This is a genomic window from Isoptericola maris (assembly GCF_048065335.1).
Lineage (GTDB): Bacteria > Actinomycetota > Actinomycetes > Actinomycetales > Cellulomonadaceae > Isoptericola > Isoptericola rhizosphaerae.
Map to the genome: position 1 here is coordinate 113,007 of NZ_JBLUNY010000003.1, position 112,163 is coordinate 225,169.

General features: G+C 73.1%; 105 protein-coding genes and 3 pseudogenes (2 of these 108 cut by a window edge). 72 read left to right on the forward strand and 36 right to left on the reverse strand.

Going from position 1 to position 112,163, the window contains the following annotated elements; genetic code table 11:
• From ACH5HR_RS07160 to ACH5HR_RS07180, 5 genes and pseudogenes are all read right to left on the reverse strand, one after another.
• Nucleotides 1-736, reverse strand: partial view of a DUF3352 domain-containing protein gene (locus ACH5HR_RS07160; RefSeq protein ID WP_416477067.1) — the 5' end (the start) only. The gene continues 1,160 nt to the left of window position 1, outside the view; only the first 736 of its 1,896 coding nucleotides appear in the window; its start codon is at nt 734-736; the stop codon falls past the left edge of the window.
• Nucleotides 737-841: 105 nt separating this feature from the next.
• A complete protein-coding gene (locus ACH5HR_RS07165) occupies nt 842-1,255 on the reverse strand; it encodes a YchJ family protein (protein WP_416477069.1) in 414 nt (137 codons plus the stop codon).
• 25 nt (nt 1,256-1,280) lie between these two features.
• Entirely contained in the window at nt 1,281-2,726 is a 1,446-nt protein-coding gene (locus ACH5HR_RS07170; protein ID WP_416477071.1) for an ATP-binding protein, read from the reverse strand.
• Nucleotides 2,727-2,758: 32 nt separating this feature from the next.
• A complete protein-coding gene (locus tag ACH5HR_RS07175) occupies nt 2,759-2,911 on the reverse strand; it encodes a hypothetical protein (protein WP_402376775.1) in 153 nt (50 codons plus the stop codon).
• A 16-nt stretch (nt 2,912-2,927) separates the two neighbouring features.
• Nucleotides 2,928-2,990, reverse strand: a pseudogene (locus ACH5HR_RS07180) (SEC-C metal-binding domain-containing protein); the annotation flags it as partial.
• Nucleotides 2,991-3,038: 48 nt separating this feature from the next.
• Between ACH5HR_RS07180 and ACH5HR_RS07185 the strand changes: the two are divergent.
• Complete coding sequence (locus ACH5HR_RS07185) at nt 3,039-3,698, forward strand: hypothetical protein (RefSeq protein ID WP_402376721.1); 660 nt, start codon at nt 3,039-3,041, stop codon at nt 3,696-3,698.
• Between the two features lie 3 nt (nt 3,699-3,701).
• On the opposite strand, the gene ACH5HR_RS07190 is transcribed toward ACH5HR_RS07185, so the two are convergent.
• Nucleotides 3,702-4,931 carry an MFS transporter gene (locus ACH5HR_RS07190; protein WP_416477074.1) on the reverse strand — a complete coding sequence of 410 codons (1,230 nt, stop codon included), beginning with the start codon at nt 4,929-4,931 and terminating at the stop codon, nt 3,702-3,704.
• 97 nt (nt 4,932-5,028) lie between these two features.
• Between ACH5HR_RS07190 and ACH5HR_RS07195 the strand changes: the two genes are divergently transcribed.
• Nucleotides 5,029-6,111: a LacI family DNA-binding transcriptional regulator gene (locus ACH5HR_RS07195; protein WP_416477076.1), complete on the forward strand. Its 1,083-nt coding sequence runs from the start codon at nt 5,029-5,031 to the stop codon at nt 6,109-6,111.
• A 12-nt stretch (nt 6,112-6,123) separates the two neighbouring features.
• Here the strand turns inward: ACH5HR_RS07195 and ACH5HR_RS07200 are convergent, their stop codons facing one another.
• Nucleotides 6,124-6,693 (reverse strand): GNAT family N-acetyltransferase, encoded by a 570-nt coding sequence (locus tag ACH5HR_RS07200; protein WP_402376713.1) that lies wholly within the window; start codon nt 6,691-6,693, stop codon nt 6,124-6,126.
• 257 nt (nt 6,694-6,950) lie between these two features.
• On the opposite strand from ACH5HR_RS07200, the gene ACH5HR_RS07205 reads away from it, so the two are divergent.
• From ACH5HR_RS07205 to ACH5HR_RS07340, 28 genes are all read left to right on the forward strand, one after another.
• On the forward strand, nt 6,951-7,835 hold the full coding sequence (locus tag ACH5HR_RS07205) for a methyltransferase (RefSeq protein ID WP_416477079.1): 885 nt from the start codon (nt 6,951-6,953) through the stop codon (nt 7,833-7,835).
• Nucleotides 7,832-8,929 carry a prenyltransferase gene (locus tag ACH5HR_RS07210; protein ID WP_416477081.1) on the forward strand — a complete coding sequence of 366 codons (1,098 nt, stop codon included), beginning with the start codon at nt 7,832-7,834 and terminating at the stop codon, nt 8,927-8,929. Before ACH5HR_RS07205 ends, ACH5HR_RS07210 begins: the two co-directional genes overlap by 4 nt.
• A complete protein-coding gene (gene ubiE, locus ACH5HR_RS07215; protein ID WP_402376705.1) occupies nt 8,926-9,690 on the forward strand; it encodes a bifunctional demethylmenaquinone methyltransferase/2-methoxy-6-polyprenyl-1,4-benzoquinol methylase UbiE in 765 nt (254 codons plus the stop codon). Before ACH5HR_RS07210 ends, ubiE begins: the two co-directional genes overlap by 4 nt.
• Nucleotides 9,687-11,081 (forward strand): cytochrome P450, encoded by a 1,395-nt coding sequence (locus ACH5HR_RS07220; RefSeq protein ID WP_416477083.1) that lies wholly within the window; start codon nt 9,687-9,689, stop codon nt 11,079-11,081. Before ubiE ends, ACH5HR_RS07220 begins: the two co-directional genes overlap by 4 nt.
• Nucleotides 11,078-12,133: a polyprenyl synthetase family protein gene (locus ACH5HR_RS07225; RefSeq protein ID WP_416477085.1), complete on the forward strand. Its 1,056-nt coding sequence runs from the start codon at nt 11,078-11,080 to the stop codon at nt 12,131-12,133. Before ACH5HR_RS07220 ends, ACH5HR_RS07225 begins: the two co-directional genes overlap by 4 nt.
• Complete coding sequence (locus tag ACH5HR_RS07230) at nt 12,130-12,804, forward strand: transmembrane-type terpene cyclase (protein ID WP_402376698.1); 675 nt, start codon at nt 12,130-12,132, stop codon at nt 12,802-12,804. The genes ACH5HR_RS07225 and ACH5HR_RS07230 overlap by 4 nt, the downstream gene beginning before the upstream one ends.
• A gap of 195 nt (nt 12,805-12,999) precedes the next feature.
• Nucleotides 13,000-13,254, forward strand: a complete 255-nt coding sequence (locus ACH5HR_RS07235) for an acyl carrier protein (RefSeq protein WP_402376697.1) — start codon at nt 13,000-13,002, stop codon at nt 13,252-13,254.
• A 2-nt stretch (nt 13,255-13,256) separates the two neighbouring features.
• Nucleotides 13,257-14,522, forward strand: coding sequence for a beta-ketoacyl-[acyl-carrier-protein] synthase family protein (locus tag ACH5HR_RS07240; protein ID WP_402376694.1), 1,266 nt, complete (start codon nt 13,257-13,259; stop codon nt 14,520-14,522).
• Nucleotides 14,512-16,557: a beta-ketoacyl synthase N-terminal-like domain-containing protein gene (locus tag ACH5HR_RS07245; protein ID WP_416477088.1), complete on the forward strand. Its 2,046-nt coding sequence runs from the start codon at nt 14,512-14,514 to the stop codon at nt 16,555-16,557. Before ACH5HR_RS07240 ends, ACH5HR_RS07245 begins: the two co-directional genes overlap by 11 nt.
• Entirely contained in the window at nt 16,554-17,369 is an 816-nt protein-coding gene (locus tag ACH5HR_RS07250) for an alpha/beta fold hydrolase (protein WP_402376689.1), read from the forward strand. Before ACH5HR_RS07245 ends, ACH5HR_RS07250 begins: the two co-directional genes overlap by 4 nt.
• Nucleotides 17,366-18,358, forward strand: coding sequence for an acyl-CoA thioesterase family protein (locus tag ACH5HR_RS07255; protein WP_416477090.1), 993 nt, complete (start codon nt 17,366-17,368; stop codon nt 18,356-18,358). Before ACH5HR_RS07250 ends, ACH5HR_RS07255 begins: the two co-directional genes overlap by 4 nt.
• Nucleotides 18,359-18,363: 5 nt before the next feature.
• Nucleotides 18,364-19,521 carry a beta-ketoacyl synthase N-terminal-like domain-containing protein gene (locus tag ACH5HR_RS07260; RefSeq protein WP_402376685.1) on the forward strand — a complete coding sequence of 386 codons (1,158 nt, stop codon included), beginning with the start codon at nt 18,364-18,366 and terminating at the stop codon, nt 19,519-19,521.
• Nucleotides 19,518-20,390, forward strand: a complete 873-nt coding sequence (locus ACH5HR_RS07265; protein ID WP_416477092.1) for a beta-ketoacyl synthase N-terminal-like domain-containing protein — start codon at nt 19,518-19,520, stop codon at nt 20,388-20,390. Before ACH5HR_RS07260 ends, ACH5HR_RS07265 begins: the two co-directional genes overlap by 4 nt.
• Nucleotides 20,387-21,235 (forward strand): SDR family oxidoreductase, encoded by an 849-nt coding sequence (locus ACH5HR_RS07270; protein ID WP_416477094.1) that lies wholly within the window; start codon nt 20,387-20,389, stop codon nt 21,233-21,235. Before ACH5HR_RS07265 ends, ACH5HR_RS07270 begins: the two co-directional genes overlap by 4 nt.
• Nucleotides 21,232-22,185, forward strand: coding sequence for an alpha/beta hydrolase family protein (locus tag ACH5HR_RS07275; protein WP_402376680.1), 954 nt, complete (start codon nt 21,232-21,234; stop codon nt 22,183-22,185). The genes ACH5HR_RS07270 and ACH5HR_RS07275 overlap by 4 nt, the downstream gene beginning before the upstream one ends.
• Nucleotides 22,182-22,478: a hypothetical protein gene (locus ACH5HR_RS07280; protein WP_416477097.1), complete on the forward strand. Its 297-nt coding sequence runs from the start codon at nt 22,182-22,184 to the stop codon at nt 22,476-22,478. The genes ACH5HR_RS07275 and ACH5HR_RS07280 overlap by 4 nt, the downstream gene beginning before the upstream one ends.
• On the forward strand, nt 22,475-22,870 hold the full coding sequence (locus ACH5HR_RS07285; protein WP_402376676.1) for a hypothetical protein: 396 nt from the start codon (nt 22,475-22,477) through the stop codon (nt 22,868-22,870). The genes ACH5HR_RS07280 and ACH5HR_RS07285 overlap by 4 nt, the downstream gene beginning before the upstream one ends.
• Entirely contained in the window at nt 22,870-23,241 is a 372-nt protein-coding gene (locus ACH5HR_RS07290; protein WP_402376674.1) for a hypothetical protein, read from the forward strand. The genes ACH5HR_RS07285 and ACH5HR_RS07290 overlap by 1 nt, the downstream gene beginning before the upstream one ends.
• Nucleotides 23,242-23,251: 10 nt before the next feature.
• Nucleotides 23,252-24,301, forward strand: a complete 1,050-nt coding sequence (locus tag ACH5HR_RS07295) for a beta-ketoacyl synthase N-terminal-like domain-containing protein (protein ID WP_402376672.1) — start codon at nt 23,252-23,254, stop codon at nt 24,299-24,301.
• Entirely contained in the window at nt 24,298-25,194 is an 897-nt protein-coding gene (locus tag ACH5HR_RS07300; protein ID WP_402376671.1) for a phosphopantetheine-binding protein, read from the forward strand. Before ACH5HR_RS07295 ends, ACH5HR_RS07300 begins: the two co-directional genes overlap by 4 nt.
• Nucleotides 25,191-26,150: an ApeP family dehydratase gene (locus ACH5HR_RS07305; RefSeq protein WP_416477100.1), complete on the forward strand. Its 960-nt coding sequence runs from the start codon at nt 25,191-25,193 to the stop codon at nt 26,148-26,150. Before ACH5HR_RS07300 ends, ACH5HR_RS07305 begins: the two co-directional genes overlap by 4 nt.
• Nucleotides 26,147-26,884: a 3-oxoacyl-[acyl-carrier-protein] reductase gene (fabG, locus tag ACH5HR_RS07310; protein WP_402376665.1), complete on the forward strand. Its 738-nt coding sequence runs from the start codon at nt 26,147-26,149 to the stop codon at nt 26,882-26,884. The genes ACH5HR_RS07305 and fabG overlap by 4 nt, the downstream gene beginning before the upstream one ends.
• On the forward strand, nt 26,881-27,576 hold the full coding sequence (locus ACH5HR_RS07315) for a DsbA family protein (protein WP_402376662.1): 696 nt from the start codon (nt 26,881-26,883) through the stop codon (nt 27,574-27,576). The genes fabG and ACH5HR_RS07315 overlap by 4 nt, the downstream gene beginning before the upstream one ends.
• Nucleotides 27,576-28,451 (forward strand): alpha/beta hydrolase, encoded by an 876-nt coding sequence (locus ACH5HR_RS07320; protein ID WP_402376660.1) that lies wholly within the window; start codon nt 27,576-27,578, stop codon nt 28,449-28,451. The genes ACH5HR_RS07315 and ACH5HR_RS07320 overlap by 1 nt, the downstream gene beginning before the upstream one ends.
• Nucleotides 28,433-30,241 carry a cytochrome P450 gene (locus ACH5HR_RS07325; RefSeq protein WP_416477103.1) on the forward strand — a complete coding sequence of 603 codons (1,809 nt, stop codon included), beginning with the start codon at nt 28,433-28,435 and terminating at the stop codon, nt 30,239-30,241. Before ACH5HR_RS07320 ends, ACH5HR_RS07325 begins: the two co-directional genes overlap by 19 nt.
• A complete protein-coding gene (locus ACH5HR_RS07330; protein ID WP_402376654.1) occupies nt 30,228-30,428 on the forward strand; it encodes a hypothetical protein in 201 nt (66 codons plus the stop codon). The genes ACH5HR_RS07325 and ACH5HR_RS07330 overlap by 14 nt, the downstream gene beginning before the upstream one ends.
• 86 nt (nt 30,429-30,514) lie before the next feature.
• Nucleotides 30,515-31,129 (forward strand): SRPBCC family protein, encoded by a 615-nt coding sequence (locus ACH5HR_RS07335; protein WP_402376651.1) that lies wholly within the window; start codon nt 30,515-30,517, stop codon nt 31,127-31,129.
• Between the two features lie 274 nt (nt 31,130-31,403).
• Nucleotides 31,404-33,401 carry a thioredoxin domain-containing protein gene (locus ACH5HR_RS07340; protein WP_416477105.1) on the forward strand — a complete coding sequence of 666 codons (1,998 nt, stop codon included), beginning with the start codon at nt 31,404-31,406 and terminating at the stop codon, nt 33,399-33,401.
• A 53-nt stretch (nt 33,402-33,454) separates the two neighbouring features.
• On the opposite strand, the gene ACH5HR_RS07345 is transcribed toward ACH5HR_RS07340, so the two are convergent.
• Both ACH5HR_RS07345 and ACH5HR_RS07350 read right to left on the reverse strand, forming a co-directional pair.
• Nucleotides 33,455-34,222: a GH25 family lysozyme gene (locus ACH5HR_RS07345; protein WP_416477107.1), complete on the reverse strand. Its 768-nt coding sequence runs from the start codon at nt 34,220-34,222 to the stop codon at nt 33,455-33,457.
• Between the two features lie 7 nt (nt 34,223-34,229).
• Nucleotides 34,230-35,099: a helix-turn-helix transcriptional regulator gene (locus tag ACH5HR_RS07350; RefSeq protein ID WP_416477108.1), complete on the reverse strand. Its 870-nt coding sequence runs from the start codon at nt 35,097-35,099 to the stop codon at nt 34,230-34,232.
• A 103-nt stretch (nt 35,100-35,202) separates the two neighbouring features.
• Between ACH5HR_RS07350 and ACH5HR_RS07355 the strand changes: the two genes are divergently transcribed.
• The 3 genes from ACH5HR_RS07355 to ACH5HR_RS07365 all read left to right on the forward strand — a co-directional run bounded on the left by ACH5HR_RS07355 (nt 35,203) and on the right by ACH5HR_RS07365 (nt 38,826).
• Complete coding sequence (locus ACH5HR_RS07355; protein ID WP_402376640.1) at nt 35,203-35,940, forward strand: SDR family oxidoreductase; 738 nt, start codon at nt 35,203-35,205, stop codon at nt 35,938-35,940.
• Nucleotides 35,941-36,030: 90 nt separating this feature from the next.
• Complete coding sequence (locus ACH5HR_RS07360; protein WP_402376637.1) at nt 36,031-36,435, forward strand: DUF3817 domain-containing protein; 405 nt, start codon at nt 36,031-36,033, stop codon at nt 36,433-36,435.
• A gap of 90 nt (nt 36,436-36,525) precedes the next feature.
• Entirely contained in the window at nt 36,526-38,826 is a 2,301-nt protein-coding gene (locus ACH5HR_RS07365) for a 5'-nucleotidase C-terminal domain-containing protein (RefSeq protein WP_416477110.1), read from the forward strand.
• Nucleotides 38,827-38,891: 65 nt separating this feature from the next.
• Here ACH5HR_RS07365 and ACH5HR_RS07370 read toward each other — a convergent pair whose 3' ends face one another.
• Together ACH5HR_RS07370 and ACH5HR_RS07375 are read right to left on the reverse strand one after the other, a co-directional pair.
• Nucleotides 38,892-39,170 carry a hypothetical protein gene (locus tag ACH5HR_RS07370; RefSeq protein ID WP_416477111.1) on the reverse strand — a complete coding sequence of 93 codons (279 nt, stop codon included), beginning with the start codon at nt 39,168-39,170 and terminating at the stop codon, nt 38,892-38,894.
• A 687-nt stretch (nt 39,171-39,857) separates the two neighbouring features.
• Complete coding sequence (locus ACH5HR_RS07375; protein WP_402376631.1) at nt 39,858-40,313, reverse strand: Lrp/AsnC family transcriptional regulator; 456 nt, start codon at nt 40,311-40,313, stop codon at nt 39,858-39,860.
• Nucleotides 40,314-40,436: 123 nt separating this feature from the next.
• Here ACH5HR_RS07375 and ddaH point away from each other — a divergent pair, with 123 nt between their 5' ends.
• From ddaH to ACH5HR_RS07390, 3 genes are all read left to right on the forward strand, one after another.
• A complete protein-coding gene (ddaH, locus tag ACH5HR_RS07380; RefSeq protein WP_416477113.1) occupies nt 40,437-41,396 on the forward strand; it encodes a dimethylargininase in 960 nt (319 codons plus the stop codon).
• Nucleotides 41,393-42,469, forward strand: coding sequence for an ornithine cyclodeaminase (gene ocd / locus ACH5HR_RS07385; protein ID WP_416477115.1), 1,077 nt, complete (start codon nt 41,393-41,395; stop codon nt 42,467-42,469). Before ddaH ends, ocd begins: the two co-directional genes overlap by 4 nt.
• 140 nt (nt 42,470-42,609) lie before the next feature.
• Entirely contained in the window at nt 42,610-43,992 is a 1,383-nt protein-coding gene (locus tag ACH5HR_RS07390; RefSeq protein WP_416477117.1) for a zf-HC2 domain-containing protein, read from the forward strand.
• Between the two features lie 4 nt (nt 43,993-43,996).
• Here the strand turns inward: ACH5HR_RS07390 and rlmC are convergent, their stop codons facing one another.
• The 6 genes from rlmC to ACH5HR_RS07420 all read right to left on the reverse strand — a co-directional run bounded on the left by rlmC (nt 43,997) and on the right by ACH5HR_RS07420 (nt 53,303).
• Nucleotides 43,997-45,286 (reverse strand): 23S rRNA (uracil(747)-C(5))-methyltransferase RlmC, encoded by a 1,290-nt coding sequence (gene rlmC, locus ACH5HR_RS07395; RefSeq protein WP_416477119.1) that lies wholly within the window; start codon nt 45,284-45,286, stop codon nt 43,997-43,999.
• Between the two features lie 19 nt (nt 45,287-45,305).
• Nucleotides 45,306-45,893, reverse strand: a complete 588-nt coding sequence (locus tag ACH5HR_RS07400) for a DinB family protein (RefSeq protein ID WP_402376618.1) — start codon at nt 45,891-45,893, stop codon at nt 45,306-45,308.
• Nucleotides 45,894-45,937: 44 nt separating this feature from the next.
• Nucleotides 45,938-48,892 (reverse strand): ATP-binding protein, encoded by a 2,955-nt coding sequence (locus ACH5HR_RS07405; protein WP_416477121.1) that lies wholly within the window; start codon nt 48,890-48,892, stop codon nt 45,938-45,940.
• A gap of 89 nt (nt 48,893-48,981) precedes the next feature.
• Nucleotides 48,982-49,293, reverse strand: a complete 312-nt coding sequence (locus ACH5HR_RS07410) for a hypothetical protein (RefSeq protein WP_416477123.1) — start codon at nt 49,291-49,293, stop codon at nt 48,982-48,984.
• 166 nt (nt 49,294-49,459) lie between these two features.
• On the reverse strand, nt 49,460-49,867 hold the full coding sequence (locus ACH5HR_RS07415) for a RidA family protein (protein WP_402376611.1): 408 nt from the start codon (nt 49,865-49,867) through the stop codon (nt 49,460-49,462).
• Nucleotides 49,868-50,003: 136 nt separating this feature from the next.
• Nucleotides 50,004-53,303: a S8 family serine peptidase gene (locus ACH5HR_RS07420; protein WP_416477124.1), complete on the reverse strand. Its 3,300-nt coding sequence runs from the start codon at nt 53,301-53,303 to the stop codon at nt 50,004-50,006.
• A gap of 220 nt (nt 53,304-53,523) precedes the next feature.
• Between ACH5HR_RS07420 and ACH5HR_RS07425 the strand changes: the two genes are divergently transcribed.
• From ACH5HR_RS07425 to ACH5HR_RS07435, 3 genes are all read left to right on the forward strand, one after another.
• On the forward strand, nt 53,524-53,694 hold the full coding sequence (locus ACH5HR_RS07425; RefSeq protein WP_416477125.1) for a hypothetical protein: 171 nt from the start codon (nt 53,524-53,526) through the stop codon (nt 53,692-53,694).
• 104 nt (nt 53,695-53,798) lie between these two features.
• A complete protein-coding gene (locus ACH5HR_RS07430) occupies nt 53,799-54,455 on the forward strand; it encodes a biliverdin-producing heme oxygenase (protein WP_402376603.1) in 657 nt (218 codons plus the stop codon).
• A gap of 26 nt (nt 54,456-54,481) precedes the next feature.
• Nucleotides 54,482-55,288, forward strand: coding sequence for a CPBP family glutamic-type intramembrane protease (locus tag ACH5HR_RS07435; protein WP_402376600.1), 807 nt, complete (start codon nt 54,482-54,484; stop codon nt 55,286-55,288).
• Nucleotides 55,289-55,397: 109 nt separating this feature from the next.
• On the opposite strand, the gene ACH5HR_RS07440 is transcribed toward ACH5HR_RS07435, so the two are convergent.
• Nucleotides 55,398-56,480, reverse strand: a complete 1,083-nt coding sequence (locus ACH5HR_RS07440) for a DMT family transporter (protein WP_416477127.1) — start codon at nt 56,478-56,480, stop codon at nt 55,398-55,400.
• Between the two features lie 64 nt (nt 56,481-56,544).
• Here ACH5HR_RS07440 and ACH5HR_RS07445 point away from each other — a divergent pair, with 64 nt between their 5' ends.
• The 3 genes from ACH5HR_RS07445 to aztD all read left to right on the forward strand — a co-directional run bounded on the left by ACH5HR_RS07445 (nt 56,545) and on the right by aztD (nt 60,044).
• Nucleotides 56,545-57,873: a YibE/F family protein gene (locus ACH5HR_RS07445; protein WP_416477129.1), complete on the forward strand. Its 1,329-nt coding sequence runs from the start codon at nt 56,545-56,547 to the stop codon at nt 57,871-57,873.
• Complete coding sequence (locus tag ACH5HR_RS07450) at nt 57,870-58,643, forward strand: potassium channel family protein (protein WP_416477131.1); 774 nt, start codon at nt 57,870-57,872, stop codon at nt 58,641-58,643. The genes ACH5HR_RS07445 and ACH5HR_RS07450 overlap by 4 nt, the downstream gene beginning before the upstream one ends.
• 111 nt (nt 58,644-58,754) lie before the next feature.
• Entirely contained in the window at nt 58,755-60,044 is a 1,290-nt protein-coding gene (gene aztD / locus ACH5HR_RS07455) for a zinc metallochaperone AztD (RefSeq protein ID WP_416477133.1), read from the forward strand.
• 24 nt (nt 60,045-60,068) lie between these two features.
• On the opposite strand, the gene ACH5HR_RS07460 is transcribed toward aztD, so the two are convergent.
• Nucleotides 60,069-60,908 (reverse strand): MBL fold metallo-hydrolase, encoded by an 840-nt coding sequence (locus ACH5HR_RS07460; protein ID WP_416477135.1) that lies wholly within the window; start codon nt 60,906-60,908, stop codon nt 60,069-60,071.
• 99 nt (nt 60,909-61,007) lie between these two features.
• Here ACH5HR_RS07460 and ACH5HR_RS07465 point away from each other — a divergent pair, with 99 nt between their 5' ends.
• The 7 genes from ACH5HR_RS07465 (at nt 61,008) to ACH5HR_RS07495 (ending at nt 69,684) form a co-directional block, all read left to right on the forward strand.
• The gene (locus tag ACH5HR_RS07465) at nt 61,008-62,393 is read left to right on the forward strand and encodes a sensor histidine kinase (RefSeq protein WP_416477137.1); all 1,386 of its coding nucleotides are present in this window, start codon (nt 61,008-61,010) and stop codon (nt 62,391-62,393) included.
• Nucleotides 62,390-63,082: a response regulator gene (locus ACH5HR_RS07470; protein ID WP_416477138.1), complete on the forward strand. Its 693-nt coding sequence runs from the start codon at nt 62,390-62,392 to the stop codon at nt 63,080-63,082. The genes ACH5HR_RS07465 and ACH5HR_RS07470 overlap by 4 nt, the downstream gene beginning before the upstream one ends.
• 140 nt (nt 63,083-63,222) lie before the next feature.
• Nucleotides 63,223-64,104, forward strand: a complete 882-nt coding sequence (locus tag ACH5HR_RS07475; RefSeq protein ID WP_416477233.1) for an ABC transporter ATP-binding protein — start codon at nt 63,223-63,225, stop codon at nt 64,102-64,104.
• Entirely contained in the window at nt 64,101-65,333 is a 1,233-nt protein-coding gene (locus tag ACH5HR_RS07480) for an ABC transporter permease (protein ID WP_416477140.1), read from the forward strand. The genes ACH5HR_RS07475 and ACH5HR_RS07480 overlap by 4 nt, the downstream gene beginning before the upstream one ends.
• Nucleotides 65,334-65,376: 43 nt before the next feature.
• Nucleotides 65,377-67,041, forward strand: coding sequence for an outer membrane protein assembly factor BamB family protein (locus ACH5HR_RS07485; RefSeq protein WP_416477142.1), 1,665 nt, complete (start codon nt 65,377-65,379; stop codon nt 67,039-67,041).
• A gap of 57 nt (nt 67,042-67,098) precedes the next feature.
• Nucleotides 67,099-68,742, forward strand: coding sequence for an outer membrane protein assembly factor BamB family protein (locus ACH5HR_RS07490; protein WP_416477144.1), 1,644 nt, complete (start codon nt 67,099-67,101; stop codon nt 68,740-68,742).
• A gap of 45 nt (nt 68,743-68,787) precedes the next feature.
• Nucleotides 68,788-69,684 carry a DNA/RNA non-specific endonuclease gene (locus ACH5HR_RS07495; protein ID WP_416477146.1) on the forward strand — a complete coding sequence of 299 codons (897 nt, stop codon included), beginning with the start codon at nt 68,788-68,790 and terminating at the stop codon, nt 69,682-69,684.
• A gap of 66 nt (nt 69,685-69,750) precedes the next feature.
• Here ACH5HR_RS07495 and ACH5HR_RS07500 read toward each other — a convergent pair whose 3' ends face one another.
• Both ACH5HR_RS07500 and ACH5HR_RS07505 read right to left on the reverse strand, forming a co-directional pair.
• Nucleotides 69,751-70,545 carry an ABC transporter permease gene (locus tag ACH5HR_RS07500; protein ID WP_416477148.1) on the reverse strand — a complete coding sequence of 265 codons (795 nt, stop codon included), beginning with the start codon at nt 70,543-70,545 and terminating at the stop codon, nt 69,751-69,753.
• Nucleotides 70,542-71,441, reverse strand: a complete 900-nt coding sequence (locus ACH5HR_RS07505; protein WP_416477150.1) for an ABC transporter ATP-binding protein — start codon at nt 71,439-71,441, stop codon at nt 70,542-70,544. The genes ACH5HR_RS07500 and ACH5HR_RS07505 overlap by 4 nt, the downstream gene beginning before the upstream one ends.
• Nucleotides 71,442-71,603: 162 nt before the next feature.
• On the opposite strand from ACH5HR_RS07505, the gene ACH5HR_RS07510 reads away from it, so the two are divergent.
• Both ACH5HR_RS07510 and ACH5HR_RS07515 read left to right on the forward strand, forming a co-directional pair.
• Entirely contained in the window at nt 71,604-72,920 is a 1,317-nt protein-coding gene (locus tag ACH5HR_RS07510) for a sensor histidine kinase (protein WP_416477152.1), read from the forward strand.
• Nucleotides 72,917-73,594, forward strand: a complete 678-nt coding sequence (locus ACH5HR_RS07515) for a response regulator (RefSeq protein WP_416477154.1) — start codon at nt 72,917-72,919, stop codon at nt 73,592-73,594. Before ACH5HR_RS07510 ends, ACH5HR_RS07515 begins: the two co-directional genes overlap by 4 nt.
• A gap of 42 nt (nt 73,595-73,636) precedes the next feature.
• Here the strand turns inward: ACH5HR_RS07515 and ACH5HR_RS07520 are convergent.
• Nucleotides 73,637-73,975 (reverse strand): annotated as a pseudogene (locus ACH5HR_RS07520) (transposase); the annotation flags it as partial.
• Between ACH5HR_RS07520 and ACH5HR_RS07525 the strand changes: the two are divergent.
• Together ACH5HR_RS07525 and ACH5HR_RS07530 are read left to right on the forward strand one after the other, a co-directional pair.
• Nucleotides 73,944-74,252 carry a hypothetical protein gene (locus ACH5HR_RS07525; protein WP_402376553.1) on the forward strand — a complete coding sequence of 103 codons (309 nt, stop codon included), beginning with the start codon at nt 73,944-73,946 and terminating at the stop codon, nt 74,250-74,252. The pseudogene ACH5HR_RS07520 and the gene ACH5HR_RS07525 sit on opposite strands and share 32 nt — an antisense overlap.
• Nucleotides 74,253-74,483: 231 nt before the next feature.
• Nucleotides 74,484-74,858, forward strand: a complete 375-nt coding sequence (locus ACH5HR_RS07530; RefSeq protein WP_416477156.1) for an NUDIX hydrolase — start codon at nt 74,484-74,486, stop codon at nt 74,856-74,858.
• Nucleotides 74,859-74,873: 15 nt separating this feature from the next.
• Here the strand turns inward: ACH5HR_RS07530 and ACH5HR_RS07535 are convergent.
• Nucleotides 74,874-75,341 (reverse strand): annotated as a pseudogene (locus tag ACH5HR_RS07535) (TIM barrel protein); the annotation flags it as partial.
• 19 nt (nt 75,342-75,360) lie between these two features.
• On the opposite strand from ACH5HR_RS07535, the gene ACH5HR_RS07540 reads away from it, so the two are divergent.
• The 4 genes from ACH5HR_RS07540 (at nt 75,361) to ACH5HR_RS07555 (ending at nt 77,918) form a co-directional block, all read left to right on the forward strand.
• Entirely contained in the window at nt 75,361-75,606 is a 246-nt protein-coding gene (locus tag ACH5HR_RS07540; RefSeq protein ID WP_416477158.1) for an aureocin A53 family class IId bacteriocin, read from the forward strand.
• 109 nt (nt 75,607-75,715) lie between these two features.
• The gene (locus ACH5HR_RS07545) at nt 75,716-76,222 is read left to right on the forward strand and encodes a PH domain-containing protein (protein WP_416477160.1); all 507 of its coding nucleotides are present in this window, start codon (nt 75,716-75,718) and stop codon (nt 76,220-76,222) included.
• Nucleotides 76,219-77,736: a PH domain-containing protein gene (locus ACH5HR_RS07550; protein ID WP_518486614.1), complete on the forward strand. Its 1,518-nt coding sequence runs from the start codon at nt 76,219-76,221 to the stop codon at nt 77,734-77,736. Before ACH5HR_RS07545 ends, ACH5HR_RS07550 begins: the two co-directional genes overlap by 4 nt.
• Nucleotides 77,733-77,918, forward strand: a complete 186-nt coding sequence (locus tag ACH5HR_RS07555; RefSeq protein ID WP_402376541.1) for a hypothetical protein — start codon at nt 77,733-77,735, stop codon at nt 77,916-77,918. The genes ACH5HR_RS07550 and ACH5HR_RS07555 overlap by 4 nt, the downstream gene beginning before the upstream one ends.
• A 12-nt stretch (nt 77,919-77,930) precedes the next feature.
• On the opposite strand, the gene ACH5HR_RS07560 is transcribed toward ACH5HR_RS07555, so the two are convergent.
• Nucleotides 77,931-78,716, reverse strand: a complete 786-nt coding sequence (locus tag ACH5HR_RS07560) for a deoxyribonuclease IV (RefSeq protein ID WP_402376539.1) — start codon at nt 78,714-78,716, stop codon at nt 77,931-77,933.
• A 116-nt stretch (nt 78,717-78,832) separates the two neighbouring features.
• Between ACH5HR_RS07560 and ACH5HR_RS07565 the strand changes: the two genes are divergently transcribed.
• From ACH5HR_RS07565 to ACH5HR_RS07580, 4 genes are all read left to right on the forward strand, one after another.
• On the forward strand, nt 78,833-79,144 hold the full coding sequence (locus ACH5HR_RS07565) for a hypothetical protein (RefSeq protein WP_402376536.1): 312 nt from the start codon (nt 78,833-78,835) through the stop codon (nt 79,142-79,144).
• A 24-nt stretch (nt 79,145-79,168) separates the two neighbouring features.
• Nucleotides 79,169-80,002 carry a hydroxymethylpyrimidine/phosphomethylpyrimidine kinase gene (locus ACH5HR_RS07570; RefSeq protein WP_416477163.1) on the forward strand — a complete coding sequence of 278 codons (834 nt, stop codon included), beginning with the start codon at nt 79,169-79,171 and terminating at the stop codon, nt 80,000-80,002.
• Nucleotides 80,003-80,148: 146 nt separating this feature from the next.
• Nucleotides 80,149-82,803, forward strand: coding sequence for a phosphoenolpyruvate carboxylase (locus ACH5HR_RS07575; protein WP_402376765.1), 2,655 nt, complete (start codon nt 80,149-80,151; stop codon nt 82,801-82,803).
• Nucleotides 82,803-83,561, forward strand: coding sequence for a copper homeostasis protein CutC (locus ACH5HR_RS07580; protein ID WP_416477165.1), 759 nt, complete (start codon nt 82,803-82,805; stop codon nt 83,559-83,561). Before ACH5HR_RS07575 ends, ACH5HR_RS07580 begins: the two co-directional genes overlap by 1 nt.
• Before the next feature lie 149 nt (nt 83,562-83,710).
• Here ACH5HR_RS07580 and ACH5HR_RS07585 read toward each other — a convergent pair whose 3' ends face one another.
• Genes ACH5HR_RS07585 through ACH5HR_RS07595 form a run of 3 tightly spaced genes read right to left on the reverse strand, consistent with a single transcriptional unit; the run spans nt 83,711 to nt 88,133 of the window.
• A complete protein-coding gene (locus ACH5HR_RS07585; protein ID WP_416477167.1) occupies nt 83,711-84,694 on the reverse strand; it encodes a 5'-3' exonuclease in 984 nt (327 codons plus the stop codon).
• Nucleotides 84,695-84,737: 43 nt separating this feature from the next.
• Complete coding sequence (locus tag ACH5HR_RS07590) at nt 84,738-85,739, reverse strand: sigma-70 family RNA polymerase sigma factor (RefSeq protein WP_416477169.1); 1,002 nt, start codon at nt 85,737-85,739, stop codon at nt 84,738-84,740.
• Between the two features lie 54 nt (nt 85,740-85,793).
• On the reverse strand, nt 85,794-88,133 hold the full coding sequence (locus ACH5HR_RS07595; protein WP_416477170.1) for a SpoIIE family protein phosphatase: 2,340 nt from the start codon (nt 88,131-88,133) through the stop codon (nt 85,794-85,796).
• A 150-nt stretch (nt 88,134-88,283) separates the two neighbouring features.
• Here ACH5HR_RS07595 and ACH5HR_RS07600 point away from each other — a divergent pair, with 150 nt between their 5' ends.
• Nucleotides 88,284-88,976 (forward strand): hypothetical protein, encoded by a 693-nt coding sequence (locus tag ACH5HR_RS07600; protein WP_416477172.1) that lies wholly within the window; start codon nt 88,284-88,286, stop codon nt 88,974-88,976.
• A 38-nt stretch (nt 88,977-89,014) separates the two neighbouring features.
• Nucleotides 89,015-90,223, forward strand: a complete 1,209-nt coding sequence (locus ACH5HR_RS07605; RefSeq protein ID WP_416477173.1) for a MalY/PatB family protein — start codon at nt 89,015-89,017, stop codon at nt 90,221-90,223.
• Between the two features lie 30 nt (nt 90,224-90,253).
• Here the strand turns inward: ACH5HR_RS07605 and ACH5HR_RS07610 are convergent, their stop codons facing one another.
• Genes ACH5HR_RS07610 through ACH5HR_RS07620 form a run of 3 tightly spaced genes read right to left on the reverse strand, consistent with a single transcriptional unit; the run spans nt 90,254 to nt 93,033 of the window.
• A complete protein-coding gene (locus tag ACH5HR_RS07610) occupies nt 90,254-90,586 on the reverse strand; it encodes a hypothetical protein (RefSeq protein ID WP_402376517.1) in 333 nt (110 codons plus the stop codon).
• Nucleotides 90,583-91,815, reverse strand: coding sequence for a TFIIB-type zinc ribbon-containing protein (locus ACH5HR_RS07615; protein ID WP_416477175.1), 1,233 nt, complete (start codon nt 91,813-91,815; stop codon nt 90,583-90,585). Before ACH5HR_RS07615 ends, ACH5HR_RS07610 begins: the two co-directional genes overlap by 4 nt.
• 12 nt (nt 91,816-91,827) lie before the next feature.
• Nucleotides 91,828-93,033, reverse strand: a complete 1,206-nt coding sequence (locus ACH5HR_RS07620; RefSeq protein WP_402376513.1) for an SPFH domain-containing protein — start codon at nt 93,031-93,033, stop codon at nt 91,828-91,830.
• Nucleotides 93,034-93,210: 177 nt separating this feature from the next.
• On the opposite strand from ACH5HR_RS07620, the gene ACH5HR_RS07625 reads away from it, so the two are divergent.
• The gene (locus ACH5HR_RS07625; RefSeq protein ID WP_416477177.1) at nt 93,211-95,244 is read left to right on the forward strand and encodes a penicillin-binding transpeptidase domain-containing protein; all 2,034 of its coding nucleotides are present in this window, start codon (nt 93,211-93,213) and stop codon (nt 95,242-95,244) included.
• Between the two features lie 47 nt (nt 95,245-95,291).
• Here ACH5HR_RS07625 and ACH5HR_RS07630 read toward each other — a convergent pair whose 3' ends face one another.
• The 3 genes from ACH5HR_RS07630 to ACH5HR_RS07640 form a co-directional block, all read right to left on the reverse strand.
• A complete protein-coding gene (locus ACH5HR_RS07630) occupies nt 95,292-95,744 on the reverse strand; it encodes a hypothetical protein (RefSeq protein WP_416477178.1) in 453 nt (150 codons plus the stop codon).
• 62 nt (nt 95,745-95,806) lie between these two features.
• Nucleotides 95,807-97,078, reverse strand: a complete 1,272-nt coding sequence (locus ACH5HR_RS07635) for an amidohydrolase (protein ID WP_416477179.1) — start codon at nt 97,076-97,078, stop codon at nt 95,807-95,809.
• 24 nt (nt 97,079-97,102) lie between these two features.
• A complete protein-coding gene (locus ACH5HR_RS07640) occupies nt 97,103-99,151 on the reverse strand; it encodes an NAD(+) synthase (protein WP_416477180.1) in 2,049 nt (682 codons plus the stop codon).
• A 69-nt stretch (nt 99,152-99,220) separates the two neighbouring features.
• Here ACH5HR_RS07640 and ACH5HR_RS07645 point away from each other — a divergent pair, with 69 nt between their 5' ends.
• The gene (locus ACH5HR_RS07645) at nt 99,221-99,982 is read left to right on the forward strand and encodes a copper resistance protein CopC (protein ID WP_416477181.1); all 762 of its coding nucleotides are present in this window, start codon (nt 99,221-99,223) and stop codon (nt 99,980-99,982) included.
• A 164-nt stretch (nt 99,983-100,146) separates the two neighbouring features.
• Nucleotides 100,147-100,428, forward strand: coding sequence for an HU family DNA-binding protein (locus ACH5HR_RS07650; protein WP_106265333.1), 282 nt, complete (start codon nt 100,147-100,149; stop codon nt 100,426-100,428).
• A gap of 72 nt (nt 100,429-100,500) precedes the next feature.
• Here the strand turns inward: ACH5HR_RS07650 and ACH5HR_RS07655 are convergent, their stop codons facing one another.
• Nucleotides 100,501-103,281 carry a flippase-like domain-containing protein gene (locus ACH5HR_RS07655; RefSeq protein WP_416477182.1) on the reverse strand — a complete coding sequence of 927 codons (2,781 nt, stop codon included), beginning with the start codon at nt 103,279-103,281 and terminating at the stop codon, nt 100,501-100,503.
• Nucleotides 103,282-103,481: 200 nt separating this feature from the next.
• Between ACH5HR_RS07655 and ACH5HR_RS07660 the strand changes: the two genes are divergently transcribed.
• From ACH5HR_RS07660 to ACH5HR_RS07675, 4 genes are all read left to right on the forward strand, one after another.
• Entirely contained in the window at nt 103,482-105,125 is a 1,644-nt protein-coding gene (locus tag ACH5HR_RS07660) for an ABC transporter substrate-binding protein (RefSeq protein WP_416477183.1), read from the forward strand.
• 66 nt (nt 105,126-105,191) lie between these two features.
• Nucleotides 105,192-106,187 (forward strand): ABC transporter permease, encoded by a 996-nt coding sequence (locus ACH5HR_RS07665; protein ID WP_402376494.1) that lies wholly within the window; start codon nt 105,192-105,194, stop codon nt 106,185-106,187.
• Nucleotides 106,187-107,233 (forward strand): ABC transporter permease, encoded by a 1,047-nt coding sequence (locus ACH5HR_RS07670; RefSeq protein WP_402376491.1) that lies wholly within the window; start codon nt 106,187-106,189, stop codon nt 107,231-107,233. Before ACH5HR_RS07665 ends, ACH5HR_RS07670 begins: the two co-directional genes overlap by 1 nt.
• Nucleotides 107,230-108,921, forward strand: coding sequence for a dipeptide ABC transporter ATP-binding protein (locus ACH5HR_RS07675; protein ID WP_402376489.1), 1,692 nt, complete (start codon nt 107,230-107,232; stop codon nt 108,919-108,921). Before ACH5HR_RS07670 ends, ACH5HR_RS07675 begins: the two co-directional genes overlap by 4 nt.
• Here ACH5HR_RS07675 and ACH5HR_RS07680 read toward each other — a convergent pair.
• The gene (locus ACH5HR_RS07680) at nt 108,914-109,714 is read right to left on the reverse strand and encodes a CPBP family intramembrane glutamic endopeptidase (protein ID WP_402376762.1); all 801 of its coding nucleotides are present in this window, start codon (nt 109,712-109,714) and stop codon (nt 108,914-108,916) included. The genes ACH5HR_RS07675 and ACH5HR_RS07680 overlap by 8 nt on opposite strands.
• An 87-nt stretch (nt 109,715-109,801) precedes the next feature.
• Nucleotides 109,802-111,037 carry a cation:proton antiporter domain-containing protein gene (locus ACH5HR_RS07685; protein WP_416477184.1) on the reverse strand — a complete coding sequence of 412 codons (1,236 nt, stop codon included), beginning with the start codon at nt 111,035-111,037 and terminating at the stop codon, nt 109,802-109,804.
• Nucleotides 111,038-111,188: 151 nt separating this feature from the next.
• Between ACH5HR_RS07685 and ACH5HR_RS07690 the strand changes: the two genes are divergently transcribed.
• The gene (locus tag ACH5HR_RS07690; protein ID WP_416477186.1) at nt 111,189-111,893 is read left to right on the forward strand and encodes a hypothetical protein; all 705 of its coding nucleotides are present in this window, start codon (nt 111,189-111,191) and stop codon (nt 111,891-111,893) included.
• Nucleotides 111,886-112,163: the 5' portion of a transcriptional regulator gene (locus ACH5HR_RS07695; protein WP_416477188.1), read on the forward strand. The gene runs 22 nt beyond the window's last position; the window shows 278 of its 300 coding nt (coding positions 1-278); it begins with the start codon at nt 111,886-111,888; its stop codon lies beyond the right edge, outside the window. The genes ACH5HR_RS07690 and ACH5HR_RS07695 overlap by 8 nt, the downstream gene beginning before the upstream one ends.

Consider the following 112,163-nt stretch of genomic DNA (forward strand, 5'->3'; position numbering starts at 1 on the left):
CGAGCCCCGCGTCGCCGAGCGCTTCCATGTCCGCGCCGAAGGCCTCGTCGTCCGCGAGCGAGCTTTCCTCGGCGTCGGCCACGACGTCGGCTGCGGCCGTCGCCGTGCCGTCGGTGATGATCGCGTACCCCGAGGTGAAGGCGACCTGCGCCGCGTCGACCGTCTCGCCGCAGCCCAGGCCGGACTCGATCGCGGTGCGGGCGGCGTCCTCGTCCGTGACGGCCAGCACCCCGACCGGGTGCGGCTCGCCGTCGTCGCCCGGGACGGCGGCGAGCGCCGCGCGCTCACCGATCCAGGGCGCGACGTCGGCCTCGTAGTCGATCTCGCACTCGCCGCTGGTCGTGATCGCCTCGGCGAGGACCTGCTTGAGGTCCGAGTCCTCGGTGATCTCGATGCCGAGGTCCTCGCTGAGGTCCGGCAGCCGGTCGGCCAGGCGCAGCAGGTTGATCTTCTGCTCCGCGGAGGGGTCGAGGTCGATGCGCACGTAGCCGATCGTGGACGCGGGCAGCGCTTCCTCCGGCTGTTCACCGCCGCCGCCGAGCATCGCGTAGGCGGCAGCGCCGGCGCCGCCGAGGACGAGCAACCCGGCGGCGATCGAGCCGCCGATCACGAGGCCCTTGCGGGACCGGCGTGCGGGCTCGGCGGGCGTGGTGCTCACTGCGGTCGCGGTGTCGTCAGCGGGCAGCGCCGAGGGCGGGTCGGCAGGCGATCCGGGCTGCGGCGGGTGGTCGGTCACAGAGATGTCCCCTTTGAAGTTGATGGTGGCGGGATGCTGACGGTACCGAGCCTGGGCCTGCGGTGGGGCGCTGTCCATGGACAGAACTACCCGCAGTGGGATATTTCACCCGGCGATGTCCCCGTCGACGTAGAACCAGCGGCCGCCCTCGCGGACGAACCGGCTCACCTCGTGCAGCTGCCCACGCTCGTGCAGCCGCCCGGGCCCGCCGGGCCCCGCCCCCGACCGGAACGTCGCGACGAACTCCACCTCGCCGTCGTCGTCGAACGGGCCGCCGCGCGTGGCCAGGACGTCGAGCCGGCGCCACTGCTGGTCGTGGTCCAGCTCCAGGGAGGCCGGCCGCGTCGTCGGGTGCCACGTCTGCAGGAGGTACGGAGCGTCGCCGACGGCGAAGGCCGAGTACCGCGACCGCATGAGCGCCTCGGCGGTGGCCGCGGGCCGCGCACCGGCGTGCAGCGGCCCGCAGCACTCGCCGTAGGGCAGACCGCTCAGGCAGGGGCAGCGTGCGGCGTCGTCCATGAGGACATGCTCCACCACGCCGAGGTCAGGGCGCGAGGATGTCCTTTGCCCGGACCAACCTCACGGCAGGGTCGCTGCCGGCCGCATCGACGAGCCGTCGGCTGAAGCCTGACCGTGCCGTCAGGACGATCGACGTCCCTTCCGTGGACAGCCCGGACTGGGCCAGCGCAGGAATCTTGTACTCGCGCAGGTCTCTCAGGACATCGGTGTCCATGGGGGAGCTCGTCCACTTCGCCTCCGCGACGACGCGCACGGCCCGGCCGTCGAGTCCGACGGCATCGATCTCCTCGGTGAACCTCCTCTTCGCGCGGCGCAGCGGGTGCAGAGCAGGGCCCCACCATCCGCCGACGGCGGGTGCTTCGGCGCCGTACCGGGCGCGGACCCAGTCCCGCAGTACCTCTTCGAAGGTCTGTGCCGCATGGTCGGCCAGGGCTGGGGCGACGCGGGACTCGACGTACTCGCGTGCGTCGAGCCCGGCCTCCAGGTCTCCGCGCCGCGGGTGCACGAACCGGAACCAGAACCGGAGGAAGTCGTCGTCGCAGCGCCACTGGCTGCTCCTGCTCTGCGGGCTGGCGCCGACGGGGCGATGCCGGGAGACGAGATGCAGCTCCTCGAGGGTTGCGAGGTACTCCGGGAGGCGCTGTGCCGGCGTGTGCAGCATGCCCGCGATGTCCGCGATCTGTTGAGGGCGCGCGGCCAAGGCGGCGAGTATCGATAGATAGGTGGTGGGTTCTCGTAGCTCGGCGGACAGCAGCGCGAAGGGTTCGTTGAAGAGCGGGCCGTAGGGATCGACGACCTGCTCGGTGATCGACTCGAGGAGCGGGCGCCCCGCGAGCGCCGTGAGGTAGCGGGGCATGCCGCCCGCGACGGCGAAGCGCTGCAGCTGGGTGACGGGGTCGTCGCCCGCCATGAACTCTGTGGCGCCCACGAAGCGCAACGGCCGCAGGCACAGCGGTGTGGTGCGCCCGTGGAGGGGGTTCTTCTCCGCCTGCAGCGACTCCATCACCGAGAGGGTCGAGCCGGCGAGAACCAGTTTCAGGTGCGAGTGGTCACGTTCCTCCTCCATGACGGCCTGGATCGACGTCAGGTGGGCCCGCTGTTCCGCTGCGGTGGTCCCGAGCAGGTAGGGGAACTCATCGACCACGGCGAGGACCTGTTTGTCGCGGGCCAGTCGATAGAGAGCGCGGACCAGGTCGGCTGCGCTCTCGAGGTGGGGCGTCACACCGAGGTGCGGTGCGAGCTGAGCAGCGAGGCGGTCGAGCTGCATGCCCGGAGACAGTCGGTCGGCCACCAGGACGACGGCGGGCTTGCCGTGGGCGAACCGGTGCAGGAGCCAGGACTTCCCGACGCGCCGGCGGCCGGAGAGAGCGACGGGGTCCGCCTCCGGGGAGGCCCACCACGCTGCGAGGCGTTGCAGCTCCGCGGTGCGGTTGTGGAACTGCGTGACACGAGGCCAGGAGTAGGCTTCCATGCGATTAGTGTAATCGTGGCGATACTAATCGTCTACCGGTTGCCTGGGAGCTCTTCGAGCAGCACGCGGTGGGACAGCACGGGCGGCACGGTGGAGAACGCGAACCCGAAGAGGGCCAGGCATGCCACGGCACCCGCCGGAGACGTCCCGGCGGCCCACAGCCCGACCAGAGCGACGACCAGCACGCCCGCCCGAGTGCAGCGGCCCGCAGCACTCGCCGTAGGGCAGACCGCTCAGGCAGGGGCAGCGTGCGGCGTCGTCCATGAGGACATCCTGACGTACCCCCTCCGGGACCCGGATAGAGTGATCGGGGTGTACGAGGACTGGAAGCGTCGCCGAGCCGCTCGGCAGGTCGAGCCCGGGGACGGGCGGCCGTTGCAGCCCTACCGGTGGTGGCAACTGTTCTCGCGGGCTCTGTTCCACCTGCACCTCGATGGAGTGGCCGGCCGGCAGACCTGGACCGTGGACGTCAAGCTGGGGGGCGACTCGGACGGCGAGGTCCGGGCGCACCTCTATCGCGACGGTGTTCACCACGCCCGGTCGAAGCTCCCGGCCACCTTCCCGGTTCCGGGTGGCGCCGTGGAGGTGGCGGCCAGCAACTACGGGCTCAAGCGCTGCCATTTCGTGGCCGAGGACGGCAGCGAGCGGCAGCTCGTCCCGGACCGCTCGTCGGCCGAGGGGCGTCGCGCGCGGCTGGATCGTGAACACCCGGCCGCGAGCCGGACCGTCAGCCTGGTGTCCGTCGTCGTCCTGCTCGTCTCGCTCGTGCTGGGTGTGCCGCAGCTCGTGCAGGAGGTCTCGCAGATCCCGTTCGTCGCCGAGAGTGTCGGCTCCTTCACGTCGCCGATCGTGCTCCCCGCCTGGAGCAACGTCACGATTCTGGTGCTCGCCCTCATGGCCAGCACCGAACGCGCCCTCCGCCTGCGCTACAACTGGCTGCTCGACGGCGGGGTGTTCGACGGCGAGACGTGACGGTCAGGCCGGCTGCGCGCCGTCCTCCAGGACCTCGTCCACCGATGCTGCGGCCACGGACCCCAGCGGCGGGTTCCGACGTTCCTCGACGAGCGCCGTCACCAGCGCCAGCAGCACCATCGCGGCGCTGAGCAGGGGCACGGACCGCACGCCCACCACGGTCACCAGCGCGGCTCCCAGACCGGACCCCGCGGCGATCCCCAGGTTGAACAGGGACGACGAGATGGCCTGACCCATGTTGGTCCCGCGCGGGGAGACGAGCAGCACGCGGTGGGACATCACGGGCGGCACGGTGGAGAACGCGAAGCCGAACAGCGCGAGGGAGACGACGGCGCCGGCCTTCGAGTCGCCGAACGCCCACAACGAGAGCAGCGCCACGACCAGCAGCGCACACCCGACCAGGAGGGAGCCGGCAGGCCGTCGGTCGAGGAACCGGCCGACGACGACGGCGCCCGCCACGCCCGCGCCGCCTTGCAGCAGGAGCAGCAGCGGGATGTCGGACTGGCTGAACCCTGCGACGTCCTGCAGGTACTGCGTGACGAACGTGATGATCCCGAACGCACCGGTGACCACCAGCACGGTGGTGACCATGAGGAACCCGAACCGCCGCCCCGACGGGAAGGGTGCCTCGCTCGCGCCACCGGCCGACGGTGCGACCGACGGGAACATGACGATGACGATGACGGTGATGATCGTGGACAGCACCGCGACGGCGACGAACGTGGTCCGCCACGACGTGATCTCTCCGAGCCAGGTCCCGGCCGGCACGCCCAGCACGGGGGCGAGCGAGTTGCCGATCGCGAGGCGGGCCATGGCCTTGCCGCGCGCGCCGGCCGGGAACAGGCCGGCGGTGGCCGGCACCACGGCCACCCAGAACAGCGCCTGGGCGAGCGCGGTGACCACGCGGGCGATGACGAGCTGCTCGTACGACGGCGTCAGCGCGGCCCAGAGGGTGGCCACGGCGGCGACGCCCGCGCAGGCCGCCAGGACCCACCGGCGGGGCACGGCGCGGGTGAGGTGCGCGAGCGGTACCGAGCTGACGAGCACCACGAGCGCGTAGGCGGTGACCAGGAGGCCGATCTGGGAGGTCGGCCGGTCGAGGTCGGGTGCCATGAGGGTCAGCAGCCCGGAGGGCAGCGACTCCACGGTCACGAAGAGGAACGTCGAGGAGGCCAGCGCGACCAGGATGATGGTGGCGCGGCGGGGGTCGACGGCGGGGCCGGCGGTGGTCATCGAAACGATTCTATGCACGCTGGGCGCCAAACGGTCGCGCCACCGCCCGTACCTGCACTGTGATCGTTCACAGCCCTCCGGGCTAGACTCGTCGACCATGGAAGGCCCGACCACCGGCGACGCCGAGGCCCCCGCTCCCGCGCAGGCTCCGCCGTCGTCCACCGCACGCCGAGCCCGTAAGACCCCGAAGCGGCCGACGATCCGTGACGTCGCCGCCGTCGCCGGTGTGTCGCGCGGGACCGTCTCGCGCGTGATCAACGGCGGCCACTGGGTCTCGCCCGAGGCACGCACCGCCGTCGACGCCGCCATCAAGCGCACCGGCTACCGCGCCAACGAGCACGCCCGGTCGCTGGTCACAGGCCGTTCCAACTCGATCGCGTTCCTCCTGACGGAGCCGCAGCACCTGCTCTTCGAGGACCCCAACTTCTCCCTGCTGCTGCGCGGCGCCACCCAGGCGGCCGCCGCGCGCGAGATGCCCATGGTCCTGCTCGTCGCCGGCACCGCCGAGGAGCGCCGCCGGGTGGCGCACTACGTCGAGGCGGGGCACGTGGACGGCGTCCTGCTCATCAGCTCCCACGCGGGCAACCCGATGCTGGCCGAGCTCCTGGACCTCGGCATCCCGACGGTGGCGTGCGGTGTCCCCCTCGGCTACGAGGACAAGGTGGCGTACGTCGCGGCCGACGACCTCTCCGGCGGTCGCGCGATGACCAAGCACCTCATGGCCTCAGGGCGCCGCCGCATCGCCACCATCACCGGCCCCCTGGACACGCCCGGCGGTGTCCTGCGCCTGCAGGGCTACCGCGAGGCGCTGGGGGAGCGGTTCGACGAGGGGCTCGTGGTCCACGGCGACTACTCGCGCGAGAGCGGTCGGCTCGGCATGGCGCGGCTCCTGGCCGAGCACCCGGACGTCGACGCCGTGTTCGTCCACAGCGACCTCATGGCCGCGGGCGCGCTGACCGCCGCGCAGACGGCGGGGCGCACGGTGCCCGACGACGTCGCGGTGGCCGGGTTCGACGACAACGGGGTGGCCGCCCAGCTTCACCCGGCGCTGACGACCATGCGCCAGCCCTACGAGCGGATCAGTGCCGAGATGGTGCGGCTCCTGCTGCGCGTCGTCGAGGGCGAGGAGCCGTCCGCCGTCACCCTGCCGACCTCGCTCGTGGTGCGCGACTCCGCCTGAGTCACGCGACCCTCAGGGTCGCTGCCACTCCTGCTGGAGGAGCCCGTAGACCAGGGTGTCGGTCCACTCACCCTTGGACCACCAGTCCGCCCGCAGGTGACCCTCGCGCTGCATCCCCACCCGGGCGCAGAGCCGGGCCGACGGCTCGTTGCGCGCGTCGAGCTGGGCCACCACGCGGTGCATCCGGTACCGGTCGAACGCCACGCCGAGCAGGGAGCGCAGCGCCTCCGTCGCGAAGCCTCGGCCGCCGAACGCCGGGTTGAAGGCCCAGCCGACCTCCCCGCGCGACATGGTGTCTCCCGTCGTCCACAGGGCGACGTCGCCGATCACCGTTCCCTCGTGCTCGACGACCAGGGCCAGCGCCGACGAGGGACCGTCGACGCCGGTGCGCTGCTGACGCAGGGCGAGCTGGGTCTCGGCATGCTCGCGGGTCCACGGCTCCTCGAGGAGGAACCGCGCGACCTCCGGGTCGGCGTAGTAGTCCAGCAGCGGCCCGAGGTCGTCGTCGCGGTACGCGCGCAGCGTGAGCCGGCTCGTCCTGATGGGCAGGGGAGCAGGGAGCGGGGCGGTCACCTTAGTCACGGTGAGGCACTTTAACCCGGGGCGGGCGCGCCGACCCGGTGGGCGCGGCCCGCACGGAGCACCAGCGGCGCGTGGGTGCCCGGGCCGGGCCGGGCACCGTGTCTGGTTGCTGCCACCCGGGAAGGTGTCGACGCCGGCCCTTGCATGTTCATGCCGAAAGCCTTTGGCCGCCGACTCCGCTGCTGAAGACTCCCGCCAGGACTCGATCGGAGACAAGGACGGTGCGCCATGATCGCCACGTGTTGCGCGGGTCGACGATGACCGCGGCAGGGCAGCCGACGGCGGTGGCCGCGGCGGCGGGTCCAGCGCCCGCACGACCGCACCGCGAGCTGAGCATCGTCGAGGCCTTCCGGAGCAGGCTGAGCGGGTCGGTCGGGCCGATCGACCCCGCCGACCTCCACCCGCGAGACGCCCGCTCGGACGCCGCGCTGGAGGCGGCCTGGCGCCGGACCGGTCGGCGTGCAGGGCTGGAGACGTTCGCCGCGACGGTTTTCTCGGCACTCCGGGGCGCCTACGACGACAAGTACGGACGCTGGGACGAGGTCAACGACCTGCGCGACCTCTATCCGACGACGTGGTCCGCACCGATCCGGGACCGGCTGCCGCGCGTCGGCGTGCGCTCGGCGCTGGGAGTCGGCGTGAACGACGCCCGCGAGGTGCGGATGCTGGTCCCCGACCCCCGCGTCGAGCTCCACCTGGTCGACGTGAGCACGCGCGCGCTGTCGGCGGCCGGGACCCATCTGCACGACTACGACGCCGTCCGCTGCACGAACAGCACGTTCGAGGGCTGGGACGGCCCGGCCGGCGAGTTCGACCTGTTCTTCGCCCTGCGGACGGTCAACAGCACCTCCGTGGACGTCGGCGAGTTCGTCCGGAAGTCCCGTCGCATGGTGCGTCCAGGCGGCACGCTCGTCTACTCCGTGCCGAACGGGTACGTGTGCGACGAGGCGCCGGGCGGTGAGGTCCACGGGATGTACGACCCGGACTCGGGGCGGTTCGACGAGCAGCGTCCGACGGCGCTCGCCGACCAGGTGCGCCGCATCCTGGAGGCCGCCGGCTGCGAGCGCCCGGAGGTCGTGGCCGGGCCCGCGGAGATCTTCGTGCTGGCACAAGCATCCTCTCGGGAGGGGACGGCACCATGAGCTCGGCATACTTCCGGTTGATCCGGCCGCACTGGACGATCGCGAGCACCCTGGCCGCGACGGCCGGCATCTTCCAGGCGTGGTCGGAGGGCTACAGCAGGCCGTGGCTCGCCGCGGTGGTCATCGCGGCCGCCTTCACCTCGCACGCCTTCATGGAGGTCTGGGACGAGATCAAGGACTTCCAGCACTACCGCAACGAGTTCCCGGCGGAGTCGTCCGACCCTCTGACGCTCTTCTCGGGTGGCAGCGGCGTCCTCACGGGCCGGCGGCTGCGGATGGAGTCGGTGCGCCGGTTCTTCTGGACGTTGCTGGTCGTCTACGCGGTCCTGCTGGGAGTCATCATCAGCCAGGTCGGCTGGCGGTTCCTGCTCTGCGTCGCGGTGGGGTTCTTCTTCCTCTTCGGGTACAACGCCGTCGTCAAGCTGTCGTACAACGGCTTGGGCGAGCTGGCGAACTTCGTCGCGTTCGGCCCCGTCCTCGTGTGCTCGGCCTACCTCGCGCTGCGGCTGGGCTCCGGCGCCGACGTCACGGACACGGGCAGCTGGAACCTGGTCGCCTCCCTCGACCTCCAGGTGGTCGCTGTCTCCGTCGTCCTGGGGGTCATCTGGTTCGGCAGCCTCCACGTGCAGGAGATGCTGGACCTGGAGGAGGACGCGGCCGGCGGCAAGCGGACTCTCGTCGTCCGGTACGGCAGGGAGTACGCCGCGCGCGTCCCGTGGGTGACGGCGATCGTCGTCGTCGGGCTCCTGTGCGGGCTGGCCGTGGACCGGCCGCTCTACCTGGTGGCGCTCCCCGCCGCGATCCTCCACGCCGTCGAGACGTTCCGGTTCATGCGGCGGTGGCGTGACCACACGTACTTCATGAGGAAGATGAGCGACTTCTTCGTCTACCGGAACTTCGTGCTCATCGGGTCGAGCATGCTGCTCGCCACGGCGCTGCTGCCGACCCCGCCCGGCGTCGACCCCGTGGACCGGTGGCTGCTCGTGGCCTGTGCGGTCGTGAGCTTCCTGCCGGCGGCGTTCTGGCTGTCCGGCAACGGCGTGTTCCGGTGGCGCCGACACCCCCAGGAACCCGAGAGGATCGACGCGCCATGACACGCAAGGAGACGAAGAACGAGGCGGCACGGGTGACGCCGTACGCGGACGACCGCGCGAAGACGGCGCAGATCGGGTCGATGTTCGACTCGATCGCCGAGCGGTACGACGCCCTCAACCGGGTGATCAGTCTCGGGCTCGACCGCCGTTGGCGGCGTCGAGCGATACAGATGCTGAGCCGTCGGCGCCCCGGCCGTGCCCTGGACGTCGCGACCGGGACGGGGGACATGATCGTCGACCTGCACCGGATGCTGGACGTCGACGAGGTGACGGGTCTCGACCTGTCGGCCGGCATGCTGAGCCTCGCACGGGGCCGGGTCACCAAGGAGGCGCCCGACGCGCAGGTGACTCTCGTCCAGGGCGACTGCGCGTCCATGCCGTTCGACGACGACCGGTTCGACCTCGTCACCGCCGTGTTCGGGGTGCGCAACTTCGAGGCTCTCGAGGAGAGCCTGGCCGAGATGCGCCGGGTCCTCGCTCCGGGCGGCGAGTGCCTGGTGCTGGAGTTCTCCCGGCCACGAGGAGCGCTCTTCCGGCTGGGCTTCTGGACGTACTTCCGCACGTTCGTCCCGCTGGTGGGCCGGGTGCTGTCGGCGGACCCCGCGGCCTACCGGTACCTGCCACGGTCGGTCGCCACGTTCCCGTCGCCCGGCGCGTTCCGGACGATGCTCGAGGACGCCGGGTTCGGGGACGTCACGGTGCGCCCGATGAGCAACGGCATCTGCACCGTGTACCTGGCGAGCCCGACCACCTCGTCATGACACGGGTGAGCACGCCCGTCGCCGTCCCGCCCGGCGGTGATCGACGGGTGCCCCGGACCAGGCCCGCGCGCGACCTGTCGGAGCTCCCCGGACGGTCCGGCATCCCGGCCGGCCTGACCAACCTCGTGGGATGGGCGACGCGGGGCGAGGACCATCTGCGGCGGCAGCGGGAACGCCACGGACCCGTCTACCGGCACATGTTCGGTGTCGACCCGATCGTGTGCGTGGCGGACCCGGTCGCCGTCGCCCGCATGGCGCGCAACCGTGACGGGATCTGGTCGGCCGCCTCGGCCTGGGGCTTCTACCTGTCCGGGATGGACCCCCGCATCCAGGGGTGGGACGGCATCCTGACGCTCGACGGGCCGCCGCATCGCGACGTACGGCGTCTGCTGTCCCCGGAGCTCGTCGGTCACGGCACGGCGGCGGGCTGTCGCGAGTTCGTGCGCCGGGCGGTGGCAGGCTGGGTCGCGTCGGGACGGACCTCCTTCGCGGCGGACGTCCGGCGTCTCCTCGCGGACATGACGGCGCTGACGTTCCTCGGGATACGCGATCCTCGGCGCGCGCGTGAGCTCGACCGTGCGATCGCGAACCTGTGGCGTGCCAGCTTCACCCCTGCGCTCGGCCCGGCCGGCGTCCTGGTCCGCCGGCCCCTGCTCGGCGCGTACCGCACGCTCCACGACGCCCTGATGGCCCGGCTGCGCGACGGCGTCGACGGCCCCGACCTCTTCAGCCGGTTCCGGGCCGCTCGGGGCACGTTCGACTGGGCGGACGACGACACGCTGGTCCGCACCTTCGTCTCGACGATGCTCGCGGCCTTCGACACGACGGCGAACTCGGCGGCCAGCATGGCCCATCTCCTCGCCTCCGCGCCGGACTGGCAGGCGCGGATCCGTGCCGAGGTCTGCGACGACGCCGCTCCGGGCGAGGACGCCCTGCAGACCGTCGGGATGGTCTGGCGGGAGTCGATGCGGCTCTACCCGGTCGCCTCGCACGTCATGCGGCGCAACGTCGTGGAGTGCGAGGTCGCCGGGAGGTCCATCCCGCGCGACAGTCTCGTCTTCGGGCTGCTCGGCTCGGGGTTGCGCGACCCGTCGTCGTGGCCGGAGCCCGACCGGTTCGACCCGGAGCGCTTCGCGCCCGACCGGAGGCAGCAGGGTGCGCGCGTGCGCGGGGGTGCGATGCCGGGTTTCATGCCGTTCGGTGTCGGTCCGCACGCCTGCGTCGGCGGACAGCTCGCCGAGCGGCAGGTGCGGACCGTCTTCGCGACGTTGCTCCGGAGCGCCGAGATCGCCCACCCGTCGAGACCCGCGGCTGTCCGTGCCCCGCGGCACGTCTACGCCCCGCTGGGACGCGTCGCGGGGCCGGTCCGGCTGGCGGTGAGCCCAGCATGACCACCGCCCCGTCGACGTCGGCCCGCCCGGTCCGGCCGCTGGGCGTGCCCGGTCCGGGCGTCCGGACCGCCACGGACCTCTCCCGTGACGACCTGCTGCGGGTGGCGCGCGGCGGGCTCGAGGACTTCCTGCGCACCCTGCCGTTCGAGGACGGCGCGGGCCTGCGGGTGACGATGGAGCACGCCTGCCTGCCCGCGGGCAAGATGGTCCGTCCGTTGATCATGCTGGCCGCCGCCGCCGGGTGCGGGGCCGACCTCTCGGCCGTCGCGAAGGTGGCGGTCGCCATGGAGGTGGGGCACTCCGCGAGCCTCGTGCACGACGACATCATCGACGGCGACCGGACGCGGCGGGGGAGGCCGTCCGTGTGGTCGGCGTACGGCACGGAGAGTGCGCTCCTGACGGGCGACGCCCTGATCTTCGCCATGTTCCGGGCGATCGCCGAGAGCGGCCTCCCGGCAGCGACCGTCGCGGAGGCCGTGCGGCTGGTGGCGGCGATGGGGCACGAGCTCTGCTCGGGAGAGGTGCTGCAGGAGCAGGCGACCGTCCGTGCCGACCTGACCTTCGACACCTACCGCCGCGTCGTCATGCTCAAGACCGCCTCCATCCTGCGGGTGTGCGCCGAGCTCGGGGCGGTGGTCGCCGGGGCGGACGACGCCCGCGGGTTCCTGCGGCAGTACGGGAACCAGCTCGGCCTGGCGTTCCAGGTGCAGGACGATCTGCTCCCGTACCTGAGCACGCACGAGGAGTCGGGGAAGTCACCGGAGAGCGACCTGCGGTGCCGGCGCGCGAGCCTGCCCGTGGTGACGGCGTACGAGCACGGCACCACGTCCGAGCGGCGGGTGCTCGAGGCCTTCTTCGCGGCGCCGGACGTCGACCAGGACCACCGGGCGGTCGTCGAGATCGTCGCCGGGACAGGCAACCTGCGACGAGGGACGGAGCTCGCCGGGCAGTCTCTCGCCGCTGCCGGCGACGCGCTGACGGCGCTCGGGGACGCCCCGGGTGTGTCCGTGCTCCGGGAGGTGCTCACCGCACTGCGTGGCCGGACGCGATGATCCCGGCGAGCGCCGACCTGCCGCTGGCGCTGGGCTCGGTGCCGGCGGCCACCGTCTTCACGGTGATCAGCGGTCTGGGGACCCTCGCGTGGCTCCTCGCGTACGTCCTGGTGGTCCGTCGGGGGTTCCTGGACCGCACCTACGGCATGCCGCTGGCGGCGCTGGCGGCGAACATCGGCAACGAGCTCATCTTCGCGGTCGTCCACCCGGCCGAGGGTCTGCTGCGCTGGTCGAACTTCCTGTGGGCGGCGGTCGACGTCGTGATCGTCTGCCAGGTGATCCGCTACGTCCCCCGGGAGCTGCCGTCGCTCGGCGCCCGGTGGAGCCGCCTGACGGTTCCCCTGGCGATCGCCGTCGCGACCGTGCTGCAGCTGTCGTTCATCGCCGAGTTCGACGACTACGGCGGTGCCTACTGCATCTTCGGGATCAACGTCATGATGTCTCTCTGCTTCGTGCAGATGGCGTTGGCGCGCGGTGACCGGCGCGGGCAGTCGATCCCGATCGCGGTCGCGAAGCTCGTCGGGACCGCTCTCTTCTCGCTGGCCATGTTCTTCTTCAGCCGCGACGACTTCGCACGGGGACCGCTCCTGACCGTGCTGTACGTCGTCTGCTTGGTCGCCGACGTCGCCTACGTGGCCCTCCTGCGCCGCCTGCCCGCGGTCCGGGCCTGAGGCGCCCGCTGAGGGACCGGCCCCCCGTCCGCGTACAGGACTGACCGGTTGCTGCCACGCCCCTCGCCGGAGAGACGGCCGCCTTGCACCTTCATGCCGGAACCCTTGGTCCGCCCCGGCGTCCGGCCAAGACTCGTCCTGGCCGTTCAGCCGCACGGCACACCAGGACCCAACTCACGACAAGGGCGGAGCGCCATGACTGTCACCATCGACGAGATCCAGGACGAGATCAAGAACATCGTCTGCGACATCCTCGAGGTCGAACCCGACGAGGTCACCCGGACCAGCATGTTCAAGGAGGACCACGACGCCGACTCGCTGCGGGCGATCGAGATCGTCTCCTCGCTGGAGCGTGGATTCGGGATCGACATCGCGCAGGCCGACATGGCGCGCATGGTCAACATGGACGGGGTCCTGTCCGTCGTCGACGAGGCGCTGGCGAGGAAGTAGGGATGCCCGCCACCGTCCTGGACGAGCCCGCCGTCGGCGTCACGCCGGCGCCGGTCGAACGCATCGTCATCACCGGCATCGGGGTCATCAGCTCCGTCGGTGAGGGCGTCGACGAGTTCCGCGAGGCGCTGCGCGACGGCGTGTCCGGCGCCGCTCCGATCACGGCGTTCGACACCACGGGCTACGACCGCGAGCTCGCGTGCGAGGTCCCCCGGGCCTCGGACGCGACGTCCCCCGACGGGCGCGCAGCCCAGTTCGCCGTCGGGGCGGCGACGCAGGCGATCGCCGACGCGGGGCTGACGGCGGAGCAGCTGCGGCCGCTGCGCGGAGCGGTCGCCGTCGGGACGACCGACGGCGAGTCGCAGGACATCGACGAGCTCGTCCGGCTCGAGGTGCTGCACGGCGTCGGGGACGACGGCGCCGACCGGCTGCGCAGCAGGGTCCAGCCGTTCCGCCTGTCGACCGCGGTCGCGCGGTCGTTGGGTCTCTCCGACGTCGACGTGGCGACGATCGCCACGGCGTGCGCGGCCGGCAACTACGCCATCGGCTACGGCTTCGAGGCCCTCCGCTCCGGCGAGGCGCAGTACGCCCTGGTCGGGGGTGCGGACGCCCTGTGCCGCAAGACGTTCACCGGCTTCTACCGGCTGGGGACGATCACCCCGGACGTCTGCCGGCCGTTCGACGCCGACCGGCAGGGGATCCTGACAGGTGAGGGCAGCTGCGTCCTGCACCTGGAGACGGAGTCGGCGGCACGTGCCCGCGGCGCCCGCATCTATGCCGAGGTCCTGGGCTACGGGCTGTCCTGCGACGCGTCCCACCCTGTGGCGCCCGACGTGACGGGCATCGCCCGGTGCATCGAGTCGGCGCTCGACGGGTCCGGCGTCACCCCGGCCGACGTGGACCTCGTGTCCGCGCACGGGACGGGGACCCGCGCCAACGACGTCACCGAGTGCGCCGCTCTCGGCAGGGTCTTCGGCGAGAAGGTCCCCACGACGGTGTCGATCAAGTCGATGCTCGGCCATGCCATGGGCGCGGCCAGCGCGCTCGGTGCGGCCGCCTGTGCCATCGCGATCGAGTCGGGGTTCGCCCCGCCGACCATCAACCACCGGCAGACCGACGAGGACTGCCCGGTCGACTGCGTGCCCAACGAGAGCCGGGCGGCCGACCTGCAGGTCGTGGTCAACGACGGGCTCGCCTTCGGTGGGAACAACGCGGTCGTCGTCCTGGGCCGGCCCCGCGTCGAGGAGGAGCAGACCGATGCGACGTGACACGTACCCGGTGATCGCCGGGACGGCCGCGCTGTGCGCCGTCGGCGCGGGGGTGGACGAGTGCTTCGAACGGCTGGTGGCCGGGGACAGCGGCGTCGGGCCGCTGGTCGCGTTCCCGGCCGCGCGGTTCGGCGTCCGGAACGCCTACCAGGTGAGCGAGCCCCCGAGGGCGGAACGTGAGCACCTGCTCGCGTCCCGGCTGCTGGTCGAGGCGGTCAAGGACGCGGCCGCCGACGCCGGTCTGGCGTCGCTGCGGGGCGTCCCCGTCGTCGTCGGTACCGGCCTGGGCGAGACCCGGACCGTGGAGTCTGCGTGGCTGGACGGCAAGCCTCTCGACGACGCCGAGAGCTCGTTGGTCGAGGGCGTACGCCTGGCGACCGACGCGGAGGACGTCCAGGTCTTCTCCAACGCCTGCTCGGCATCGCTCTACGCCCTGGCCGTGGGATGCGACCTGATCGTCGAGGGGACGGCGGACGCCGTCGTGGTGGCCGGGGTGGACGTGCTCTCGCAGAGCATGTTCGGGCTCCTGGACCGCGTGCATCTCGACCCGCCGACGAGCGTGCGGCCGTTCGACGCCGATCGCCTGGGCGTGATCATGGGTGACGGAGCGGCCGCGGTGGTCCTGCGGCGGGGTGACGCCCGGGCGAGCTCCCCGGACCTCGTCGCGGTGCGGGCCGTGGCGCTCGGCTGCGACGCCTTCCACTCCACCGCGCCGGACGACGCCGGCATCGAGCACACGATCCGGGCCGCCCACGCCGCCGCCGGGATCGACGCGCACGACCTGGACGCCGTCTACGCGCACGGCACCGGGACGGTCCTCAACGACCGGGCGGAGGCGGCCGCCCTGTCGCGCGTCGTGCCCGGCAGCGTCCCGGTGACGAGCGTCAAGGGCGCCACCGGGCACACGTCGGGAGGGTCCGGTCTGTTCAGCCTGTGCATGGCCGTCGAGACGCTGCGGCGGCGCACGCTCCCCGGCACGGTCGGACTCGACCACGTCGACCCGGCCGCAGCGGGCCTCTCGCTCAGCGGCCGGACCCGAGACCTCGACGACCCGCGCCTGGCACAGGTCGACGCGTTCGGCTTCGGCGGCCTCAACGCCGTCGCGATCCTCGAACGCGACCCGCGCCCCCGAGCGGTGGCGGACGCCTGGGCCGGGACGGTCCGGGCCCAGCGCGCCGGCACCACCACGGAGCCACGCGACGGGGCGTCGGCCCGCCTGCTGGCCGGGCCCTACGGCACCGTCGAGGTGCTGGCGGCGGGAGCGTGCTTCCCCGACGACGGCGTCCACGGCGTCGCCGGGTCGTCCGCACCCGTGGCGTCCGGCGGCGAACCGTTCGACCTGCGTGCCGCCGTCGGGCGCAAGGGCTTCCGCACCATGACGCCGGCGACGCGTGTCGCGATGGTCGCCGCGGCAGAGGCCACGGCCGGCAGATGGACCCTGGGCAGCCGGGACGACGGGAGCACCTTCTTCGAGGACGGTCTGCGCCGCGGGATCGTGGCGGCCTCCGCCTACGGCAACACCGCCACCGTGTGCGAGGTCGCCGGTCAGATCGAGACCGAGGGCGTGCAGTCGACCAGCGCGCTGGAGCTGCCGAACGCCAGCCGCAACGTCCTCGCGGCGACCGCCGCGATCCGGCTGGGCGTGACCGGCCCCTGCCTGACCATGGACACCGGCGCCGCAGGCGGCTGGGACGCGCTGCGGTGGGCGGTCCACCTCATCCGGTCCGGACGCTGCGACGAGGTGCTCTACCTGGTCGCGGAGGCGCCGTCCGACCAGGTGGCCGCGCTGACCGGTGACGAGCTCGCGCACGGGTCCGTCGCGCTGCTGCTCGGACGTCCCGGGACGACGAGGCCGGCCCGGACGGTGGACCACGGCCGGGCCGCACCGGCGCAGGGAGCGGAGGTCCGCGGGACCACGGCCACGCTGGGTGCGGCGCTCGCCGTCGTCTCGGCGCTCGCGGCGGTCCCCGCGGCGCACGACGGCGTCAGCGCGGTCGAGGGCCCGACCGGAACGTGGTGGGTGAGCGCCTCGTGAGCACCCGTGTCCGCATCCTGTCGGGCCTGGCCGGCGCGCCCGGCCTCTGGGACGAGACTGTCGCGGAGCTGACCCGGCTGCGCCCCGACGTGTCGGCCGACGTCGCGGACGTGCCGTGGCACGCACAGGCGGGAGGCGGCTGGGCCGAGCCCGGGTGGGACCCGCAGCAGGCCACGTCGCGGCTCGTGCGGTCCGGCGACGTCCTGGTGGCGCACTCCTTCGCGGCCTCGCTCGTGCTGGCGCACCTGTGCGGCCGCGACCGAGTGCAGCCCCGGGCGGCCGTGATCGTCTCCCCGTTCTACCGGTCCTCCGCCCGGGACTTCCGCTGGTCGACCCTGGAGCACTTCTTGACCCGGTTCGACGAGTTCCTCGAGACGGGGCTGGTCTCCCGGACCGGGCACCGGATCGACCCGGAGATCCGCCGGGCGATGGCGCGGTCCGTCCGCGACCGGATGGGGGCGTACGGCTGGATGGCCTTCATGTCCGCCTACCTGGCCACGCCGGCCGCCGAGACGGCGGCCGCCACCGTCCCCGTGCACGTGGTGTACGGGACCGCGGACGGCGTCGCGCCCCCGGCCGACGCGGTGGAGCTGGCGCGGGTGCTGCCGTGGGCACGGCTGCACCCCGTCGAGGCGGGCGACCACTTCCCGATGACGACCGACCCGGCGCTGGTGGCCGGGGTCGTCCGGGACGCGATCGACCGGTCGGCGCACCGGACGGTGCACCCCCGGTCCGCACGAGCCGCGACGGCGCGGTCGAGCCACCAGCCTGTCCCGCGGGGACGGCGTCAACCACGCAAGGAGCTGACATGACATCCGCTGTGATCGAGACCGTCGCCGCACCCGACCGGGCGACGACCGAGACGACCCTCCGCCCTCGGTTCGAGGGCACCAACATCTGCACCTGGATCGGGTTCAAGCACGTGAACTACCTCGTCGAGGAAGCCGTCCTCGACTGGCTGCGGCAGAACGGATGGCCCAGCCGCAGACTGTTCGAGGAGGCAGGCGTCGGGGTCGACCTCGTGGGCATCACGACGCGGATCCTGCACGCCCTGCACATCGACGACGAGGTGAGGTTCGCCGTGACGGTCGCCGTCGGGGACTCCGGCCTGACGGCGAAGGTGGCGGGGAAGGTCGACCGTGACGGGCACGAGGTGAAGGCCGTCACCTCGACCGTCACCGTCCAGCTGCGTGCCGAGGACCGCCACGGTGACGGTGTCGACGACGTCCCCGCGTTCCTCCGGCCCGCCGTCGTCGCGCGCCTCGAGCCGACCGTGCCGGTCCCGCCGAACGTGCCGGCCGACGCGCTCGGCGACACGCTCGTGACCGGTCGCGGCGGCGTGAGCACCGCCGTCGACCCCCGGCTGCGCAGCGGGGACCGCCCCGCGGTCGTCTGGTCGTGGCGCATCCCGTACTTCTACTGCCACCACACGGTGCGCATGCAGATGTCGGGCTTCCTGCGCCAGATGGAGGAGGTCGTCGACCTCTTCCTCGAGGAGCGCGGCGCCAGCATCCGCACCCTCCTGGACGAGCAGAACTGGATCCCCGTCGTCCCCAGCTCCACGATCGAGCTGACCGGCGAGGCGCTCATGGAGGAGGAGCTCGTCACCGTCTTCGAGGTCGTCCACGACTTCAAGGGCGTCACCTACACGTCGAGCATGACCTGCTACGTGGAGCGGGACGGCGAGCTCGTCCCGGTGGCCGTCGGTGAGATCACCCACGGCTACGCCGTCATCGACGACCGGCGCGACTGGAGCCTCGTGGACTTCGACGAGCGTCTCCTGACCGCCGTGCGGGGCTGAGCACGATGCCCCTCGCCAAGGTCAGCGGGATCGGCGCCGTGTGCCATGCCGGCAGCACGGTCGCCGAGGTGTGGGACGGGATGACCGATGCCGTGGTGGCACCGGTGGAGATCGGTGACGCGCACATGGACGGACCGGTGCGGCTGATCCACCTCGTCGCGGGCAGCACGTCCGAGCGTGACCGGTCGTTCGACGGTCCGGGTCGCTCGCGCGCGGGGCGGCTGGCCGTCCGGGCGGCAGCCGAGGCGGTGCGCGACGCCGGCCCTGGACCGCGACCGGGACGCACCGGGCTGGTCGTCGGGTCGTGCATGGGCAACAGCGGCGAGTCGGAGCGCGTCCGGGAGGGCGCGGCCGAGGAGGCGCCGGAGCTGTACGGCATCGCCGCCGACGTGGCGACCGAGCTGGGGCTCCAGGGGCCCGTCCTCAACGTCGCCAACGCGTGCGCCGCGGGTGCCTACGCCGTCGGCCACGCCGCCGACCTGATCGCGACGGGCGAGTGCGACCGGGTCGTCGTCGTCGGGGTCGAGGCCTACTCGAGGGTGGCTCTCGGGTGCTTCAACCAGATGGCGGCGCTGGACCCCGAGCGCTGCCGCCCCTTCGCCGTGGACCGGGCGGGGACGGCCTTCGGGGAGGGTGCGGGCGCCCTCGTCCTCGACCGGACGGACGGTGCGGCCGCCGGAGCGGCCGGTGACGTGCTGCTCGGCGGCGCAGGATTCAGCTGCGACGCCGGGCACGCGACCGCACCGGCGGCGGACGGCGTGCAGGCGCGGCGCGCGTTCAGCGTCGCGCTCGAGGAGGCGGGCCTCGCCCCGGAGGGAATCGGGCTGGTCGTCCCGCACGGCACGGGGACCACGTTGAACGACCAGGTCGAGGCCGAGCTGCTGCGCGACCTCTGGCCGGAGCCGGCGGACGCGCCACCCGTCTACAGCGCGAAGGCACTCATCGGGCACACGGGCGGTGGCGCCGGTGCGCTCGCCGCCGTGATGGCCGTGCTGTGCCTGCGTGAGGGCAAGGTCCCGGCGAACTGCGACGTCGGGGAGCTCATGCCGCAGATGACGGGATACCTGCACGACGTCCCGTCTCCGGTCGCCGGGGCGGCCGTGGTCAACGCGTACGCCTTCGGTGGCAACAACGCCACCCTCGTCTTCCAGGGGGTCCCATGAGCGTCACAGTGGTCGCACACTCCGTCTGCCTGCCCGAGGACGCTCCGGAGGCACCCCGGATACCGTCCGACGGCGCGTGGTTCGACGTCCGGGAGCACCTCGGCCGCCGCGGGTATCGGCAGCTTCCCCTGCCCGCGCAGCTCGCCCTCGCGGCGGTGCGCCGGCTGAGTCCTCCGGACGGGTCGACGGCGGAGTCCACCGCCGGGGACCGGCTCGGGCTGTGGCTCGGCTCCAGCACGGCCGCCTCGCACTGCCTGGCGGACCTGGACGGCCGGATCCTCTCCGAGGGGACCGAGTCGCTCCCGCCGACCGGGGCGCCGTACTTCTCGGTGAACCTGGTGCCCTCCCGCGCGGCGAACGACCTGGGCGCCACCGGCCCGTCCGTCACCGTGACCAGCACGGGCACCGCGGTGCTGGACGCGATCGCCTGTGCGCGGCGGGCGCTGGCGTTGGGCCGTGTCGACGAGGCGACCGTGGTGGCCGTCGAGGTGCCCGACGGCGGGCAGAGCCGTGGCAGGCCGACGGAGTGCGGCGCGATCGCGCTGCAGCTGCGCACCGGCGGGGCCGGCGGGCACGTGCGCACCGCCTCGGCGTTCGTGGCCGGAGACCCGGCGAGCGCCGCACGCCTGGTGCGGGCGAACCTCGAGCCGACCGCATCCGTCCCGGTGCTGGTCGTCGAGCCGGGCGGATCGTCGTCCGACGGCCCGGGCCCGTTGGCAGGTGCTCTGCGGCTGGTCGAGGCCGTCCGGGACGGCGACGACCTCGCCGTCGTCGTCGCCGACCCGTCGGGGGCCGCCACCGGCGTCGTCGTCGAGCACTCACCGGTCAGTACCCACGAATCCGATCCCGTCAGGAGCATGACCCCATGAGCACAGCAGACGTGGAGACCCGGCCGCGGTCCCGCCCGGCGCAGGGCACCCGGACGGGCGAGTGGGCCGTCGTCCTCGGAGCGTCCAGCGGCATGGGTGCGGCCGTGGCTCGTCGGCTCGCAGCCGACGGCATGTCGATCCTGGGCGTCCACCTGGACACCGCCGTGCGCGCCGAGGAGGCGGCCGGCGTCGTCCGGGACCTGGAGGCGACCGGGGTCGAGGTCCGGTTCGTCAACGCCAACGCGGCGTCGCACACGACGTGCGCGGAGATCGTGAGCGACCTCGCGTCCGCAGGCCCGGTGCGGGTCGGGCTGCTGTTCCACTCGCTGGCCTTCGGCACGCTGCTGCCCTACCTGTCCCGGCCCGGTGAGAGCCGGGAGGACGCCACCCTCCTCACGCCCCGCCAGATGACCATGACGCTGGAGGTGATGGCGCACTCGCTCGTCTGGTGGACCCGTGAGCTGCTCGACGCGGGTCTGCTCGGCCGTGGCAGCCACGTCCTCGCCATGACCAGCGCCGGTGACTCGCGCGTCAGCGCGTCCTACGGTGCTGTCTCCGCGGCCAAGGCGGCGCTGCTCGCGCACGTCCGCCAGCTCGCGGTCGAGGCGGCGCCCTGCGGGGTGGCCGTGAACGCGGTCCGCGCCGGGGTGACCATCACGCCGTCGTTCGACCGCATCCCCGGCAGCGACCGGCTGGCCGCCGTCGCCCGGGCGGCGAACCCGCACGAGCGGCTCACGACGCCCGACGACGTCGCCGAGGTCGTGTCGGCCCTGGTGGCGACCCGCAGCAGCTGGATGACGGGCAACGTCATCGCGGCCGACGGTGGCGAAGGTCTGACGACGTGAGCCGGCCGACCGGCGCGACGGGGCGAACGACAGGCCTGTGGCGCGAAGCGGCAGCGGCCGTGCGGGCCGTCTGGTTCGGCGTCGGCGTCGCCTGGCAGGTGTACCACCCGGCGCCGCGTCCGCTGCAGGAGACCCCCGACGCGCGTGGCCTCGAGTTCGAGAGCTGGAGCTGGCGCACGCATCGCGACCGCCTGGACATCCAGGGCTGGTTCGTCGAGGGGACCGGTCCGGACGCGGTGCTGGTCCAGCACGGCGTGGGACGGTCGCGCTCGGAGACCCTCGCGCACGTCGAGCTCCTGCACCGTGCGGGGTTCCACGTGCTGACCGTCGACATGCGCAACCACGGCGAGAGCGGACGCTGCCGCAGCGTGACCGGGATGTCCTCGCGCTACACCTCGGACCTGCTCGACGCCCTGGGCCAGCTGCGCAGCGACCCGCGCGTGAGCGGGACGCTCGGATGCCTCTCGATGTCGTTCTCCACCTGGCCCGCGGTGTGCGCTGCCGCCACGACGAGCGCCGAGCACCTCGGGCTCCGCGCGGTGGTCTGCGACAGCGGGCCGGTCGTCGACATCCGGCGTGCCATCGCCCGGTTCGCGGCGGCCCTCGCCTGGCGCGACGAGCGGATCTCGACACCGGCGGCCCGTCGCATCGTCGGCAGGGTCGCGCCGGCAGTCGCCGCGGGCATCCTGGCGGTGCGGCGGTGGCCGCGGTCCGGCTGCCGCCTGCCGGTGCTCCTCGTCGCGGGCGGGCGCGACCGGCTCCTGCCCGCCGACGAGGTGACGGCGATGACCCCCCACCTGGAGGACGTCCGCACCTGGGTGCTGCCCCGGGCCGCGCACCTCGGTGCGCTGTCGGCGGACCCGTCCGGCTACGTCGAGCACGTCGTGGGCTTCCTCGACGAGCACCTGCGTGACGGCGTCGACCACGAGGCGAGGGCGGTCACGACATGACGCCGTGGTTGTTCCTCCTCAGCAGTCCCGAGCAGGCCGGCGCCGAGCCGCTGCCCGAGCTCCTGGCGCGGTCCGGGCACCCGGTGGTGGCGGTGGCCACCGACGACTTCGTCGTCGACGCGGTGCACGGACGCGCGGACGCTCTGCGCGAGTGCGGGGTCGAGGTGCTCTTCGACGACGCCGCGCTCGTGCGGCGCGGCCTGCGCGACCGGGTCGCCCCCGCGGCGCGGCTCACCCACCACGACATCGCCGCACGTGCTCTCGACGGACGGACGCGGGTGGTGTGGCGATGAGGTCTCGCGACATCCTGGTCACCCTGCTGGGCTCTCCGCACGAGTCCGACGCCCTCGGTACGGCCCTCTCGCTCGCCTCGGCGATGCTCGACCAGGGCGCTGCCGTGGGCGTGTGGGCGTGCGGCAACGCGACCCTGATCAGCCAGTCGGGCCTCGAACGTGACAAGCCCCGGAACGTCTTCGCCCGTGACGTCGACTACCCGACGAGCGCCCTGTTCGTCGAGGAGCTGCTCGCGCGGCACCCGGGACGGCTGGACTGGGCGGTGTGCCACTTCTGCAGCCACGAGCGGGGCGCGACGGAGCACATCGACGGGGTCCGGACCCGGCCCGCGATGTTCTACCCCCGGTTCGTCGGCGCAGCTGGCCGGACGATCACGGTCGGGAGGCTGTGATGCCGTCCGTCCTCGTCATCGTCGACCGACCGTTCCGTGGTGCGCTGGAACGGCAGTTCGCCGACTCCGTGCACCTCGCACGGGTCGCAGCGCTCCAGTTCGGCAGGGCGTCGATCCTGCTGACCGGTCAGGGCGTCCTGCTCGGCGCCGCGGCGGTGGCTGCCCCGGCCGCCCCTGACGAGCACGTGCCGGGAGCCCTTGCGGGTGCGCAGAGCCTCCTCGCCGCGGCGCGCGACCTGACGGTCCTCGCGGACGCGCGAGCGACAGAGCAGCACGGCGTCACCGAGGCCGTCGCCGAGCTTTTCGAGGTCGCGTCGCCCCAGCGGGTGCTCGAGGCGCTCACCACCCACGACCACGTCTGGTACGCCTAGGAGGCACGGCATGCACACACCACTGGCCGAGATCACGGCTGCGAGCCTCGTGCTCAACCAGCAAGAACCTGCCGACCTGCTCGCGCCCGGCGGGCACGGGACGGCCCGGGGGAGCGGCGTCGACTTCGACATCAGGCGTGACCTCGGGCGCAAGGGCACCCGCACCCTGGACCGGGCAGCCGGGCTCGCGATGCACGCGGTGGGGCGCCTGCCCGGGATGGACGCCGGACCGGGGGACGAGACGCCGGACCTGCCCGACGTCGGCATCGTCCTCGCGACCACCATGGGCAGCATCCAGTCGACGATGGACTTCACGAGGGACTCGTTCACCGGCGTCCGCCCGTTCCACGTCGACCCGGCACGATTCCCCAACACGGTGATGAACTTCGCCGCCGGCCAGTGCGCCATCCGCTACCGGATCCAGGGCCCCAACGCGACGGTCACGACGGGGCACGTCGGCTCGTTCACCGCTCTCGCCTACGCCGTGCGGCTGCTGCACAGCGGCCATGCGCGGCGGATGATCGTCGGGGCGAGCGAGGAGCTGTCGACCGCCCGCGCCCGGCTCGAGCAGGTGTGGGGAGGGAGCACGACGCTCGGGGAGGGGGCCGCGGCCGTGCTCGTCGAGCCGCGAGGTGCCGGCGAGGAGCCGGTCGGCGAGATCCTCGGCCTGGACTCGGCACTGGCGATCGACCCGGAGTCGACCGAGTCCGTGCTGCACCAGCTCTTCGAGCGTGTCCTGGGCGGGTCGGAGCCGACCGCCGCGAACCGTCCCCACGTCCGCGTCGTCGCACCCGGCGATGCCGGCCCCGACTCCGCCGAGACGCGCGCCGCGGCACGCCTCCTCGGCGCGGAAGAGTTCCGGACGGTCTCCGTGGTCGACGCCGCCGCGCACACCGGTGACGTCGGCTCCGCGTCCGGGCTCGTGCAGCTCCAGGCGGCGCTCGCCGCCCTCCGGGCCGCCGGCGCGGACGCGCCGCAGGACTGTGCCCTGATCTCCGGCACCGACCGGGAGGGCGCCGTCCACGTCGCGCTCGTGCGCCTTCCGCAGGACGCACCGTGAGGGACCGGACCGTCGTGCTGACGTGCGGGACGGACGTCGAGCCCGGCACCGAGGCCGCGGCGGCTCGGGCGATGGCCGTGCGGGCCGTCCGCACCCTGACCGGCAGCCTGGCCCCGGTGCAGCTGCGCTCGCGGACGGGCCGTCGCCCGCTGGGCAGCCAGGCCGGCGAGCGCGTGTGGGTCTCGTGGGCGCACTCGCGGGCGGTCGTCGCGGCGGCGGCGTCGACCCGGCCCGTGGGGGTCGACGTCGAGACGTGCCGTCCGCTGCGGGAGCGCGAGGCCCTTGCCGAACGTCTGCGCATGGTCGGCCTCGGTGGCCCGGACGACGAGTCCTGCGCCGTCATCGAACGCTGGTGCGCCCTGGAGTCGGCGCTCAAGGCGCTCGGCGTGGGGTTCGCCCTGCCGTTGCGCCGGATCGCGTTCCGCGACGAGGTCCTGGAGCTCGACGGGCGGCCGACGGCGCTGCGGCGCACCGGGATCACCGCCGGTCTCGGGCCGGTCCACCACGCGTCGGTCGTGCACCAGCGCGCGCCCGCTGATCTTGTCCACGTCGTGGCGCGGTCCGCCGGACCGCTGCCCTTTCACCAGCTCGACGGCGCCCGCCCGGGCGTCTTCTCACCACCACCCCACCAGGAGGAAGTCATGGCGGCTGTGCTCGACAAGGAAGAGCTCCGGAATCTCGTCGCGGACACGATCGATCAGGACGTGGAGGACGTGACGGACGACGCGAGCTTCGTGGACGACCTCGACGTGGACTCGCTGATGGCGCTCGAGGTGACGATGGTGCTGGAGCGTCGGTACAAGGTGAAGCTCAAGGAGGAGAGGCTGCCCGAGGTCACCTCCCTGCAGGCCGCCTACGACCTGCTGAGCGACGAGCTGAAGACGGCCTCGTGACGGCCGGAGCTGCTCGGACCGCCGAGCTGACGGCCGACGTCCGGCCCGCGGCCACCCGCCTCGCGGGCGCGCACCTGTCCTGCGAGGCGGCGGCGGGTCCCGGCACGGTCCGGTTCTCGGCCGTGCTGCCCGTGGGCACCCCGGCCCTGAGCGGCCACTACCCCGGCTATCCCATCGTCCCGGGGGTGTTCCTCGTGGAGATCGCGGCGGCGGCGGAGGCGCGCCACCGGGAGGTGCTCGAGCTGGGGGACCGGTGGGCCGGCGTGCGTTCGGTCCGGTTCCGAGAGCCCGTGTTCCCCGGCCAGCGGATCCTCCTCGAGCGCACCGAGCGGCGCGGCCTCCCGCGCTACACGCTGTCCCACGAGGACGGCGCCGTCATCGTCGTCGTCGACCTCGAGGTCAGGGGGCAGGGCCGGGAGCCGGAGCCGCTGGGCGCGGCGGTACCCGCCGCCGTGCCCTCTGCGGGCGCCGGTGAGCACCCGCGGCCGGAGCAGGTGCTGCCGCACCGCCCGCCCATGCTGCTGCTGGACCGCGTCGAGTCGGTCGAACCGACGGTCTCCCTCACGGCGACCTACACCGTGACGGCCGGGGCGGGCGGAGTGGTCGACGCGGGCGGTGCGGAGCAGCTCCCGTGGCCGCTCGTGCTCGAGTCGTGGGCGCAGGCGGCCGCCATGCTCACGACGTGGGACGACCCGACGCCGGACGTCCGGACCGGCTCCGTGCTGCTGTTCGGCGGAGCGCGCGACGTCCGGTTCGGCGCCGCTCCTCGACCGTCCGCGACGCTCGTGCACGAGGTGCGCCTGGTGGCCGACGCGGGCGGAGCGGCCGTGCTCGCCGGGAGCAGCCGGTGCGACGACCAGCACGTGCTCGAGGTCGGCCAGCTGACCATCGGACGCCGGCCGGCGTCCTCCTTGCCGGACCCTGACCAGACCCGACACCAGGAGGTGGATCGATGACCGACCCCGTTGCTCTCGTCACCGGAGGATCGCGCGGTATCGGCGCAGCCGTCGCCCTGCGGCTCGCTGCCGACGGCCACGACGTGGCGTTCACCTACGCCAGCCGGCACGAGGAGGCCGAGAAGATCGCCGCCGGTGTGGAGGCCGCCGGGCAGAGATGTCTCGCAGCGGCCGTGGACGCCACGTCCCTCGACCAGACCCAGGGCTTCGTCGATCGGGTCGAGACCGAGCTCGGCCCGATCGAGGCGCTCGTCTGCTCGGCCGGCATCACGCGGGACCGGCCGTTGGCGCTCATGTCGGAGGACGAGTGGGGGCAGGTGGTCGACATCAACCTCAACGGCACGTTCACGGCGTGCCGTTCCGTCGCGTACTCCTTCATGAAGCGCCGGCAGGGCGCGATCGTCCTGCTCAGCTCGGTGGCCGGCGTGTACGGCAACGCCGGCCAGACCAACTACTCGGCCAGCAAGGCGGGGATCATCGGCCTCGGCCGCTCGCTCTCCAAGGAGCTCGCACCCCGGGGGGTGCGGGTGAACGTCGTCGCACCGGGCTTCATCGAGACGGACATGACGGCGGTCCTGACCGAGAAGATGCGCGACCAGGTGCGCAAGAACATCCCCTCCGGGCGGTTCGGGACCGCGGACGAGGTGGCGGACACGACCGCCTTCCTGCTGTCCGACCGTGCGGCGTACATCACGGGACAGGTCCTCGGCGTCGACGGCGGGCTCTCGCTGTGAGCGCGGCCCCGAGCTGGTACCTGTCGCTGCGCAGCCCGTACAGCTGGCTCGCCGTGCGCCTCGCCGAACGGCACTGGCCGCGACTGTGGCAGGACGCCGAGCTGCGAGTCTTCTTCGAGCCGGGTGAGGCCATGGCCGACCAGGTGCGGGACCGCCGCCTGGAGTTCCCGTACGTCGCCATGTCGCGGGCCAAGCACCTCTACATCCTGCGGGACGTCCGGCGGTGCGCGGCCGGGCTGGGCCTCGCACCGACCTGGCCGGTGGACCGGGACCCCCGGTGGGAGGTCCCGAGCCTGCCGGTGGTCGCAGCCCTGCGGCAAGACCCAGCCCTGGGCCGAGCGTTCGCCGTCGACCTCACCGCCGCGCGCTGGGAACGGGCCGAGGACATCCTGGACCGGTCGGTCGTGGCAGGGTGCGCCCGGCGGGTGGGTCTGGACCCGGCCATCGCCGACGCCGCCGACGACCCGCAGGTGCGGTCGTGGGCGGGTGAGGAGCTGGAGCAGGTCCAACGGCACGGAGTCTTCGGCGTCCCGATGGTCGTCGTCGGGCGGGAGCCCTACTGGGGGATCGACCGGCTCGGTCTCGCCGCTGCCGCGCACGACGGCGTCGCCCCGCCCTCGGGTGCGGAGGCCTTCGCTGCCGGCGTCCGCGTGCCGGACCTCGGCGGCGACCACGCCGGGGGGTGCGGCTGATGGCATGGCCCCTGGCACGTCGTGTCGGCCGGACGATCGCGACGCGGCTCTACTCACCCCCGCGCCGGGGGCACCACCGCCGGCCGACGGACCTCGGGCTGGAGTTCTCGGAGTCGGTCCGGCGGACGGCCGACGGCGTCGACCTGCACCTGTGGGTGCTCGAACCGCCGACGCGGGCGAGCTCCGGGACTGCGATCGTCGGGCACGGGATCGGGCTGACGAAGTCCGCCAGCCTGCGCCAGGCGGCGCTGCTGCACGAGGCCGGCTACGGCGTCGTCATGTACGACCACCGCAACCACGGCCGGTCCGGCCGGGACGCCGTCCGACCGGGGATGGCCGACCGTTTCACCCTGGACATCCAGGCCGCGGCGACGTTCGCGAGCGAACGCTTCCAGGACGACGGGCCGGTGCTGGCGTACGGGTTCTCCTTCAGCTCGTTCCCGAGCGTCTACGCGTTGCGGGACACCGCGGGGATCGGCGCGGTGGTGTGCGACAGTGGCCCGGTCGCCGACATCGCGCACCTGCTCGGCGGGTTCGCCGAGGCCGGGGCGCTGCCTCTGCCACCGTGGTTGCTGGGCACGCCCTGGGGTCGTGAGGTCGTGGCGGCGTGCGCTGCTCGGGCGGTCGAGCTGCTCGACGCCGAGTGGCCGCCCCCCGCGTCCCAGGGCTCGCTCGACCGCACCCCGATGCTGTTCATCGTCGGGGCCGACGACGCGATGGTGTCGGCGGACCAGGTTCAGGCCGTGGCCGCCCTCTACGACCAGGCGCGCTGCGTGGTGCTCGACGGCGCCCACCTGGACTGCGTCAAACGGGACCCGGAGGCGTACCGCGCCACCTTGGAGGGGTTCCTCGAGTCGTGGGAACCGGCGAGATGACCGTCCTGGCGCCGTCCGACGTCGACCTCTTCAGCGACGCGGTCCTCCAGGACCCCTACCCGGTGCTGCGCGAGCTGCGCGGACTCGGCCCGGCGGTGCACCTGCCCCGGCACGACGTGTGGTTCGTCGGGCGGTACGTGGACGTGAAGGCGTGCCTGGCGGACCCGGGGACCTTCTCGGCACATCTCGGTGTCGGGGTCTCGACAGAGTTCAACCGGCTGTCGCAAGGCACCGCGATCCTCACCTCGGAGGGTGAGCGGCACAGGCTGCTGCGCGAGATCCTCATGCGCGACCTGAACACGCCGCGCCTGCGTGCCGTGCAGGGTCAGGTCGACGACGAGGCCGCACGACTGGTGGCCGGCCTCGTGGCGCGAGGCCGGTTCGACGCGGTGACCGACCTCGCGCGGGTGTTCCCGCTCAGCGTCGTGTGCGCGTTCCTGGGTCTCCCGCTCCAGGACCGGGGAGAGGTCCTGCGGCTGGCCGACGCGGGGATCAACAGCTTCGGCCCGATCAACGAGCGCACCCTGCGAGCGTTCCCGCAGTATCACGAGCTCCTGCGCTACCTGTCGACCGTCGCCGTGCCCCCGTTCCTGCTGCCCGGCGGGGCCGGCGAGACGTTCTACGCCGCCGTCGACGCGGGCGAGATCGACCGGGCGACCGCAGCCGGTCTCGTCTCGACCTATCTGGTGGCAGGCATCGACACGACGATCAACTCGGTGAGCAACGCCCTCCACCGGCTCGGTGCACACCCGGAGCAGTGGCAGCTTCTGCGTGCGGACCCGGACCGGTGGGTCCCGAGGGCGGTGCGTGAGGTCCTTCGCCACGACCCGCCGGTGCAGATGATGACCAGGACGGTGGTGCGGGACGTGAAGATCGGTGCGGTGCACGTGCCTGCCGGCGACCGCGTCCTGCTCTCCTACGCGTCCGCCTGCCGTGACGAGAGGAAGTACGAGGACCCGGACCGGTTCGACATCGAACGGGACCCCCGGGACCACCTGGCGCTCGGGCACGGTGTGCACAACTGCGTGGGCAGCGGGCTGGCGCGCCTGGAGGCGCACGCGGTCCTGCGCGCGTTCGCCCGTCAGGTCGACACCTTCACCTGCGGCGCGCCGCGGCGTCACCTCAACAACGTGGTGCGCGGCCTCGACTCCCTCCCCGTGGAGATCACCGCCGTCGGACGCTCCGCCGCCTCACCGCCGGGAGACCGCGAGGGGGGTGTGCCATCCACGTTCGGCGGCCAGGAACCCGGCCTCGAAGCGGGAGCTTGCCCCGAGCTCGTCCATGAGCTGGCGGACGTAGCGGCGGAACGTCCGCAGGGACACGCCGAGCGTGCGTGCCGCGACGGCGTCGGTGTCCCCGGAGACGAGGAGCGCCAGCACCTGCCGGCGCTGATGCGCGGTGAGCCAGGCGGGCGGGGTGTCGGACGCGGCGCCCTTGGGGGCGTAGCTCCGGCTCCAGTAGGCGAGGGCGAGCTGGGCGAAGGCGGAGCAGACGTGTGCCCCTTTCAGGACGACGCCGAGCTCGTCGGTGTCGACGGGACGCACGAGCGCGACCCGGCGGTCCACGACGAGCAGGGTGATCGACGGCGCGTGCATCGCGATCCGTACGTGGATGCCGCAGCGCCGCATGGTGTCCAGGGTCGCCACGGTGCTGGGGCGCTTGAGGTCGTGCGGGCTCAGCAGGAGCGTCACGTGGACGCCGCGGGCGGCGGCCGACAGGAGCTCGCGGGCGATCGCGACACGCGACTCGGTGGCGGCCAGCGAGACGGTGGCCACCATGACGATCGATGACGTCGCGCCGGCGATCTCCTCGATCGCCAGCGCGTCCAGCTCCCGGACGCAGGTCGTCCGCAGCGGCGAGTCGTCGACGCGTGCGCAGGCGCGGTCGATCTCCTGCGACAGCTCGATCGTCTTCTGCCGCAGACGCCGGAGATCGTCGTCGTCCGAGATCACCGGAGGGGGCGCTGCGAGCGATTGATCCGTATTCATTATTCTCCCCGCGAGTGACTACATAACCCCAGATTCGCGCCTATCCGATTGGCATGAAGATTGTATCCTGCGATCGTGCGAACCATCCGAGGACGCTCCAACGATCCTGCGGCCAAACTTTCCCGCACCCCGTGGAGCTGGGGCGCCTCGGCAGCCGAGAGGGCGGACCGATATGCGTGCGACGGCCTGTCCGCCCCGCAGGACGTCCGGCTGCTCCGGGCCGTCTCGGTCGACGCGGCCCCGGAGGCGGTGTGGTCCTGGCTGGGCAACCTGCGGGTCGCTCCCTACAGCTATGACTGGGCGGACAACCTCGGACGCCGCAGCCCACGCCGGCTGCGGTCCGACCTGCCGCCGCTGGCGGTCGGTCAGCGGGTGATGACGATCTTCACCGCCGAGCACGTCGAACCCGGGTCGGATCTGTCGCTCCGCCTGCACCAGGGGCCCGGGCTGGCGCTGTTCGGCCAGGTCAGGGTCACGTACGCCGTCCGCCCGGACGGGGACGGCAGCCGGCTCGTCGCCGTGCTCCGGCTCGCCGGAGGCGGCGGCCCGCTGGGTTCGCTCCGCCGGACGCTGCTCGCGTGGGGAGATCTGCTGATGATGCGCAAGCAGCTGCTCACGCTGCGGGACCTGGCCGAGGGCCGGTGGGACCCGCACCGGCCCTCCCGTCGACGCTCGCGTCGTCGTCGCTGACCCGTCAGCGTGCCCGGCTCGGCGCCGGACACCGCGCGGACGCTCTGTGCCCGGTACGGGAAGTTCGCGCGGAAGAGCCATTTCCGGGAGCGCTCCCGCCCTTTTGCGAAGTGGCAGCGGCCAGGGGGTCCGGAGGGTCGCCACAAATGTCGCACGGTACGGCGGACATCCTCTCCCGTCGCGCGGCGATCCGCACGCGGAAGCCGGGCCGTCTCATGCGATCCGCGACCGATCGTCGAAGTAGCCGTGCCAGGGCTGTGCCAGGCTGGTGGGCATGGCCGACCGCTTGCGCACCGCCACCTCCCCGTACCTGCGCCAGCACGCGGACAACCCCGTCGACTGGTGGCAGTGGGGCGAGGACGCCTTCGCCGAGGCCCGCCGACGCGGCGTGCCGGTGCTGCTCTCCGTCGGGTACGCCGCGTGCCACTGGTGCCACGTCATGGCGCACGAGTCCTTCGAGGACGACGGCGTCGCGCAGGTGATCAACGACGCGTTCGTACCGATCAAGGTGGACCGGGAGGAGCGCCCCGACGTCGACGCGGTCTACATGACCGCCACGCAGGCCCTGACCGGCCAGGGCGGCTGGCCCATGACGGCGTTCCTCACCCCGGACGGCGAGGCGTTCCACTGCGGCACCTACTTCCCTCGCGAGCACTTCCTCGGGGTGCTCGGCGCGGTCCGCGACGCCTGGACCGACCGGCGTGACGCCGTCGTGCAGCACGGTTCCGCCGTGACGGAGGCGATCGCCCGGACGACCGGGCCGCTGCCGGGGGCGCCGCTGGACGACGAGGCGCTCGCCGGAGCGGTGTCCGCCGTCGCGCGCGACGCGGACCGGGTGCACGGCGGGTTCGGCGGGGCGCCGAAGTTCCCGCCCTCGATGACGCTCGAGCACCTGCTGCGCCACCACGCCCGCACCGGCGACGCCGCGGCGTCGGCCCTGGTCGAGCGCACGTGCGAGGCGATGGCGCGCGGCGGGATCTACGACCAGCTCGGCGGCGGGTTCGCGCGCTACTCCGTGGACGCGCGCTGGGTGGTGCCGCACTTCGAGAAGATGCTCTACGACAACGCCCAGCTGCTGCGCGTGTACGCGCACCTGTGTCGGGCGACCGGCGCGCCGCTCGCCGAGCGGGTGGTGCGCGAGACCGCGGAGTTCCTCCTGCGCGACCTGCGCACGCCCGAGGGCGGGTTCGCCTCCGCGCTCGACGCCGACACCGACGGGACCGAGGGCCTGACCTACGCCTGGACGCCCGCACAGCTCCGTGACGTGCTCGGGGACGACGACGGCACGCGGGCCGCCGAGGTCCTCGCGGTCACCGAGGCGGGGACCTTCGAGCACGGGTCCTCGACGTTGCAGCTGCCCGAGGATCCGGAGCCCGCGTGGTGGGGTCCGGTGCGTGCCCGGCTGCTGGCCGCCCGGGACGCGCGCCCTCAGCCCGCCCGCGACGACAAGGTCGTCACCGCGTGGAACGGCCTGGCGGTCGCGGCGCTGGCCGACGCGGGAGCACTGTTCGAGCGGGACGACTGGGTGGCCGCCGCACGCCGGTGCGCGGAGCTGCTGCTCGACCGGCACGTCGTCGACGGGCGGCTGCGGCGTGCCTCGCGGGACGGCGTCGTCGGCACGCCGGCCGGGGTGGCGGCCGACCACGGTGACCTCGCCGAGGGTCTGCTCGCGCTGCACCAGGCCACCGGCGAGGCCCGCTGGCTCACCGCCGCCGGTGACGTGCTCGACGTCGCGCTGGAGCACTTCGCCGACGCCTCCGGGCAGGGCGGCTTCTACGACGTGGCCGACGACGCGGAGCGGCTCGTGGTGCGCCCGCGCGATCCCAGCGACGGGCCCGAGCCGTCCGGGCAGTCGGCCCTCGCCGCGGCGCTCGTGACGTACGCGGCACTGACCGGTTCGGCGCGGCACCGCGGGGCTGCGGAGTCCGCCGTGGCTGCGTCCGGGGCGCTCGCCCGCCAGGCTCCGCGGTTCGCCGGCTGGGCGCTCGCCGCGGCCGAGGCCCTGGCCGCCGGGCCTCTGCAGGTCGCGGTGGTGGGCAGCGGCCCCGGTGCGGCCGACCTCGCGCGCACCGCACGTCGCACGCCCGCCGCGGGCGCCGTCGTCGTGCACGGACCGCCGGACGCCGACGGCGTGCCGCTGCTCGCGGACCGACCCCTCGTGGCCGGCGGGCCGGCCGCCTACGTGTGCCGCGGGTTCGTCTGCGACCGCCCCGTGACGACGACGGCGGAGCTGGCGGCCGCGCTCGGCACACCGACCGGCACCGCGAGGTAGAGCCTCCGGTACTCCGGAAGAGCACCCCGCGCACTTCTCGACGACACGAGGCTCTACTTCGCGGAACCGTTGCCGGGGAGGGTCATGGCGCGCAGGTCCTCGAGAGTGCCGTCGAACACGTTCATGTCGATGTGCTCCTCCTCGCCCGCGTAGCCGTGCAGGGTGTCGCGGTCGGAGTACTGCCAGAACTCCCACTCCTGCCGGGGCACCTCCGGGGAGAGCACGACCGACCGGATCCACAAGGGGTAACGGTCGTACTCCGCGCCCAGGTAGACCTCTCGCATCTCCTGGGTCGTGTAGATGGTCGGCGGGGCGCCGTAGTGCGCCTCGAGCGCCTCGAGCATCGGGTCGAGGATGCCGCGCAGCTCGGTCACCGACGGGGGGTCCGCTGCGAAGTCGCCGTAGTACTCGACGTCCACGACCGGCGCCAGGGCACCCGTGGTCGCCGGCACCTGCCCGATCAGGTGCGCCGCCTGGTCCTCGCCCGGGCTCTCGAAGCTGAGGAAGTGGTAGGCGCCCACCAGGAGGTCCGTCTCCCGCGCGCCGGCCCAGTTCGCGGCGAACCGCTCGTCCACGTGGCTCGACCCCTCGGTCGCCTTGATGAACGCGAAGTCGAGGTCCTGACCGGCCAGCACCGGCCAGTCGATCTCACCCTGGTAGGCGGACACGTCCACCCCGCGGACGTCGTAGTCGTCCGTGGCGAGCCGGTTCGGCCACAGGACGCCCTCCCAGACCAGGGCGGCCACGACGGCGACCGCCAGTACGCCCGCGCCCAGGGCACCCAGGGCCCACCACCGGCGTCGTCCCCTGCGCTCGCTCACCGGTCGATCATGGCAGACGGTCCGACGGCGGCCGGCCCGGCAGGGCCGAGACCTCCGAGGCGCCGCGGGTGGCGGCGAGCGACCCCAGCAACCGCAGGGCCGCCGAGCTCGACCCGTCGTGGGCGTGGTAGACCACGAGCTGCTGACCGGGGCTCGAAGGGACGTCGAAGGTCTGCATCCGCAGCGTGAGCCCGCCGACGTCCGGGTGGTGGAACCGCTTGCTGCCGTGCCCCTTGCCGCGCGCGTCGTGGCGTGCCCACCGGTCGGCGAACTCGGTGCTCTGCGCGGTCACGGTGCGCAGCACCTCGCGGATCCGGGGGTCGTGGGGGAAGGCTCCGTGCAGGAGCCGGAAGCCCGCGACCGTCGAGCTCGCCACCTCGTCCCAGTCCGGGTAGAACGTGCGTGCCGCGGGATCGAGGAACACCGTGAGGACCAGGTTCACGCCGTCGTCGAAGCCGTCGAACAGCGCGCCGGCCAGGGCGTTGGTGGCCAGCACGTCGTAGGCGCGGCCGACGACGAGCGCGGGAGTGTCCGGCCACCGGTCCAGCAGGTCGGCCAGCCCGGCGTCGATCTGCTCGGGCAGCGTCACCCGCCCCGGTGCGGGGGCAAGACCGGCGATCCGGTACAGGTGCAGGCGGGCGTCGTCGTCGAGCTGCAGCACCTGGCTCAGCGCGTCCAGCACCTGCGCCGACGGATGGCGTTCCCGGCCCTGCTCGAGCCGGACGTAGTAGTCGACGCTCATCCCGGCCAGCATCGCGACCTCCTCGCGCCGCAGACCTGGCACGCGGCGCACCCCCACGACCGGCACCCCGGCCTCGCGGGGGGTCACGCGGGCGCGCCGGCCGCGGAGGAAGTCGCCGAGCGGTGTCGAGGCCATGGTCCCGATGCTAGGTCGCGGCGGACTCGCGAGGGAGGGTGCGCCGCTCCCAGGCGCGGGGCGGCCTTCCTCGGACCGCGACCCGGCGCGCAGGGTCGATGTCATGACACACAGCACTACACCCCGCACAGTCCTGGTCACCGGCGCGAGCAGCGGGATCGGCGAGGCGACCGCCCGCCGGCTCGCCGCCGAGGGCCATCACGTGATCCTGACCGCTCGCCGGGTCGACCGCCTCCGGGCCGCCGTCGGCGAGCTCCGCGACGCCGGACACAGTGCCGAGGCCCGCGAGCTCGACGTGAGCGACCGCGACGCGGTCACCGCCGTGGTGGACGCCGTCGTGGCGGAGCACGGGCGCCTCGACGTGCTCGTCGGCAACGCCGGCGTCATGCTGCTCTCCCGGCTCGACGCCCTGCTGGTCGACGAGTGGGACCGCATGCTCGACGTCAACCTCCGCGGCCTGCTCCACGGCATCGCGGCCGTCCTGCCGCACTTCCGCGCGCAGGGCGGCGGCCACGTCGTGACCGTGGCGTCGATCGGCGCCCACGAGGTCGTCCCGACGTCGGCCGTCTACTCCGCCACCAAGTACGCCGCCTGGGCGCTCACCGAGGGCCTGCGCCAGGAGTCCGACCCGAGCATCCGGGTGACGACGATCTCGCCCGGCGTCGTGGAGAGCGAGCTGGCGGGCCACATCACCGACCCGACCGCGTCGGCCGCCATGGAGGCCTACCGCGCGGCCAGCATCCCGCCGGACGCCGTGGCCCGCGCCGTCGGCTTCGCGATCGAGCAACCGGCCGACGTGGACGTCAACGAGATCGTCGTGCGGCCCGCGGCGCAGCGCTGAGCAGCACCGAGCAGCACCGATCCGCGGGAACCCGGACGGCGGGCGAGGCGTTGGACCGGACGACCCCGCCCGTCCCGGAAGGACCCCCGCATGCCCGCGCCCGACACCCTCACCCCCGCGGACCGCACCGCCACGGCACGACCCGGCGCCAAGCCGCAGCTCTCCGGGCTCGGCCGGCTCTACGCCGTCGTCGCCTGGATCGAGGCCTTCACCTGGGCCGGCCTGATCGTCGGGATGGTCCTCAAGTACGTCACGGAGACCACCGAGGCGGGGGTGTGGCTGTTCGGGCGGCTGCACGGCGGGGCGTTCGTGGCCTACGTCGTCGTCGCGCTGATCGTCGCCCTCAAGCACCGCTGGGGGCTGTGGCGCACGTTCGTGGCGCTCGCGGCCGCCGTCCCGCCGCTCACCACGGTGGTCGTCGAGTGGTGGCTGCGGCGCACCGGGCACCTCTCGGAGCCGGCGCAGATCCCCGGGTCCCCGGAGCGTCGCCCGTAGTTTCCCCGATCGTTACCCGCCCGGTGCCCGCGCGGGGGCGGCGCTGGCTAGTGTGATTTCATCCATCTCGATCAGTGGGAGAAATCACACATGCACACCATGCGCAAGCAGGTGGCCGGAGCCACGACGCTCGGCCTCGCGCTCGCGGGTGTCGCCACCGTCGGCGCGCTGCCAGCCCAGGCCGCCGACCCTGTCGACATCCAGATCCTTGCCACGAACGACTTCCACGGCCGCATCCTCGAGGACACGTTCGGCGGCTCCGCCGGTGCGGCGGTGCTCGCCGGCGCGGTGCAGGAGCTGCGCGGGGAGAACCCGAACACGGTCTTCGCGGCGGCGGGCGACCTCATCGGCGCCTCGACGTTCGAGTCGTTCATCCAGCAGGACAAGCCGACCATCGACGCCCTCAACGCCGCGGGCCTCGACGTCTCGGCGGTCGGCAACCACGAGCTCGACGGCGGGTACCACGACCTGGTCGACCGCGTCCTCGGCGACTTCGACCCCGAGACCAACCCGTTCGGCGGTGCCGAGTGGGAGTACGTCGCCGCGAACCTCAAGATGCGGGCCACCGGCGACGACGCCGTCCCCGCCTCGTACATCTCGACCCAGGACGGCGTCGAGATCGGCTTCGTCGGCGCCGTGACCGAGGACCTGCCGTTCCTCGTCAGCCCCGCCGGCATCGAGGACATCGAGGTCACCGACATCGTCGAGGCGGCGAACGCCGAGGCGGACGCCCTGCGCGCGGAGGGTGTCGACGTCGTCGTCGTGCTCGTCCACGAGGGCGCCACGTCGAACGACTGCGCGAGCGTGACCGACGGCGCGTTCGGCGACGTCGTCACCGGGCTCGACGGCGACGTCGATGCGATCGTCTCGGGCCACACCCACCTCGAGTACGACTGCCGGGTCCCCGTCGCCGACTGGGCCGGGCGGGCCGTGACGGAGCGGCCCGTCGTCTCCGCCGGGCAGTACGGCGTGAACCTCAACCAGCTCGTCTACACCGTCGACCCGGGCACGGGCGAGATCCTCGGCCTGGAGACCGACGTGCTGCCGCTGCTCGGCAACTACCCGGCCGACCCCGAGGTGCAGCAGATCGTCGACGAGGCCGAGGACGTCGCCGCCGAGCTCGGTGCCGAGCCGCTCGGCGAGGTCTCCGGCGTCCACCACCGCGCGCAGCGCTGGGGCGTCGACGCCGAGACCGGCGAGGACGTCCTCGTCGAGAACCGTGGCGGCGAGTCCACCCTGGGCAACCTCGTCGCCGAGGTGCAGCGCTGGGCCACCGCGACCGAGGAGGCCGGTTCCGCGGAGATCGCGTTCATGAACCCGGGCGGCCTGCGGGCCGACCTGACCGGTGACCCGGAGGCGGAGCTGCCGCGCACCCTGACCTACCAGCAGGCCGCCGTGGTGCAGCCGTTCGCCAACACGCTGGTCAACATGCGGCTCACGGGCGAGCAGGTCAAGACGGCGCTCGAGCAGCAGTGGCAGCGCGACGCCTCCGGCGACGTCCCGTCGCGGCCGTTCCTGCGGCTCGGGGCCTCCGAGGGCTTCACCTACACCTATGACCCGGCGCTCGCGGAGGGCGACCGGATCACGGGGATGTGGCTCGACGGCGAGGCGATCGACCTCGATGCCTCCTACTCGGTGACGGTGAACTCGTTCCTGGCCACCGGCGGGGACAACTTCCACGTCTTCGCCGACGGCGCCGACGCGCGGGACACCGGCAAGGTCGACCTGACGGCGTTCGTCGACTACATGGCGGAGCACGCCGTGGACGAGCCGCTCGGGGTCGACCCGAGCCAGCGCGCCGTCGGGGTGTCGTTCAGCGTGAACGAGGCGCTCGAGGCCGGTGCGCCGACGGCGTTCGAGGTGTCGTCCTGGTCCATGTCCGCCCCGGCCGACGTCACGGACGACGAGCTGGTCGTCGAGCTCGACGGGCAGGAGCTCGGCCGGTTCGCCGTCGACAGCACCGTGGGCACCGAGCCGTTCGACGAGGTCGGGACCGCGTCGGTCGAGCTCACCCTGCCCGACGGGCAGGCCGGCACGCTGACGCTGGTCGGTGCGGCCACGGGCACCGAGGTCGTCGTCGGGGAGGTGGAGGCCTCGGGCCCGCCGGAGTGGGTGCGCGGCGAGGTCTACACCGCGGGCGACCAGGTCACCTACGACGGTGCGGTCCACGAGGCCATGTGGTGGACCACGGAGACCCCGGGGGCCTCGCCGTGGGGCTCGTGGCAGGAGATCGCGACGATGGCGGACGGCACGGCGGTGTGGACGCCCTCGCGGGTCTTCACCGCCGGTGACGTCGTCGAGCACGACGGCGCCACCTTCGAGGCGCAGTGGTGGACGCGGAACCAGGAGCCCGGCGACTCGCCGTGGGGCCCCTGGCGCCTCACCGACTGATTCCGGACCGGGCGCCCGGCAGCCTTCCTCGACCGGCCAGGTGGGGGGAGGGGCCGGGCGCCCGTTCAGTCCCAGTCGCAGGCGGCGCTGACGTAGTCGAAGAACGCTGCCCGAGCCTCCTCGGGCAGCGGGAGGTAGACCGGCGGCTGCGCGACGCCGTCCACGGTGGTCAGGACCGGTGTGAACGTGCCGCGCTTGTCCTCGGCCACGGCGTGCGGGTCGCACCGCTGCGGGACGACGTCGAGGACCACGTCGCCGGCGCCGTCCGGCTCCACGGCGTCGCCCGTCCACGCCTCCGAACCGTCGGCCGGGGCCATGAGCGTGGTGCCCGTGATCCGCTCCACCGCGACCCGCGACCCGCGGGCCGCCGGGTACCGGCTCGACCCGGACGCGCAGCAGGAGCACCAGCTCGCCGCCGCGCCGCTCGGTCGCCAGGTCCGGCAGCACGTTCAGCGACGCCCCGGACGCCACGAGCCGCCGGGCGCACTCCTGGGTGTGGACGGCGGCGAGGCGCCCGTGCGGGTCCGTCGCGGTCAGCGCCACCTCCCTCGGCGGTCCCGACGCAGCGGCCTCACCGAGCGCGACCGTCACGCGCACCGGCACGGTGCCCTCGCCGTCGTCCCCGGGGGTGCCCGACGCCGGTGGTGCGGACGCGCAGTCCACGTCGCCGAGGGTGATCCGGACGTCCCGCGCCGCCCCCGGCCGCAGCGTCGCGGGCTGCTGGGCGCCGTCCGGGCCGCTCGGCCCGAACCCGTCGGCCCCCATGCTCCCGGACAGGAGCGTCAGCGTCGCGGCCGAGCCGTTGGTCACGTGCAGCTTGGCGGTGCCCTCGGCGTACTGGGTGCGATCCTGGCGGACCTCGACCCGCAGGCTCGAGGTGACGTCGTCGGGCACGGTCGCGGTGGTCGCCGGGGCCGACGGCGTCCTCGACGGAGCGTCCGGCGGCTCGCCCGCCGAGCCGCATGCCGAGACCGCCACGACCACGACGGACGTGGCCAGCACCCTGGCGGCGCGGCCGCGACGACCGACCGTCACACCGACCCCGCGTCGGCACGGGCCGGGCGGTCGATCACCCGGGACATGACGATCGCCGTGCGGGTCTTGTCGACGCGCGCGCCGACCCGGAACGACTCGACGATGCGTTCCACGTCCGCCATGGAGTCCGCCATGATCTGCACCAGCGCGTCGGCCTCGCCGGTGACGGTGTCCACGCGGACCACCTCGGGGATCGGGCCGAAGTCGCGCTCCAGGGCGGCTGGGGAGATGTTGCCGCGGCAGAAGATCTCGACGTACGCCTCGATGCGCCAGCCGAGCTGCTCCGGCGAGACGCGGACGGTGAACCCGGAGATCTCCCCGCGCGCCTGCATGCGGTCGACGCGCCGCTTCACGGCGGGCGCGGAGAGCCCCACGGTCTCGCCGATCTCCGCGTAGGACGCCCGCCCGTCGCGCAGCAGGTGTCCCACGATCCGGCGGTTGGTCTCGTCCACGGTGCATTCTCCACTCGTCGGCGGCGATTCGTTGCGTCAAGGGTAGCGAATCATGCAGAAAGGGCATCCCAGGCGCATGATTCAGTACGTCGGGGGCAACGCCGCACCCCCTACGGTCACCGCATGACGTTGATCACACCGCCCGTCGCGCCTCCCGAGCCCGGCACGGCGACGCACACCGCCCGAGACCGCACCGCGACCCCGCGCCACTTCCTCATGTGCCCCCCCGTGCACTTCGACGTCGTCTACGCGATCAACCCGTGGATGGACGTCACCGTGCCCGTCGACGCCGGCCACGCCGTCGTCCAGTGGCAGGCGCTCAAAGCGGCGTACGAGTCGCGCGGGCACACGGTCGACGTCATCTCGCCCGAGCCAGGCCTGCCCGACATGGTCTACGCGGCCAACGGCGGCGTCGTCGTCGGCGGCAAGGCGCTCGCGGCACGCTTCACGTTCCCCGAGCGCCGGCCCGAGGGCGTCGCGTACGAGGCATGGCTGCGCGAGTCCGGCCCGGTCCGCGGCCTCGTCAGCCTCGGCCAGGCCGCCGAGCGCAACGAGGGCGAGGGCGACCTGCTGTGGGACGGCCAGGTCATGCTCGCCGGCACCGGCTTCCGCACCACCCGCGCCGCGCACGCCGAGGTCGCCGAGCGGCTCGGCGTCGACGTCCTCACGCTCGAGCTCGTCGACCCGCGCTTCTACCACCTCGACACGGCCCTCGCCGTGCTCAGCACCGGCGGGCCCGACGGCGGCACGCGCGCCGAGATCGCCTACTTCCCCGAGGCCTTCACCCCGGAGTCCCGGGCGACGCTGCGCGAGCGGTACCCGGACGCCGTCGAGGCCACCGAGGCCGACGCCGCCGTGCTCGGCCTCAACGCGGTGAGCGACGGCCGCCACGTCTTCCTCACCGACCGCGCCACCGGGATGCACGCCGCCCTGCGCGACCGTGGCTTCGAGCCCGTCGGCATCGACCTGTCCGAGCTGCTCAAGGGTGGCGGCTCGGTCAAGTGCTGCACCCTCGAGCTGCGGCCCGACCCGGCCCGCGCCACCGCGCCCGCCGCACCCGTCGTGAAGGAGGCCCGAGCATGACCACCGTCGACCTGCTGGACGTCCCCGCCGCCGCCCGCTGGATCGCCGCCCGCGGCCCCGAACGGATCATCGCCGAGCTGACCGACGCCCTCGCGGCCGACTTCCGCCGCTGGCCCGAGCTCGACAAGCGCCCCCGCGTCGCCTCGCACTCCGACGAGGGCGTCATCGAGCTCATGCCCACCTCCGACGGCGTCACCTACGGCTTCAAGTACGTCAACGGCCACCCGGTGAACCCGCTGCGAGGCTTCCAGACCGTCACCGCGTTCGGTGTGCTCGCCGACGTGCACAACGGGTACCCGACGTTCCTCGCGGAGATGACGCTGCTCACCGCGCTGCGGACCGCCGCCACCTCCGCGCTCGCGGCGCGCGCCCTCGCGCGGCCCGACTCGCGCACGCTCGCCCTGATCGGCACCGGCACGCAGGCGGAGTTCCAGGCGCTCGGCATGCGAGCCGCCCTGGGGATCACCCACGTACGCGCGTGGGACGTCGACCCCGCGGCGCGCGAGAAGCTGGTCCGCAACGCCCGCAGCCTCGGCTTCGAGGTGCACGAGGCCACCAGCGCCGCCGACGCCGTCCGGGGCGCCGACGTCGTCACCACCTGCACCGCCGACAAGCGCAACGCCACCGTGCTGACCCTCGACATGCTCGCGGACGCCGCCCCCGGCGTGCACGTCAACGCCATCGGCGGCGACTGCCCCGGCAAGACCGAGCTCGAGGCCGGCATCCTCACCGCGCCGGGCACCGCCGTCGTCGTCGAGTACGAGCCGCAGACGCGGATCGAGGGCGAGATCCAGCAGCTCCCGGCCACGTCCGAGGTGACCGAGCTGTGGCAGATCCTCACCGGCGACGCCCCCGGGCGCACCAGCCCCGACCAGGTGACCGTGTTCGACTCCGTCGGGTTCGCCGTCGAGGACTGGACCGCCCTGCGCTACGTGCACGCGGCCGTGCTCGCCGACCCCGACGCGCGCCGGCTCCTGCGGCAGGTCGACCTCATCGCCGAGCCGACCGACCCCAAGGACCTGTGGTCGCTGATCTCCGCGGAGGTGCTGCAGCCTCTGGTGCGACGGCTCTGACGGCTGTGACGTCGTCCACGACCGGGCGCCTGCACCGCGGGACCGACTTGCCCTACCCCTGCCGCGCACTGCGATCATGGGCCGGCGCGGGGTAGTGACCGCACGGAACACGCCGGGCGGCCGGCAGAGAGCGAGGTCGCGTGAGCGCGTCAGGCAGGGGCCGGGAGCGGGCTCTCGACGACGGTTCGGCCCCGCAGAGCGACCCTGCCGTCGACGACGCCGTCCAGCGCCTGCGCGCCGTGGCCCGGGCCGCCGGGCACCCCGACGGCCCCGGCGCCGCCGGCTCGGCCGACCCGGACGTCGTCCGCACGGCGCTGGCGACCCTGCCGCACGACGACCAGCAGCTCCTGTGGTCCCAGCACGTGCTGGGTCGGGGCATCGAGGTGGTCGCCCGCGAGCTGGGCCTCCATGCGCGGGCGGCGGCACGGCGCCTGCGGTCCGCGGAGGACCGCCTCGGCCGCGCGCTCTCCGCCGCACACGCGCGCACGCCGGGCCGCGAGAGGTGCATGGAGACGCGGGGCGCGCTCCACGACTACGTCACCCACCGGCTCGGCGCCGGGCGTCGGCAGACTCTCGAGGACCACCTGTTCGGCTGTGCCGGATGCATGCGCTCGTTCATCGACGTGCGCCACGCCGCGTGGGCCCTGCGGGACACCGCACCCCTGCTCCTGGGTGGGCTCGCCGCCACGGGCGCCGCCGCGCCGGTCGTGGTCGGCGCGGCCGGAGCCGCCACCACGCACACCGGCTTGCTCGCCGCGCTGGGGCCCGTCGGGACAGCGCTCGCGGCCGGCTGGGAGTGGGTCGACCGAGGGCTGCGTCAGGTGTTCGGACGCCCCGTCGCGGTGGCCGCCGGTGTCGGGCTGGCCGCGGTCGCCGTCGCCGCGGTGGCGATGGTGAGCGGACTCCCCGGCGGGAGCTCCGAGGCCCCGGCTCCGCCCCCGGTCGCGCAGGCACCCGCCGCGCCGGACGAGCCGGCCGTGGACGAGACACCCGAGCCGTCCGCGACGCCGAGCGAGCCGGACCCCTCGCCGTCGGGCACGCCGGAGCCGACGCCGAGCGAGCCCGGACCGACGCCGTCGGGCACGGTCGAGCCGCAGCCGCAGACCGTCAGGGAACCGGAGCCCACGCTGAGCGCGGAACCCGAGCCGACGCCGTCGGACACCGCACCTCCGCGCGACCCGGAGCCGACGACCAAGCCGCCCGCCACGGAGCCGACGAGCCCGCCGACGACGGCGCCGCCCGAGGACCCGCCCCCGACGTCACCCGAGCCCGAGCCGGTGCCGGAGGAGCGCACCGTCGCGCTGACCGTCGGCGGGATCGGCTGGTTCCGGGTGGTCCCGAGCGATGGTGCGGAGATCGTCGCGGTGGAGACGGCCGAGGGCTACACCAAGGCGGAGTTCGGGTGGGACGACTCCTGGCGCGTGTGGACGGCGAACGCCAGGCGCGGCACCGTCCAGGTGACCGTTCGGGGCGACCCGGGCTCGGCGCCCGGCGCGTCGCTGGCGCTCTGGCAGCGCGGCTGACGGCCTACCTCGGCCGGAGCGCTGCGACCTCGCGTTCGAGGAGGACGAGCACCTCGTAGTGGTCCGTCTGCGGGAACATGTCGAGCAGCACCGCCCGCCGAGGCCGCAGCGACGGCATCTCGGCCAGGTCCCGGGCGAGCGTCGAGGCCCGGCAGCTCGAGTAGAGCACGCGGCCCACGCCCGACGTCTCCAGACGCCGCGCCAGGTCCGCCCCGATCCCGCGCCGCGGCGGGTTGACGACCACCAGCTCCGGGTCCGTGTCGGTGCCGAGCGCGAACCCGGTCGCGTCGCCCGCGGAGAACCGGACCTCGCGCATCGCGTCGCGCCACCACGAGGCGTCCCGACCGCCGACGACGGCGTCCGGCGGCAGCGCGGCCAGCTCGCCCGCCGTCGTGGTCGCCGATGCCACGGCCTCCGCCGAGAGCTCGATGCCGCTCACCGACCGGCCCGGCGCCGCGCAGTGCAGCGCGAAGCCGCCGACCCCGCAGTACAGGTCCCACAGCGACGCCGGGTCCACCTCGTCGACCCACTGCCTGGCCTGCCGGTACAGCGTCGCGGCGACCTCGGTGTTGGTCTGGAAGAAGCTCTGCGGGCGCAGGTGCAGCGTGATGCCGTCGACGCGCATCGGCAGCGTCTCGCGCTCGGTGAGCACGATCTCCTGCTCACCCTCCAGCACCGCGGCGTGCGCCGGCTGGACGTTGACGCTGAGCACGGCCAGCCCTGGCAGCGCGGAGTGCAACCAGGGCAGGTGCTTGCGGATCCGGGCCACCGCCTCGGTGGACCGCAGCACCAGGCGGACCATCAGCTCGCCGTCGGGGGAGAGGGTGACCAGCACGTGCTTGAGCTCGCCGCGGCGGGCGGCGTCGCGCGGGGTGACCTTGCGGCGGCGGGAGGTGCCGCCGTCGGGCGCAGCGCCGTCCGGGCCGGTGGCGGGCGAGAGGTCGTAGGGCTGGAGCCGGGCGCGCGTGACCAGCTCGGCCAGCGGGCCGAACGCCGCCTGCAGCGGCGCCGGGTAGAGGCCGCAGTCCGTGAGGTCGACGCTCCGCCCGGCGTACGGGCCGGGCGGGCCGACGATCCCGAGCACCGGCGCGTCCACCGTGCCCGTGACCACCATCTTGGCCTTGTTCCGGAAGCCGCTCTCGGCGCCGGTGACCGCGGGCAACCAGGTGACGCCGTCGTACGCCGCGAGCAGCTCGCGGACGTGCGCCTCCTTGCCGGCCACCTGCGCCGGGCGGTCGAGCTGGATCAGGGTGCACGAACGGCACCGGCCGGCGTCGTAGTGAGGGCACTGCACCCGTCCATTGTCCCGCCCGTCAGGCGGGGAGCCGTTCGGCGATGGCCCGGACCTTCGTCACGTACGCCTCCTGGTCGATGTCCGGGATGTTCGTCGCGCGCGGCACGAGCCCGACGGCGCCGTCGATCTCCTCGCGCACGATGTCGGCGTGCCCGGCGTGCCGGCTCAGGTCGTAGATCACGTGCACGATGATCCGCTCCAGCGTGACGTCCCCGCGCTCGCCCCACCACGGCACGCGTCCCGGTGCATCCAGCGGCAGCTCGGTGATGGTGGCGTCGGCGAACTCGGCGGCGCGGCGGTAGAGGTCGATGATCTGCTCCGCGGACTCGTCGGCCGTCGCGTAGAAGTCCGCGTTGGGGTCCTCCTCGAGCTGGGCGTCCGACGGCACCTCGTGCGGCGTCGGCCAGGGCCGCCCGAAGACCTCGCCGAAGTAGCCGGACTCGATGCTGGCGGCATGCTTGATCAGTCCCAGCAGGTTGGTCCCGGTGGGCGTGCGCGGCATCCGCAGCTCCCGTTCCGAGAGTCCTTCCAGCTTCCACAGGAGCGACTCGCGGACCTCGTGCAGGTAGTGCAGCAACATCTGCCGGGTGTCGGGGTAGACGTTCATGGACGAGGCTCCTTCGCCAGGTACGGATCGGGATGGTCGGTGCGTCAGACGGTGAGCAGCCCACGGCGGGTGGCCACGGCGACCGCCTCGGCGCGTCCCGAGACCCCGAGCTTGGCCAGGACGTTCGACACGTGGACGCTGACCGTCTTGGTGGAGATGTAGAGCCGCTCGCCGATCTGCCGGTTCGACAGGCCCTGGGCGACGAGGCCGAGCACCTGCTCCTCGCGCTCGGTGAGGGTGGAGGTCTCCCGGCGTGCCCCGGGGACGGCGAGGCGGGCACGCTTCGTCCAGGCGAGCACGGCGTCGGCCAGCGGGCGGGCGCCCATCTCCTGGGCCTCGTGCAGGGCCTCGACGGCTTCGAGCTCGGCGGCGGCGCGGTCCCCGGCGGCCCGCAGCGCCTGCGCCCAGCGGAACCGTGACCGTGCGGTCTCGTACCGGTAGCCGTAGGAGAACTCGCGCACGGTGGCCTCCCAGACGGCCGGGTCCGCGGGCGTCTGGTCGGTGGCGGCGGCGAGCCGGGCGTGCTCAGCCGCGGCGCGGCGCAACCAGGCGCGACCCTCCGGGCCGAGGACGCCGCCGCGCGGGCGGCCTCGCTCGGCCGTCTCGCGGGCGACCGCGAGCAGCTCGTCGCCCTGTGCGCGCAGGGTCGTCATCGGCTCCGTGCCACCACCGGGCCCGCCGGAGCCCTCAGCGGCCTCGGCCAACGCCGCCAGGGCGAGCGCCGAGATCCAGATGCGGCCCAGGAAGTAGGTGCTCCACACGGCGCCGAGGTGCGCGACGACGGTGCCGGCCAGGTCGAGCGCCTCGTCGTACCGGCCCGCGAAGGTGAGGGCGTCGATGCGGCAGCCGCCGGAGATGAGCGCGATGAACCCGTCAGTGTCCCACTCCTTCTGCAGCGCCTGCGTGGTGTCCAGGACACGGTCGTCACCGCGCGCGACCGCGGCGTACAGGCCGGCGCTCTCCAGCACCATCGCCTCCAGCGCCGGGACTCCGTCCCGCGGGGCCGCCTCCGTCAGGTCGCCGCGCACGTAGCGCAACAGCTCGGCGATCATCCGCATCGAGATGCCGGTGGAGCTGCGCGTCGTGGCGGTCTCCTTGGCGCGCGCCAGTCCCTCGCGCAGCAGCTGCTCCGCGACGTCCAGCCGACCCGCGTAGTACCAGGTCGTGGCGAGGTTGTACCGGCAGCGCAGCTCGGCACCGAGGCTGCCCGCCTCGATCGCGCGGTGCATCGCGGACTCGATGAGGCGGGCCGCCGTCTCCGGGTCGCCCACCTCGATCACGGCCAGGGAGGCGAGCGCGTCGGCCTCCGCCTGCGGCGCCGCGGCCCGGTGTGCCACGTCGATCGCCCGTTCCAGGAAGTCGCGCGCCGCGTCGTCGTCGTCGCGGTTCATCTCGATCCGCCCGCGGACGGCGAGGGTCGAGGCGAGCTCCTCCGTCGGGTCGGTCGCCAGCACCTCGAGCGCGAGGTCGGTCTGGCGGGTCGCCTCGCTCATGTCCTCCTCCACGTCGAGGAGGTTGCGGGCCAGGACGTGCCGCAGGCTCGCCTGGCGTGCCGGGTCGCCGTCGAGCGACTCGATCGCGCGGCGGGTGAGCTGGACGGCGCGGGTGGGCTGACCGTTGCGAGCCGCCGCGGCCGCCGCGTCGAGCGCGACGGCGACCCGGTCGACGCCGACGCGGGCGGCGGCGTCGGGCACCGAGTCCCACAGCGAGAGCACCTGCTCGAGGTGCCGGAGCTCCTCGGTCGGAGCGAGCAGGTCCCGCGCCCGGCCGGCCGCGTCGAAGGACGCCGTGAGCGCCGTCGGCAGGTCGTGGCCCTGCTGCGCGTGGTGCGCACGCTCGGCCGCCGACCCCAGCTCGGGCGAGGCCACGAGCGCCGAGAGGTACGCCAGGTGCATGGCGCCGCGCTCGCCGGGCAGCAGGTCGAGGTAGAGCGCCTCCGCGAGCAGGGCGTGGCGGAACGCCAGGTGCGCACCCTCGACGGCGAGCACCTGGTGGGTGACGGCGTCGCGCAGCGCGGCGGCGGCCACGGCAGGGTCCTCCAGCCCGGGTGTCCCGGCGGCCGCGGAACGCAGCAGGTCCTCGCGGACCTGGCGCCCCGCGACCGAGGCGAGGCGGACGAGCTGCTGCACCTCCGGCGCGAAGCTCTGCATCCGGGCGTGCAGCACGTCGGCGAGCGACCAGGGCAGCGTCCCGGTCGCCATGCCCGCGGCGACCAGCTCCTCGGCGAAGAACGCGTTGCCCTCGGACCGGCGCAGCACGTCGGCGAAGTCGCGTTCCGGCAGCGGGCCGTCGTTGAGCGCGGTGGTGAAGTCGCGCAGCTCGCTGGCGGTGAACGGGTTCAGCTCGACGTGGTCCACCCGCTCCGAGCGGTGCAGCTCGGCCAGCAGGGGCCGCAGCGGGTGCCGGCGGTCGACGTCGTCGCTGCGGTAGGTGAGCACGAGCAGCAGGTGCTCGGTGCGCAGGCGTGTGATGAGGAAGCGCAGCACGTCACGCGTCGAGGGGTCGGCCCAGTGCAGGTCCTCGATCACCAGCACGAGCGGTGCGCCGGCCCGGCCGACCGCCGCGAACGCGCTCGCGAGCCCGTCGAGCAGCGGCAGGCGTTCCGCGTGCTGGTCGTCCTGGGCGGCATGAGAGCCGGCGGGGTCGAGGAGCCGCGCGAGCGCCGGACGCTCCGCGACCAGCTCGGTGACGCAGGCCGCGACGTCGTCGTCCGTGCTGCCCGTCCCGGCCGGCCGGCGCAGCTGTCCCAGCGCCTCGGTGAACGGCAGGTACGGGATGCCGATCTCGCCGAGGTCGACGCAGTGGGCGACGACGACGCGCCCGCCGGCCTCCTCGGCAGCGCCCGCGAGGTGGGTGACGAGCCGTGTCTTGCCCACGCCCGCGTCGCCGCCCACGACGAGCACGCCCGGTTCGCCGGCGGCCGCGCGGTCGAAGGACCTGCGGAACCCGGCGACCTGGTGCTCGCGAGCGACGAGCGGGATCTGTGACGAGCGGCGCACCTTCGCATCGTCCCACCCGGTACCGACAACGGCCGAGGGAATTCCGGCCGCCGTCGTGCCCGGGGGGTGCCGCGTCGTCGTGCGCGGGATCACGCCGCGCGGCGGGCGTGGTCGGCCGCAGGGTGGAGCGCGGCGAGGCCCGACTCGATCTCGGCGGACCGGCGAGCCATCCGTGCGTCCCAGGCGACCGGGTCGGTGCGGTCCGCCACGGTGTCGATCGTGTCGGCCAGGCGGTCGACGGCGTCACGCGCCCGGACGGCCAGACCGCGTTCGCGAGCCTGGCGCCGTGCGGCGCGCCGTGCCCGCCAACGGCTCCAGAAGGACGGCGCACCGTAGGACCGGGCGGCGCGCTCGCGTCGGTAGGCCAGCTCCGCCTCGAAGGCGGGTCCCTGCATGCTCATGATGTGTCCCCTCGCCGTGCCACCGGTCGTTCCGGCATGACTCCACCCTCGTGCTGAGGTGGGGGTCTGCGGATCGTCCGGTCACCCAGTTCTTCGGGGCCGGGGGTACCTCAGACGAGGGCCTCATGGCGGCTCACGGGGTCTGAGGTGCCTCAGCGGAGCGAGCTCAGCGGGGTGCGACGACGGCCCAGGCCTCGATCTCGACGAGCTGGTCCGGGTAGCCGAGCACGGTGACGCCGGCGAGCGTGCTCGGCACGGGATGGTCGGCGAACCGCGCGTGCACCACGTCCCAGGCGGTGTGCAGGTCGCCGGGGTCGGTCGTGGCGACGAGCACGCGGCTCCCGAGCACGTCGGTGAGGGTCGCCCCGGCGGCGTCCAGCGCGGTGACGAGGTTGTCGAGGCACTGCGCCGTCTGGGCGGCGATGTCGCCGGGTGCGACGGTGCGGCCGTCGAGGTCGAGAGGGCAGGAACCGGCGAGCTGCACATGCCGGTGGTCGCCGGTGGTCGTGGCCGCGTAGGCGTAGGGGGCGGTCGGCGCGAGGCCGGGGACGTCGAGGAGGCGCACGGAGGGCATGTCGCGAGGCTAGGGCGGCCGGCGCCCCGTGTCATGAGGATTCGTCGCCCGGTCGGATCGGCAGTTCGTGACCTGATCGGCAGCTTGAACTGCCGATCAGGTCACGGACTGCCGACCAGACGGTGGGGGCAGGCGGTCAGCGCCGGTGCTTGAACACCGTCACCTTCACCGGGGTCTCGACGATCGTGGTGCCGGGCACCTCGTCCGCCACGAGCTCGGTGTGCACCACACCCTTGCCGGGCCGCTTGGCCTTCAGCGTCACGTCGTACGTGAGGCTGCCGCCCGGGGTCGGTTCGGTCGAGGTGACCACCTGGGTGCTGCCGTCCGGCAGCTCCGCGACCATGTCGCCCTCGCCGGCGGCGTTCTCCGCCCCGACCAGGAACGGCATCCCGGGATCGGTGATCGCGTCCGCGTAGTCGAACGTGACGTCCTGCTCACCGTTGGTGCCGATCCACACCTGGAACGACCGGGCGTCCTGGGTGCCCCAGACGTACATGTCCCACTGGACCACCAGCCAGCTGTCGACCCCGTCGGTGAGGCTGCCGATGCGCACACCCTCGGCCGCGGTGCCGTCGCCGGCCTCGCTGTTCAGGTCGGTCCAGAACGGTGCGAGCACCGAGTTGGGACGGGCCGACGACGCGCCGTCCGGCAGGTCGCAGCAGTTGTTGTCCTCGGACGTCCCGCCGCCGGCCACGAGGTAGCCGTTGGAGTCGACGCCGAGCGACGTGTACGTCCGGCCGTTGAACGAGTAGGCCGGCACGTCGTAGTTCGTCAACGTCTCGTCGCCGAAGGACTCCGGCGAGATGCCGAAGTCTTCGAGGTCGAGGAACCCGGAGCCGTCGAGGGCGTCGACGCTCGGCACGCCGAGCTCCGCGGCCGCGAGGTCCCCCGACTCCGAGTGCTTGCCCTTCAGCGCCCGCTCGCCCGTGGTGGTGAGCGACACCGACTGCTCGTTGAACGACTCGTTGGTCGCCGTCACGGTGCAGTCCACCCGGTCCTTGAAGTGGATCGACTCCTCCTCGCAGGACTGGGTCAGCGCCACGTTGCCCTGGGTGGGCACGAAGGCGACCGGCAGGTGGCCGTTACCGCGCTGGGTGCGGAACGTGATCTCGGCGAACTTCTGCTCGCCGCTGGCCGAGGTGTCGGTGATCGTGATGTCGAACGACACGCTCTTGCCGGGACGGACCGTCGCGATCCGAGGGCTGAACGAGATCTTCGTGCCCCGGGGCGCGTCGGCCTTCGGGCGCACGACCAGGTGGCGGCCCGACGTGTTCTCGAGCGTGCGCGTGGTGGTCAGCCTGCCGGGCAGGGTCGGTGCGTTGATCGACGGGATGTTGAGGTCGACCGCGTGCACCGGGTCCGTGGTCAGCGTGGCGAAGCTCGCCGTGGTGTCGCTGATCGTGAACGGCGGCGTCAGCGACTCGCCGACGTCGACGCGGCCCGCGCCCATGTCGAACGGGTCGGCCGGGGTGGTCAGGTCTTCCTTCACGACGTCGGTGGTCGACTGGGTCATGATGGCCGACTTGATCTGCCCCGGCGTCCAGTCGGGGTTCGCCGCGCGGAGCAGCAGGCCCACGCCGGCGATGTGCGGGGAGGACATCGAGGTGCCGTTGATCGCCTGGTAGTACTGGCCGGACGGACCGCTCTCAGGGGCCGCCGGCGTCGGCGTCATAGCTGCGAGGACCTGCACGCCGGGCGCGGTGATGTCCGGCTTGATGACCGGGCCCGCCGGGCCACGGGAGGAGAACGCCGCGATGACGTCACCCTGACCCTCGGACGGCGCGCCGTCGGTGAACGTGCCCGTCACCCCCGAGCGCTCCTCGAACCACGCCATCATCTCGGTGCCGTCCGCGAGGTGCACGGCCGGCAGGTAGTGGTTGTCGGTGGCCACGTCGGCGAGCGTCGGGTTGTAGAGGATCATGCCCTCGGCGTCGCCCTGCATCACGTGGTAGCCCTTGAGGACGCGGGCGTTCTCGCCGCGCTCGCAGAGCACGATCATGCCCTCGAAGGTGCCCTCGGGTGCCGGCTCGAGGCACATCGGGTCGGAGTAGGGCGGCTCGGAGGCGTGCACGACCGGCAGCGGCTCCTCCACGCCCTCGACGATGGAGGCGCCGTCGGCGGTGAACGTCGAGCCGTCGTCGGCCGTCAGCGTGAGCGTCGAGCTGAACTCGCGCGTCTGCGTCGAGGCGGCGACCGTGGTCACCCACGGGCTCACGTGGTTCGCCGTCGCGGCGCCCGGACCGGAGTTGCCGGCCGACGCCGCGACGAAGACCCCGGCGTCGTAGGCGTTGAGGAACGCGATCTCGACCGGGTCGGAGACGGTGCTGCCGCCCGAGATCGAGTAGTTGATCGCGTCGACGTCGTCGACGATCGCCTGCTCCACGGCGGCGACCAGGTCGGAGGTGTAGCCGCCGCCCGGGCCGAGCGCCTTGTACTCGATGATCTTCGCGCCGGGTGCGACGCCCTGGATCTTCTCGAGCTCCGGGCCGATGGTCTGGACGTCCTCGACGACGTTGCCCGCCGACGTGCCCGAGGTGTGGGAGCCGTGTCCCTCCGCGTCCCGTGCGGTGCCCTCGTACAGGTACTCACCCGGGTTCAGCAGGTCGTACATCGCGGTGAAGGAGTAGCCGCCGATGAGCTTGTCGTTGCACTCGAACGGGTCGTCCTCGGGCGTCAGCGGGTTGTCGCCGTAGTTGCAGGCGACCGCCGGGCCGTCGTACGAGCTGAGGTTGCCGTCGTCGGCGAACGAGGGGTGCTCCGGCCAGAGTCCGGTGTCGATGTTGCCGAGCACGAGCCCGTCGCCGGCCTCCGCCTCGGTGCCCAGCTCCTCGTAGGCCGCGGGGGCGTCGATGAAGTCGGTGCTCGAGTCGGTCAGCGGCTTCTCGAGCGTGTTCTCCTGCACGGCGACCACGCCGGGCACCTCGAGCAGCGCCGGGATCTCGTCGCCGGGGACGAGCGCGGCGACGCCGCCGTAGACGACGTCGAAGCTGGTCACGACCTCGGTTCCGGGGACGGCGTCCTGGACGTCCGCGGTGATCGAGCGCTCCTGCTTCTCGACGTACCCCCGGTAGCGCTTCTCGGCGGGGGCGTTCTTCGTCAGGGGCTCGCCGGTGACGGCGGGGCTGGTCGCGTCGTACTCCGGCACGGAGCCGTCGTAGGAGGCCACGGCGTCGTAGTCGTACTTGACCATGACGGGGATCTTCTTGCTCGAGCTGAGCGAGAGCAGCTTCTTCGGCGTCTCGACGAGCGCGCTCGTGGGCGCCTTGGGGCCGTCCTCCCGCGACGTCGCGGTCGGTTGCGCCTCGGTGAGGCTGAGGTCGTCCGGGTCCTGCGGCGCGGCGCCGGCCCCCGTGGCGGTGAGAGAGGTGATGACCAGCGCGGCGCCGGAGGTGATGGCGGCGAGCCGGAGTCTGGACTGGTGTTTCCGCAAGCGCATGTGAGCGCACCCTTCGTCTCGGTCCGTAACGAGACTTCCGGCCTGTGGCCACTGCGTCGTGGCTCCCGTCGCCGGAGGTCCCTCGCAAGATAGTCCTTCTGTGATGCAGGCAACATTCGAGCGTGTGTCGGGCGTGTGTCGGGGCACAGCGAAGGCGGGCAGAAATCGGGGCAAAAGCCTCAGGATGCACGGGCAACCGAAATCGCGGACGATGGGGCGCATGTTCTGGTGGGGGGTCGTCCTGATGGTGCTTGGCGCCGTGCTGGCCGGCAGGGCGATCTGGACGGCGCGGCGCGGCGCGACGGGGGCGCACGGACTGCTGATCGCCGCCGGGATCGGCCTGGCGTTCTGGGGGCTGGTGCTCGGCGTGGTCGTCGTCGTCCGGGGATGACGGGTCGGGCGGCGACGGCAGAGGGTAGGCATGCCTAACTTTGACTGCTACCGTGCTGACATCCTGACGTTCTGTCAGGTCGTCACGACCTTCCGGAGGCCGCCATGCCCACCCTCGCTCCCGAGGCTCCCCTCTCCGTGCTGCTGCGCGAGGGGACGCGCGCCGAGCACCAGGAGGCCGAGTCCGAGGGGTTCGTCTCGCGGCTGATGTCCGGAGACCTCGACGTGGCGGCCTACGCCGACCTCGCGGCGCAGCAGCTCTCGGTGTACACCGCGCTGGAGGAGGCGAGCGCCGTCGTCCGGCACGACGCCCGCGGCGCCTCCCTCGTCTTCGACGAGCTGACCCGCGTCCCGGCCATCGAGCGCGACCTCGCCCACCTGTACGGGCCGGGCTGGCGCTCGGAGATCCGCGTCCTGCCGGCCACGCGGGCGTACGTGGCACGTCTGCACGACGTCGGCTCCCGACTCGCCGAGTACGCCGCGCACGCCTACACGCGCTACCTGGGAGACCTCTCGGGCGGGCAGATCGTCCAGCGCATGATGCAGCGTCACTACGGCATGGGTGCGGCCGGCCTGGAGTTCTACGACTTCCCCGAGATCCCGAAGGCCAAGCGGTTCAAGGACCTCTACCGCGAGCGCCTCGACGGGCTGGACCTGGACGACGCGGAGACCGCCACCGCCGTGGCCGAGGCGCAGGAGGCGTTCCGCCTCAACCGGGCCGTGTTCGCCGAGCTGGGCGAGTCGCACCCCGGTCCTGCCTGACCGTCCGCCGTCGGTAGGGTGCGCACATGGTCGCCCGCTACGCCGCCGCCGTGCTCGTCTGCGGTTCCGCCATCCTGCTCTTCGCCGTGCACGCGCGTCCGCTCGGCTACGTGCCGCTGGTGGCGGGCGTCGTCCTCGGTCTGCTGGTGGACCGCGCGCTGGGCAAGCACCTCGCGCTGATCGCGGCGGGCATGGGGATCGTCTCGGCGATCCCCCTCGCGGCGGACCTGTCGGACGCCGGGATGGTCCGGTTCACCGTCGCGCTCTCCCTGGCGGTGCTCGTGCCGTGGGCGCTCTCGCGGTTCGTCCTGGCCGACGACGACGGCGCGGGCGCGGTGCGCTTCCCGGTCGCCACGGGCCGGCGCTGGTCGCGCGGGCAGTGGATCTATCTCGCGGCCGTGGTCGTCATCGGCTACCTGGTGCTGCCGCCGTACTTCCTCGGGTCCGGGGCGTACCGGAACTGGCCGTCCCTGGAGGGTGACACGGACATCGCCCGGCTGTTCGTGGGAGTGAACGCCGTCGGGCTGTGGGACGAGCTGTTCTTCATCTGCGTCGTGTTCACGCTGCTGTGCCGGCACTTTCCCGTGCAGGCCGCCAACGTGCTGCAGGCGATGGTGTTCGTCTCGTTCCTGTGGGAGCTCGGCTACCGCGAGTGGGGGCCGCTGCTGACCATCCCGTTCGCGCTGGTGCAGGGGTGGATCTTCGCCCGGTACAAGTCGTTGTCCTACGTGGTGGCGGTGCACCTGCTGTTCGACGCCGTCGTGTTCGCGGTGCTGGTGCACGGGCATCATCCCGAGCTGCTCGACATCTTCGTCACGGCCCCACGACCCTGACAGCGCGACCCTGACAGCGCGACCCTGACGCAGCGCTCGCGGGATCGAGGGGTGGTCGCGTCAGCTCACGTCGCCACGCCAGTCCTCCTTCGTGTCGGTCCACCCACCGTCACCCGGGACGTCGAGTTCTCGCACGCCGACGCAGGAGCCAGGACTCGGCCACCGGCACCGAGACGGCCATCAGGGTGAGCACCGCACCGGCGTACATGGCCGGGCCGGGCGCCGCCACCCCGGGGACGACGACGTCGATCACCAGCGCTGCGACGATCTGTCCGGCGATCATCCCGAGCGCCAGCAGCAGCACGCCGATCCGGTGCACCACGGCGGCCTGGATCGCGATGAACGTGATCCCGAGCAGCCCGCCGGAATAGAGCACCAGGTCGAGCGGCCACTGCGTGGGCAGCGTCCCCGTGGGTGGCCCGACGACGAGGGTCGAGACGCCGAACGCCAGCAGCAGCGCCGTCGTGCCCACCACGAAGTTGCCGAAGGTGGCCGCTGCCACCCCGGTGAACGGGTCGCGGGGGGCTTCCGCGACGGCCCGCACCCGGCCGTTGACCGCCTGCTGCCACGACTGGAACGCGCCGGCGAAGAACGGGATCACGGCCAGCCCGACGGACGGCACGGTCCCCACGGACCCGGACACGGCGATCGCCACGGCCGTGACGGTCAGGACCGGTCCCAGCGCCCGCCCGAGCGTGATGAGCCGCACCCCGCCGGGCGCGAGACCGAACCGGTCGACGAAGAGCGAGCTGGTCGACTGCCCGGCCACCACCGCCACCATGAACAGGGCGACCCCGAGCGTGGCGGCGGTCAGCCCCTGGGCCGCCACGTAGAACCCACCGGCGGTCCCGCCCAGCACCTCCCACCAGCGCAGCCGTCCCGAACGCAGCGCGCCGACGACGCGCGCGACGGCGGCGCGAGCGCCCGGCCAGCAGGCCAGGGCCACGAGGAGCAGCACCAGGCCGGACCCGAACGAGACGACCGCCGCGCCGAGACCGCTGCCGACGTGCTCGGCCAGCGAGCCGTTGATGCGGGTCTGGCCCGCGGCGCCGAACCCGCCCGCGACGGCGGCGCCGACGCCGAGCACCGTCCCGGCCGGGCTGCCCGGAGAACCGCCTGGGCTGCCGGTCGAGCCGGCCGAGGAGCTGTCCGAAGAGTCGCCCGGCGGCGAGGCGGGGGCTGGCGCGGTCACCACGGGAGTCTACGGTCGGCGCGGTCTCCACGGCTCGGCCGTCGCACGGTGCGACCATCGGCCCGTGCCCGACGTCCCGACCCGCCGCTCCGCCCGCCACGCCGCGCAGCCGCCGCTCCCTGCCGAGCAGGTGCACGGTCACTCCCACGGCGGACCGGTGCCGCCGGCCCCGACGCGCACCCGCCTGGTCCTGGCGCTGCTGGTGCTGCCTGCCCTGGTCGCCACGGCGTTCGGCCTGTGGACCCTGTGGCCGTCCGAGGCCGACGTGCCCGAGCGGATCCCCGTCGTCGTCGAGGGCAGCGAGCTCGTGGTGGTCACCGTCGTCGGGCCGCTCGAGGAGTCGAGCGACGAGTCCTGGCCCACGATGGAGGACGCGACCGCCGGGGACGTCGCGATCCGGCTGCCCGACGGCGGCACGTCCGGCATGCAGGCGGACCCCCGGTTCGAGCTGTCGCCCGGCGAGCGCGTGACGGCGCTGTACATCGGGGACTTCGCGGACACCGTGACGCCGTACGTGTTCATGGACCACCAGCGCGACGTCCCTTTCGGTGTCCTGGCGGCGGTCTACGCGCTCGTGGTGCTCCTCGTGGCGCGGTGGCGCGGGCTCGCGGCGATCGCAGGCCTGGCGGTGGCGTTCGCCGTGTTCGTCGGCTTCACGTTCCCGGCGCTGCTGGCGGGCGAGAGCGCGATGGGTGTGGCCCTCGTGACGTCGTCGGCGGTGATGCTCGCCGTCCTCTACCTGGCGCACGGTCTGACGGCGCGGACCACCGTGGCGCTGCTCGGCACCCTGGCCGGGCTGGCGCTCACGGCGGGCATCGGCACCTGGGCGACGGGCGCCGCGCACATCACCGGAGCGTCGGACGAGCTGGCGCAGAACCTGTCGATCATCGCCCCGTCCGTGGACCTGCGGGGCATCGCCCTGTGCGGCCTCGTCCTCGCGGGCATGGGTGTCCTGAACGACGTGACGATCACCCAGGCGTCCGCGGTGTGGGAGCTGCGCTCGCTCGCGCCGACGGCCCCGCGGCGGGTGCTGTTCGCGCGGGCGATGCGGATCGGGCGCGACCACATCGCCTCGACCGTGTACACGATCGCGTTCGCCTACGTGGGGGCGGCGCTGCCGTTGCTCCTCACGGTCTGGATGCTGGACCAGACGCCGCTGATGACGATCACCTCGGGGGAGATCGCCGAGGAGGTGGTCCGCACGCTCGTCGGGTCGATCGGCCTGGTGCTGGCGATCCCGATCACCACGGCGATCGCGGCCGTGACGGTGCCGGCCCCGGACCGGGTCGCGGGCGGGGCGACCGAGCCGGCCCTCGACGCGCGCCCCGGGCCGGGCTCGTCCACGATGGGGACGAACCCGTCCCTGGAGGATGCCGTGCAGGACCGGCCGTGAGCAGCGCAGACCCGCAGGACGACCCGCACCCGCACGGGCCGCGCAGCTTCTTCGCCCGCCGCCGGCAGCCGCCGGACGAGACCGATCCCCTCATCGACCCGCACTCGCGCTGGATCGACCGGTTCGGGCTGCTGCTCGCCCTGGTGGCGCTGACGGTCGCGCTGCTGTCGCTGGTCGACATCCGCGCGGGGGCGCTCGCCGGGCGCGCCCAGGTGGCCGGTCTGGTGACCACCCTCACGGTCGGGGCGACGCTCGCGCTCGCGCTGCGGGCAGCGGGCCTGCGGGCGCGGTGGCGTCGTCGGGCGGACGTGGTGCTGGGGCTGCTGGTCGTGCTGTCCCTCGTGGTGGTGCTCGTCCTGGAGACCCCCGACTCGGTGACCTCGGCACCGCCGCTGCTCCTCGTCATCGCGGCGTTCGCACCCGTGGTGGTGGCGCGGCGGCTGGTGCGGCACCGCGTGGTCACGCTGCCGACGCTGCTCGGAGCCGTCTCCGCCTACCTGCTGATCGCGCTGGCCTACTACTACGCCTTCCTCACGGTGGACAGCCTCTCGGGGGAGCACTTCTTCGGCGCCGAGGAGTCGACGACGTCGTTCATGTACTTCAGCCTGACGACGATCACGACGTTGGGTTACGGGGACCTGGCCGCCGTGTCGCCGCTGGGGCGCCTGCTCGCGACGAGCGAGGCGATCATCGGCCAGGTGTATCTGGTGGTCTTCGTGGCGCTCATCGTCAGCATGGCTGCCGGTCGCTGGCAGCGCGCCCTCGACTGAGAGCCCATTCTTGATAATGATTCTCACGCGTGGTTGACTCAGGGCGTCTTGCTGCGAATGGTTCTCGTTCGCATCTTGTTGTCCTGCCTCTGAGACGGAAAGCCACCACCCATGAACACCCGTTCCCGCGCCGCCACGGCGCTCGCCCTGACCCTGCCGATCGCGCTCGTCGCGGCCTGCGGCACCGAGACCGAGGCGCCGGTCGCCGGAGCCGAGCCGGCCGGCACCACCGCCGAGGAGACCAGCACCGCGGCACCCACCGAGGTCCAGGGGCGCAGCCCGCGCCTCGCCGTCACCTACGACGGCGGCATCAAGGTGCTCGACGCCCAGAGCCTCGAGGAGGTCGCCGACCTCGAGCTCGACGGCTTCAACCGGCTCAACCCGGCCGGAGACGGGCGGCACGTCCTCGTCTCGACCACCGGCGGGTTCCAGGTGCTCGACACCGGCACCTGGGGCGAGGGGCACGGCGACCACTTCCACCACTTCACCTCCACGCCGGAGCTCAGCGACGTCACCTACGCCGCCGAGAAGCCCGGCCACGCCGTGGTGCACGACGGCGTCACGGCGCTCTTCGACGACGGCACCGGTCTGGTGCAGCTCGTCGACTCCGCCGAGATCGCCACCCAGGACGGGGTCGAGGAGGTCCAGCTCCCGGACGCGCACCACGGCGTGGCCGTCCCGCTGAGCGACGGGTCGCTGCTGGTCACCGCGGGCACCGAGGAGGAGCGCAGCAGCATCCGCGTGCTCGACGCCGACGGCGAGGAGATCGCCGCGAGCGACGAGTGCCCCGGCGTCCACGGCGAGGCCGTCGCCGCGGAGGAGGCCGTCGTCGTCGGCTGCGAGGACGGCGCGCTGCTCTACGCCGACGGAGAGATCACCGAGGTGACCACGCCGGACGACTACTCCCGCATCGGCAACCAGGCCGGCACCGAGGCGTCGCCGATCGTGCTCGGCGACTACAAGACCGACCCGGACGCCGAGCTCGAGCGGCCCACCACGGTCAGCCTGATCGACTCCCGCGACGCGAGCCTGGAGCTCGTGGAGCTCCCGGCGTCGTACACGTTCCGCTCGCTGGCCCGCGGCGACGACGGCGAGGCGCTCGTGCTCACCACCGACGGCGACCTGCAGGTCATCGACCCGGAGACGGCCGAGATCACCTCCACGATCCCGGTGCTCGACGAGTGGGAGGAGCCGATGGACTGGCAGGAGCCCCGGCCGGCCGTGCTCACCCTGGACGGCTCCGTCTACGTGACCGACCCGGCGAACGACTCGATCCACGCGGTCGACGTCGTGGACGGCGAGGTCTGGGCCTCGGGCGAGCTGGGCGCCACGCCGAACGAGATCACCGGCGTCCTCGGCGAACCGGCCTCCGACCACGTGGGCGACGACCACGACCACTGACGCGCGGCGGTGCACCGGCCGCGGTCACGTGAGGTGGTCGAAGTCCCCGCGCACCCACGCCGCGTGCCGCCGTGCCGAGTGCAGCACGACGGCGCGCGCGTCGGCGGGGATCACGCCGTCGAAGTTGTTGTACATCCGGTCGAAGGGTCGCCGGGCCACATGCCCGGCGACCCGCAGCGCCACCGCCCCGGAGAGCGGGACATGGTTCGGGTAGCTGCGCATGAAGCTCGCCGAGGCGCGGTCCGCGTTGGCAAAGATCGTGTCGCCCGACAGCAGCACCCCGCGGCCCTCCGCCCCGGCGTCCCAGTGCACGACGGCGGAGCCCGGGAAGTGCCCGCCCGGCTGGCTGAGCGTCACCCCGGGCAGCACCTCCCGCTCGCCCGACCACGTCTCGATCGCGGCGTCCGGGCGGGCGACCCATCCCGCGTCCGCCGCGGAGACCAGCACCGGCACCGGTCCGCCGTCCCCGGCGAGCCGCCGGCTCCACTCGACCTGGACACCGAACATGTGGGGATGGCTCGCCACGACCGCGACCACCCCCGCGGGGCCGGCCAGGTCGCGCACGGCCGCGACGCCGTCGTCGTCCACGAACCCCAGCGGGTCCCACAGCAGCGACCCTGCCGGGGTGCGCAGCAGCTTGGACTGCTGCCCGATGCCCACGCCCGGAGCGGTCTGCAGCGCGAACAGGTCCGGCTCCAGCTCGTCGACCACGATCGCCTGGCCCTCGGCGGCGAGCTCGTCGAGCGTGGCCCAGGCCTGGCCCGACGCCGGGACCCACTGGCGCTCGTCCGCGCAGATCGCGCAGACCTCCGGCCGTGACGCGTGCTCGACGGCGCAGGTGCGGCAGATCCAGAAGGACGTCATGGCCACAGGCTGGCACGGCGCCGGGAGCGCCACCCGTCGGCCCGCCGTCTCCGTCGTGCGACGGATCCCGCCACGGCGCCGACTGCCTACGCTGAGGGGATGCCGCGTCCCCGCCCGACCGCCGTGATCGCCGAGTGGTTCGGCGTCGACGACGACTTCGAACGTGTCCCCGCCGATCCTCGCGCCGCCTACCGGCGTGACGTGTGGCTCGGGCTGACCCTGACCGTCCTCGCGGTGGCGGGCATGGAGCTGTCCCGTTCGGCGGGCTACTTCTACGACGACACCCGGCCGGCCTGGCTGCTCTACGTGCTGTCGGCGGCGGGCGCGCTCCCGCTCGTGGCCCGGCGCCGGTACCCGCTGCTGGTGCTCGCGCTCGTCTACTCGCACTTCCTGCTGGTCGGGCTGACCGTGCCGGCCGTCCCGATGACCCAGGTGCTGCAGGTCGTGTACTTCATGACGCTGTACACGGCGGTGGCCTGGGCGCGGGACCGCCGGGCGATGATCATCGTGGTCGCGGCCAGCCTGGCCGCCATGTTCGGCTGGCTGTTCTGGCAGACGGCCATCAGCTCGGCCCTGCAGCACTACGCGGAGAACGAAGGCCTGCTCGACGACCCGCCCGGGGCCATCGCGGCGCTCGACGCCATGATCGCCCAGACCTGGTTGACGAACGTCGCCTATTTCTTCGGCGCCATCGCGCTCGGGCAGGTCACGTGGCACGCCGCCCGGCGCCGGGCGCAGCTCACGGCGCAGGCGGCCACCATCGAGCGGCAGGCCACCGAGCTCGGTCGCCGCGCCGTCGTCACCGAGCGGCTGCGCATCGCGCGCGAGCTGCACGACGTCGTCGCGCACCACGTCTCCGTCATCGGGATCCAGGCGGCGGCCGCGCGGCGGCTCCTCGCCAAGGGCGGGGACGCCGCCCCGGACGCGCAGGGACCGCTCGCCACGATCGAGACGGCCTCGCGCGACGCCGTGGAGCAGATGCGTGGCCTGGTCGGCACGCTCCGGGACATCGGGGCCGACGACGGCGGCACGGCGGACGGCGGGGACCGCTCGCCCGAGCCCGGGGTCGCCGACATCGAGCGGCTGGCCGGCGCGGACGGCGGTCTGGACGTGACGTACACGCTCGTCGCCGAACCGACCGGTGCGGAGGCGGCGGTGCCCGGGCCGGTGGGCCTCAGCCTGTTCCGGACCGCGCAGGAGGCGCTGGCCAACGTCCGCAAGCACTCCACGGCCCGCGCGGCGAGCGTCACCGTGCGGGTCGACCGGCGGCCGGTCGACGACGACGCCAGGTTCCGCGGCGGGTATGCCGAGGTCGAGGTGATCGACGAGGGCCGTGCCCGGCCGGGCTCCTCCGGGTCCGGGCTGGGGCTGGTGGGCATCCGTGAGCGGGTCGCCACGCACCACGGGGTGGCGGAGATCGGCCCGCGCGTGACCGGTGGGTACCGTGTGCGCGTGCGGCTGCCCCTGCCCGTGGAGGGCTCATGACGACGGTCCTGCTGGTGGACGACCAGGCGCTGGTCCGGTCCGGGTTCCGCCTCATCCTGTCGGTGGAGGACGACCTCGAGGTGGTCGGGGAGGCGGCCGACGGCGCCCAGGCCGTCGAGGTGGCCCGGGAGCTGCGGCCCGACGTGGTCCTGATGGACGTGCAGATGCCCGTCATGGACGGCATCGAGGCCACCCGCGAGATCGTGCGGAGCGAGCTGTCGCGGGTGCTGGTCCTGACCACGTTCGACGACGACGCCTACGTGTTCGACGCCCTGAGCGCCGGGGCGTCCGGGTTCCTCCTGAAGAACTCCGACGCCGAGCACCTCGTGGAGGCGGTGCGCACCGTCGCCGAGGGGCAGGCGCTCCTGTCGCCGCAGGTCACCCGGAGGGTGGTGGACCGGATGGTCGCGATGGGCTCGGCGGCGTCCGGGGACTCCCCGGCGGGCGGGGCCGGTGTGTCGAGCCGGGCCGGTGTGCCGCCGTCGGCCCGGGGGTCGGAGCTCCTGACCCCCCGCGAGCGCGAGGTCCTGGTTCACGTGGGTCGGGGGCTGTCGAACGCGGAGATCGCGGCGGAGCTGTTCCTCGGCGAGGCCACGGTCAAGACGCACGTGTCCAGCGTGCTGTCCAAGCTGCACCTGCGGGACCGGGTCCAGGCGGTGATCTACGTCCACCGCCACGGCCTGGCGTAGCGGACGTTCCGCCGTCGGCCGCTGATGTCGGTCCACGATGCCGGTCCACGATGCTGGTCCGTCGTGAGGGGGAGGCGGCAGATTCCCTCCTGCGACGGATCCGCGCGCGCCCGGCTCGCCGTAGCGTCGGTGCCATGACCATGCTCGAGGTCCACGACCTGACCAGAACCTTCGGAGACCGCCGCGCCGTCGACGGCGTCTCCTTCCAGGCGCCCGGAGGCATGCTCACCGGGTTCGTCGGCTCCAACGGCGCCGGCAAGACCACCACCATGCGCATGATGATGGGCGTCCTGTCGATCACGTCCGGGGAGGTGCGGTTCGGCGGCGCACCGGTGACCCGCGCGGACCGTCGCTCGTTCGGGTACATGCCCGAGGAACGCGGCCTCTACCCGAAGCAGCCCGCCATCGACCAGCTCGTCTACCTGGCACGGCTGCGCGGCATCCCTGCCGCCACCGCCCGGACCGAGGCGATGGAGCACCTCGACCGGCTCGGTCTCGCCGAGCGGGCCAAGGACCACATCGAGAAGCTCAGCCTGGGCAACCAGCAGCGCGTGCAGATCACCGCGGCGCTCATGGGCCGGCCGCGGGCGCTCATCCTCGACGAGCCGTTCTCCGGCCTGGACCCGGCGGCCGTCGACGGCATGGTCGACCTGCTGCGCGAGCACACCGCTCGCGGGGTCCCCGTGCTGTTCAGCTCGCACCAGCTCGACCTGGTCGAGCGCCTCTGCGAGCGCCTCGTCATCCTGCGCGCGGGCAACGTCGTCGCCGACGGCACGCCCACCGAGCTCCAGCAGGCGGGCACGGTGCGGCACCGCCTGGTGCTCGACTCCGACGCCGGCTGGGTACGCGGCGTCCCGGGCGTGCACGCCGTCGACGTCGACGGCCCGACGGCGCTGGTCGAGCTCGCCGACGACGCCACCACGCAGCGCCTGCTCGCCACCGCCATGGAGCGCGGGCAGGTCCACGAGCTCAGCCCCGTCCGGCCTTCCCTGGCCCAGATCTACCGTGAGGTGACGGCATGACCACCCTGACGCAGAGCCCTTCGAACGCGCCGGTCCAGGACCCGCCGGACGACGGCACCCGGGGCGCCTGGCTGCTCGTGGCCCAGCGCGAGATCGTCACCCGGGTGATGAACAAGGCGTTCGTCATCGGACTGCTGGTGTCGCTCGTGGTGATCGGTCTGCTCGCGGCCTTCTTCACGTGGCAGTCGTCCCGGGTCGACACCTACACCGTCGCGGTGGCGGGCACCGACGCCACGGCGGTCGGGTCGGTGACCGGGGCCGCCACGCTCGCCGAGGCGGAGAACGGCAGCACCGAGCTCGAGCTCCTCGAGGTCGCGGACGACGCCGCCGCGCGCGCCGCCCTGTCCACCGGCGACGCGGACGTGTGGCTGCACCCGGGCGACGGCGGCTGGGTGCTGGCCGGCGAGGGCCAGCCGGACGGTACCGTCTCCCGGCTGGTGGGCACCGCCGTCGAGCAGCAGGTCCTGGCGGCGAACGCGGAGGCCGCCGGGACCTCCATGGACGCGTTGTCGGAGGGGGCCGCGTTCACCACGGAGGCGCTGGACCCGCAGGCGATGGGCGAGGACACGGTGTTCTTCGCGACCTTCGCCCTGTCGTTCCTGTTCTTCGCGGGCGCGATCGGCTCGGGAACGATGATCGCGAGCTCGGTGGTGGAGGAGAAGCAGTCGCGACTGGTGGAGATCATCGCGACGGCCGTGCCGCTGCGCCAGCTCCTGGCGGGCAAGATCCTGGGCAGCTCGGTGATCGCCGTGGGGCAGAACCTGCTGTTCGCGGCCGTGGGTCTTGTCGCCGTGGCCGCGAGCCCGATCTCGATCGCGCTGCCCGCGCTGTCGACGTCGCTGATCTGGTTCGTCGTGTTCTTCACGGTCGGCTTCCTGGCGCTGGCTGCGCTGTACGCGGTGGCGGGGGCGCTGGCCAGCCGGTCCGAGGACCTGCAGTACACCTCCACGCCGATGACGATGCTGGTGATGGGTGTCTACTTCCTGACGTTCTCGGCCTCGGGCACGTTCCAGACGGTGCTGTCGTACATCCCGGTCGCGAACGTGGTGGCGATGCCGGCGCGCGTGCTCTCGGGCGAGACGACGTGGTGGGAGCCGGTGGTCTCGTTGCTGATCCTCGGGGCGTTCGCGGTGCTGGCCCTGCTCGTCTCCGAGCGGGCGTTCCGCGGGGCGCTCATGCAGACCGGCGGCCGGGTCTCGTGGAAGCAGGCGCTGCGCGCCGAGGCGTGATCGTCGGCATCCATGACCGGTTCCTGGTTGGTACGTTGCCCCCGTGGCCCGACGACGTGACCCCGGCATGGTCTCCTTCGACGTCTCGTCCGACGTCGAGGCCGAGGGGGACGACGGCGGCACGCCCGTCGCGGCGGACGCCCGCGCCGGGTGGTGGTCCCGCGCCGGCGACCGGTGGCGCCGCGCGGACCGTCGGCAGCGTCGGCTGCTCGCGGGTGCGGCCGGCGGGGTGGTGCTCGTCCTGATCGGCGGCACGGCCGTCGCGGCGGTCGTGGTCTCGCACACCCACGACGAGCGGCTGCGGTCGGCGCCCGGCGGCGTGCTCTCGCTGACGGGGGAGGTCGGCGAGGTCTGGCGTGCGGAGGGCAACGGTGTCCTCGCGGTGCTCCCGGGCGGCGGGGTCGTCCTGGACGAGGACGAGGACGTGGTCGCGCGGGACGCCGGGTCCGGGCAGGAGCGCTGGCGCGCGAACCTCGGTGCGGATCCGGTCTGCGGTCCGCGGCCGCGGCTGGAGAGCGGTGTCGAGTGGAGCATGCCGAGCGACCTGGTGACGTGCCTGCACGGTCCGGCCGAGGAACGCACCGTGACCGTCCTCGACGCGGCGGGTGACGTGGTCGGGCACCGGGAGCTCCCGGCCGCGGAGTACGGCGGCGAGGACCGTGACGTCGCGCCCGCGGCCGACGGCGGTCTCCTGGTGGCGAACCACGACACAGACATGCCGGACGATCGCCGGTACGCCACCCAGGAGGACGCCCGCGCAGCGCTCCGCGACGTCGAGCCGGGGAGGGCGTCGGTGCGGGTGGAGGACGCGGTGACGGGAGACCTCCGGTTCGAGGTGCCGACCACCGCCCATGCCGGCCGCCTGCTGGACGAGTGCGCGTTCGTCTGGGACGAGTCGGAGGCGGTCGGGCTCGACACGTTCGACCGGTCGGCGCCGTACCGGCTGGAGGTCTCGCCGGAACGTCGGCTGCACTCGTCACCCGCCGTCGTCGGCTACCGCTGGTGCGACGTCGGCGGCGCCACCACGCCCGACGGCAGGTCGTTCGCCGAGCACGCCGGCGGCGGCGCCCAGCGCGGAGGCGGGGAGGTCGTCCCGTACCCGGGCGGGGGCCACGTCGGGCCCACCGCCAGCGGGCCTGACGGCTCGGTGCTGCTGGCCGCCGACGGGACCGTGCGCCTCGAGTCCTCGCGGTCGACGATCAGCGTCCCGCACGCGGCGGTGGACGCTCGCGGACCCGTCGTCGTCGCGACGGCGGGCTACGAGGCGATCGTGGGGCTGGACCTCGACGGCGAAGAGCTGTGGCGTCACGACCTGATGGACCCGCACGTCCTGGCGCAGGTCGGCGAGGCGCTGGTGGTCGCCGGGCAGTCGGACGTCGTGGCGCTCGACGTGGCCGACGGCAGCGAGCTGTGGCGCGTCGCCCTGTACGACCCGCAGGAGCTGTACGGCTGGCCCACCTCGGCCGTGACCGACGGCGAGCGGGTGATGGTCGCGCTGATCGGCTACGAGGATGACGTCGAGGTGGGCGAGCTGCTCACCATGGATCTCGCCACCGGCGCGGCGGACCGCGAACGCCTCGACGCCGGCCGCGTCCCGTACCTCTCGGCCGTCGACGGCCACGTGGTGCTGCAGGAGGTGGGGCGCGCGGACGCGATGGGTGTCTACCGGTCTGACGTCACCTCGGTGAGCATCCTCGCTCCGCGCTAACGTCGGGGAGTGGGGCGACGGCGTCGAGCCCCTGAGAGGGCCTACACGTTCGACCTCGTGCCCGACGACGGCACGGAGGCCGCGGAATCTCCTGCGGCCGGCACGGCCTCGGGCGAGCCACCCGACCCTGTCTGCGCCGTCGGCCCCGAACCCGGGTCGCCGTCCGCCGGTCCGGGCGTCCTGTCCCGCGCCGGTCGGCGGTGGCGCGGACTGTCCCGCCGCACCCGGTTCGGTGCCGTCATGGTGGCGGCCATGCTGGTGGTCGCGGTCGTGGTGGTCGACGGCGTCCTCGACCGGGGACGCTCGGACGAGCTGCGAGCCGCGGCGGGCGGCCTCGTCGACCTCGGGGCACCGCCGGCCGAGGCGTGGCGCGTCGAGGACGGTGAGGTCGGCGTGCGGACCCCGGGCGGCCTGGTCGCCGTGGCGGGCGGGGTCGCGGGCGTCCACCGGTACGACGAGCTGCTCGGCATCGACCTGCTGACGGGGCAGCGGCGCTGGACCGTCGACCTCGTGGACCGTGCCGCCGTGTGCGGTCCCGGCCTGGCGTTCTGGGCCGAGACGGTCGAGCTGACCTCGACGGCCCAGGTCGTGTGCGTGGGGGAGGCCGTCTCGGGTGAGGCCATGGTGACCACCGTCGACCCGGACGGGACGGTGCTGGGGCGGCGGGCCGTCACCGAGGAGCACGACGTCGTGGTGCCCGGGCCGCAGGGCACGGTGCTCACCGCGACCTGGGTGGGCGAGGCCCGCGACGTGGACGTCCAGCTCCGCGGCGACCCGATGACGAACCTGACCGTCGTGGGGGAGATCGACGACGGGTACGACCTCGAGGTGCGCGCGACGGACGCCGTCACGGGCGCGGAGCGGTGGGCGGAGGTCGTGCCCTTCGGCGAGGTGACCGACTCCACCCGGTGCGTGCGCTGGACCACCGGGGGCCGCAACGCCCAGCTCGACCGCCGCGGCGACGTCGAGCACATGGTCAGCGGACGCCTCGTCGGGTTCTCCGGCTGCGGCGTGCTGGCGTACTTCACGCCGGACGGACGGCGCCTCGACCTGACGGGCCTGGAGGACGCCGGGGGCGAGGTGGTCCGCCGGGTGCGGCCGCTGGTCGACGGCGGCTATGCCGTCTCCGCCGGGCCGTGGGGTCAGTCGTCGTGGGAGTTCCAGGTGCTGGACTCCGACGGCGCGCACCGCTTCGACGTCGAGGGCCGGCTGCTGGACCCGCGTGCCACGGACGGGCGCTCGGACCAGCGCTGGCTGGTCGCTGGCCGGGACGAGGTCCGCGCCGTCGGACCCGACGGCGGGACGGTCTGGTCGGTGCAGCTGTCCGCCACGAGCTACCTCGCGCGGGCCGGGGGTACCGCGGTCGTGCTGGACGAGCGCGACCGGGTGGCCGGGCTGGACCTCGCGACCGGCGAGGTCCTGTGGGTGCGCGACGACCTGCTCCAGGAGTACGCGGCACTCACCGACGGGCGCGACGGCCAGGTGCGGTCGGTGTTCACCGACGGGACGGTGGTGGCCCTCGTCATCCCGACCTACACCGACACGGAGGTGGTGTCGCGGTGGCGGGCGATCGACGCCGCCACGGGGGAGGACCTGTGGTCCACCGACCTGCCCGAGGAGGGGTGGGGGGTCGACGTCGCCGTGGACGGCTTCCTGCTGCGCTGGTGGCCCGCGGGGCTGGCGGGATTCACGACGTCGTAGCGTGCCCGTGCTCCGCCGGCGGAGAAGCATGGTTGGCTCGGCTCTGTGACCGGCTACGACGCACAGTTCCTCGGGCCCGGCGGGACCGTCCGCGTGCCGCTGCCCACCGCTGACCGGCCGCTGCGGCGGCTCGATCATCCCCACTTCAGCGTGCTGCTCGACCCGGAGCGCCGGCTCGCCGCCGCCACCGCGTGCGCCGTGGACGGGGCGCGGCTCCAGCGGCTGCCGAGGTCAGGGTCCTGGCGGCTCGATCCCCAGGCGCCGCCCGCGGAGCAGTCCGGCAACGAGCTGTACCACCACAACCCGTTGGACCGCGGGCACCTCGTGCGTCGGCTCGACCCGATGTGGGGCACCGTCGACGAGGCGCGGGCTGCCGGCGAGGCCACGTTCGTCTACACCAACGCCGCGCCGCAGGTCGGCGGGTTCAACCAGTCGAAGCAGCTGTGGAACGGGCTCGAGGACCACGTGCTCGAGTACGCCGACGCCCACGACCACCGCATCGTGGTGCTCACCGGGTGCGTGTTCCTCGACTCCGACCCCGTGTACCGCGGCGTCGCGGTACCGCGGCAGTTCTGGAAGGTCGTCGCGTGGGCCACGGTGCCCGACGGCGGCACCCCGGCCGCGCTGCGGGCCGCGGCGTTCGTGCTCGACCAGACGCCGCTGCTGACCGACGCGGAGCTGAGCACCGCGACGGGACGGGCGCTCGCCGTCGGCCAGGTGCCGCCGCTCGGCCCGTTCCGCACGTTCCAGGTGCCGGTCGCGGACGTCGGTTCGCTGACCCGCCTGGACCTCGGGCCGGTGGTGGACGCCGACGTCCGCGGCCCGGCGCCCGAGCGGCGGGTCGAGCCGAGGACGACCTCACGCCGTCCGCCGTCGGGCTGGACGGAGCTGCACCACCCGGCCGAGGTGCTCCCCCCCCCCCCCCCGCCCCGACCGCGGTGACCGGCCCGGGTTTGACTGGGCAAAACGGTCCGGATCACGACGTTCGGCAGCACGCGGGGTGGTGAGTCAGGCGGTCTTGATCTCGCCCCGCTGGACCCGCAGGATCCCGACCAGGAGAGGCAGCCCGACCCAGATCGCGGCGGTGACCGCGAGCTGCGCCCACTGCTCGCCGCCCATCGGGTCGCCCATGATCAGCGGCATGGAGGAGGTCTGCAGGTCGATCCACGGCCAGACGTTCTCCCACGACTGGACCAGCGCCGTCAGGGCGCCCACGATCGTCGGCACCACGAGGTAGACGACGATCGCGCCCGGCGTGCTCTGCAGCGCCAGACCGAACGCGACGCCCTGCACCATCCAGATCGCGAGCATGAGGACCATGCCGGCCGTCATCGCCCCCAGGCCCCAGTCGGCGTCAGCGTCCCGGAAGGTGATCACCGCGAGGTGCGCCAGCGCGGCGATCACGACGGCGACCAGGAAGAACGCCAGCCCGGAGCCGACGGCGGTCACCAGCTTGGCCCAGACGACCCGCAGCCGGCGCGGCTCCAGGGTGAAGGTCGTCAGCCCGGTGCGCTGGGACCACTCGGCGGTGGTGGCGAGGATGGCGACGATCGGCAGGAGCATCGCCAGGGGCGTCGAGGTGTTGGTGACGAACGCCTCGAACGACACGTTCCCCTCGCCCACCAGCGCGGAGACGGCCAGGACCCCGGCCGTGATCACGGCGATGGTGACGAACAGCCACCGGACGGCCCGGGTGTCGAGCTGCTTGCGCCACTCGTACGCGGCCAGGCGGGTGAAGGGGACCGGCTTGAGGTCGGTCTGCCGGGCCCGGGTGGGGGCCATGGTCTGCTGGACGGCGGTCATGCGGACACCGCCTCTCGGGCGTCGTCGGCGGTGAGCTCGAGGAACAGCTCCTCGAGCCCGCGGGAGGACGTGTCGCGCAGCTCGATGACGAGCACACCGGCCGAGACGGCCGTGCGAGCCACCTGCTCGGCGTCGGCGGAGGTGGTGAAGCCACCACCGGCCTGGCGCTCCGCGTCGATGCCGGCGTCGCGGAACGCGGTCGCCAGCGCGGCGTCGTCGGTGGAGCGCACGAAGGTCCCGGCGGCGCGCAGAAGCTCGTCCTTGGTGCCCTCGGCGACGACGCGCCCACGCCCGATGACGACGAGCCGGTCGGCGACGTGCTCGATCTCGGACAGCAGGTGGGAGGACAGCAGCACGGTGCCGCCGTCGGCCGCGAAGTCGCGCAGCAGGTCACGCATCCAGCGGATGCCGGCCGGGTCGAGGCCGTTGGCCGGCTCGTCGAGGATGAGCACGTCGGGCTCGCCGAGCAGGGCGCCGGCGATGCCGAGGCGCTGGCGCATGCCGAGGGAGTAGGTACGCACGCGGCGGCCGGCCTCCGCGGAGGTGAGGCCGACGACGTCGAGCACCTCGTCGACGCGGTGCCGTCCCACGCCGGTGAGGAGCGCGGACAGGGCGAGCGTCTCGCGGCCGGTGCGGCCGGCGTGCTGGGCTGCGGCGTCGAGCAGCACCCCGACCCGGCGGCCCGGGTTGGCGAGCGCTGCGTACGGCTTGCCGAGGATGCGAGCGGTGCCGCTGGTCGGCGGCGTCAGCCCGGTCATCATGCGCATGGCGGTGGACTTCCCGGCGCCGTTCGGGCCGAGGAAGCCGGTCACGAGGCCCGGCTCGGCGGTGAACGACACGTCGCTCACGGCCGGGACCGGCCCGTATCTCTTGGTCAGGTGCTCCACGGTGATCATGGGTCCAGACTTCCGTGGACGCCTGCCTGCCCGCATCGCCCGCAGGGAGGGTTCGTCTCCGCCGTCGGGCTCGTCCGGGTCATCCCTTCGGCGGATGTCGGCGCCGCCACGCAGCGTCCGACGGCGGATGCCGGGCCGGGGTCTTCGCTCTACGCTCGCTGGGTGCCCACCTCGCTGGAGGACCCGTACCGTCCTGGTCCCGAAGTCCTCGGTGCCGAGCCGCGCCCGCGGGACCCGGCGCGAACGCGGGAGCGGTGGCAGCGGGTGTGGGGCGAGACGTGGCGGCTGGCGGTGGCGCTGCTGATCAGCACGACCATCTTCGGCGGCATGCTCGTCGAGATGGACGCGGCGCAGGTCGGGCCCACGGAGTCGCGGCTCGTCCTGGACGTGCTGGTCGGGCTCGTCTGCTTCGGCCTGGTGCTGCTGCGGCGGCGGTGGCCCACCACGGTCGCGCTGCTGCTCTGCGCGGCGAGCGCGGTGTCGGTGGTGGCGGTCGGGCCGGTGACCCTGGCGGTGGTGTCGTTGGCGACGCACCGGCGGTGGTGGCGCATCGTCGCGATCGGCGCGGTGTACATCGCCGGCGGCTGGACGTACGAGTCGATCTATCCCACGGACAGCAGCATGGGATGGACGTTCGCGCTGGCCGGTAACGTGGTCCTCTACTCGTTGATGGTGTGGATCGGGGCGTACATCGGCCTGCGGCGCGAGTACCTCGCCGGCCTGCACGAGCGGATCGCGACGGCGGAGCGCGAGCAGGCGAGCCGGGTCGCCCAGGCGCGGTCCAACGAGCGTGCCCGGATCGCCCGTGAGATGCACGACGTGCTGGCGCACCGCATGTCGCTGGTCGCCATGCACGCCGGGGCGCTCGCGTACCGGATCGACCTGCCGCGGGAGCAGGTCGCCGAGACGGCCGCGCTGGTGCGGGACAGTGCCCACGAGGCGCTCGGTGAGCTCCGCGAGGTCCTCGGGGTCCTGCGCGGGCTGGACGGTCCGGCGTCCGACGCGGACGGTGGTCCGGCGGCCGGTGCGCCGGAGCGTCCCCAGCCCACGCTCGCCGACCTGCCGGCGCTGACGCGGACCACCACGGATGCCGGGACGCCCGTGCGGCTCGTCGATCGCACGACGGACCCGGAACGGCTGCCGACGGCCACGTCGCGCACCGCGTACCGCATCGTCCAGGAGGGCCTGACGAACGTGCGCAAGCACGCTCCGGGGCTGCCGGCAAGGGTGGAGCTGCTGGGCTCGACGGGTCAGGGCGTGTGGATCGCGGTGAGCAACCCGACGGCCCTCGCGGTGGACCGGGAGTTCCAGCCGGGCGCGGTGCGGCAGCCGGACACCCGAGGCACGACGGCGGTGCCGCGGTCCGGCCTGGGCCTGCTGGGTCTCACCGAGCGGGTCGAGCTGGCCGGTGGCACGCTGACCGCTCGTGCGGAGAACGGCCGATTCACGTTGCACGCCTGGCTACCGTGGGAACCATGACCGACTCGATCTCCGTCGTCGTGGTGGACGACGACGCGCTGGTGCGCGCTGGGCTGGGCCTGATCCTCGGCGGTGCCCCCGAGGTGCGGGTCGTCGGTGACGCCGGCGACGGGGACGACGGCGTGGACCTCGTCCGCCGGCTGCGTCCCGACGTCGTCCTCATGGACATCCGGATGCCACGTGTGGACGGGATCGAGGCGACCCGGCAGATCGTCGCGCAGGGTGATGGTGCGTCGCGGGTCATCGTGCTGACCACGTTCGACACGGACGACATGGTGCTGCGTGCCCTGCGGGCCGGGGCCGCGGGCTTCCTGCTGAAGGACACCCCGCCCGACCGGCTGGTCGCGGCGGTGCGCGCGGCAGCGGACGGCGAGCCGACCCTGTCGCCGTCGGTCATGAACCAGCTGATCGCGCAGTTCTCGACCGCGCCGGAGGACGGCTCGGGCGATGCCCGGCTGATGGCCCGACGCCGCCTCGCGACCTTGACCGACCGGGAGCGGGAGGTCGCTGCGGTATTGGCCGAGGGGCTGTCGAACGCCGAGATCGGGGCACGGCTGTACATGAGCGTGCCGACGGTCAAGACGCACGTGTCGCGGATCCTGGACAAGCTGGGTGCGGCCAACCGGGTGCAGGCGGCGATCGCGGTGCACGACGCCGGGCTCTCCGCGCCCTAGGCCGTGTCCGGTGACTCGCGGAGCCAGAGCACGATGGCGGCGATGGTGAGTTCGGAGCGGTAGTAGGCGGCGCGTTTGGTGTAGCGGGTGGCCAGGGCGCCGAACTGCTTGAGCCTGTTGAAGCAGCGTTCGACGACTGGTGAACGCGATGGCCCGGGCGCGCATCGCCTGGCGGGTCGAAGGACTCGAGTATGCCTTGTCAGCCAGCACCCGGCCGGGACGGCTGCGAGGTCGGCCAGGACCGTCACGGCGTACGTTGACCTGGTCGAGCAGGGGCAGCAACTGCGGGTTGTCCCCGGTCTGGCCGGGCGTGACACGCCCGACAGAGGGCAAGGAGAAGGGGAATTCTGTGGAGATCGAAGAAAAGTCGAACCGGCGCAATATGTGGATGGTCGCGGCCTTCGGGGCGATCCTCGTCGTGGCGATGGTCGTGAACTACGTCTTGGGCTACGCGGCTGATGAGGCCGCCGACGGCCTGCCAGAGTGGCAGTCGTTCGCCGGATGGGCCTTCCTGCTCTTCGGAGCGGTCGGATTCGTCGCCGCACTGATCGCCGCGTTTCTCAAGGCGCGCTCGCGCTGGATTCCGTGGGTGCTCGGTGCCATGGCCGTCGTAGCAGTGCTGGCGTGGTCGACCGCTGTCGTCGTCGCCTCGGGATGACGCGGGCCGTCGGCGGGAACGTGGTCCTCGCCGAGCGGCGCCTGAGGCACCCCCGCCGGACGCACCTGCCGCTCTGGCTCTGGGCGGTCGCCGGCACGGCCTTCGTCATGTACACCAACGACTACATCATCGCGGGTGTGCTGCCCGAGATGTCCGACGACGTGGGTGTCACAGCGGGCCAGGGTGGGCAGCTGGTCACGGTCTTCTCCTTGATGCTGGCTGTGAGTGCACGTGCTTCTCGTTCGGGGTCGCCGAGACGCGGCCGATGACGAGGAGTCGTTCGAGCTGCCGGGCGGGATGGTCGACCGGGGGGAGTCCCCCCAGCAGGCCGCTGCGCGCGAGCTCGGCGAGGAGGGCGGCTTCGAGGTGGCCCGTATCGCTCCGCTGGGTTCGTTCTTCGCGGTCCCGGCGATCAGCGCGGCTCGCTGCCACGTCTTCGAAGCCTCCCTCGACCGCGCGGGAGCCCAGCGGCTGGATGACGGTGAGACGTGGACTCCCGTGGTGGTGACACCGGACGATCTTCGGCGCTACGTCGACGAGGGCCTCATCCGCGATGCCACGTCGCTCGCAGCCATCTGCCGGTACCTCGTCCGTCGGCCTGTGTGAGTTCTCGCGCGGAGATCATCCCGACACCCGCCCGCGCAGCCAGGCGATGTCGGTGCCGACGTCGCCCTTGGTCTCGCAGATCACCGGCACGCCGGCCTCGCGGACCACGCCCACGAGCAGCTCCGGCGGGATGTTGCCCGCGCCGAAGTTGGTGTGCCGGTCCGCGCCGGAGCCGGCCTGGTCGCGGGAGTCGTTGGCGTGGACCAGGTCGATGCGCCCCGTGATCGCGCGGACGTCGGCGACGGCGGTGGCCAGGTCGATCCCGCCCGCCCAGGCGTGGCACGTGTCGAGCGTGAACCCGACGTGCTCGGCGCCACCGGCCTGCTGGACGGCAGCCCAGAGCTGCTCGATCCGTTCGAGACGCCGCGCCATCGAGTGGTCGCCGCCGGCAGTGTTCTCGATGAGTACCGGGACGTCCGTCTCCAGCGCGTCGATCGCCTTGCGCCAGTTGTCGAAGCCCTTGGCCGGGTCGTCCGGGCCGGTCATGATTCGTGGCCGGACCGTGAAGATCGCCGCGGATTGTGACGCGGCGTATGTCGGGAGGAACCAAGATGGGCATCGCAATCGCCGTTCTCAGGTGGATCGCCTGGGCGGGAACCCAGGCGTGGCGCTGGGGGGGGGCAGCAAGGTCTCCAAGGCCATCGCCTGGGCTCGGAGGAACTGGCGCACGGTGAAGCGCTGGCTGGACGCGGGACTGAGCTTCGCGACGATCATGGAACTGATCCTGCGAGCACTCGGCCTCGCCTGACGCGATCGCCGAGCAGGGCCGGCGCCGGCCTGCAACAGTTGGTGTTCCTGGGCCGGATGGTACGGCCGGGCCTCCGGCCCAGGAACACCGCCGAATGATGGGAGCGTGGATGGTCCCCGACCAGATCGTGGCCGGGCGGGCGGTCTCGAGCATGCGTCGTCTCTCTCCTCGTGCGGGAGGCTATCTTCGTGCCCGCGCGGTGATCGACGCCACGCTGGTCTTCCTCGTCGCACTGGGAGTGGTGGTGGTGAGCGTCGACGGTCCGTGGCGCGATCGGCTGATCTTCGTGGCGGTCGCCATGTTTGTCGCAGGGCTACCTCTCGAGATTCTGGTCGTGAATCGCTGGAAGATCCGCTACACGAGGTACTCCGTGGACGGAGAGATGGTTGAGGTCCATCGAGGTCGCCTCTTCCAGAAGCGCCTGTATGTCCCCTCACGACAAGTGCTCAATGTCGAGTCCACGCAAGGTCCTCTTCTTCGGCGGCAGGGGGACGTCTACGTCAAGTTCACGTGCCTCACCGAGGTGGAGAAGCTCGGGCCTGTGTCGCAGGAGGAGTTCCACCGAATCAGGTCGCTGCTCGTCGCGGCGAACGATCGTGCACGGGGGCAGGTGTGAGCGACCTCCATGCCGTTCAGCGAATTCCTGCACGCTATATCGTCGCTACCTATGCTGAGGACCTCCCTGGCTTGGCCGGTCTCGTACTGATCGCGTTCGCAGCTCGATTCGCCCAGCTTCCGTTTGACTCTCGGTGGGTCGTCGTCGCGGTCGGCCTCGGTCTGGTGCTGCGTCTGCTGCTCCCGGTGTATTCCTGGTACACGTGCCGTCTTCTCGTGGATGAGCACGGCATCACGGTCGTGACAGGGCTGGTGCGACACCGGTCGCGAAGCATGTCGTGGGACAGCATCGGCACGGTCGAGCTGGGCTCCTCGTGGGCGCAGCGCTTCTTCGGGCTGACGGAGGTGACGCTGCTCCAGGGGGCGGCCGACGCCACGACGCTGGTGATCCCGGCGGTGGATGTCTCGGTACGGGACTCGATCGAGCGGCGATCGAGGACGGCGGGCAGGCTGCCGGACCCTCGTGCCCGCCCCGGTCCTCACGGCCACCGGGACGAGGACCCGGGCTCCCAGATGGTGTACAGCGCTTCGGTGTGGGACCTCGCCGTCGCCGGGCTGATGTACGGGCGCTTCGTCGGCCTGGGGTTCGGCGCGGTGGTCGGCGGCGTAGGAACCGTTCTCGAGCTGGGCCAGGCCGACCGCCTGCTGGCCTTGTCCGGGGGCAGCGTGCTCGGACTGCTGGTGCTGGCCGCGGTGCTCGTCCCGGTGGTGGGCCTCCTGCTCACCGTGCTGCGGTACTCGAGCTTCACCGTGCTCCGGACCGACGGGGGGCATCTGGTGCTGTCCTACGGGCTCCTCTCGACGAAGCGGCGGGTCGTCGGGCCGGACGGGATCGTGGGGCTGACCCTGTCTCGCAATCTCCTGGAGACTGCCGCCGATCGAGTGCGCCTGACCCTCGTGTCGGTCGACAGCTCTTCGGGACTGGGAACCAACCTCGTCCTGCCGTCCCTGCCCCGCCGGATCGTGGCCGAGATCGCGGACACGGTCCTGGGCGGGGAGCGGCTTCGCTCGCCGCTGTACGTGGCAGGTTGGCGTCGGGCGCTGGTCGTGAAGCTGTCGGCGGCGTCGATGCTCCTCGCGACGGCCGTCCTCGCTGCGACGACCATGGGTGGTCTGAGCCTGAACACGGCTCAGGCGGTCGGCGGTGGCATCCTCGTGGCGGTCCTGCTCGGCATCCTCGTCGAGAGGGCGGCGGCGCGGCTGACTCTCGACAGGACGGGCAGCGCGATGGTGCTCGAGGTGCGTGTGGTCTCCGAGTTCCAGCGGCGCATCGACCTGGCCGCCGTGCAGGGCGTGTCGGAGTACGGATTCATCGGCCGTTCGATCTGCGCACGGGTCGATTACTACGGTGGTGGACGGCGTGCGCTGACAGCCCTGCGCTACGACAGGAGAGCCCTTGACGACCTGCCGGCCGCACTCCTCGCTGCCGGGCGACGTTCACGGAGATCCAGCACCGTCGATGAGCTGTCATGGAGCTCTGGCGCCGTGCCTGACAACACAAGGAGAGGGTCATGAAGACACGTCCGTCGAACGACGCCATCGGGATGGTCGTCCTCGCCGTGGTGGTGGTGGTGGTCATGGTGGTGCTGCGGACGCTGACCGACGTCGGATGGCTCGGCGGTGTGCTCGCCTCCGCAGCCTGCGGCCTCGTGGCGGTCGCGGTGGTGCTGGGAGCGCTGAACCGGCGGAACCGATGAGCCGGTAGTCCGTCAGAGCCGGTCGCGGAGCCAGGCGATGTCCGCGCCCATGTCGCCCTTCGTCTCGCAGACCACGGGCGCACCGGCCTCGGCGACGACGCCGACGAGGAGCTCGGCCGGGATCTTCCCCGTGCCGAAGTTGGTGTGCCGGTCGGCGCCCGACCCGGCCTCGTCCCGCGAGTCGTTGGCGTGCACCAGGTCGATCCGGCCGGTGATCGCGCGGACGTCGGCGACGACGGAGGCCAGGTCGAGCCCGCCGGCCCAGGCATGGCACGTGTCGAGGGTGAACCCGACGTTGTCGGCGCCGTCGGCCTGCTGCACCGCTGCCCAGAGCTGTTCGATCCGCTCGAGCCGTCGCGCCATGGAGTGGTCGCCGCCCGCGGTGTTCTCGATGAGGACGGGGACGTCGCTCTCGAGCGCGTCGATCGCCTTGCGCCAGTTGTCGAATCCCTTGGCCGGGTCGTCGGTGGCGGTGACGTGCCCGCCGTGCACGACGACTCCCTTCGCGCCGACCTCCCCGGCGCCCGTCATGATCTGCTGCAGCAGCTTGCGGCTCGGGATCCGGATGCGGTTGTTCGTGGAGGCCACGTTGATGACGTACGGGGCGTGCACGTACACGTCCAGACCCGCCGCCGCCGTCGCCGCGCGGAACGCCTCGGCACCACCCGGGTGCTCCAGCGGCGGCACCTTCCACGCCTGGGGGTCGGAGAGGAACACCTGGACGACGTCGGCCTCCATCCGGCCGGCCTCCGCCACCGCGTCGGCGAGGCTCACGTGGGCACCGATCTGCACGCTCATGGGCACCAGGGTACGAGGAGGGTCCGACGGCGCCTGCCCAGCCAGGTGTGGCAGCCCGGGTCGCGGTGCTGCTACGTTTCTGGAGGTCGACGACGAAGAACCTGGGAGAGCCTCTGATGCTGCGAGCCCTGCTGGCGCTGACGCTCGCCGGTGCGGCGACCGTCGAACAGCTGTCCGCGCCCGGCATCGACGTCTTCCTCCCCGCCACCTACGACCTCGTCTGGACGGCCGTCCTCCTGCTGGCGCTGGCCGGGATCGCGGCGGTGGTCGCCCGGGGCGTGGTCGTGGCGCGTCGCCGTTCCGCGGCTCCGGTCGTCGGGCAGGCCGTCGAGGCCCGCCTGGAGCACCTGGACCGGCTGCACGCGTCCGGACGGATCTCCGACGCCGAGCGTGCGGAAGCCCGGGCACGGCTGCTCGGCACGCTCTGAGCCGCTCGTCGTAGGCTGGAAGGCATGCCCAGCACACCACCTCTCGCCTACGTCATCGCCGGGTCCGAGGCCACCGGCGGTGCCGGGATCCAGGCGGACCTCAAGACGTTCCAGCAGCTCGGTGCCTACGGCGTCGGCACCCTGACGTGCATCGTCTCGTTCGACCCGCAGCACGACTGGAGCCACCGGTTCGTCCCGGTCGAGCCGGAGGTGATCGCCGACCAGTTCGAGGCGGCCACGGCCACGCACGACCTCGACGTCGTGAAGATCGGCATGCTCGGCACGCCCGCCACGATCGACGTCGTCGCACGCTCGCTGGCGTCCCGGCCGTGGCGGTACGTCGTGCTCGACCCGGTGCTCATCTGCAAGGGCCAGGAGCCGGGCGCCGCCCTGGACACCGACACCGCGCTGCGCGCGCAGGTGCTGCCGCTCGCCACGGTGGTCACCCCGAACCTGTTCGAGGCGAAGACCCTCGCCGGCATGGACGCAGTGGAGTCGGTGGACGACCTGATCGAGGCCGCGCGCCGCATCCACGAACAGCTCGACACGTCCACCGGGCCGCGGTACGTCGCGGCGAAGGGCGGCGTGGAGCTCCCCGGGCCGGACGCCGTCGACGTCCTCTACGACGGTGAGCATGTCACGGTCCTGCGCACGCCGAAGGTGGGCGAGGAGCGTGTCTCGGGCGCCGGCTGCACGTTCGCGGCGGCCATCACGGCTGAGCTCGCGAAGGGTGCCGACGTCGCCACCGCGGTCCGCACCGCCAAGGACGTCGTGACCCAGGGGATCCGCGCGCGGGTGGCCGCGCACACGCCGTTCGACACGGTGTGGCAGGGGGCCTACGCGCGGCAGCGGGCCTGAGGAGGGAGCGCGGCCGCACGGTCCGCACGGCGGACGCAAACTATGTCTCAAGCGGTGATCCCCTTAGTCTCTAGGGCGTGAGCGACAACTACGGACAGCAGAGCCCGAGCACCGGCGCGATTGAGCGCGTCGTCGCCCGGCACGAGATGCCCGACCCGTTGCGCGACGACATCCGCCTGCTGGGTGGACTGCTCGGCACCGTGCTGCGCGAGGCCGGCGGACAGGACCTGCTCGACGACGTCGAGCGCCTGCGCGAGCTGACCATCCGCGCCTACGGCGTGGACGACGGCGGAGCGAGCCTCGAGGAGGCCGCCGAGGTCGTCGCGGGGTTCAGCCTCGAGCGTGCCGAGCAGGTGGCCCGCGCCTTCACGTGCTACTTCCACCTGGCGAACCTCGCCGAGGAGTACCACCGCGTGCGGGTGCTGCACCACCGCGAGTCGGAGTCGGGCGCCGCGATCGAGGAGTCGCTCCCCGCGGCGTTCACGCAGCTCACCGAGGAGGTCGGCCGTGAGGAGGCCGTCCGGCGCCTGGGTGAGCTGGAGTTCCGCCCGGTCCTGACGGCCCACCCGACCGAGGCCCGCCGTCGGGCGGTCTCTGGTGCGGTGCGGCGGGTCTCGACGCTGCTCGCCGAGCGCGACACGATGCGTCCGGGCGGCACCTCCCGTACGGAGAACGAGCGGCGCATGCTCGCCGAGATCGACACGATGTGGCGCACCTCCCCGATCCGGGCGTCGAAGCCGACCGTGCTCGACGAGGTCAAGACCGCCATGGGCGTCTTCGACGCGACGATGTTCAGCACGTTCCCCGAGGTGTACCGCCGCCTGGACGACTGGCTGCTGAACGGCGAGGCGGGGGCGCGCGCCCCGATCGCCAAGCCGTTCGTCTACCTGGGGTCGTGGATCGGCGGCGACCGGGACGGCAACCCGAACGTCACCGCGGAGGTCACGCGGCAGGCGGCCACGCTCGCCGCCGAGCACGCTCTGACCGCCCTCGAGCAGGCCGCCCGCACCACGGGCCGCAAGCTGACCCTCGAGGAGGCGACCACCCCGGCGTCGGCCGAGCTCAAGGCCCTGTGGCAGCGGTTCCGTCAGCTCTCGGACGAGCTGACGACGGCCGCCGCCGCGGACTCGCCGAACGAGCCGCACCGCGCGGCGGTCCTCGCGATCGCCGGCCGCATCGCCGCGACCCGCACGCGGGACGCCGACCTCGCCTACCGCCGTCCGGAGGAGCTGGAGGCGGACCTGCGCGTCGTGCAGTCCTCCCTGGTCGAGGCGGGGGCGCAGCGGGCAGCGTTCGGCGACCTGCAGAAGCTCGTGTGGCAGGTGCAGACGTTCGGCTTCCACCTGGCCGAGATCGAGGTGCGCCAGCACTCGCAGGTGCACGCCGCCGCGCTCGACGAGATCGCCGAGAAGGGGATCCACGGCGAGCTGAGCGACCGCACGCGCGAGGTGCTCGACACCTTCCGCGCCCTCGGCGCCGTGCAGAAGCGCTTCGGCGAGCGGGCCGCCCGCCGCTACATCGTCTCGTTCACGCAGGCCCCGGAGCACATGGCGGCCGTGTACCACCTCGCCGAGCTGGCGTTCGACGGCTCGGACGACGCGCCGATCATCGACGCGATCCCGCTGTTCGAGACGTTCGCGGACCTCGAGAACTCGGTCGACATCCTCGAGGCGATGCTCAAGATGCCGCAGGTGCAGCGGCGCCTGGCGGCGAACGGGCGCCGCGTCGAGGTCATGCTCGGCTACTCCGACTCGTCGAAGGACGTCGGGCCCGTCGCGGCGACGCTCGCGCTGCACTCCGCGCAGTCGCGCATCGCCGAGTGGGCGCAGCGCCACGACCTCACGCTGACCCAGTTCCACGGCCGTGGCGGCGCGCTGGGACGCGGCGGCGGCCCGGCGAACCGCGCGGTCCTCGCCCAGCCCCCGCACTCGGTGGACGGCCGGTTCAAGCTCACCGAGCAGGGCGAGGTCATCCTGGCCCGGTACGGCGACCCGACCATCGCGGCGCGGCACATCGAGCAGGTGGCCGCGGCCACGCTGCTCGCCTCGGCGCCGTCGACGGAGAAGCGCAACGCCAGCACGGCCGAACGTTTCTCGGGTCTGGCGACCGCGCTCGACGGGTCCTCGCGCGCGCGCTTCCACGAGCTGGTCCAGTCGGAGGGCTTCCCGCAGTGGTTCGCGGAGGTCACGCCCCTGGAGGAGGTCGGCCTGCTGCCGATCGGCTCCCGCCCGGCCAAGCGTGGCCTCTCGGTGAACTCCCTGGACGACCTGCGCGCCATCCCGTGGGTCTTCTCCTGGTCGCAGGCGCGGATCAACCTGGCCGGCTGGTACGGCCTGGGCACGGCGCTGCGCGAGTTCGGCGACCTGGACGAGCTCCGGGCGGCGTACACCGAGTGGCCGCTGTTCGGCACGCTGCTCGACAACATCGAGATGTCGCTCGCCAAGACGGACGAGCGCATCGCCGCGAAGTACCTGGCTCTCGGTGACCGCGACGACCTCGCCGAGATGGTCCTCGAGGAGCTGCGCCTCACGCGCGAGTGGGTCCTGAAGATCACCGGCAACGAGTGGCCGCTGGCCAGCCGCCGGGTGCTCGGCCGGGCGGTGCAGCTGCGCTCGCCGTACGTGGACGCGTTGTCCCTGCTGCAGGTGCGCGCGCTGCGTGCGCTGCGTACCCAGGGCGCCAGCGAGGGCCTGACGGTCGACGACGGCGACTGGGTCGACGGCGGCTACAAGGACCGCTGGCGCCACCTGCTGCTGCTCACCGTGAACGGCGTGAGCGCCGGCCTGCAGAACACCGGCTGATGACACCGGGGGCGGTCGCGCTCGAGCTGGCGGTGCAGGACGTCGCCGGTGTGGACGTCGCGGCGTCCGTGGGCGCTCGGCGGGTCGAGCTGTGCACCGCCCTCGGAGCGACCGGTGGTGTCACTCCGGGCCCCGGCCTGCTGGCCGCCGCCGTCGAGCGCGCCGCGGCCCCGCCGTCGGGCAGCGTCGTCGAGGTGCACGTCCTGGTGCGGCCGCGGCCGGGCGGTTTCGTCCTGACCGACGGCGAGCTGGACGTGCAGGTGCGCGAGGTCGAGTCGGCCCTGCGTGCGGGGGCGCGCGGCGTCGTCGTCGGCGTGCTCACCCGCTCCGGCGAGGTCGACCTGCCCGCCGTGGCTGAGCTCGTGGCTGCCGCCGACGGCGCCGAGGTGACGTTCCACCGCGCGTTCGACCAGCTCGCGGACCCGGTCGCCGGCCTGGACGCGCTCGCGGCGGTCGGCGTCGCGCGCGTGCTCACCTCGGGTGGGGCCGCACGCTGCGCAGTCGGTGTCGAGCAGCTGCGCTCCTGTGTCACGCACGCCCGCGGTCGGCTCGGCGGCGGCGTCCAGGTCATGGCCGGCGGCGGGGTCCGTGTCGAGGACGTCCCCGCGCTGCGAGACGTCGGTGTCGACGCTGTCCACCTGTCCGCCAAGCGCACGGTGGCCGACGACGGCGGGCCCGGCGGCGGGGGCGGCTCCGGCTACGAGGTGACCGACCCGCACGTGGCGGCCGCAGCGGCCGCCGCCCTCCGCACCCCCTGAGTGTTGGGGGGGGGGGGGGTGGGGGGGGGGGGGCCCGGGGTTGGGGGTGGGGGGGCCCGAAAACCCCCCCCCCACGATTTCTGGCCCGATATGCCCCTTTAGTGCTGGTATTCGACCCAGAAATCGCGCCCACAACGCTGACCGGTCGGCTACCTCGGCGCGTCGAGCGCCTTGAGCACGCGTTCGACGCTGGAGCGGATGCCCCAGCGGTCGGCCAGGGCGTCGAGAGTCTCGGGGTCGTACGGCTCGCGCGGCAGGGTGTCGTCGAACGTCCCCACCGGAGCGTCGGCCGCGACCTGCACGACGGCGGGAGCCACCGCGAGGTAGTCGGCGGCCTCGGCGAGCTTCGCCCGCTGGGTCGGTGTGACGCCCTTGTCCCCGGCCGTCGCGGCCTCGAGCAGGCGCTCCAGCGAGCCGTACCTCTGGAGCAGCTTGGCCGCCGTCTTCTCCCCGATGCCGCGCACCCCCGGAAGCCCGTCCGACGGGTCGCCCCGCAGCACCGCCATCTCGGCGTAGGCGGCTCCCGTCGGCACCCCGTACCTCTCGGCGAGCAGCGCCTGGTCCACGACGTCCGGGTCCCGCACGCCGCGGGCCGGGTAGAGGATCGCCACCCCGGCGGCGTCGTCCACGAGCTGGAACAGGTCGCGATCGCCGGTGACGACAGCGATCCGCGGGCCGGCCGACCGCGGTCCAGGACCGCCGTCGTCGCCACGTGGTGCCGTACCTGTCGCGGCGAGCTCGCGGGCCACCAGCGTCCCGATGACGTCGTCCGCCTCGAAGCCCGGCGCCCCGACACGGGCGATGCCGAGCGCGGCCAGGACGTCGACGATGACGGGCACCTGCGGCACGAGGTCGTCCGGCACCTCCTCGACGTCCGGTCCGTCGTCGCGTCGCTCGGCCACCCGGTGCTCCTTGTAGGAACCGATCGCGTCGACGCGGAACGCGGGCCGCCAGTCGTCGTCCCAGCAGGCGACGAGGCGGTCGGGGCGGTGCTCGGTGACGAGGAACGCGATCATGTCGAGCAGGCCGCGCACCGCGTTGACCGGTCGGCCGTCGGGTGAGCGCAGGGAGCCGGGCAGGCCGAAGTAGGCGCGGAAGTAGAGGCTCGCGGTGTCGAGGAGCAGCAGGCGCATGGGGTCAGCCTCTCAGGCGGCACCGTCACGGGCGGGAGCGGTACTACCTCGCGGGCTCGGTGGGGAGGTGGTCGGGGAGCCCGAACCGGGGGAACCACGTCGACGTGTCGAGGAACGTGGTGATGCCGGTGATGTGGCCGACGCCGTCGTCCTCCAGGACCACGAGACCCCACGGCTCCCACCCGCCGTCGGGGGACGCGCGGTACTGCCCGAACGCCATCGAGCCGTTCGCCCGTACCCGCAGGCAGCGGGAGCCGCGGCACTCGCGGCCCGGTCCCAGCATCCAACGGGCGATCTCGCGCGGACCGGACACCCACAACGTGTACGGCGGCATGTTGAGCACGGCGTCCTCGCGCAGCAGGGCGACGAGGGCCTCCATGTCGTAGCGCTCGAACGCGTCGAGGTAGCGCTCCAGCAGCTCGTCGTCGACCGTGCCCCAGCGGGCCTGGTCGCGTTCCAGCGCCTTCGTGCCCAGCGTGGCGCGTGCCCGCTGCAGCGCGGAGTTCACCGAGGCCACGGTGGTGTCGAGCAGGGTCGCCGTCTCCGCCGCCGACCAGCGCAGCACCTCGCGCAGCACCAGCACCGCCCGCTGGCGGGGCGGGAGGTGCTGCAGGGCGGCGACGAACGCGAGCCGGACCGACTCGCGCCCGACGGCCATCTGCGCCGGGTCGCCCTCACGCGGCAGGACGGCGTCGTCGGGCACGGGCTCGACCCACCGCTCCTCGGGGAGCGTGTCGCCGAAGTTCTCGATCTCGGCCGGCTGCGGGCCGCCGAGCCCCATCGGCCGTTCACGCCGCTTGGTCGCGCCGAGGGCGTCGAAGCACACGTTGGTCGCGATCCGGTAGAGCCAGGACCGCAACGACGACCGCCCCTCGAAGCGGTCGTAGGCGCGCCAGGCGCGCAGCATCGTCTCCTGGACGGCGTCGTCCGCGTCGCCGGCCCCGCCGAGCATCCGGTAGCAGTAGCCCGTGAGCTCCCGCCGGTGCTCCTCGAGGCGCGCTCCGACGTCGGGCGTGCCGCCGACGTCCGTCACCGTCTGTGTCATGTTTCACACGGTAGATCGAGGCTCCGACACCCGCGAGGGGCGCGCACCGAACGGCTAGGTCCGACGACGGCGCGCCTCGTCCCGCGTCCAGGGCAGCACCCGCTCCACGAGCGGCACCGAGCTGGTGGCCGGCGAGGACCGCCGCACCACCGGCACGTTGCCGCTCAGCGGGCGGGCCGTACGGTCGATCTCGAACCACACGGTCTTGCCGGCGCCGACGGCGGCGTGCCGCCCGACGACGTCGCCCTCCTGGTGCTGCTGGACGCCCCACCGGGACGCGAGCCGCTCCAGGAACTGCACCCCTCGCCCGGAGAGGTCCTGCGGCTCCGGCGCGCGCAGGACGGGCGGGCGCGTGCAGCCGTCGCGCACACCCACCCGCAGCCGGCGGTCGTCGACCTCGACGGTCGCCACGATCGGGCCCCGTCCGTGCTCCAGCGCGTTGGTGAGGATCTCGCTGGCCAGCAGCATCGCCGTGCGCCGCTGCTCGGCGTCCACGTCGCACGACTCGAGCACGTCGTCGACCCACCGCCGGGCGGGGCCGAGGTCGCTGAGGATCTCGGCGACCTTGCGCTCGGCGGTGGCGGGTCCGTCCTCGCCGGGCGGTCCGGACGGTGCGGGGACGCGGGCGCGGGCCGCCAGCACCGCGACGTCGTCACGCTGGGCGCGGCCCACGAGCCGCCGGACCAACGCCCGCGGGAGCGCCGCCGTCGCCTCGCCGTGCACGTCGGCGAGCGCCTCGCGCAGGTCGTGCATGCGGTCGGTGATCATGACGCCGCGGCGTTCGACGAGCCCGTCGGTGTACAGCAGGAGCGTGTCCCCGGGCAGGAGCCGTGTGACGTGGTCGAGCCGCTCCGTGCTCGGGTCGACGCCGAGCAGCATGTCGGTGCGGGCGTCGAGCTGCTCGACCGTCCCGTCACGGCGCAGCACCAGCGGGTGCGGGTGGCCGGCGTCGGACCAGGTGAGGGTGTACCCGCGTTCGGGGGTGCCGTCCGGCCCCGTGTCGCCCTGCGGGTGCTCGTCGTGGTCGAGCCGCACGACGATGGCGGTCGCCAGCGCGTGCGGCCCCAGGATGGCGTTCGCCTGGTCGAGGCGGGTGAGCAGCGCCGCCGGGGACTCGTCGTGGCTCCAGGCGAGCGCGCGCAGCATCGACCGGAGCTGGCCCATCTGGGCGGCGGCGCTCACGTCGTGCCCGGTGACGTCGCCGATGGTCAGCACCGCGGTGCGGTCGTCCCGCACGACGGCGTCGTACCAGTCGCCGCCCACCTGGTCGGTGCGGGCGGCAGGCGCGTACGTCGTGGCGATGTCCAGATGGGCGACCTCGGGCGCGTCGGAGAGCAGCGACTCCTGCAGCGTCGTCGCGACCCGCCGTCGGGCCTCCAGCAGCGCGACGCGCTCGAGGGACATCGCGACGTACCGGCTGAGCGTGGTCTCCAGCGCGGCGGTCCCGGCGTCGTGCTCGCGCGCCTCCTCCCACACGCAGACGACGACGCCGATGACGTCGTCGTCCGCGACGACCGGCAGGAACGACCGGGCACCGGTGGTCATCAGGCCGACGTCGACCATGGCGGGGTAGGCCTCGCCCATCTCCTGCTGGTCGCGGTAGAAGAGGGTCCGGCGCTCGCGCACGACGGCGGTGTCCGGCCGGGCCGCGTCGAGGCGGGTCGAGCGCATGGTGTCGGGGAACCCGGGCTCCTGGTGGCCGACCGTCACGTAGCGCAGGTGCCGGCGGTCGGCGTCGACGAGGGCGAGCGAGCACCAGCGCGCACCCATGCCCGTCCCCACCACCTGGGCGATGGTCTCCTCGACCTCCTCCAGCGTGGTCACGCCGGCGAACTGCTCCGAGAGGCCGAGCAGGAACTGTGCACGCTGGTGGGCACGGAACGCGACCTGCTCGGCGCGCCGGGCACGTTCGCGCTCCGCCCGGAGCCGCAGCTCGCCCGAGCACGACGCCGCCAGGTCACCGAGGGTGGCGAGGTCGTCGGAGGTCCAGTGCCGCACCTCGGTGTCCAGGGCCCAGAGGGCGCCGACGATCCTGCCGCGGACGTCTTCGACGGGGAAGCCGGCGACCGCGCGCGTGCCCATCTCCCGTGAGATGTACCGGTGGGCGAAGCGGTCGTCGGCCCGGGTGTCGTCCACGACGAGCGGTGCCCTGGCGGCGACGACGAGGGCGGTCGTGGGGTCGGCGACGTTGATGGTCCGGTCGCGCTGCAGCGCCGGCGGCATGCCGACCGCACCCGGCAGCACCTGCATGCCGTCGGAGAGGACGACGAAGACGGCTGCGGGCACGCCGAGGTTCCGGTGGACGAGCCGCACGATGCGGTCGAACACCTCGTCGGCGATGGACTCGTCCGGTGCGCCACGGAGCAGCGAACCCAGGACCTTGGCCTCGGGCACGGACCCAGTATGGCGTGTGTCGGCGCTTTCTCGTGCTATCGCGGGACCTCGCCGGGTCGTGGCCGCCCAAGTCGTCCCGGCTACCCGTTGCGACCTACGTCACACCGCGCGCACACTGGGAGCAGGAACCGATACGGGGGTGGACTCGTGGTGGGAACCGCTGGAACGTTCGACGCCTTGCCCATGCTGGGCCGTGGCAAGCACCGCAACCCGAAGAAGGGCGCGTGCTTCATGGAGCTCGCGTCGTTCCTCGCCGGGGAGCGCTGGAGCGACCATCCGCAGTGCACGCATCCGCTCCTGGCGATGCTGGCACGAGCGGTGAACGACCTGACCTCGGACCAGGCACGGCCGCGGCTGTCGGCCATGATCCCGTCGGTCATCGGCCTGACGAGCGACGACCCGCACTGGGACGTGCGCATCGCGCTGCGATCCGCTCGGACGGCGCTGCCAGTGGCTCCCGCCGACCGTCAGCAGACCCTGGCCGTGGCGATCTTCGGTGCCGAGCGCATGCTCGACACGCTGGACGGCCGGCCGGAGGGGACGCTGTCGCCCGAGAGCCTGGCCGCGCTGGCCAGTGCGCCGAAGACGGCCGAGTGGGCTCGCCGCTTCTGCGCGGGGACCCACGTCAAGCCGAAGCGGTTCGTGCGCGACGCCGCACCGTCGGTCGTGTCGACGGCGGTCCAGGGCATCAGCGAGGCGTACGTGCCCGACGCCGACGCGCGGCTGCGTGACCTCCTCCAGGCGACCATCGAGGACGCCCGGCGCTGGTCGGGTCTCGACGAGCGTTCGGAGGAGCTGCGGGCGGAGCAGTGGGTCGACGTCGTGCGGCCCGCCGAGGTCTGAGGGCCACGCGACGTCGGGACGTCTGGTAGACCGAGGGGGTGACCGCGAACCCCCTGGACCAGCTCTCCCTGACGGACCTGCGCCGTCGCACCTCGGTCAAGTGGCGCGCCTATCCCGACGACGTGCTGCCGCTCTTCGTCGCGGAGATGGACGTGCCGCAGCCGCCGTTCCTCGTCGAGGCGGTGCGGCGCGCCCTCGAGCTCGGTGACACCGGCTACGACGTCGGCACCGGCTACGCCAAAGCGCTCGCGCCGTTCGCCGACCGGCGCTGGGGCTGGACGCCCGACGAGCACACCAGCCGCACGCTGCCCGACGTCATGGTCGCCGTCGTCGAGATCCTGCGCGTGCTCACCGCACCGGGTGACGCCGTCGTGGTGACCCCGCCCGTCTACCAGCCGTTCTACGCGTACAGCCGCCATGAGGGACGCCAGGTCGTGGAGGCGCCGCTCGACGCCGCCGGTCGGCTCGACCTCGGCACGCTGGAGGCCGCGTTCAAGGTGGCCACCGGATACTCGGGGCACGACCCGTCGAACGGTCGACCCGGTTCGGGCCGCCGGGCAGTGCTGCTGCTGTGCAACCCGCACAACCCGACCGGCACCGTGCACACGCGCGCCGAGCTCGAGGCGGTGCTGACGCTCGCAGACCGGTACGGCGTCCGGGTCGTGGCCGACGAGATCCACGCACCCTTCACCTTCGCCGACCTGGTCGACGGCGCCGCACCTTTCACGCCGCTGCTCTCCGTCGCGGGGAGCGAGAGGGCGATCGCCGTGCACTCGGCGTCGAAGGCTTTCAACCTCGCGGGGCTGCGGGCCGCGACAGCGGTGGGCGGCACCGCGGCGGCGGACGACCTGCGGCGCATCCCCGAGATCGCCGGGCACGCCGTCAACCACCTCGCGGTGATCGCGCACGCCGCGGCGTACACCGACGGTGACGAATGGCTCGACGCGCTGCGGGCGGGGATCGTGCGCAACCGGGAGCTGGTGACGGGGCTGCTGGCCGAGCAGGCGCCGGCGGTGCAGGTCCGGCCGGCGGACGGCACCTACCTGATGTGGCTGGACGTGCGGGACGCGGTGCCCGAGGGCGCCGACCCGCACCACCACGTGCTGCGCACCGCGCGGGTGGCTCTCGGGGACGGCCGGCACTTCGGTTCCGGGGGCGAGGGCATGCTGCGGCTGAACCTGGCGGCGTCGGCTGAGACGCTCACCGAGGCCGTGAGCCGCCTCGCCCCCGCCCTCACCCCGAGGTAGTACGGCGAGGTAGTACCGGACCCGAGCGATCTACCTGCCCGTGCCGTGCCGGCCGAGCGCGGACATCAGCTTCGCCGCGCCGCCCCCGGAGTTCAGCGCGCCCTTCACCGACCGGTGGTTCGCCCCCCGCATCCGCGAGTTCTTCAAGCCCTTGAGCGACCGGACCTTCTCGTCGCGGGCCCGCATGTCGTTCGTGACGGTCCGCGTGCGCGACTCGTGCTGGTAGCGCTTGTCGGTGTTGCGGTACCGCAGGTACATGACGGCGTAGAACACGAAGCCGGCGGCGAAGAACAGCAGGCCGACGCTCGACCAGTCGCCGGAGTCGGTGGAGGCGAGGACCGTCACCTCGGCGAGGCGGGTCACAGGATCGCCCCCAGCGCGAGGATGATCGTGCCGACCACGATCCCGGCGACCTCGACCGCCGCGGACGTCAGGAGCAGGCGCGGATAGTTGATCGGCACGCTGCCCATCACGGAGCCGGTGCGGCCGTTGACCGCGACGTAGTGCACCATCGACCGGCCGTCCTTCTTCTCCTGGTGATAGCTGTAGAGCCAGACCGGCAGGTAGGCCGACACCCAGCGCTGACCCTTCACGGTGAGCTGCTCGTGGTCCCACCGCACGCCGCGGTCGTAGAAGCCGAGGGTGCTGTGGGCGGCGTGCCGGGCGACGTCCGTCGACTGCGCGTCCACGATCGGCGCCAGGTCGGCGACGTTGGTGTCGCGACGCTCCGAGGTGAACCCCGCGAGGTAGTTCGAGTCGTAGGTCACCGCGTTCTCGAGGTCGAACGGCCGGATCGCGTTGATGACGTTGTTCGAGGTGCTGGACCGCTGGTCGAGGCGCTCCCGCGACGAGACGACGGCGAGGTCGTGGATCTCGACGTCGAAGTCCCGGCCGACGTCGTACAGGTCGGCGTCGTAGCGCGTCTCGGAGCGGTCGTCGCTCACCTTCACGGAGTAGCGACGGGTCTGGTGCTCGCCCTGGCCGGTGAACGACGCGTGGGCGTTGACGTCCACGACCATGTACGGCAGGTAGGCGCCCAGCACGTTCTCCGGGTTGAACTCCTCACGGAACCGCGGGTGCGCGAAGAACCGCCGCTTGCGCACGAACTGTGCGATCTGCTCGACGGCGCGCTCCTTCGGCAGGCTGAAGGGCAGCACCATGTCCGGCACGGCGCCGTTGGGCACCTGCTCGTTCATCGACAGCTTGTTGCGGCACCAGTGGCAGCGCGCCTGGGTGCCGCTCGCTGTGTCGATGACGATCTCCGCACCGCACGCGCCGCACTTGAACGTCAGCACCACCTCGGCGGACGGCACGATGTCCGCCGAGCCGGAGCCCATGGTGACGCCCGTGAGCTGGTCGACGCCCTGGTCGAGGGCGAACGCCTCGTTCGCGTTGGGCGTCGACCACTCGTCCCGGCAGAAGCTGCAGCGCAGCATCCCCGAGCCGATGTTGAGGGCGATCTGGGTCGCCCCGCACCGTGGGCACTTGCTGAGCCCGGAGGCCGCGTCAGCGTCGGTCCGCAGGACCTGCGGGGTACCGTCCGCCTGCCGGTCGTCGCTCTCGTCCCGCCGCTCCGTCGCGGGTTCGGTCATGTCCGCCATCCGTCAGAGACCGAGCGCCTTCTTCTTGGCCGCGTCGTAGTCCTCCTGGGTGATGAGGCCTGCGTCGAGCATCTCCTTGAACTTGGTGAGCTGCGCCATCGGGTCCTCCGTGGGCGGCGCGGGGGGCGCCGGCGGAGCCTGCTGCGCGCTCGGCTGCTGGAAGCCCGGTTCGGTCGGCTGCTGGAGACCGCCCATGGCGCCTCCCGCGGCGTTCATGCCCATGCCGAGGAAGGCCATGCCGGCCGCCCCGCCGTCCGGGTTTTCCCCGGCGGCCTGGAACCCGCGGGCGGCGGCCTGCTGCATGAACGAGTTGCCCCGTGCGCCGCCCAGGGCGTCGGCCTTCTTGACGTCGGAGAGCAGCTTGCGCGTGTCCTCGTCGTACTCGATCGCCTGCAGCGCGACCTTGACGATGCTCAGCCCGCGGTCGGAGGTCCAGCTGTAGCCCTCCTCGACGGCGTGGCTCAGCGACTGCGCGAAGCCGACCGCGTCGCCCTGGATGCGCGCGATGCGGTTCCCCTTGCCGGGGTCGTTCGTGTAGTGCGAGAACGCCGCGGCCAACGATCCGACGAGCTCGTTGAAGAGCTGGCTGGCGGCGTCGTTGTCCAGGTCGCTGAAGTCGAAGACCTTGGCGTCGTGGCCCAGGTAGGTCAGCGGCACGAAGTTCTTGATGAGCAGGATCGGGTCCACGATCCGCAGCGTGTAGCTGCCACGGGTGATCGCTCCGACCTGGGCCCGCAGGTAGGCGTCGTCCCAGTAGATCTCGGACTGGGTGCCGAACCGGTTGTTCGGGATCTCCTTGAGGTTCACGTAGAACGCGAGCTGCTGCGACCCGGGCTGCCCGCCGAACTTGAAACGCTCCCACGAGGTCTTCACCGTCGAGGAGAGCAGGCCGTCCCCGGCGAACACCGAGGCGGAGTTCTGGTCCTCGGACGTGTAGACGTACCCGCCCGGCTCACCGACGAACCCGGTGAGGCCGCCGTCCTGGAACGTCACGAGCGCGTAGCCCTCGGGCACGACGATGCGCGAACCGTTGGTGATGATGTGCTCGGAGGCCTGGGTGTTGGATCCGCGCCCGGCGTTACGGCCCTGGGCGACGGCGGGGAAGATGGCCGCTGTCGGCGCCAGGCCGCGCGGCGGGACCAGGAAGTCCTTCCACTGGTCGGCGAACGTGCCGCCGAGAGCGCCGGCGAAGGCCTTGATGAATCCCATGCGTGTCCTCGATGTCGTTCCGCTGTCGTGCTCCGGCACTGGCCACCGACGACCGTATCGTCCCTCGGTCGCCCGGTGTTCGGACGCGCCGGAATCCGGCACATTTCACCCGGGACGTCACGACCCGCCCGTCGGCACGATCCGCCCCGCACCGCCGTGCCGCGCTACTCTCCGTGCGTGCGCCGTCGGACATCGATCACCGTGACCGCCCTCCTGACTCCTGCCGTCGTGATCGCGCTGGCGGCCTGTACCGGCGCGGACCGACCACCGGCGTCCGACGCGGCCGGCACGCTCGCCACGGCGCTCGCCGGGCTCGACCTGACGGACGTGCCGCTCGCGACGGACACGTCGGCAGACCCGCAGGCGCACCTGCTCGAGGTGACGGAGCCGCTCGTCGAGGTCGCCGAGGCGGCCGGCGGCGAACCCGCCGTGACGGTCGCGGAGGTCACCGAGGTGGCCGAGGACTCCGACGACGCCCCGCCCACCGCGGAGGTCACGCTCGCCTGGTCCTGGCCGCTCGACGGTGACCGGACCTGGGAGTACACGACCACGACGGAGCTGGTCTGGGCCGCGCCGCCGGAGGGATCCGAGGGACCGGGCACCTGGCAGACGCAGTGGGACACCGACCTCGTGGTGCCGGGACTGGGAGCGGGTGAGCGGATCGCGGTCGAGGAGGTGCCGGCCGGGCGCGGGGACGTCCTCGACATCGACGACGAGCCGCTCGTGACCGAGCGGGACGTCTGGCGGGTCGGCATCGACAAGACGCGTCTCGAGAACGGCGAGCTGGCGACGCAGGCCCGCCGGCTCGGCGAGCTGATCTGGAGGGAGCCGGACGACTACGTCGCGCGCGTGGAGGCCGCGGGCGACAAGGCGTTCGTCGAGGCGATCACGGTCCGCCAGGAGGATCCGGGCATCGACTTCTCGGTGGCGGACGCCCGGGACATCGACGGCGTCAACGTCGTCGCGGACACGATGGAGCTCGGGCCCACGTCGACGTTCGCCCTGCCGCTCCTCGGACGGTCCGGGGAGGCGACGGCCGAGATCATCGAGGAGTCCGACGGCGCGATCGCCGCGGGCGACGTCGTCGGGCTGTCCGGGCTGCAGCGGCACTACGACGAGCAGCTCCGCGGGACCCGTGGGCTGGCCGTGAACATCGTGCCGTCGGAGGGCGACGCCGAGGACGGCGAGGAGCCGCGCGAGCTCTTCCGGGTCGAGCCCACCGACGGCGCCGACGTCGCAACCACGCTCGACCCCGACCTGCAGATGCTCGCGGAGAGCACCCTGAACGGCGTCGAGCCGGCCAGCGCGATCGTCGCGATACGGCCCTCCACCGGTGACGTGCTCGCGGCGGCGAGCGGCCCGGGCAGCGAGGGGTGGTCGACGGCGACGCTCGGCCAGTACCCGCCGGGCTCCACGTTCAAGGTGGCCACGGCGCTCGCGCTGCTGCGCAACGGCACCTCTCCGGCGGACTCCGTGCGGTGCCCGGAGGAGATCACCGTGGACGGCCGCACCTACTCGAACGTGCCGGGCTACCCGTCGTCGGCCTCGGGCAAGGTCCCCTTCGCGACGGCGTTCGCGCACTCCTGCAACACGGCCTTCATCGGGTCGGCCGACGCGGTGTCCCAGGCCGATCTCGCGACCGCGGGCGCGGACCTGGGTCTCGGCACGTCGACGAGGTTCGACCAGGCGCCGGTGTTCACCGGTGCGGTGCCGGACGAGGCGTCGCAGACGGGGCACGCGGAGTCCGCCATCGGGCAGGGCAAGGTGCTGGCCTCGCCGCTGGGCATGGCGACCGTGGCGGCGAGCGTCGCCGCGGGGGAGCGGGTCGAGCCGAGGATCGTCCGGTCGGTGACGGGCGCCGACGGCGCCGAGGTCGACACGGACGGGGAGCCGACGGCGTCGGAGGAGGCCGCCGAGGAGACGTCCGAGGAGGAGGCGCCGGCGGGCGACGGGCTGACCGAGGCGGAGGCGGCCGACCTGCTCGAGCTCATGGGTGGCGTGGTCACGGACGGCAGCGCGTCGGTGCTGGCCGACATCGAGGACGTCGTGGGGGCCAAGACCGGTACGGCGCAGTACGGCGACGGGTCGCGCCAGCACGTGTGGATGCTGGCGGTCGCGGACGACCTCGCGGTGGCGGTGTTCGTGGAGGACGGCGAGTACGGGTCGACGACGGCGGGGCCGCTGATGGTGGAGTTCCTCGAGGGTCGCTGACCCGCACCCGCACGCACCCGGACCCGCGGGTCAGACGCCCGAGGGGCTCACGGCCGGTAGCCGGCGTCGACGCACATCCGCTCGACGACCTCGGTGGCCTCGACCACGTCCGCCGGGTCCGCCGACCCACCGTCGAGCGAGACGCCGAACGGCTTCTGGACGCTCTTCAGGAGCATGGCCGGCCCGGGCTCGGCATCGCTGATCTGGCCGCCCAGGCGGTCGTGGATGGTGGTGAGCTCCACGGTGTTCTCGGCGGTCGCCGGGTAGGCGACCTCCGAGCCCCACCGCTTGATGCGCTTGCTGATCGACAGCTTGCCGCCGACGTAGAAGCTGCGGCACGTGGTCAGAGGGTCGACGCTCTCGGGCCCCGCGGCGGCTTCCGCGGCGACCTCCGCGCTGGGGGAGTTCTCGGCGACCGGTCCGTCGGCGGCCAGCCCGGCGCACGAGGAGAGCAGCAGGGCGGCAGCGACGGCCGCGGCGGCGGCGGCGAGTGAGCGCATGGAGGGATTCGACTACGCGGGACCCCCGGCAGGCAACAATCGGTGCCCGACTGTGCCGAGGGTCACGTCGTGGCGAACCGCGCGCCACGTTCGACGACCTGCCCCGCGCCCCTCCCGCCGTCGGCCGCCGCGTCCCAGGTGTAGACCTCCGTGCCGGTCACGAAGACGTGCTCGGCGCGGGACGTCACGTCCAGGGGATCGCCGGACCAGACGACGACGTCGCCGTCCAGGCCGGGGCGCAGCGACCCGACGCGCTCGTCCAGGCCGAGGAACGCCGCCGGGTTGACGGTGAGCGCCTCGAGCGCCACCTGCCGGTCGAGCCCCTCCTTGACGGCCAGCGAGGCCTGGTGCACCAGGAAGTTGATCGGGACCACCGGGTGGTCCGTGGTGATGGCGACCCGCACGCCGGCCTCCGCCAGCCGGGCGAGGCCGGCGATCGCCCGGTTGCGCAGCTCGACCTTGGTGCGCGTGGTGAACATCGGGCCGAAGATGACGGGGACGTCCCGCTCGGCCAGGACGTCGGCGACCGCGGCGCCGTCCGTGCCGTGATTGATGACCAGGCGGTAGCCGAACTCGTCGGCGAGCCGCAGGGCGGTCGCGATGTCGTCGGCACGGTGCACGTGCTGGTCCCAGACGAGCTCGCCGTCGAGCACGCGGGCCAGCGCCTCCTTCGCGAGGTCGCGGGCGAACGGTTCCCCCTTGGTCTCGGCGGCGGTGCGGGCGGCGGCATAGTGCTGCGCCGCGACGAAGGCCTGGCGGATGACGGCGGCGACCCCGAGCCGGGTGGACGGGAGCTTCTTCTGGTCGCCGTACACGCGCTTGGGGTTCTCGCCGAGGGCGGACTTCACCGAGACGGCCTCGGCGAGGAGCTGCTCGTCGACGGTGCGCCCGCCCCACGTCTTGATCGCGACGGTCTGCCCACCGATGGGGTTGCCGGAGCCGGGCTTGACGACCACGGACGTCACCCCGCCCCCGAGCGCGTCACGGAATCCCTCGTCCTCGATGTTGATCGCGTCGAGGGCACGCAGCGCGGCACCGTCGGGGTGGGTCATCTCGTTGGTGTCGTCGCCGGCCCAGCCCTCGGACTCCTCGTGCACGCCGAGGTGGCCGTGCGACTCGACGAACCCGGGCAGCACCCAGCGGCCGCCCACGTCGAGGGTGCGCACGCCGTCGGGCACGGTGACGTCCGCGCCGACGGCGGTGATGGTGCCGTCGGTGACGAGCACGGTGCCGCCGTCGACCGGGTCGCCGACCACCGGGACCACGTAGGCGTTGGTGAGGGCGACGGAGCTGCGGGTGGTGCCCGGGGAGCCGGGCCGTGTGGTGGAGGTCATCGCCCCATCCTGCCCGCTCCGGGCTCACGCCTCGGGGACGTTCTCCTCGATCTCGCGCAGCCATGCCGCGGGCGACGCGTCCGAGGGCATCCGCCAGTCCCCGCGCGGTGACATCGTGCCGCCCGGGGAGACCTTCGGTCCGTTCGGCAGGGCGGTGCGCTTGAACTGCGAGGCGAAGAACCGCCGGAAGAACACGAGCATCCACCTCCGGATGTCCGCGAGGTCGTAGGCGGAGCGCTCGTCGTGCGGGTAGTTCGGCGGCCAGTCGCCGACGGACGCGTCGCGCCACGCGTGCCAGGCCAGGAACGCGATCTTGGACGGTCGCAGGCCGTGCCGCAGCGTCCAGTACAGCGTGAGGTCCTGCAGCGCGTACGGTCCCACCATCGCCTCGGTGGACTGCGGCGTCTCGCCCTCACCGACCGGGACCAGCTCGGGGCTGATCTCCTGCACCACGACCTCGCGCAGCACGTCACCCACCTCGGCGGGGAAGTCGCCGGAGTCGGCCACCCAGCGGATGAGGTGCTGGATCAGCGTCTTCGGCACCCCGGTGTTCACCGCGTAGTGCGACATCTGGTCGCCCACGCCGTACGTGCACCAGCCGAGCGCCAGCTCGGACAGGTCACCCGTGCCCAGCACGATCCCGCCGCGGTGGTTCGCGATCCGGAACAGGTAGTCGGTGCGCAGCCCGGCCTGGACGTTCTCGAACGTCACGTCGTATACCGGCTCGCCGTCGCCCGCCGGGTGGCCGAGGTCGCGCAGCATCTGCGTCGCCGCGGGCCGGATGTCCAGCTCCTCGAACCCCACGCCGAGGGAGCGTGCCAGCCGGGTCGCGCGGTCCTTCGTCGCGGACGACGTCGCGAACCCCGGCATCGTGATCGCGTGCACGTCGGTGCGGGGCCGGCCCAGCCGGTCCATCGCCCTGGCGGCGACGACGAGGGCGTGCGTGGAGTCCAGGCCGCCGGAGACGCCGACGATCACCTTCGGCCGCCCGATGGCCTGCAACCGCTTCTCCAGTCCCGTGACCTGGATGTTGTACGCCTCGTAGCAGTCGAGCGCGAGGCGCGCGGCGTCGTCGGGCACGAACGGGAAACGGTCCACCTTGCGCCGCAGGCCCAGGTCGCCCGACGGCGGACCCACCTCCCACTCGACGGTGCGGAAGCCCTGGACGCGCTCGCCCAGGCCTCGCCGGTTGTCGTCGAACGTCCCCTGCCGCAGGCGGTCCTGGCGCAGCCGGTCGAGGTCGACGTCCGCGACGGCGCGCCGCGGCCCGTCCGGGAACCGTTCGGTCTCGGCCAGCAGGTCGCCGGCCTCGTAGACCATCGTCTGCCCGTCCCACGACAGGTCCGTGGTGGACTCGCCCTGCGCCGCGGCGGCGTACACGTACGCGGCCAGGCAGCGCGACGACGCCGAGCGGACCATGAGCCGCCGGTCCTCGGCGCGGGCGATCGTGATGGGGCTGGCGGACAGGTTGAGCAGGACCGTGGCGCCGGCCAGGGCCGCCTCGGCGGACGGCGGCACGGGCACCCACATGTCCTCGCACACCTCGACGTGCACCGTCAGGCCGGCGACGTCCGCGGCGCGGAACAGCAGGTCCGGGCCGAACGGGACGTCGTCGTCGGCGAACGGCAGCCGCACGGTGCCGCCGCGGTGGTCCGCCCCGGCCGCGAACCACCGCGACTCGTAGAACTCGCGGTAGGTGGGCAGGTACGACTTGGGCGCGACGCCGAGCACCCGGCCGCCCTGGACGACGACGGCGCAGTTCAGCACGCGCCCGTCGACCTCCACCGGCGCGCCCACCACGAGCAGCGGGCGCAGGTCGGCGCTCGCGGCGACGATCAGTGCCAGCGCGTCGGCCACGGCCTCCAGCAGCGTGTCGGCCAGGTGGAGGTCGTCCAGCGCGTAGCCCGACACCGACAGCTCCGGGAAGACCGCCACGGCGACACCCTCGTCGTGGCAGGCCCGCGCCTCGGCGAGGATCACGGCCGCGTTGGCGGCGGGGTCGGCGACCGTCACGGGCACGGTGCAGGCGGCGACACGGGCGAAGCCGTGGGCGTAGGCGTTGCGGAAGTCCACCCTCCGAGTGTGCCCGACGTCGTGCCTCCGTGTTCGCCGGGGGCGGCGCGGCCCGGATATGGTCGCACCGTGGCGCAGAAACCAGCGGGCTCCGACCCCGCTCCTCGACCCTCCGGCCCACGCTCGTCGAACGACTCCGGGCCCGCCTGGACGCCGGTGCGCAAGAACCGTGGCCGCGTCGTCGCGGCGATCGTGGCCCTCGCGATGCTGCTGACGGCGGTCGGGGGCGCGGCGGTGGGCATCCTGGCGGCTTCACCGGCGAGCGCGCACGACCGCCTGGTGTCGTCGGACCCGGCGGACGGCGACGAGCTCGACGCGCCGGTCGACACCCTCACGCTGACCTACAGCGCCGTGATCATCCCGGACGGCACCCAGGTGCGCGTCAGCACGCCGTCGGGCGAGGTCGACGCGGAGGTCGCCGTCGACGGCGAGACCGTCACCGCGACGTTCGACCCGTCCGACGAGGGCGGCGAGCACGTGGTGCAGTGGCGCGTCGTCTCCGCGGACGGCCACCCCATCGAGGGCGAGTTCTCCTACACCGTCGCGGCGCCGGCCGAGCCCGCCGACGAGCCGAGCGACGAGCCCGCCGACGAGCCCGCCGACGAGCCGGTGGCCGAGCCCACTGCCGAGCCCACCCCCGAGGTGTCGGAGCCGGTGGCAGGCGGGGCGGACGCGGCCGCCGACGAGGCCGGCTCGGGCAGCGCGATGCCGCTCGTCTACGGTGCCGTCCTGGTGGTCCTGATCGGTACGGCGGCCGTGCTCGTCACCCGGTCGCGCCGACGGCTGCACGAGTCCGTCGAGCCCGGCCCGCGGGACGGTCCGCAGGTCTGAACCAGCCGTCCGTGCGGCCTGCGAGCCACGCCGAAGGGCGCAAAAGTCGCAGGAACGTGCGGATGTTCCTTAGTGTGTTCCCGGTCCACCGGTTCGCGCCGGACCGACCGAGAACGTGACGACGTGCGGGTCTCGTACGTCGTGATCCGGAGAAGGGGATTCACATGTCGCTGAACAAGTCCGAGCTCGCCTCGGCCATCGCCGCCAAGGCCGACCTGACCAAGTCGGACGCCGAGGCTGCGCTCAACGCCCTCCAGGAGGTGCTCATCGAGTCGCTCGGCAAGGGTGAGGCCGTCAAGGTCACCGGTCTGCTGTCGGTGGAGCGCGTCGAGCGTGCCGCCCGCACCGGCCGCAACCCCCGCACGGGCGAGGAGATCCAGATCCCCGCGGGCTACGGCGTCAAGATCAGCGCCGGTTCGCTGCTGAAGAAGGCCGTCGCCAAGTGACGTCCCGCTGACCTCGGTCAGCACCTCGAGGGCCCGCCGTCCGCTCTGCCGCGGACGGCGGGCCCTCGCGCGTCACAGGTCGCCCTTGCGCTCCAGGAAGCGCATGGCGAGCCAGCCGAAAGGCACCCGGCCCCAGTAGGTGACGAGCCGGAACAGGATCGTGGTGGACAGCGCGATCGACGCCGGGATGCCGGCGGCGGTGAGGCCGGCGGTGAGCGCGGCCTCGACTCCGCCCAGGCCGCCGGGCGTCGGGACGAGCGCGCCGAGGGCGTTGCCGACCAGGTAGATCACCGCGACGTCGATGAGGTGGAGCGACTGCCCGAACGCCGTCAGGGACGCGTCGAAGGCGAGCACGTACCCCAGCGACATGATCACGTTGCCGCCGATCCCCAGCGCGAGCCGACCGGGCTGGCCCAGCATCTGCGACAGTCGCGGCCACACCTGCTCGAGGGTGGGGCGCGTTTTCTCCCACACCCAGCGGCGCACCGCCGGGACCAGCAACGTCGCGATGACGACGGCGGCGACGCCGGCGATCGCGAGCAGCACGGTGATGGACGGCAGCTCGATGAGGCCGCCCGAGCCCGTGAAGATCGACAGCACCACGAGCAGCAGGACCGTCACCACGAACTGCGAGGCCTGCACCAGGGCCACGGTCGCGACCGCCATCGGCATCGCGACGCCGCGGCGGTTCAGCATGCGCAGGTTGAGCGCAGCGGGCCCGATCCCGGCGGGGGCCGCGAGCGCGACGAACGATCCGGCCATCTGCGTCAGGGTGGCGCGCCACACCGGCAGCCGCTTCGGCGAGAACGCCACGAACGTCAACGCGGCCCCGAACCAGGTGATCGCCCCCAGCGTGAACGCCACGACGATCCACCACGGGTTGGCCTGGCTCACCGCCTCGGTGATCTCGTCCAGGTTCATCGTGGTGACCAGCGCGGTGATCACCACGATGAACAGGGTCAGCATGATGACGGTGCGCGCGCCGAACCGGGTGATGTTCTGCGGCTGGACGTCGACCTGCGGGAGCCGTTCCACGAGCGCGTCGCGCAGCGCGTCGAGCAGGCCCTTGCGCTGGCGCACGGCCACCCGGGTGGGTGCGGGCAGCGCGACGGACTGCAGCAGCGGGCCGACGGCGGTCACGTCGGCATCGGGGAGTGCCCGCACCGCGGACGCGACCGCTCGGTCCGGGCCGACCTTGAGCGCGAGCAGCGCCAGCATCTGGGTGAGGTCGAGGCGCCGGCCGAGCGTGGTGGAGGCGATCTCGCCCTGCTCCCAGCCGGTGAGCCAGACCCGCGGGGTGCCGTCGTCGTCGCGCCCGACGAGCAGCACGTCCTGCGTCAGCGCGTGGTGCGTCAGTCCCGCGGCGTGCGCGCGGCACAGCTGTTCCCAGGCGGCCGCGAGGATCTCGTCCCCGTCGTCCCCGTCGAGCGCGTCGTCGGGCAGGTCCCGCCACGAGACGGCGCCCTCGGCGTGCTCGTTCACCAGCACGATCGAGTCGGCGGCCTCGCCGACGCCGAGCAGGTGCGGAGTGCGGACGCCGGCCGCGGTCGCGGCATAGGTGAGGAGCGCGGTGCGCTCGGCGACCGCCTTGAGCGACACCTGCGCGCGCCCCTCGAGCCCGCGCAGCCGCAGCGCCCGCCAGGCCCGTGTCAGCACCCCGACCACGTGCCGGTCCCCGTCGAGGACGACGACGTCGCGCCGGTCGCCGTCAGGCGTGAACATCGCGTACACGCGGGTGTCGCCGGCCCGGGTCAGCGCCATGGTGGCGGGGTCCGCGAGGGTGCCCGACGACGGGATGTCCGGCTGGTCCACCTGCTCGCCCCGGCTGCCGCGAGCGCCGGCCCGGCCGCGGTGGCGGATCATGGCCCGCAGGGTGGTGCGGCCGGTGACCTCACCGGCGGCGTCGACGTGGGTGACCGTGTCGTCGGGCAGCGCGCTGCCCGTGCCGGTGCCGGGACCGTCCGTGCCGTCGTCGTCCACCAGCGCGGACACGCCCCGGACGCGGACCAGCGCGGTGGGCCGGAAGCCGGCGTGCCGGACGGCGGTGACGAGCTCGCCGCCGTAGGCCCGCTCCGAGCGGACCCCGGAGGCGTACTGGACCGCCTGCCCGGCGAGCCGGCCGAGCAGCAGTGCCACGAGCACGCCCGGCAGCGCGGCCTGCCCGGTGATCAGCGCGACGACGAGCGCGAGGTAGAGCACGTTCCAGGACCAGCGCACCGTCCGACGGCGGGTGCGCGGCCCGGCGGTCGTCAGCAGCCCTGCGATGGCGGACACGTAGCCCGGGATTGTGATCGTCCAGGCGCCGTCGCGGAACACCGACAGGGTGCGGACGAGCTCGTCGCTGCCCAGCCAGGCGAGCGCCAGCATGGCCAGCACGCCGAGGACCAGACCCAGGCCCGCGGCGACGATCGACTCGACGACCTGCCGCCCGAGCCGCCGCATGCCGAGCTCGAGCAGCGCCGCGACCGGCACGATCAGCGTGACGAGCCCTTCGAGGAGCTGGACCGGGATGAAGAGCAGCTCGCCGAGGAGCGTGTTGAACGCGCGCACGTCCTGGGTGACGCCCTCGGTGGTGCCGTGCGCGACCACCGACAGCACCAGGACCAGCGTGACGCCCAGCGCGCTGAGGACCAGCCCGAGCAGGTCGGAAGGGTTGCGCACGCGCTGCTCGGGGTTGTCGACCACGCGCACCAGGCCGGCGTCGTGGTCGGGTGGGCCCCCGCCGACGAACAGCGCGCGCAAGGCGCCCGTCGGGGGGTTCGAGGCCTCCTCGGGGGCGAGGGACCCGACCTCGTGCACGACGGAGCGCGGGGCAGCGGGCCCCGTCGGGGCCTCCTCACGCGCGCGGGACATGCTCGCGAGTCTAGGTGGGCGGGTCGCCGAGGGCTGGTCGAAATATGCCGTGTCCGAGGGGTAGTGTGCCGCGCACAACATCCGCAGCGTTGCGGGGCGGGTCGTATGGCGTCACACCGACGTGACCTGCCCGACACAGGCGGCTGCTAGACAACTCCGTGCCCGCGACGATCCGCGGCCGCATCCAGAGGAGATCAACCATGAGGTCCATTCGAGGCAACCGACGCGGCCTGTCCGCCGTCGCAGGCGCGGCGAGCGTCGCGGTCCTGCTCGCGGCGTGCAGCGGCGGTGGCGACGGCGAGAGCGGCGACGAGGGCGGCGACGCCGGCGGTGCGCTGACCGTCGGCACCACCGACAAGGTCACGACGATCGACCCCGCCGGTTCGTACGACAACGGGTCGTTCGCCGTGATGAACCAGGTCTACCCGTTCCTGATGAACACGCCGTACGGCAGCCCGGACGTCGAGCCCGACATCGCCGAGTCGGCCGAGTTCACCGAGCCCACCGAGTACACGGTGACGCTGAAGCCCGGTCTCAAGTGGGCCAACGGCAACGACCTGACCGCCTCGGACGTGAAGTTCAGCTTCGACCGCATGGTCGCCATCGCCGCGGAGAACGGCCCCTCCTCGCTGCTGTACAACCTGGACAGCACCGAGGTCGTGGACGACACCACCGTCGTCTTCCACCTCAAGAGCGAGAACGACCAGACCTTCCCGCAGATCCTGTCCTCCCCGGCCGGCCCGATCGTCGACGAGGACGTCTTCTCCGCCGACGAGCTGACGCCCGACCAGGAGATCGTCGACGGCAACGCCTTCGCGGGCCAGTACGCGATCACCAGCTACAACTTCAACGAGCTCATCACCTACGAGGCGTACGAGGGCTACCAGGGCCTGCTCGGCCCGGCCGAGACGGCCGAGGTGAACGTCTCCTACTTCGCCGACTCCTCGAACCTCAAGCTCGAGGTGCAGCAGGGTTCGGTCGACGTGGCGTTCCGCTCGCTGTCCTCCACCGACGTCGAGGACCTCCAGGGCGACGACAACGTCAAGGTCGTCGAGGGGCCGGGCGGCGAGATCCGCTACATCGTCTTCAACTTCGACACGCAGCCGTACGGTGCCGAGCAGCCGGAGGCCGACGAGGACAAGGCGCTCGCCGTGCGCCAGGCCGTCGCGCACCTGATCGACCGCGACGCGATCTCGGAGCAGGTCTACAAGGGCACCTACACCCCGCTGTACTCCTACGTCCCGGCGGGCCTGACCGGCGCGACCGAGTCCCTCAAGGAGCTCTACGGCGACGGGCAGGGCGGCCCGGACGCGGCCGCCGCGGAGCAGGCACTGAACGACGCGGGCGTCGAGACGCCCGTCGGCCTGAGCCTGCAGTACTCGAACGACCACTACGGGCCGTCGTCCGGTGACGAGTACGCCCTCATCAAGGACCAGCTCGAGGAGTCCGGCCTGTTCACGGTCGACCTGCAGACCACCGAGTGGGTCCAGTACAGCGAGGACCGCTCCTCCGACGTCTACCCCGCGTACCAGCTCGGCTGGTTCCCGGACTACTCGGACGCCGACAACTACCTGACGCCGTTCTTCCAGACGGAGAACTTCCTCAGCAACCACTACTCGAACCCCGCGGTCGACGAGCTCATCCTGGAGCAGGGCGTCGCCACCGACCCGGCCGAGCGCACCGCCATCATCGAGGAGATCCAGGACACCGTGGCGCAGGACCTGTCCACGGTGCCCTACCTCCAGGGTGCTCAGGTCGCCGTCGTCGGCGCCGACGTCACGGGTGCCGAGGACACGCTCGACCCGTCGTTCAAGTTCCGCTACGCCGCGCTGGCCAAGGGCTGACGGGCCGGTACATCGCCCGTGGCTGCAACACCTGCAGCGGGAGGCGCACTGGGACGGTACGTCCTGGTGCGCTTCCTGCTGATCATCCCCACCGTCTTCATCCTGGTCACCACCGTGTTCGTGCTCATGCGCGCCACCGGTGACCCGATCACGGCCGCCCTCGGCGGTCGTCTCACCCCGGACCAGCTCGCCGAGCGCATCCACGCCGCCGGGTACGACCGGCCGATCATCGTGCAGTACTGGGACTACCTGTCCGGGATCTTCACCGGCGACCTCGGCACGACCCTCAGCGACAGCCGGCCCGTGACCGAGGTGCTCACCACCTACGGCGCGGCGACGCTCGAGCTCAGCGTCTACGCGGTGCTCGTCGCCGCACTGCTGGGCGTCCCGTTCGGCATGCTGAGCGGCTACTTCCGTGACCGCGTCCCGGACGCCGTCCTGCGGGTGCTCGCGATCCTGGCGTACGCCACGCCCGTGTTCTTCGCGGGCCTGCTGCTCAAGCTCGTCTTCTCGGTCTGGCTCGGGTGGTTCCCCGTGGCGGGCCGCGTGTCGACCGGCGGCGAGATCGAGATGCGCAAGGCCGGCGCCGACTCCGGGTTCGTGCTGATCGACGCGCTGCGCACCGGGGACCCCGAGGTCGTCCTCGACGTGCTCTCCCACGCCGCCCTGCCGGCGCTCGCGCTCGGGCTGCTGACCGCCGGGATCTTCCTCCGGCTCGTCCGCACCAACATGATCGGCACCCTCGGCACCGACTACGTGACGGCGGCCCGCTCGCGGGGCATCAGCGAGCGCCGCCTCGTCACGGGTCACGCCTGGCGGCCGGCCCTCATCCCGATCATCACCGTGGCCGGCATGCAGATCGCCATGCTGCTGGTCGGCGCGGTCCTCACCGAGACCACGTTCGAGTGGCGCGGGCTAGGCTTCCAGCTCGCGCAGTACCTGCAGGCGCGTGACTTCGTCGCCGTGCAGGGGATCGTCGTGGTGATGGCCGTGGTGGTGGCCGTGACGAACTTCCTGGTCGACATGATCGCGGTCCTCGTGGACCCGAGAGTGAGGTACTGATGACTGCGCCGGAGATCACGAGCGTCGGCACCGCTGGTGCGGCGCCGGAGCACCTGCGCGGTCGCGGTGCGTGGTTCAAGCGGCTGCCCGTGGTGCACCAGCTGCGCCAGAGCGTCGGGCTGCAGCGCGGCATGCTGGTCGCCGGACTGGTCCTCATGGGGGCCTTCGTCCTGCTGGCGGCCGGTGCACGGTGGATCGCGCCGTACACGTGGGCGCAGCTGCGCGGCCCGGACGGCATGTTCGGCGCGCAGCAGCCGCCCAGCGCCGAGCACTGGTTCGGCACCACCGTGGGCGGCTACGACGTGCTGTCCCGGGTGGTGTGGGGTGCGCAGACGGCGCTGTTCGTCGTCGTCGTGGCGGTGCTGTCCTCGATCGTGGTCGGGGTGGTCCTCGGGCTGCTGTCCGGGTACTTCGGGGGCTGGCTCGACCGGATGCTCGTGCTCGTGGCGGACGCCGTCTACGCGTTCCCGTCCCTGCTGCTCGCCATCCTGCTCGCCATCGTCATCTCGGGCGGGCAGTCGAGCATGTGGGGCGGCATCTTCGCCGCGGCGCTGTCCATCACCGTGGTGTTCGTGCCGCAGTACTTCCGGGTGGTGCGGGCCGAGGTGGTCCGGGTCAAGGGCGAGGCGTTCGTCGACTCGGCGCGCGTGCTCGGCACCGGGCACTGGCGGATCATGACGCGCCACGTGCTGCGCAACTCGATCCGCACGCTGCCCCTCATCGTGACCCTCAACGCCTCCGAGGCGATCCTCACGCTCGCCGGGCTCGGCTTCCTGGGCTTCGGGATCGAGCCGACGGCGGCCGCCGAGTGGGGCTACGACCTGCAGCGGGCCGTCGCCGACGTCACGTCGGGCATCTGGTGGACCGCGCTGTTCCCGGGTCTGGCGATCGTCATCGCCGCCATGGGGATGACGCTGGTCGGCGAGTCGCTCAACGACCTCGCCGACCCGCGGCTGCGCTCGCGGTCCCGGTCGAAGCAGGTCTCCGGGAAGGTCGCGGCCACGTCCGTCCTCGCGGACGACCAGCAGAAGGGAGACGTCGCGTGAGCGCCGTCGCATCGATCAACGACCTGGCGATCTCGTTCGCCACCGACGCCGGGCCGGTGCGCGCCGTCGACGGCGTGAGCCTCGAGGTGCGCCCGGGCGAGGTCCTGGCCGTCGTGGGGGAGTCCGGCTCGGGCAAGACCGTGACGGCGAAAGCCATCCTCGGCCTGCTGCCCGCCACGGCCACGATCCGGGGCGCCGTGGTGCTGACCGGGCGGGACGGCAGCACCACCGACGTCGTGTCGGTGTCGGGCGCGAAGCTCCGCGAGGTGCGCGGCCGGGACGTCGCGATGGTCTTCCAGGAGCCGTCGAGCGTCCTGAACCCGGTCTACACGGTGGGCCGGCAGATCGCGGAAGGGCTGCGCGCCCACGGCAAGGTCTCGAAGAAGGAGGCGCGTCGCCGCGCGATCGAGGTGCTGGGCACGGTCGGCATCCCGGACCCCGAGGAGCGGGTGGACCACTACCCGCACCAGTTCTCGGGCGGGCAGAAGCAGCGCATCGTCATCGCGATGGCGCTGGTGCTGAACCCGGGCCTGATCGTGGCGGACGAGCCGACCACGGCCCTCGACGTCACGGTGCAGGCCGAGATCCTCGAGCTGCTGCGGCGGCTGCGGGACGACACGGGCACGGCGATCGTCCTCATCACGCACAACATGGGCGTGGTCGCGGACCTGGCGGACCGCGTCGCGGTGATGTACCAGGGTGAGGTCGTGGAGAGCGCCCCGGTCAAGGACCTCTTCGCCGACCCGCAGGCCGAGTACACCAGGGCGCTGCTCGGTGCGGTCCCGCGGATCGGCGAGGGTGTGGCTCGCGCAGAGGCCCGCCTCGAGGAGCGTCCGCAGGGGTGGCACGACGCCGAGCCGGTCGTCCGCGCGGACGGCCTGACCATCACCTACCCGGGCCGGCTGCGGCAGCCGTCGTTCACGGCGGTGGACGACGTCTCGTTCACCATCCGGCCGGGCGAGGTGCTGGGCCTGGTGGGCGAGTCCGGCTCGGGCAAGACGACGATCGCGCGCGCGATCGCCGGCCTGACGCCGGTGAGCGGCGGGTCGCTCGAGGTGCTCGGCGCGCAGATGAACGGTGCGCGCGGGCGGAGCCTGCGGACGATGCGCCCCCGGCTGGGGTTCGTGTTCCAGGACCCGGCCACCTCGTTCAACCCGCTGCTGACCATCGCGGAGTGCGTGGCAGAACCGCTGGTGGTGCACGGGCGTGCCCGGACGCCGGAGGCGGCGCGCAAGCGGGTCGACGAGCTGCTCGAGGCGGTGCAGCTGCCCCGCTCGTACGGCGACCGGTTCCCGCACGAGCTGTCCGGCGGGCAGCGTCAGCGGGCGTCCCTCGCCCGGGGCCTGGCTCTCGACCCGGAGCTGCTGGTCGCGGACGAGCCGACGTCGGCCCTCGACGTCTCGGTCCAGGCCAAGGTGCTGGCGTTGTTCACCGAGCTGCAGGCCGAGCTCGGCTTCGCGTGCCTGTTCGTGTCGCACGACCTGGCGGTGGTGGACCTCCTCGCGGACCGGATCGCGGTGCTGTACCGCGGTCGGCTCGTCGAGGAGGGGACGGGCGCCGAGGTGCTCGGTGCGCCGCGCGAGGACTACACCCGGCGGTTGCTCGCGTCGCTGCCGGTGCCGGACCCGGTGGCCCAGGCGGAGCGGCGGCAGGCGTGGGAGGAGCTCACGGCGGCACCCGTCAGGTGATGCCGAGCGCCGCCCGCCACTCGGCCGGCACCAGCGCGTAGCCCACGAACGCGACGACGTCGAGCACGGTGTGCGCGACGACGAGGGGCAGCACGCGGTGCCGGCCCCACCGGGAGGTGTAGAACCAGGCGAAGACGACGCCCATGACGACGTTGCCGAGGAACGGTCCGATCCCCTGGTACAGGTGGTAGGACCCGCGCAGCAGCGAGCTGACGACGACGATCTTGAGGCGCGTCCATCCGAGGTCGGTGGTGCGCTCGGCGAGGTAGGCCACCGCGACGACCTCCTCGAGCAGCCCGTTCTGCAGGGCGGCGAGGATCAGCACCGGCACGGTCCACCAGTGCGCGTCCAGGGCGCTGGCCTGGACGCTCACGGTGATCCCGAGGAGGCGCCCCAGGGCGTAGAAGGCGAGGCCGGGCAGCCCGATGGCCGCGGCCAGCGCGAAGCCCCAGGTGGTGTCGCGGCCGGGCCGGGCGGCGTCGAGCCCGATGCGCCGCAGCGTGCCGGGCCCCCGGGCGCTGAGGAGGTAGATCGCCAGCGCGACGGGGACGAGGGCGAACGCGACGCCGAGGAGCTGGTAGGTCAGGTCGAGCCAGGGCCGGGGCGAGCGGGACGCGTTGAGGGTGGCGGACTGCTCCGCCAGCGACGTCTCCGCGGTGAGCCGCGCGACGATGTTCACCAGCGCGTAGACGCCGCTCTGGCCGAGGCTCAGCCCGAGCACGATCCAGATCTCGGCGCCGGTCCGACGGCGGTCGCGCACCGTGCGCGCCGGTGCGGCGGGCGCGGGGGCCACCCATCGGTCGGGCGGTGCGGAGGCGGAGTCGTGCACGGCGTCCAGGGTAGGCCTACCCACGGTGCGGTGGTGGGCCGGCGGGCGTGGTCAGGGTGCCGGGTCGGAGCCCGAGGAGCTCGCCGGACGCGGGTGGATCCGGGCGAGCGGGGCCGCCGTCATCCCGTGCACCACGGTGCTGGCCGCGACCGCGAGCATCCCGAGGGCGAAGACGCGCGGGTCGGTCACGCCCTGGTCCCGCGCGTACGTGAGGTAGAAGACCGCGGAGACCCCCATCGGGCCGAACCAGCCGGCGAACGCGGCGTCGCGGCGGGTCAGGCCGAGCACGGGCGCGGACAGCAGCACCGCCGGCAGGCGGCGCACGAGCAGGACCCCGACGGTCACGAGGACGACGACGGGTCCCAGCGCGGCCCAGTCCGCCCACGGCAGCGCCGCTCCGACGAGCACGAAGAACGGGACGACGGCGTACCGGTTCACGGCCTCGTCGATCATGTCCTGCTCTTCTCGGATCGTCCGGTCGGTGCGTGCCCCGTAGGCGACGCCGGCCACGAAGACGGCCAGCACGTCGTCGGTCCCGGCGAGCTGGGCGACGCCGAGGGTCGCCAGGGCGAGCAGGAGCGTGAGCATGAGCGTGGGCCCGCTGTCGAGGTCGTGCTCGCGCGTCGCGATCCGGCGGCCCGCGGCGGCGGCGAGCCCGAGGACGACGCCGATCGCGACGGCGCCCAGCACCTCCCAGGTGAGGAGCAGCAGCTCGTGGCCGGTCTCGCGCGGGGTGAGGGCGAGGGAGATCGTGACGGCTACCAGGGGGAGTGCGAGGCCGTCGTTGATGCCGCTCTCGGCGGTGAGCAGGGCGCGCACCCGGCTCGGCAAGGACTTCTCCGCGACGTCGCCGGTGACCACGGAGGCGGCGAGCACGGGGTCGGTGGGGCTCAGGCAGGCTCCGACGACGGCGGCCAGCGCCAGCGGGAGCCCGAGGGCCAGTGCGAGGGCGCCGGAGACCAGCGCCGCGACGGGCATGACGACGACCAGCAGCCAGACCACGGGGCGCACCAGGGACCGGTGCTGGTCGGCCGGGAAGCGCAGCGCAGCGGCCATGACGGAGGCGGCCAGCAGCAGGCGTGACGACTCGAGCAGGAGCGTGTCGCGCTGCGCGTCGTCCCAGCCGAGGGCACCGGAGCCGCCCAGGACGCCGGCCTGGCCGAGCGCGACACCGAGGAGCAGCCCGACCATCGCTTCGGTGACGGGCAGGAAGCGCAGGCGTCTGCTCAGGAGTGCCAGGAGGACGCTCGCCACGCCGATCGTCGCGTACAGGAGCGGCAGCTCCATGGGATCTCCTCTGCCTCGGCCGAAGGGCGGTGTCTCGCACGGTAGGCGAGTCCTCCGTCGGCCGCAGGGGGTTGTGCTGCCTCCGCACGTATGCGACCCTACAAACAGGTTTGCAACACAAACTACTTCGCAAGACCTGAAAGGTGCCGAGATGACCAGCCCCGAGCACGACGACGACGCCCCCGGGCGTCCGCCGCTCGACCCCGCCGAGTCCCTGCGGCTCATCGAGGAGTCCCAGCAGCGCGTCCGCGCCGCGACCGAGCCCGACGGACGCCTGCTCTACCTCGTCTGGGGCGTCGCGTGGCTCGTGGGGTACCTGGTGCTGTGGTCGAGCGCACGCCCGCACGGGGGCGCGCCCGGCGCGATCGGCTTCGCCGTCTTCTTCGCGCTGCTGGCCGTCGCGATGACCATCACCGTGGTGCACAGCGTCGTCCGGGGCGCCGCCACCCGCGGGCCGAGCAACCGCACCGACGCCATGTACGGCTGGTCCTGGTGCCTCGGGTTCCTCTCGTACCCGTTCATCATCGGTGGCATCGCCGACGCCGGCGCCTCGGACGAGGTGATCGGCCTCGTCGCCAACGCCCTCGCGTGCGTCATCGTCGGCCTGCTGTACCTCGCCGGCGGGACGTTCTTCTGCGACAACCGCCTCTACGTCCTCGGGCTGTGGATCCTGCTCACCGGTGGCATCGCCACCGTCGCCGGCATGCCCGCCACCTACCTCGTCATGGCGCTCGCCGGCGGCGGCGGGTTCCTCGTCATGTGCGGCATCGAGGTGGTGCTCGTGGCCCGACGACGGCGCCGCGGCCGGGTGCCCGGCGCCACCGCCGCCGTCGGGCCGGGTGCGGACGATGGCTGAGCTCGACACCGTCATCCACGCCCCCGCACGCCTGCGGGTCGTCTCCACCCTCGCGGCGCTGCCGCGGGACGACGAGATCGTCTTCCCCCGGCTGCAACAGCTCCTCGACATGACCGCGGGGAACCTCTCGACCCACGTGCGCAAGCTCGAGGACGCCGGCTACGTCCGGGTCGTCAAGGGGCACGCCGGCCGCAAGCCCGTCACCTATCTCGCACTGACCACCGAAGGCCGCCGCGCCTTCGAGGACTACACGACCACCCTCACCGCACT

Bases quoted from the DNA above. Each gene is read 5' to 3' on its own strand.
- ACH5HR_RS07410 (WP_416477123.1), bottom strand. From the start codon at position 49,293: ATGAGCATGCAGGGACCCGCCTTCGAGGCGGAGCTGGCCTACCGACGC.
- ACH5HR_RS07475 (WP_416477233.1), top strand. From the start codon at position 63,223: ATGCTCGAGGTCCACGACCTGACCAGAACCTTCGGAGACCGCCGCGCC.
- ACH5HR_RS07225 (WP_416477085.1), top strand. From the start codon at position 11,078: ATGACCACCGCCCCGTCGACGTCGGCCCGCCCGGTCCGGCCGCTGGGC.
- ACH5HR_RS07365 (WP_416477110.1), top strand. From the start codon at position 36,526: ATGCACACCATGCGCAAGCAGGTGGCCGGAGCCACGACGCTCGGCCTC.
- ACH5HR_RS07205 (WP_416477079.1), top strand. From the start codon at position 6,951: ATGACCGCGGCAGGGCAGCCGACGGCGGTGGCCGCGGCGGCGGGTCCA.
- ACH5HR_RS07615 (WP_416477175.1), bottom strand. From the start codon at position 91,815: ATGACCGAACCCGCGACGGAGCGGCGGGACGAGAGCGACGACCGGCAG.
- ddaH (WP_416477113.1), top strand. From the start codon at position 40,437: ATGACGTTGATCACACCGCCCGTCGCGCCTCCCGAGCCCGGCACGGCG.
- ACH5HR_RS07245 (WP_416477088.1), top strand. From the start codon at position 14,512: ATGCGACGTGACACGTACCCGGTGATCGCCGGGACGGCCGCGCTGTGC.
- ACH5HR_RS07465 (WP_416477137.1), top strand. From the start codon at position 61,008: ATGCCGCGTCCCCGCCCGACCGCCGTGATCGCCGAGTGGTTCGGCGTC.
- ACH5HR_RS07560 (WP_402376539.1), bottom strand. From the start codon at position 78,716: ATGAGCGTGCAGATCGGTGCCCACGTGAGCCTCGCCGACGCGGTGGCG.
- ACH5HR_RS07355 (WP_402376640.1), top strand. From the start codon at position 35,203: ATGACACACAGCACTACACCCCGCACAGTCCTGGTCACCGGCGCGAGC.
- ACH5HR_RS07620 (WP_402376513.1), bottom strand. From the start codon at position 93,033: ATGGGATTCATCAAGGCCTTCGCCGGCGCTCTCGGCGGCACGTTCGCC.
- ACH5HR_RS07685 (WP_416477184.1), bottom strand. From the start codon at position 111,037: ATGGAGCTGCCGCTCCTGTACGCGACGATCGGCGTGGCGAGCGTCCTC.
- ACH5HR_RS07195 (WP_416477076.1), top strand. From the start codon at position 5,029: ATGGAAGGCCCGACCACCGGCGACGCCGAGGCCCCCGCTCCCGCGCAG.
- ACH5HR_RS07170 (WP_416477071.1), bottom strand. From the start codon at position 2,726: ATGGAAGCCTACTCCTGGCCTCGTGTCACGCAGTTCCACAACCGCACC.
- ACH5HR_RS07270 (WP_416477094.1), top strand. From the start codon at position 20,387: ATGAGCACAGCAGACGTGGAGACCCGGCCGCGGTCCCGCCCGGCGCAG.
- ACH5HR_RS07400 (WP_402376618.1), bottom strand. From the start codon at position 45,893: ATGAACGTCTACCCCGACACCCGGCAGATGTTGCTGCACTACCTGCAC.
- ACH5HR_RS07240 (WP_402376694.1), top strand. From the start codon at position 13,257: ATGCCCGCCACCGTCCTGGACGAGCCCGCCGTCGGCGTCACGCCGGCG.
- ACH5HR_RS07555 (WP_402376541.1), top strand. From the start codon at position 77,733: ATGAAGACACGTCCGTCGAACGACGCCATCGGGATGGTCGTCCTCGCC.
- ACH5HR_RS07630 (WP_416477178.1), bottom strand. From the start codon at position 95,744: ATGCGCTCACTCGCCGCCGCCGCCGCGGCCGTCGCTGCCGCCCTGCTG.
- ACH5HR_RS07590 (WP_416477169.1), bottom strand. From the start codon at position 85,739: ATGACACAGACGGTGACGGACGTCGGCGGCACGCCCGACGTCGGAGCG.
- ACH5HR_RS07635 (WP_416477179.1), bottom strand. From the start codon at position 97,078: ATGACCTCCACCACACGGCCCGGCTCCCCGGGCACCACCCGCAGCTCC.
- ACH5HR_RS07575 (WP_402376765.1), top strand. From the start codon at position 80,149: ATGCCCGACCCGTTGCGCGACGACATCCGCCTGCTGGGTGGACTGCTC.
- ACH5HR_RS07220 (WP_416477083.1), top strand. From the start codon at position 9,687: ATGACACGGGTGAGCACGCCCGTCGCCGTCCCGCCCGGCGGTGATCGA.
- ACH5HR_RS07505 (WP_416477150.1), bottom strand. From the start codon at position 71,441: ATGATCACCGTGGAGCACCTGACCAAGAGATACGGGCCGGTCCCGGCC.
- ACH5HR_RS07415 (WP_402376611.1), bottom strand. From the start codon at position 49,867: ATGCCCTCCGTGCGCCTCCTCGACGTCCCCGGCCTCGCGCCGACCGCC.
- ACH5HR_RS07500 (WP_416477148.1), bottom strand. From the start codon at position 70,545: ATGACCGCCGTCCAGCAGACCATGGCCCCCACCCGGGCCCGGCAGACC.
- ACH5HR_RS07190 (WP_416477074.1), bottom strand. From the start codon at position 4,931: ATGACCACCGCCGGCCCCGCCGTCGACCCCCGCCGCGCCACCATCATC.
- ACH5HR_RS07480 (WP_416477140.1), top strand. From the start codon at position 64,101: ATGACCACCCTGACGCAGAGCCCTTCGAACGCGCCGGTCCAGGACCCG.
- ACH5HR_RS07660 (WP_416477183.1), top strand. From the start codon at position 103,482: ATGAGGTCCATTCGAGGCAACCGACGCGGCCTGTCCGCCGTCGCAGGC.
- ACH5HR_RS07320 (WP_402376660.1), top strand. From the start codon at position 27,576: ATGGCATGGCCCCTGGCACGTCGTGTCGGCCGGACGATCGCGACGCGG.
- ACH5HR_RS07235 (WP_402376697.1), top strand. From the start codon at position 13,000: ATGACTGTCACCATCGACGAGATCCAGGACGAGATCAAGAACATCGTC.
- ubiE (WP_402376705.1), top strand. From the start codon at position 8,926: ATGACACGCAAGGAGACGAAGAACGAGGCGGCACGGGTGACGCCGTAC.
- ACH5HR_RS07515 (WP_416477154.1), top strand. From the start codon at position 72,917: ATGACCGACTCGATCTCCGTCGTCGTGGTGGACGACGACGCGCTGGTG.
- ACH5HR_RS07295 (WP_402376672.1), top strand. From the start codon at position 23,252: ATGCACACACCACTGGCCGAGATCACGGCTGCGAGCCTCGTGCTCAAC.
- ACH5HR_RS07460 (WP_416477135.1), bottom strand. From the start codon at position 60,908: ATGACGTCCTTCTGGATCTGCCGCACCTGCGCCGTCGAGCACGCGTCA.
- ACH5HR_RS07285 (WP_402376676.1), top strand. From the start codon at position 22,475: ATGAGGTCTCGCGACATCCTGGTCACCCTGCTGGGCTCTCCGCACGAG.
- ACH5HR_RS07280 (WP_416477097.1), top strand. From the start codon at position 22,182: ATGACGCCGTGGTTGTTCCTCCTCAGCAGTCCCGAGCAGGCCGGCGCC.
- ACH5HR_RS07585 (WP_416477167.1), bottom strand. From the start codon at position 84,694: ATGCGCCTGCTGCTCCTCGACACCGCGAGCCTCTACTTCCGCGCCTAC.
- ACH5HR_RS07435 (WP_402376600.1), top strand. From the start codon at position 54,482: ATGGTCGCCCGCTACGCCGCCGCCGTGCTCGTCTGCGGTTCCGCCATC.
- ACH5HR_RS07545 (WP_416477160.1), top strand. From the start codon at position 75,716: ATGGTCCCCGACCAGATCGTGGCCGGGCGGGCGGTCTCGAGCATGCGT.
- ocd (WP_416477115.1), top strand. From the start codon at position 41,393: ATGACCACCGTCGACCTGCTGGACGTCCCCGCCGCCGCCCGCTGGATC.
- ACH5HR_RS07670 (WP_402376491.1), top strand. From the start codon at position 106,187: ATGACTGCGCCGGAGATCACGAGCGTCGGCACCGCTGGTGCGGCGCCG.
- ACH5HR_RS07340 (WP_416477105.1), top strand. From the start codon at position 31,404: ATGGCCGACCGCTTGCGCACCGCCACCTCCCCGTACCTGCGCCAGCAC.
- fabG (WP_402376665.1), top strand. From the start codon at position 26,147: ATGACCGACCCCGTTGCTCTCGTCACCGGAGGATCGCGCGGTATCGGC.
- ACH5HR_RS07210 (WP_416477081.1), top strand. From the start codon at position 7,832: ATGAGCTCGGCATACTTCCGGTTGATCCGGCCGCACTGGACGATCGCG.
- ACH5HR_RS07580 (WP_416477165.1), top strand. From the start codon at position 82,803: ATGACACCGGGGGCGGTCGCGCTCGAGCTGGCGGTGCAGGACGTCGCC.
- aztD (WP_416477133.1), top strand. From the start codon at position 58,755: ATGAACACCCGTTCCCGCGCCGCCACGGCGCTCGCCCTGACCCTGCCG.
- ACH5HR_RS07260 (WP_402376685.1), top strand. From the start codon at position 18,364: ATGCCCCTCGCCAAGGTCAGCGGGATCGGCGCCGTGTGCCATGCCGGC.
- ACH5HR_RS07230 (WP_402376698.1), top strand. From the start codon at position 12,130: ATGATCCCGGCGAGCGCCGACCTGCCGCTGGCGCTGGGCTCGGTGCCG.
- ACH5HR_RS07470 (WP_416477138.1), top strand. From the start codon at position 62,390: ATGACGACGGTCCTGCTGGTGGACGACCAGGCGCTGGTCCGGTCCGGG.
- ACH5HR_RS07690 (WP_416477186.1), top strand. From the start codon at position 111,189: ATGACCAGCCCCGAGCACGACGACGACGCCCCCGGGCGTCCGCCGCTC.
- ACH5HR_RS07565 (WP_402376536.1), top strand. From the start codon at position 78,833: ATGCTGCGAGCCCTGCTGGCGCTGACGCTCGCCGGTGCGGCGACCGTC.
- ACH5HR_RS07420 (WP_416477124.1), bottom strand. From the start codon at position 53,303: ATGCGCTTGCGGAAACACCAGTCCAGACTCCGGCTCGCCGCCATCACC.
- ACH5HR_RS07290 (WP_402376674.1), top strand. From the start codon at position 22,870: ATGCCGTCCGTCCTCGTCATCGTCGACCGACCGTTCCGTGGTGCGCTG.
- ACH5HR_RS07570 (WP_416477163.1), top strand. From the start codon at position 79,169: ATGCCCAGCACACCACCTCTCGCCTACGTCATCGCCGGGTCCGAGGCC.
- ACH5HR_RS07350 (WP_416477108.1), bottom strand. From the start codon at position 35,099: ATGGCCTCGACACCGCTCGGCGACTTCCTCCGCGGCCGGCGCGCCCGC.
- ACH5HR_RS07650 (WP_106265333.1), top strand. From the start codon at position 100,147: ATGTCGCTGAACAAGTCCGAGCTCGCCTCGGCCATCGCCGCCAAGGCC.
- ACH5HR_RS07655 (WP_416477182.1), bottom strand. From the start codon at position 103,281: ATGTCCCGCGCGCGTGAGGAGGCCCCGACGGGGCCCGCTGCCCCGCGC.
- ACH5HR_RS07360 (WP_402376637.1), top strand. From the start codon at position 36,031: ATGCCCGCGCCCGACACCCTCACCCCCGCGGACCGCACCGCCACGGCA.
- ACH5HR_RS07430 (WP_402376603.1), top strand. From the start codon at position 53,799: ATGCCCACCCTCGCTCCCGAGGCTCCCCTCTCCGTGCTGCTGCGCGAG.
- ACH5HR_RS07425 (WP_416477125.1), top strand. From the start codon at position 53,524: ATGTTCTGGTGGGGGGTCGTCCTGATGGTGCTTGGCGCCGTGCTGGCC.
- ACH5HR_RS07265 (WP_416477092.1), top strand. From the start codon at position 19,518: ATGAGCGTCACAGTGGTCGCACACTCCGTCTGCCTGCCCGAGGACGCT.
- ACH5HR_RS07255 (WP_416477090.1), top strand. From the start codon at position 17,366: ATGACATCCGCTGTGATCGAGACCGTCGCCGCACCCGACCGGGCGACG.
- ACH5HR_RS07330 (WP_402376654.1), top strand. From the start codon at position 30,228: ATGACGATCGATGACGTCGCGCCGGCGATCTCCTCGATCGCCAGCGCG.
- ACH5HR_RS07165 (WP_416477069.1), bottom strand. From the start codon at position 1,255: ATGGACGACGCCGCACGCTGCCCCTGCCTGAGCGGTCTGCCCTACGGC.